Annotated in this window: 114 protein-coding genes and 1 pseudogene (2 of these 115 running past the window's edge); 45 read left to right on the top strand and 70 right to left on the bottom strand. The window is 59.1% G+C overall.

The window, feature by feature from the left end; all coding sequences use genetic code 11:
• The 5 genes from MQE22_RS13365 to MQE22_RS13345 all read right to left on the bottom strand — a co-directional run.
• Positions 1–567: the 5' portion of a hypothetical protein gene (locus MQE22_RS13365; protein WP_215861471.1), read on the bottom strand. The gene continues 261 nt to the left of window position 1, outside the view; the window shows 567 of its 828 coding nt (coding positions 1–567); its start codon is at positions 565–567; the stop codon falls past the left edge of the window.
• Between the two features lie 143 nt (positions 568–710).
• Positions 711–926 carry a hypothetical protein gene (locus tag MQE22_RS13360; protein ID WP_064217748.1) on the bottom strand — a complete coding sequence of 72 codons (216 nt, stop codon included), beginning with the start codon at positions 924–926 and terminating at the stop codon, positions 711–713.
• A 10-nt stretch (positions 927–936) separates the two neighbouring features.
• Positions 937–2,313 carry an NRAMP family divalent metal transporter gene (locus MQE22_RS13355; protein ID WP_215861472.1) on the bottom strand — a complete coding sequence of 459 codons (1,377 nt, stop codon included), beginning with the start codon at positions 2,311–2,313 and terminating at the stop codon, positions 937–939.
• Between the two features lie 373 nt (positions 2,314–2,686).
• Positions 2,687–3,313: a cation diffusion facilitator family transporter gene (locus MQE22_RS13350; protein ID WP_215861473.1), complete on the bottom strand. Its 627-nt coding sequence runs from the start codon at positions 3,311–3,313 to the stop codon at positions 2,687–2,689.
• Positions 3,314–3,786: 473 nt separating this feature from the next.
• Positions 3,787–4,743 carry a cation diffusion facilitator family transporter gene (locus MQE22_RS13345; RefSeq protein WP_215861474.1) on the bottom strand — a complete coding sequence of 319 codons (957 nt, stop codon included), beginning with the start codon at positions 4,741–4,743 and terminating at the stop codon, positions 3,787–3,789.
• A gap of 60 nt (positions 4,744–4,803) precedes the next feature.
• Here MQE22_RS13345 and cadR point away from each other — a divergent pair, with 60 nt between their 5' ends.
• A complete protein-coding gene (gene cadR, locus MQE22_RS13340; protein WP_343205851.1) occupies positions 4,804–5,304 on the top strand; it encodes a Cd(II)/Pb(II)-responsive transcriptional regulator in 501 nt (166 codons plus the stop codon).
• A 277-nt stretch (positions 5,305–5,581) separates the two neighbouring features.
• Here cadR and MQE22_RS13335 read toward each other — a convergent pair whose 3' ends face one another.
• The 9 genes from MQE22_RS13335 to MQE22_RS13295 form a co-directional block, all read right to left on the bottom strand.
• Complete coding sequence (locus MQE22_RS13335; protein WP_014003705.1) at positions 5,582–5,788, bottom strand: cation efflux protein; 207 nt, start codon at positions 5,786–5,788, stop codon at positions 5,582–5,584.
• Between the two features lie 560 nt (positions 5,789–6,348).
• The gene (locus tag MQE22_RS13330) at positions 6,349–6,657 is read right to left on the bottom strand and encodes a hypothetical protein (RefSeq protein ID WP_215861798.1); all 309 of its coding nucleotides are present in this window, start codon (positions 6,655–6,657) and stop codon (positions 6,349–6,351) included.
• Positions 6,658–6,783: 126 nt separating this feature from the next.
• Positions 6,784–7,146 (bottom strand): copper-binding protein, encoded by a 363-nt coding sequence (locus MQE22_RS13325; RefSeq protein WP_215861797.1) that lies wholly within the window; start codon positions 7,144–7,146, stop codon positions 6,784–6,786.
• A gap of 214 nt (positions 7,147–7,360) precedes the next feature.
• Entirely contained in the window at positions 7,361–8,122 is a 762-nt protein-coding gene (locus MQE22_RS13320) for a cytochrome b/b6 domain-containing protein (RefSeq protein ID WP_255789834.1), read from the bottom strand.
• Between the two features lie 58 nt (positions 8,123–8,180).
• Complete coding sequence (locus MQE22_RS13315; RefSeq protein ID WP_255789833.1) at positions 8,181–8,912, bottom strand: AIM24 family protein; 732 nt, start codon at positions 8,910–8,912, stop codon at positions 8,181–8,183.
• Positions 8,913–8,944: 32 nt separating this feature from the next.
• Positions 8,945–12,055: an efflux RND transporter permease subunit gene (locus tag MQE22_RS13310; protein ID WP_255789832.1), complete on the bottom strand. Its 3,111-nt coding sequence runs from the start codon at positions 12,053–12,055 to the stop codon at positions 8,945–8,947.
• Positions 12,048–13,490 (bottom strand): efflux RND transporter periplasmic adaptor subunit, encoded by a 1,443-nt coding sequence (locus tag MQE22_RS13305; protein WP_255789831.1) that lies wholly within the window; start codon positions 13,488–13,490, stop codon positions 12,048–12,050. Before MQE22_RS13305 ends, MQE22_RS13310 begins: the two co-directional genes overlap by 8 nt.
• Positions 13,487–14,797, bottom strand: a complete 1,311-nt coding sequence (locus tag MQE22_RS13300) for a TolC family protein (RefSeq protein ID WP_255789830.1) — start codon at positions 14,795–14,797, stop codon at positions 13,487–13,489. Before MQE22_RS13300 ends, MQE22_RS13305 begins: the two co-directional genes overlap by 4 nt.
• Before the next feature lie 542 nt (positions 14,798–15,339).
• Positions 15,340–15,522: a hypothetical protein gene (locus MQE22_RS13295; protein WP_255789829.1), complete on the bottom strand. Its 183-nt coding sequence runs from the start codon at positions 15,520–15,522 to the stop codon at positions 15,340–15,342.
• 414 nt (positions 15,523–15,936) lie between these two features.
• Between MQE22_RS13295 and MQE22_RS13290 the strand changes: the two genes are divergently transcribed.
• Both MQE22_RS13290 and MQE22_RS13285 read left to right on the top strand, forming a co-directional pair.
• Positions 15,937–16,200, top strand: a complete 264-nt coding sequence (locus MQE22_RS13290) for an SHOCT domain-containing protein (protein WP_255789828.1) — start codon at positions 15,937–15,939, stop codon at positions 16,198–16,200.
• A gap of 287 nt (positions 16,201–16,487) precedes the next feature.
• Positions 16,488–18,512 (top strand): heavy metal translocating P-type ATPase, encoded by a 2,025-nt coding sequence (locus MQE22_RS13285; protein WP_255789827.1) that lies wholly within the window; start codon positions 16,488–16,490, stop codon positions 18,510–18,512.
• 34 nt (positions 18,513–18,546) lie between these two features.
• Here MQE22_RS13285 and MQE22_RS13280 read toward each other — a convergent pair whose 3' ends face one another.
• From MQE22_RS13280 to MQE22_RS13235, 10 genes are all read right to left on the bottom strand, one after another.
• Positions 18,547–18,990, bottom strand: a complete 444-nt coding sequence (locus MQE22_RS13280; RefSeq protein ID WP_255789826.1) for a hypothetical protein — start codon at positions 18,988–18,990, stop codon at positions 18,547–18,549.
• A gap of 97 nt (positions 18,991–19,087) precedes the next feature.
• Positions 19,088–19,447: a hypothetical protein gene (locus MQE22_RS13275; protein WP_255789825.1), complete on the bottom strand. Its 360-nt coding sequence runs from the start codon at positions 19,445–19,447 to the stop codon at positions 19,088–19,090.
• Between the two features lie 308 nt (positions 19,448–19,755).
• Positions 19,756–21,405 carry a hypothetical protein gene (locus MQE22_RS13270; protein WP_255789824.1) on the bottom strand — a complete coding sequence of 550 codons (1,650 nt, stop codon included), beginning with the start codon at positions 21,403–21,405 and terminating at the stop codon, positions 19,756–19,758.
• 85 nt (positions 21,406–21,490) lie between these two features.
• Positions 21,491–22,840: a TnsD family transposase gene (locus MQE22_RS13265; RefSeq protein WP_255789823.1), complete on the bottom strand. Its 1,350-nt coding sequence runs from the start codon at positions 22,838–22,840 to the stop codon at positions 21,491–21,493.
• Positions 22,841–23,073: 233 nt separating this feature from the next.
• The gene (locus MQE22_RS13260) at positions 23,074–23,517 is read right to left on the bottom strand and encodes a TniQ family protein (protein ID WP_255789822.1); all 444 of its coding nucleotides are present in this window, start codon (positions 23,515–23,517) and stop codon (positions 23,074–23,076) included.
• 10 nt (positions 23,518–23,527) lie between these two features.
• Entirely contained in the window at positions 23,528–25,177 is a 1,650-nt protein-coding gene (locus MQE22_RS13255; protein ID WP_255789821.1) for an ATP-binding protein, read from the bottom strand.
• Positions 25,161–27,326: a transposase family protein gene (locus tag MQE22_RS13250; RefSeq protein ID WP_255789820.1), complete on the bottom strand. Its 2,166-nt coding sequence runs from the start codon at positions 27,324–27,326 to the stop codon at positions 25,161–25,163. The genes MQE22_RS13255 and MQE22_RS13250 overlap by 17 nt, the downstream gene beginning before the upstream one ends.
• Positions 27,323–28,189: a TnsA endonuclease C-terminal domain-containing protein gene (locus tag MQE22_RS13245; protein ID WP_255789819.1), complete on the bottom strand. Its 867-nt coding sequence runs from the start codon at positions 28,187–28,189 to the stop codon at positions 27,323–27,325. Before MQE22_RS13245 ends, MQE22_RS13250 begins: the two co-directional genes overlap by 4 nt.
• A 302-nt stretch (positions 28,190–28,491) precedes the next feature.
• Positions 28,492–29,445 (bottom strand): P-type conjugative transfer ATPase TrbB, encoded by a 954-nt coding sequence (gene trbB, locus MQE22_RS13240; RefSeq protein ID WP_255789818.1) that lies wholly within the window; start codon positions 29,443–29,445, stop codon positions 28,492–28,494.
• A gap of 3 nt (positions 29,446–29,448) precedes the next feature.
• Positions 29,449–29,916: a hypothetical protein gene (locus tag MQE22_RS13235; protein WP_215874156.1), complete on the bottom strand. Its 468-nt coding sequence runs from the start codon at positions 29,914–29,916 to the stop codon at positions 29,449–29,451.
• Between the two features lie 550 nt (positions 29,917–30,466).
• On the opposite strand from MQE22_RS13235, the gene MQE22_RS13230 reads away from it, so the two are divergent.
• Entirely contained in the window at positions 30,467–31,078 is a 612-nt protein-coding gene (locus MQE22_RS13230) for a hypothetical protein (protein WP_255789817.1), read from the top strand.
• 231 nt (positions 31,079–31,309) lie between these two features.
• Here the strand turns inward: MQE22_RS13230 and MQE22_RS13225 are convergent, their stop codons facing one another.
• The 7 genes from MQE22_RS13225 to MQE22_RS13195 form a co-directional block, all read right to left on the bottom strand.
• Positions 31,310–32,224, bottom strand: coding sequence for a VOC family protein (locus tag MQE22_RS13225; RefSeq protein ID WP_255789816.1), 915 nt, complete (start codon positions 32,222–32,224; stop codon positions 31,310–31,312).
• 1,540 nt (positions 32,225–33,764) lie between these two features.
• Complete coding sequence (locus tag MQE22_RS13220; protein WP_255789815.1) at positions 33,765–35,318, bottom strand: DUF3363 domain-containing protein; 1,554 nt, start codon at positions 35,316–35,318, stop codon at positions 33,765–33,767.
• Complete coding sequence (locus MQE22_RS13215; protein ID WP_255789814.1) at positions 35,315–35,923, bottom strand: hypothetical protein; 609 nt, start codon at positions 35,921–35,923, stop codon at positions 35,315–35,317. Before MQE22_RS13215 ends, MQE22_RS13220 begins: the two co-directional genes overlap by 4 nt.
• Positions 35,892–36,164, bottom strand: a complete 273-nt coding sequence (locus MQE22_RS13210) for a hypothetical protein (protein ID WP_255789813.1) — start codon at positions 36,162–36,164, stop codon at positions 35,892–35,894. The genes MQE22_RS13215 and MQE22_RS13210 overlap by 32 nt, the downstream gene beginning before the upstream one ends.
• Positions 36,161–36,460 carry a hypothetical protein gene (locus MQE22_RS13205; RefSeq protein ID WP_248884275.1) on the bottom strand — a complete coding sequence of 100 codons (300 nt, stop codon included), beginning with the start codon at positions 36,458–36,460 and terminating at the stop codon, positions 36,161–36,163. Before MQE22_RS13205 ends, MQE22_RS13210 begins: the two co-directional genes overlap by 4 nt.
• The gene (locus MQE22_RS13200; RefSeq protein WP_215851124.1) at positions 36,432–36,872 is read right to left on the bottom strand and encodes a 1-acyl-sn-glycerol-3-phosphate acyltransferase; all 441 of its coding nucleotides are present in this window, start codon (positions 36,870–36,872) and stop codon (positions 36,432–36,434) included. Before MQE22_RS13200 ends, MQE22_RS13205 begins: the two co-directional genes overlap by 29 nt.
• The gene (locus tag MQE22_RS13195; RefSeq protein ID WP_255789812.1) at positions 36,869–39,103 is read right to left on the bottom strand and encodes a DNA topoisomerase 3; all 2,235 of its coding nucleotides are present in this window, start codon (positions 39,101–39,103) and stop codon (positions 36,869–36,871) included. Before MQE22_RS13195 ends, MQE22_RS13200 begins: the two co-directional genes overlap by 4 nt.
• 255 nt (positions 39,104–39,358) lie before the next feature.
• On the opposite strand from MQE22_RS13195, the gene MQE22_RS13190 reads away from it, so the two are divergent.
• Positions 39,359–40,054, top strand: coding sequence for a hypothetical protein (locus MQE22_RS13190; RefSeq protein WP_255789811.1), 696 nt, complete (start codon positions 39,359–39,361; stop codon positions 40,052–40,054).
• A 53-nt stretch (positions 40,055–40,107) separates the two neighbouring features.
• Here the strand turns inward: MQE22_RS13190 and MQE22_RS13185 are convergent, their stop codons facing one another.
• The 6 genes from MQE22_RS13185 to MQE22_RS13160 form a co-directional block, all read right to left on the bottom strand.
• Positions 40,108–41,331 carry a hypothetical protein gene (locus tag MQE22_RS13185; RefSeq protein WP_255789810.1) on the bottom strand — a complete coding sequence of 408 codons (1,224 nt, stop codon included), beginning with the start codon at positions 41,329–41,331 and terminating at the stop codon, positions 40,108–40,110.
• A gap of 11 nt (positions 41,332–41,342) precedes the next feature.
• Positions 41,343–41,780: a hypothetical protein gene (locus MQE22_RS13180; protein WP_215851128.1), complete on the bottom strand. Its 438-nt coding sequence runs from the start codon at positions 41,778–41,780 to the stop codon at positions 41,343–41,345.
• 77 nt (positions 41,781–41,857) lie between these two features.
• Positions 41,858–42,403, bottom strand: a complete 546-nt coding sequence (locus MQE22_RS13175; protein ID WP_255789809.1) for a hypothetical protein — start codon at positions 42,401–42,403, stop codon at positions 41,858–41,860.
• A gap of 114 nt (positions 42,404–42,517) precedes the next feature.
• Positions 42,518–43,582, bottom strand: a complete 1,065-nt coding sequence (locus MQE22_RS13170) for an antA/AntB antirepressor family protein (RefSeq protein WP_226823188.1) — start codon at positions 43,580–43,582, stop codon at positions 42,518–42,520.
• 296 nt (positions 43,583–43,878) lie between these two features.
• Positions 43,879–44,910, bottom strand: a complete 1,032-nt coding sequence (locus MQE22_RS13165) for an IS110 family RNA-guided transposase (RefSeq protein ID WP_255789396.1) — start codon at positions 44,908–44,910, stop codon at positions 43,879–43,881.
• A gap of 517 nt (positions 44,911–45,427) precedes the next feature.
• A complete protein-coding gene (locus tag MQE22_RS13160) occupies positions 45,428–48,028 on the bottom strand; it encodes a DUF3854 domain-containing protein (protein WP_255789808.1) in 2,601 nt (866 codons plus the stop codon).
• 44 nt (positions 48,029–48,072) lie between these two features.
• Here MQE22_RS13160 and MQE22_RS13155 point away from each other — a divergent pair, with 44 nt between their 5' ends.
• Positions 48,073–51,120: a DNA polymerase gene (locus tag MQE22_RS13155; protein WP_255789807.1), complete on the top strand. Its 3,048-nt coding sequence runs from the start codon at positions 48,073–48,075 to the stop codon at positions 51,118–51,120.
• 97 nt (positions 51,121–51,217) lie between these two features.
• Positions 51,218–51,649 (top strand): single-stranded DNA-binding protein, encoded by a 432-nt coding sequence (gene ssb, locus MQE22_RS13150; RefSeq protein WP_215851611.1) that lies wholly within the window; start codon positions 51,218–51,220, stop codon positions 51,647–51,649.
• 354 nt (positions 51,650–52,003) lie between these two features.
• Here the strand turns inward: ssb and MQE22_RS13145 are convergent, their stop codons facing one another.
• The 5 genes from MQE22_RS13145 to MQE22_RS13125 form a co-directional block, all read right to left on the bottom strand.
• On the bottom strand, positions 52,004–52,405 hold the full coding sequence (locus MQE22_RS13145) for a DUF4168 domain-containing protein (RefSeq protein ID WP_255789806.1): 402 nt from the start codon (positions 52,403–52,405) through the stop codon (positions 52,004–52,006).
• A 95-nt stretch (positions 52,406–52,500) separates the two neighbouring features.
• The gene (locus MQE22_RS13140) at positions 52,501–52,794 is read right to left on the bottom strand and encodes a hypothetical protein (RefSeq protein ID WP_255789805.1); all 294 of its coding nucleotides are present in this window, start codon (positions 52,792–52,794) and stop codon (positions 52,501–52,503) included.
• Positions 52,795–52,944: 150 nt separating this feature from the next.
• Positions 52,945–53,472, bottom strand: coding sequence for a DedA family protein (locus MQE22_RS13135; RefSeq protein ID WP_255789804.1), 528 nt, complete (start codon positions 53,470–53,472; stop codon positions 52,945–52,947).
• A 358-nt stretch (positions 53,473–53,830) separates the two neighbouring features.
• Entirely contained in the window at positions 53,831–54,622 is a 792-nt protein-coding gene (locus MQE22_RS13130; RefSeq protein ID WP_255789803.1) for a COG4705 family protein, read from the bottom strand.
• Between the two features lie 438 nt (positions 54,623–55,060).
• A complete protein-coding gene (locus tag MQE22_RS13125) occupies positions 55,061–55,960 on the bottom strand; it encodes an IS1595 family transposase (protein WP_255789802.1) in 900 nt (299 codons plus the stop codon).
• A 656-nt stretch (positions 55,961–56,616) separates the two neighbouring features.
• Between MQE22_RS13125 and dinB the strand changes: the two genes are divergently transcribed.
• On the top strand, positions 56,617–57,744 hold the full coding sequence (dinB, locus tag MQE22_RS13120; RefSeq protein WP_255789801.1) for a DNA polymerase IV: 1,128 nt from the start codon (positions 56,617–56,619) through the stop codon (positions 57,742–57,744).
• 130 nt (positions 57,745–57,874) lie between these two features.
• Here the strand turns inward: dinB and MQE22_RS13115 are convergent, their stop codons facing one another.
• The 3 genes from MQE22_RS13115 to MQE22_RS13105 all read right to left on the bottom strand — a co-directional run bounded on the left by MQE22_RS13115 (position 57,875) and on the right by MQE22_RS13105 (position 60,024).
• Complete coding sequence (locus tag MQE22_RS13115) at positions 57,875–58,828, bottom strand: permease (protein ID WP_248885540.1); 954 nt, start codon at positions 58,826–58,828, stop codon at positions 57,875–57,877.
• An 8-nt stretch (positions 58,829–58,836) separates the two neighbouring features.
• A complete protein-coding gene (locus MQE22_RS13110) occupies positions 58,837–59,262 on the bottom strand; it encodes an ArsR/SmtB family transcription factor (protein ID WP_255789800.1) in 426 nt (141 codons plus the stop codon).
• 96 nt (positions 59,263–59,358) lie between these two features.
• Positions 59,359–60,024 (bottom strand): glutathione S-transferase, encoded by a 666-nt coding sequence (locus tag MQE22_RS13105; RefSeq protein WP_014002371.1) that lies wholly within the window; start codon positions 60,022–60,024, stop codon positions 59,359–59,361.
• 112 nt (positions 60,025–60,136) lie between these two features.
• Here MQE22_RS13105 and MQE22_RS13100 point away from each other — a divergent pair, with 112 nt between their 5' ends.
• From MQE22_RS13100 to MQE22_RS13010, 19 genes are all read left to right on the top strand, one after another.
• The gene (locus tag MQE22_RS13100; protein ID WP_041635824.1) at positions 60,137–60,502 is read left to right on the top strand and encodes an ArsR/SmtB family transcription factor; all 366 of its coding nucleotides are present in this window, start codon (positions 60,137–60,139) and stop codon (positions 60,500–60,502) included.
• 17 nt (positions 60,503–60,519) lie between these two features.
• A complete protein-coding gene (locus MQE22_RS13095) occupies positions 60,520–60,726 on the top strand; it encodes an SHOCT domain-containing protein (RefSeq protein WP_014002370.1) in 207 nt (68 codons plus the stop codon).
• Positions 60,665–61,348 carry a class I SAM-dependent methyltransferase gene (locus MQE22_RS13090; protein WP_338076405.1) on the top strand — a complete coding sequence of 228 codons (684 nt, stop codon included), beginning with the start codon at positions 60,665–60,667 and terminating at the stop codon, positions 61,346–61,348. Before MQE22_RS13095 ends, MQE22_RS13090 begins: the two co-directional genes overlap by 62 nt.
• Positions 61,349–61,416: 68 nt before the next feature.
• Positions 61,417–61,908: a cyclic nucleotide-binding domain-containing protein gene (locus tag MQE22_RS13085; RefSeq protein WP_241799089.1), complete on the top strand. Its 492-nt coding sequence runs from the start codon at positions 61,417–61,419 to the stop codon at positions 61,906–61,908.
• Between the two features lie 112 nt (positions 61,909–62,020).
• Positions 62,021–62,554, top strand: a complete 534-nt coding sequence (locus MQE22_RS13080; protein WP_038471990.1) for a TlpA family protein disulfide reductase — start codon at positions 62,021–62,023, stop codon at positions 62,552–62,554.
• Between the two features lie 244 nt (positions 62,555–62,798).
• On the top strand, positions 62,799–63,536 hold the full coding sequence (locus tag MQE22_RS13075; RefSeq protein ID WP_014002365.1) for an MBL fold metallo-hydrolase: 738 nt from the start codon (positions 62,799–62,801) through the stop codon (positions 63,534–63,536).
• Positions 63,533–63,892: an ArsR/SmtB family transcription factor gene (locus MQE22_RS13070; RefSeq protein ID WP_014002364.1), complete on the top strand. Its 360-nt coding sequence runs from the start codon at positions 63,533–63,535 to the stop codon at positions 63,890–63,892. Before MQE22_RS13075 ends, MQE22_RS13070 begins: the two co-directional genes overlap by 4 nt.
• Complete coding sequence (locus MQE22_RS13065; protein ID WP_014002363.1) at positions 63,889–65,178, top strand: MFS transporter; 1,290 nt, start codon at positions 63,889–63,891, stop codon at positions 65,176–65,178. Before MQE22_RS13070 ends, MQE22_RS13065 begins: the two co-directional genes overlap by 4 nt.
• The gene (locus tag MQE22_RS13060; RefSeq protein ID WP_255789799.1) at positions 65,175–65,480 is read left to right on the top strand and encodes a DsrE family protein; all 306 of its coding nucleotides are present in this window, start codon (positions 65,175–65,177) and stop codon (positions 65,478–65,480) included. The genes MQE22_RS13065 and MQE22_RS13060 overlap by 4 nt, the downstream gene beginning before the upstream one ends.
• 31 nt (positions 65,481–65,511) lie before the next feature.
• Complete coding sequence (locus MQE22_RS13055; RefSeq protein WP_255789558.1) at positions 65,512–66,567, top strand: IS5 family transposase; 1,056 nt, start codon at positions 65,512–65,514, stop codon at positions 66,565–66,567.
• Positions 66,568–66,853: 286 nt separating this feature from the next.
• The gene (locus tag MQE22_RS13050; protein ID WP_255789798.1) at positions 66,854–67,417 is read left to right on the top strand and encodes an OsmC family protein; all 564 of its coding nucleotides are present in this window, start codon (positions 66,854–66,856) and stop codon (positions 67,415–67,417) included.
• A gap of 267 nt (positions 67,418–67,684) precedes the next feature.
• Entirely contained in the window at positions 67,685–69,550 is a 1,866-nt protein-coding gene (dsbD, locus tag MQE22_RS13045) for a protein-disulfide reductase DsbD (RefSeq protein ID WP_014002359.1), read from the top strand.
• Positions 69,551–69,578: 28 nt separating this feature from the next.
• Positions 69,579–70,187 (top strand): thioredoxin fold domain-containing protein, encoded by a 609-nt coding sequence (locus MQE22_RS13040; protein WP_226047687.1) that lies wholly within the window; start codon positions 69,579–69,581, stop codon positions 70,185–70,187.
• Between the two features lie 72 nt (positions 70,188–70,259).
• Positions 70,260–70,838 carry a thioredoxin fold domain-containing protein gene (locus MQE22_RS13035; RefSeq protein WP_070113643.1) on the top strand — a complete coding sequence of 193 codons (579 nt, stop codon included), beginning with the start codon at positions 70,260–70,262 and terminating at the stop codon, positions 70,836–70,838.
• 47 nt (positions 70,839–70,885) lie between these two features.
• Entirely contained in the window at positions 70,886–71,134 is a 249-nt protein-coding gene (locus tag MQE22_RS13030; RefSeq protein WP_014002357.1) for a hypothetical protein, read from the top strand.
• A 59-nt stretch (positions 71,135–71,193) separates the two neighbouring features.
• A complete protein-coding gene (locus MQE22_RS13025) occupies positions 71,194–72,006 on the top strand; it encodes an MbnB/TglH/ChrH family RiPP precursor modification enzyme (protein WP_248885530.1) in 813 nt (270 codons plus the stop codon).
• Entirely contained in the window at positions 72,003–72,743 is a 741-nt protein-coding gene (locus MQE22_RS13020; RefSeq protein WP_248885529.1) for an HvfC/BufC family peptide modification chaperone, read from the top strand. The genes MQE22_RS13025 and MQE22_RS13020 overlap by 4 nt, the downstream gene beginning before the upstream one ends.
• Positions 72,744–72,784: 41 nt before the next feature.
• Entirely contained in the window at positions 72,785–73,414 is a 630-nt protein-coding gene (locus MQE22_RS13015; RefSeq protein WP_248885528.1) for a thioredoxin fold domain-containing protein, read from the top strand.
• Complete coding sequence (locus tag MQE22_RS13010) at positions 73,411–74,154, top strand: hypothetical protein (protein WP_255789797.1); 744 nt, start codon at positions 73,411–73,413, stop codon at positions 74,152–74,154. Before MQE22_RS13015 ends, MQE22_RS13010 begins: the two co-directional genes overlap by 4 nt.
• Here MQE22_RS13010 and MQE22_RS13005 read toward each other — a convergent pair.
• The 14 genes and pseudogenes from MQE22_RS13005 to MQE22_RS12935 all read right to left on the bottom strand — a co-directional run bounded on the left by MQE22_RS13005 (position 74,078) and on the right by MQE22_RS12935 (position 85,907).
• A complete protein-coding gene (locus MQE22_RS13005) occupies positions 74,078–74,896 on the bottom strand; it encodes an MlaC/ttg2D family ABC transporter substrate-binding protein (RefSeq protein ID WP_255789796.1) in 819 nt (272 codons plus the stop codon). The genes MQE22_RS13010 and MQE22_RS13005 overlap by 77 nt on opposite strands.
• Before the next feature lie 48 nt (positions 74,897–74,944).
• The gene (locus tag MQE22_RS13000; protein WP_255789795.1) at positions 74,945–75,271 is read right to left on the bottom strand and encodes a hypothetical protein; all 327 of its coding nucleotides are present in this window, start codon (positions 75,269–75,271) and stop codon (positions 74,945–74,947) included.
• Between the two features lie 11 nt (positions 75,272–75,282).
• The gene (locus MQE22_RS12995; protein ID WP_255789794.1) at positions 75,283–76,392 is read right to left on the bottom strand and encodes an ABC transporter permease; all 1,110 of its coding nucleotides are present in this window, start codon (positions 76,390–76,392) and stop codon (positions 75,283–75,285) included.
• Positions 76,392–77,507, bottom strand: coding sequence for an ABC transporter permease (locus tag MQE22_RS12990; RefSeq protein WP_255789793.1), 1,116 nt, complete (start codon positions 77,505–77,507; stop codon positions 76,392–76,394). The genes MQE22_RS12995 and MQE22_RS12990 overlap by 1 nt, the downstream gene beginning before the upstream one ends.
• Positions 77,504–79,246: pseudogene (locus tag MQE22_RS12980) on the bottom strand (ATP-binding cassette domain-containing protein). Before MQE22_RS12980 ends, MQE22_RS12990 begins: the two are co-directional and overlap by 4 nt.
• Positions 79,236–80,270, bottom strand: coding sequence for an HlyD family secretion protein (locus MQE22_RS12975; RefSeq protein WP_255789790.1), 1,035 nt, complete (start codon positions 80,268–80,270; stop codon positions 79,236–79,238). The pseudogene MQE22_RS12980 and the gene MQE22_RS12975 overlap by 11 nt, the downstream one beginning before the upstream one ends.
• A 26-nt stretch (positions 80,271–80,296) precedes the next feature.
• A complete protein-coding gene (locus MQE22_RS12970; RefSeq protein ID WP_255789789.1) occupies positions 80,297–81,613 on the bottom strand; it encodes a TolC family outer membrane protein in 1,317 nt (438 codons plus the stop codon).
• 102 nt (positions 81,614–81,715) lie between these two features.
• The gene (locus MQE22_RS12965; protein WP_255789788.1) at positions 81,716–82,315 is read right to left on the bottom strand and encodes a hypothetical protein; all 600 of its coding nucleotides are present in this window, start codon (positions 82,313–82,315) and stop codon (positions 81,716–81,718) included.
• An 84-nt stretch (positions 82,316–82,399) separates the two neighbouring features.
• Positions 82,400–82,774, bottom strand: coding sequence for a carboxymuconolactone decarboxylase family protein (locus MQE22_RS12960; RefSeq protein WP_255789787.1), 375 nt, complete (start codon positions 82,772–82,774; stop codon positions 82,400–82,402).
• A 27-nt stretch (positions 82,775–82,801) separates the two neighbouring features.
• A complete protein-coding gene (locus MQE22_RS12955; protein ID WP_255789786.1) occupies positions 82,802–83,770 on the bottom strand; it encodes a hypothetical protein in 969 nt (322 codons plus the stop codon).
• Between the two features lie 122 nt (positions 83,771–83,892).
• Complete coding sequence (locus MQE22_RS12950; RefSeq protein ID WP_255789785.1) at positions 83,893–84,483, bottom strand: sigma-70 family RNA polymerase sigma factor; 591 nt, start codon at positions 84,481–84,483, stop codon at positions 83,893–83,895.
• Positions 84,484–84,560: 77 nt separating this feature from the next.
• Positions 84,561–85,034 (bottom strand): VOC family protein, encoded by a 474-nt coding sequence (locus tag MQE22_RS12945; protein ID WP_255789784.1) that lies wholly within the window; start codon positions 85,032–85,034, stop codon positions 84,561–84,563.
• A 10-nt stretch (positions 85,035–85,044) separates the two neighbouring features.
• Entirely contained in the window at positions 85,045–85,536 is a 492-nt protein-coding gene (locus tag MQE22_RS12940) for an arsenate reductase ArsC (protein WP_255789783.1), read from the bottom strand.
• A 5-nt stretch (positions 85,537–85,541) separates the two neighbouring features.
• Complete coding sequence (locus tag MQE22_RS12935; RefSeq protein WP_004871386.1) at positions 85,542–85,907, bottom strand: ArsR/SmtB family transcription factor; 366 nt, start codon at positions 85,905–85,907, stop codon at positions 85,542–85,544.
• A gap of 89 nt (positions 85,908–85,996) precedes the next feature.
• Between MQE22_RS12935 and MQE22_RS12930 the strand changes: the two genes are divergently transcribed.
• The 3 genes from MQE22_RS12930 (at position 85,997) to MQE22_RS12920 (ending at position 89,410) form a co-directional block, all read left to right on the top strand.
• Positions 85,997–87,304 carry an arsenic transporter gene (locus tag MQE22_RS12930; protein ID WP_255789782.1) on the top strand — a complete coding sequence of 436 codons (1,308 nt, stop codon included), beginning with the start codon at positions 85,997–85,999 and terminating at the stop codon, positions 87,302–87,304.
• Between the two features lie 9 nt (positions 87,305–87,313).
• Complete coding sequence (gene arsH, locus MQE22_RS12925) at positions 87,314–88,027, top strand: arsenical resistance protein ArsH (RefSeq protein ID WP_255789781.1); 714 nt, start codon at positions 87,314–87,316, stop codon at positions 88,025–88,027.
• A 165-nt stretch (positions 88,028–88,192) separates the two neighbouring features.
• Positions 88,193–89,410, top strand: a complete 1,218-nt coding sequence (locus MQE22_RS12920) for an ISL3 family transposase (RefSeq protein ID WP_255789780.1) — start codon at positions 88,193–88,195, stop codon at positions 89,408–89,410.
• 207 nt (positions 89,411–89,617) lie between these two features.
• On the opposite strand, the gene MQE22_RS12915 is transcribed toward MQE22_RS12920, so the two are convergent.
• The 6 genes from MQE22_RS12915 to MQE22_RS12890 all read right to left on the bottom strand — a co-directional run bounded on the left by MQE22_RS12915 (position 89,618) and on the right by MQE22_RS12890 (position 93,884).
• A complete protein-coding gene (locus tag MQE22_RS12915; RefSeq protein ID WP_255789779.1) occupies positions 89,618–90,076 on the bottom strand; it encodes a hypothetical protein in 459 nt (152 codons plus the stop codon).
• 831 nt (positions 90,077–90,907) lie between these two features.
• Entirely contained in the window at positions 90,908–91,957 is a 1,050-nt protein-coding gene (locus tag MQE22_RS12910; protein WP_215873670.1) for a Fic family protein, read from the bottom strand.
• A 79-nt stretch (positions 91,958–92,036) separates the two neighbouring features.
• Entirely contained in the window at positions 92,037–92,765 is a 729-nt protein-coding gene (locus MQE22_RS12905; protein ID WP_215873669.1) for a hypothetical protein, read from the bottom strand.
• 130 nt (positions 92,766–92,895) lie between these two features.
• Positions 92,896–93,261 (bottom strand): hypothetical protein, encoded by a 366-nt coding sequence (locus tag MQE22_RS12900; RefSeq protein ID WP_226838465.1) that lies wholly within the window; start codon positions 93,259–93,261, stop codon positions 92,896–92,898.
• Between the two features lie 62 nt (positions 93,262–93,323).
• Entirely contained in the window at positions 93,324–93,575 is a 252-nt protein-coding gene (locus tag MQE22_RS12895; protein ID WP_215850670.1) for a hypothetical protein, read from the bottom strand.
• 27 nt (positions 93,576–93,602) lie between these two features.
• A complete protein-coding gene (locus tag MQE22_RS12890; protein ID WP_215850669.1) occupies positions 93,603–93,884 on the bottom strand; it encodes an HU family DNA-binding protein in 282 nt (93 codons plus the stop codon).
• A gap of 518 nt (positions 93,885–94,402) precedes the next feature.
• Between MQE22_RS12890 and MQE22_RS12885 the strand changes: the two genes are divergently transcribed.
• Together MQE22_RS12885 and MQE22_RS12880 are read left to right on the top strand one after the other, a co-directional pair.
• Positions 94,403–95,563, top strand: coding sequence for an ImmA/IrrE family metallo-endopeptidase (locus MQE22_RS12885; protein WP_215873668.1), 1,161 nt, complete (start codon positions 94,403–94,405; stop codon positions 95,561–95,563).
• Complete coding sequence (locus tag MQE22_RS12880; RefSeq protein ID WP_215873667.1) at positions 95,560–96,054, top strand: DUF4411 family protein; 495 nt, start codon at positions 95,560–95,562, stop codon at positions 96,052–96,054. Before MQE22_RS12885 ends, MQE22_RS12880 begins: the two co-directional genes overlap by 4 nt.
• Before the next feature lie 276 nt (positions 96,055–96,330).
• Here the strand turns inward: MQE22_RS12880 and MQE22_RS12875 are convergent, their stop codons facing one another.
• The gene (locus tag MQE22_RS12875; protein WP_215873665.1) at positions 96,331–96,546 is read right to left on the bottom strand and encodes a hypothetical protein; all 216 of its coding nucleotides are present in this window, start codon (positions 96,544–96,546) and stop codon (positions 96,331–96,333) included.
• A gap of 123 nt (positions 96,547–96,669) precedes the next feature.
• Positions 96,670–97,356, bottom strand: coding sequence for a LexA family protein (locus tag MQE22_RS12870; RefSeq protein ID WP_215873664.1), 687 nt, complete (start codon positions 97,354–97,356; stop codon positions 96,670–96,672).
• Positions 97,357–97,439: 83 nt separating this feature from the next.
• Here MQE22_RS12870 and MQE22_RS13895 point away from each other — a divergent pair, with 83 nt between their 5' ends.
• The 9 genes from MQE22_RS13895 (at position 97,440) to MQE22_RS12830 (ending at position 106,597) form a co-directional block, all read left to right on the top strand.
• A complete protein-coding gene (locus MQE22_RS13895) occupies positions 97,440–97,724 on the top strand; it encodes a Cro/CI family transcriptional regulator (protein WP_226838463.1) in 285 nt (94 codons plus the stop codon).
• Complete coding sequence (locus tag MQE22_RS12865) at positions 97,711–99,141, top strand: hypothetical protein (RefSeq protein ID WP_215873662.1); 1,431 nt, start codon at positions 97,711–97,713, stop codon at positions 99,139–99,141. Before MQE22_RS13895 ends, MQE22_RS12865 begins: the two co-directional genes overlap by 14 nt.
• Positions 99,142–99,144: 3 nt before the next feature.
• Positions 99,145–99,378, top strand: a complete 234-nt coding sequence (locus MQE22_RS12860) for a helix-turn-helix transcriptional regulator (RefSeq protein WP_009568431.1) — start codon at positions 99,145–99,147, stop codon at positions 99,376–99,378.
• Entirely contained in the window at positions 99,375–100,274 is a 900-nt protein-coding gene (locus MQE22_RS12855; protein ID WP_215873661.1) for a DNA adenine methylase, read from the top strand. Before MQE22_RS12860 ends, MQE22_RS12855 begins: the two co-directional genes overlap by 4 nt.
• A gap of 69 nt (positions 100,275–100,343) precedes the next feature.
• Positions 100,344–103,676 carry a zincin-like metallopeptidase domain-containing protein gene (locus MQE22_RS12850; protein ID WP_369522701.1) on the top strand — a complete coding sequence of 1,111 codons (3,333 nt, stop codon included), beginning with the start codon at positions 100,344–100,346 and terminating at the stop codon, positions 103,674–103,676.
• A 9-nt stretch (positions 103,677–103,685) separates the two neighbouring features.
• On the top strand, positions 103,686–104,054 hold the full coding sequence (locus tag MQE22_RS12845; RefSeq protein WP_215873660.1) for a hypothetical protein: 369 nt from the start codon (positions 103,686–103,688) through the stop codon (positions 104,052–104,054).
• A 51-nt stretch (positions 104,055–104,105) separates the two neighbouring features.
• Complete coding sequence (locus MQE22_RS12840) at positions 104,106–105,158, top strand: LPD7 domain-containing protein (protein WP_215873659.1); 1,053 nt, start codon at positions 104,106–104,108, stop codon at positions 105,156–105,158.
• Between the two features lie 15 nt (positions 105,159–105,173).
• Entirely contained in the window at positions 105,174–106,325 is a 1,152-nt protein-coding gene (locus tag MQE22_RS12835) for a hypothetical protein (protein ID WP_215873658.1), read from the top strand.
• Positions 106,322–106,597: a hypothetical protein gene (locus tag MQE22_RS12830; RefSeq protein WP_215873657.1), complete on the top strand. Its 276-nt coding sequence runs from the start codon at positions 106,322–106,324 to the stop codon at positions 106,595–106,597. The genes MQE22_RS12835 and MQE22_RS12830 overlap by 4 nt, the downstream gene beginning before the upstream one ends.
• Positions 106,598–106,836: 239 nt before the next feature.
• Here the strand turns inward: MQE22_RS12830 and MQE22_RS12825 are convergent, their stop codons facing one another.
• Both MQE22_RS12825 and MQE22_RS12820 read right to left on the bottom strand, forming a co-directional pair.
• The gene (locus MQE22_RS12825) at positions 106,837–107,259 is read right to left on the bottom strand and encodes a type II toxin-antitoxin system VapC family toxin (protein ID WP_215873656.1); all 423 of its coding nucleotides are present in this window, start codon (positions 107,257–107,259) and stop codon (positions 106,837–106,839) included.
• Positions 107,256–107,510 carry a FitA-like ribbon-helix-helix domain-containing protein gene (locus MQE22_RS12820; protein WP_215851307.1) on the bottom strand — a complete coding sequence of 85 codons (255 nt, stop codon included), beginning with the start codon at positions 107,508–107,510 and terminating at the stop codon, positions 107,256–107,258. Before MQE22_RS12820 ends, MQE22_RS12825 begins: the two co-directional genes overlap by 4 nt.
• A 221-nt stretch (positions 107,511–107,731) precedes the next feature.
• Between MQE22_RS12820 and MQE22_RS12815 the strand changes: the two genes are divergently transcribed.
• Both MQE22_RS12815 and MQE22_RS12810 read left to right on the top strand, forming a co-directional pair.
• Complete coding sequence (locus MQE22_RS12815) at positions 107,732–108,406, top strand: S24/S26 family peptidase (protein ID WP_215873655.1); 675 nt, start codon at positions 107,732–107,734, stop codon at positions 108,404–108,406.
• Positions 108,403–109,026, top strand: coding sequence for a lytic transglycosylase domain-containing protein (locus MQE22_RS12810; protein ID WP_226838461.1), 624 nt, complete (start codon positions 108,403–108,405; stop codon positions 109,024–109,026). The genes MQE22_RS12815 and MQE22_RS12810 overlap by 4 nt, the downstream gene beginning before the upstream one ends.
• Here the strand turns inward: MQE22_RS12810 and MQE22_RS12805 are convergent.
• Positions 108,995–111,493: a type IV secretory system conjugative DNA transfer family protein gene (locus MQE22_RS12805; protein WP_215873654.1), complete on the bottom strand. Its 2,499-nt coding sequence runs from the start codon at positions 111,491–111,493 to the stop codon at positions 108,995–108,997. The genes MQE22_RS12810 and MQE22_RS12805 overlap by 32 nt on opposite strands.
• A gap of 195 nt (positions 111,494–111,688) precedes the next feature.
• Here MQE22_RS12805 and MQE22_RS12800 point away from each other — a divergent pair, with 195 nt between their 5' ends.
• Both MQE22_RS12800 and MQE22_RS12795 read left to right on the top strand, forming a co-directional pair.
• A complete protein-coding gene (locus MQE22_RS12800; RefSeq protein ID WP_226838459.1) occupies positions 111,689–112,873 on the top strand; it encodes a carbon-nitrogen hydrolase family protein in 1,185 nt (394 codons plus the stop codon).
• A gap of 257 nt (positions 112,874–113,130) precedes the next feature.
• Positions 113,131–113,718, top strand: the 5' portion of a protein-coding gene (locus MQE22_RS12795; RefSeq protein WP_215873653.1) for a DEAD/DEAH box helicase. The gene runs 2,133 nt beyond the window's last position; the window shows 588 of its 2,721 coding nt (coding positions 1–588); it begins with the start codon at positions 113,131–113,133; its stop codon lies beyond the right edge, outside the window.

The following is a 113,718-nucleotide window of genomic DNA, read 5'->3' as shown; positions in this document are numbered from 1 at the left end:
GAGTGCGGGATTGGTCTGAGATGTGACGCCCAATTGCAAGGATATCCCGGTGTCGTCGCTTGGGGCATAGGTAACGATGCCGTTAAAGGCTACTCCTGTCCCCCGGCTGCCAAACGCCGGGCTCCCGGAGGGTAGGGTAAACAAGCTTTCCACGGCCCCCAGCCAGTGTTTGGTATAGCCCAATTCGTGCTTGATGCCGACCGTGGTGGCCGAGAACCCCTGGAGATGTGGGCTGCCTGGGACCTGCTGGAGATTGTCGTTGGGCGGCAGCAGGACGAATTCGTTGTGGCCCGGCAGGCCAAAGCGCAATTCCGCCTCGGGGAAATTATCGGCAGTGCCGCCTCCGGTTCCCGTAAGGTTGGCGTGTTGGTAACCAGCTTCCAGTACGGCTTGGCCGTATTGCACCACGCACGCGCTGTCAGACACCGTGGGCCGATCTAGCAGAGCGAGTAATGCGGATGGTCCGGTGCAGGGATTTTGGACGGCATCATCTGCACGTACGGCTTGGATGCTCATGATAAGCGTTGCCAGCAAGGCGGTAATAGGGAAAAAATTTATTTTATTCATGTTGGTTCCTTTTCAAAATGCCTGCCAGGGCACTCCCACGAATCAGCGGTTATGCTTAGAAACAGACAATTTTCGTATATGAATATAAAATATAACGTTTACTGCCCAATTTGTGGCACCTCCTTAATAAGCCCGCACCCTAATCAATGCATCCCGCGGGTAAAACCAATCGCCACCAGTATCAGCATGGCGACGATGTAGAGCCGCAGCCCCCAAAACGCGGTTTTCACCGCACCTTGAACGGGTGCACGGGATAATGGCGCCAACTCTCCGCCCCCTTCTGCCTGAAGAAAGCTTGCAAAGTCATCAGAGACATCCAATGTTTCCTTGGGGTCAGGATAATAGTCTTTATTTTGCATGTGCCATCTCCTAAAGTGCGTGAGGGAAAACCACCGTAAATCCATAGAGACCGTCGGCGACCATCAGTAAACCCACAATGCTGAATGCCGCCATATTCTGCCAAGGACGATTCACATGCTGACCCATGATTTCAGGGTCGTTCAGCAATAGCAGCAGGAACATCATTGCCGCTGGCATGAAGATGGAGGCGACCACTTGAACGGTGAGGTTCAAAAATCCCAAAGGAGCATGTGGGAGCAGGACGATCAAGGCCGCCAAAGCCGTACCTAGAAGCCCAGACAAATAGAACGGGAGTGCATGTTGAGGCCGTAAATTGATGCTTCGCGGCAGTTTAAGCGCCTCGCCCACGGCCCAGGAAGTGCTTGCGGTAATCGCGATGGCGGCAATCAGACCGGCCTCGACCAGTCCCAGCCCAAAGAGCGCGGTACCGACAGACCCGATTGGGCTATGTGCAAGAGCTGCCATGATACGGTGTATTCCGAAATTTCCCGCGCCGGACAACCCATACACCCAAGATCCTGTCAGGGCAACCAAGGCTATGGCGACCAGCCCCATCAGAATGGTGCCAATGGCGGTGTCGGCCTGGCCAATGGGGATATCCTTTTCTGTCAGGCCTTTGTCTACCACGCTCGATTGCTGGAAAAAGAGCATCCATGGCGCAATCGTCGTGCCCAGGTTTGCGAGAATCACATAAACAAAGCCGCTTACCGCGATACCCGCAGGGATGTGCCAGCTCCCCAAGGCCTTTACCACCTGTCCCCAGTGTGGATGGGAAGCAATGGCCAGCGGGACAAAAATCAAGTTTCCAACAGCAACCCAAAGCGCCACCCGTTCCCAGGTGTGATAACGCAAAAATAAAAGCACTCCTGCAACGATGAAAAATCCGCCCAATGCGCTCCAAACAGCGGGCACGCCAAACATCTTCATCCCTATGGTGATACCGATGAATTCTGTAACGAGGGTGAGGATGTTGGCGACGACCAGATCGAAGAGGGAAAAGGCGCCCCAAAAAGGGCCATAACGACCCCAGATCATTTCGGCATGCCCGCGGTGTGTCACTGCGCCAAGACGGACGGTCATCTCCTGCACCACATAGGCCACCGGGACCATGAGGATGAGAAACGGAATGAAAAATCCGATCCCGTAGGCGGCGCCGGTTTGGGCGTAGGTGATCACCCCACCAGCATCATTATCCGCGATCATAACGAGAATTCCTGGCCCGATGAGGGTGAGAAAGAGCCAGAGCCGTTTCCAAAAGGAAGAGCGCTGAATCAATGCTTCCCGTTGCTGGTGGACCCGCCAGCGGTCAGCCACCCGGTGGCGCTGATCCTCGGGAAGTGATGCCAACAGGTTAGTGATATTTTTGGTTTGTACCTCTGTCGCCATCGTATGCTCCTTTACGGGCATGCGACTGGGACGCACTCACGGCGGCGCGCACAAAACAACGATAATGAATGGAAATATTCCATCACCCGAGGACCGGGTGATGGCAACAGCAACTATGCCAGGATGACCCGATCTACGAACTGCAACGGTGCTTTGTGAAAGCAACTAGGGTCACTGTCCAAGTCGCTGGCCCTCCTGTGTGAAGAATTCAGGGGCCTTTGTACCGGTAGAAAACGGAGATGTCAACCATGGGTTTTTGCTATTGGGGTTTAGGGAGCAACGGAACGTAAAACCGGGTTAACCCCTTGTCCAAAGCTGTTGTCTGATTTCTTTCGGTCACGGCTTGTCCGTGCAAGCCGAACCGCTGCACGGTTTAACGGGATGAAACGGGCGCACGTAGCGCTTGCAAGGATTGCCGCAGGACATTAAGCGCGGAGCTGAGAAACACGCTGGAGATAAGGGCACCGACGATGATGTCCGGCCAGCGCGAGGCAAGCAGGTAAATGCTGCTGGCGGCTAGTAAGACACCGACATTGGCGATCAAGTCATTTCGAGAGCACAGCCAACTGGAACTCATGTTTAGGTTGTGGCCACGGGATCGGTACAGAAGAAAAAAACACGCAAGATTAGCGATGAGTGCCAGCATGCCGACGATTCCCATCGTTTCTATACCCGGCATGACGGGGTGAAACGCCTTGTAGGCCGCAGTCCCCAGCACACCAAGCCCAAAGGCGAGCATGAAGCCGCCCTTTACCAAGACAGCAACTGTCTGTCGGCGCGCCGACCGTGCCAGCGCGAAGAGGCTGAACCCATACACCAAGGCATCGCCCAGCATGTCCAGCGCGTCCGCCAGCAGCGAAATTGAATGGGCGATTAGGCCCGCCGAGCCTTCCACGAAATACATGACAGCGTTGATGGCGAGCACGATCCACAGTACACGCCTGTGACTGTCGCGCATGGCGTCTATCTCGCAGCTTTTGTCTTCACAGCAATTAGCCATTTGTGGGATCCCTTGAGTTTGCTGTACCTAGCGGTAGCGTACGTTAAATATTCTGCTTCCTCGATATTTCTGGTGGGAGCCGAAGCGGGCGAGGCGGTCTTGGGCTTCTTCGGGGGTGGGCCCTCGGGCTCCAGTCGGGTTCATGACCTTTTCCTCAATAGTTTTGATTCAGGCCATAGCCCCCATACCGAAGAAATACTTGTTCAACGATCTGTACTGATTAGGTACAGGTGATGAGGATTTGAAGGGCCGAACATCGGCTTGCATTGGCGATATGATCAGCCGGTCGGCGATATCGCTTGAATACCAAGTACCGGAGTTTATGACAAGCCGATCCTCAAAGGTGTTGATGGCATATCCTGTCTCTTTCCTAATCCCCTGAGGACATTGGTCTTCAGAGTATCTATAATTGTGGAAAAGAAATCTTCTCGAAGCCATATTCTTGGATCCTTGCATAAACCTTCCGGAAAATCTCAAACCCGATGATCCGGCGCCAGTGCGCACGGGTGGGCCGGATCGCCAGCCTCCACCTGCAAGGTGGGGTGGTCGATGCGAAAGCGCCTCTGCAATTCATTGCTGATCCGGTTCAGGAGCGCGTCTCCGGGGTAGCCGTTGGGCATGACCAGATGCACGGTCAGCGCCGTTTCGGTGGTGCTCATGGCCCAAATGTGCAGGTCATGTACCGCCGCCACATCCGGCAGGGCGGCGAGATAGGCGCGTACCGCCTGGGTTTCGATTCCTTCGGGCACGCCGTGCAGGGTCAGGTTGAGGGAGTCCCTCAGCAAGCCCCAGGTGGTGATCACGATCACCGCGCTGATGAGCAGGCTGACCGTGGGATCCAGCCAAAACCAGCCAGTAAACAGCATCCCGATCCCCGCCAGGACCACCCCGAGCGATACAGCGGCATCGCCCGCCATGTGCAGAAATGCCGCCCGGATATTCAGATCGCCCTTGCGCCCCGCCATGAACAGCAGGGCGGTCCCAGTATTGATCGCCACTCCGAAGGCTGCGACGCCAATGACTATGTCGCTTGCCACGGGCGTGGGATGCAGCAGGCGCTGAATCGCTTCCCAGGCGATCCCGCCAGTCACCACCAAAAGGAATACGGCATTGGCCAGAGCCACCAGAATAGACGAGCTGCGCAGCCCGTAGGTAAAGCGCGCCGAGGGCTGGCGGCGAGACAGTGCCGTGGCGCCCCAAGCCATGAGTAAGCCCAGGATGTCACTCATGTTATGTCCGGCATCCGCCAGCAAAGCCAGGGAATGTCCAATCATCCCAAACACGACCTCAGCCAGCACGAAGCTCAGGTTGAGCGCCACCCCGATGGCAAAAGCGCGGCCGTAGTTTGCCGGACCGTGGGCATGGCTATGCGCGTGGGTATGATGGCGACCAGCGGTATGGCCGGCATGGTCATGAGAATCGTGTGCCATACATCATCCTTCTCTGCAAAAATCCGAATGAATTGCCATTAAAAACCTTGTAGTCACTACATGGTCAAGGATTTATACTGCTCTTTTTGGGGGGATGATATGCGAATTGGCGAACTTAGGCAGGCCACGGGCGTGGATCCAGAGACCATCCGTTATTATGAACGGATAGGCCTCTTGCCCGCGCCAGTTCGGCGGGCGAACGGCTATCGAGCTTATGGCCCCGCGCATCTGGAACGGCTTGCCTTTATTCGCCACTGTCGGGCGCTGGACATGCCACTCGCGGACGTGCAGCGACTCTTGCATCTGCTGGATCATCCGCTGGACGATTGCCTGGACGTGGATCGGTTGATCAATACGCATCTGGCTCATGTACAGGGACGGCTCCAATCGCTACAAGCGCTGGCGAGGCAGCTTGAGCAACTGCGCGGATGCTGCCACGGGCGGCATACCACCGCCGAATGCGGTATCCTGCATGAGTTGGTGACCGCTGCCCAAGGGGAAGGGTGTGTGTGCCACGGCGGTTCGGCCCCGAACAGCCCGGAGGTCATAGAAATCTCCTAAGGCCTTCATTCATGCAGATGGTGCATATTGGGAGTGTGAGGGTGGTCGTGGGTTAAGGGTTGGTGACGATGCGGGTGCCAGTGGCGGACACCGGGCGCCATCGGGAACGGGTGCCCATGCCGTCACAAAACCTTGGTTTTCAAGCTGGCTTTTGGAGTTATCGCTATTGGGGTTTGGGGGAGCCCGGAACGTAAAGCCCGGTTAACCCCTTGTCCAAAGCTGTTGTCTGATTTCTTTCGGTCACGGCTTGTCCGAGCAAGCCGAACCGCTGCACGCCTTAACGGGATGAAACGGGCGCACGTAGCGCTTGCAAGGATTGCCGCAGGACATTAAGCGCGGAGCTGAGAAACACGCCGGAGATAAGGGCACCGACGATGATGTCCGGCCAGCGCGAGGCAAGCACAAGCAGGTAAATGCTGCTGGCGGCTAGTAAGACACCGACATTGGCGATCTCGCAGCTTTTGTCTTCACAGCAATTAGCCATTTGTGGTATTCCTTGAGTTTGCTGTACCTGGCGGTAGCGTAACCTCTGTACCGGCTGTTCGACGAATATATACCCGAATACCTCACCAAAATAACTCTAAAATCCGTTATGGTGATTTTGCCTTACGCCAACAAGCGGCAGCGCACTGCTGGCTGTATCCCGCGCAGCCTTTACCCGATGACGGTGGGCTTGCGGTTCTGCAGTAGCACCGCAAGCAGTCCGTGCCCGTCCAAGTGTGTTTCCACCCCCAAAGACCATGAGAAGCAAACCGCCAAGTGGTCAGCCGTTGGGTAACCATCTTCACAACGAAAAACCCATCCTATCAGGTGAATCTCATGATTTCAGCGAAAGGGAACTGCTGTTTTTAGAATTAAGCATGCATTCTTTCCTGAACTTTCGACGGCCAAAATGACGGGAGTTTTACCTTTCAGCGCCACGACCAATTTCCCGTCCGACCGTCCCTCGCCCACAAAGGCATCGTCCCGTTACACCAAGCCATCCGGCTGATAGATGCTAGCGTTCCTGCTCGTCACGAAGGTCTAATGGCGCTGGTGGCCACATCAATAAGTGTTTATTGCCTGTATTCGTTTGCCAATCTCGGCAACCTTTTGGGCGTCCTTAACGACTTCCTTCCAGTGACCATCCTTGATCTGTACAATCATGGTGTACGTTAAATATTCTGCTTTATCTGTCAGTATTTTTGTCTCATACCTCGGATTGGTTGGCGCATGATCTTCGCGTGCATAGGCAGATAATGGTGCGGTCATAAGAATCGTCATCATAAAACCCCGCAGGGCAGCATGGCGAAGTCTGATTGTCATGATCCGTATTTCTTTGCATGTCTCTTGGTGGGGTGTTCCCGGTGTCATGGCGAATCTTCCTGTATTGACTCAGATGAATTTAGTAACGATCCAGTGGATGATATAACTCGATAATATATCAGTGCTATTTCCAGAGGTTCCGACTTGGCTGGATTACAGGGTTACTCCGTATTTTCATTGTTTGACCGGCGTGATCCTGGTGATGACGTACCCCCCGGCGGTATCCTTTGCGAAACTGAAATTCACCATTTCTCCGGCCTTGTAGCCGTTGAGCATGGCCGTGTTCTGGAGCAGGAAATTCATTGACATACTGGGCCAACCAAGGGCCTTGACGGGACCCATGGCAATGTTGACCGTGTTCGCATCAGGATTGATGCTGTTGATTTTACCCTGCCCCATGAAGGTCTGGGCCTTGGTCGCTTGGCCTGATACGGTGCCCATATTGTCCATGCTTGGCATGTTGCCCATGGCCGCATAAGCCGGAAGCGTGACCGCTGCCGAACACGCTAGGATGAGGGTGAAATAAAAACGTTTCATGTTCGTCTCCTTGCTGTTGGTGAACTGTTCGTTTATCAAAGTCTAAGCACCTGGTTATGGCAACAATTTCCAGTTGGCCTTTTTCCACCCACGGCGAAATTGCGCGTCCGTACCACTCGCCTATCCATCACTCATGCCTGATTTTCGTGACATCTCTGTTATGGCACTTCGAAAAACCCTAGTTTTTGCAGGATGCCGAGCTGTAACCATTTGATTATTTTTGGTCGACTTTTCGTTCGGCGGAGTTTTTCGAAGTGCCCGTTTTTGAAGTAATATCGTCCAGATCTTCCGTCCCGCCGCTCGGGTCCGCCTGGATACTGATCCCAGCGTTCCAATCGGTAAGAAGGGCTTGGTGTTCCGACTCGGTGAACCCCTTGTGGCCGTGGATCATGGCCGATATCAAACCGTGGCGGCCCGCGATCTCGTGCGCCATCACGAGCGCCACATGGACAATGACGAAGGCAAGCAACAGAAAGAAACCCCATTCATGCATCACCATCAACGGGGAGTGCATCGCTTCACTATCCGGCATAAGCGAGAGGCTGATTCCCAAGGCGATCTGCGCCACGGCAATCAGGAAAAAGGCGAGGTAGGCAGGACCGGCGAAAGCGTTATGCCCCCGATAGGGAGAAATCGGGCGGCGGAAGCCGCTCAGATAACAGGAGAGGGTTTCCCGCCAGATGCGGCGCTGGGCTGACGTCAGGGGCAGGAGGTCGCGCCAGCGCGCCGTCGGCGGGCCGACAAAGAGCCAGATGATGCGCACCACCAGCCCGGCGGCGAAAGCATAGCCGCCGACATAATGGATGATGTCGATCTTCCCCATCAGGGTGTCAGACATGTCGTTACCCAAGGCCAGGAGGGTAGCGCCTGAGGTGAATTGCGCCATCATGGCAAGCGCCATCCACCAATGCAGTGCCCGCAGCAACGGGTCCCAGACAGGGTGCAGGATATAACGGTTATCCGTTGTCGATTTCATACTTCCTCCAGGATCTGCGTATCATTGACCAGGCCCACAAATATCCGTGGAACAGCCCTCACCATCGCGCAGGGCCGACTCCGCCGCTTTGCATCCAGATGGTCCCGGGGCCCTGTGCGCGGCATATGCCCCAGTTCGCTCCTGCGGCCAGATCCGTAGAAAGCGATCCCAGTCCGATGGGTTCCCATTGGATCGAGGGATCACGAGCGATCCATGCCCCCGGATCCAGGTCCAAAGACTCCCCTTTTGCCAGCGTGAGTTCCCAGACATCACCGTGACCATGCAGCCAAACCAACCCCTCCGCGTCGCCCGCCACGGAAAAGCGATCAACGCTTGGCGTAGCGTCCCCTGTGACCCAAGGTCCGTCGCTTCCGCCGGAGAAGCTCTCGATGTGGACCGCGCCGCTCGCCGCCAGAAAGTGCGGGGCGGGTGCCAACAAGGTATTTCCGTCATGCAGGCTCACCCCGAATATCTTGCCGACGCAATCCCGGCTGAGACTCAGTGACCCGGGTCCGGATGCCATCATCAGCCACGACGGATGGTCCCAGAAACTTCGTGCGGTTTTTGGCGACGTGGCCGAAATGACGGTTTTCGGGTCTTTCCACAATAGGGTGTGATGCTCGAAGAGCACAAAACTCAAAGGGTCCAAGTCCAACGTCAATATCGGGGTTAATTCCCCTTCCAAACGGAAGCGGATCCCAGCATGCCCCCCACCTTCCACCTTCGCCGATGTCAATAATTTCGGTTCCATCATCGATCCTCCACGCCTACGCTTCGTTAGTGTTGCCACGAACTTCTCCTTCTGCACTTCGCGCGCCATCATCACCGCAGGCCCAATCGCCGCTTTTGCCACAGGGCGTAGAGGGCGGGGATCACCAGCAGCGCCAGTAACGCGGCGCTGAACATGCCGCCCACCATGGGCGCGGCAATGCGCTTCATCACATCGGCGCCGGCGCCATGGCTGAACATGATGGGTAAGAGGCCACCCACCACCAGGGTCAAGGTCATGGCCAGGGGCCGCAGGCGCAGCATGGTCCCCTCGATGACGGCGAGCCGAAGGTCGTGCCAGTTCTGCAAGGCGTCACGCGCCTGCCGCCGGATGAGGGCCTGATCCAGGTAGAGGAGCATCACCACCCCGAATTCCGCCGCCACGCCCGCCAGGGCGATGAAACCCACCGCCACCGCCACCGAGAGCTTGTAGTCCAGCCAATAGACGAGCCAGAAGCCGCCCACCAGAGATAAGGGCAGGGTGAGCAGGATGATGGCTACCTCCACCCAGTTTTTAAAGTTGAAGTAGAGGAGCAGGGCGATCAGCAGAATGACGGCAGGAATGACCAGCTCCAGGCGCTTGGCGGCCTGCTCCATGACCTGATACTGGCCTACCCAGGAGACGGTATAACCTCCTGGGAGACGGACGGCTTTCGCAATCGCCGCTTTGGCGCGGGGTACATAGGCACCGATGTTGGTGCCAGGCTTCGGGTCGATATAGATCCAACTGTTCAGGCGACTGTTGTCGCTGGTAAGCATGGCAGGCCCGCCCTCGATCCGGAGATCGGCTACCTGGGCCAGAGGGATCTGGGCGCCATCGGGAGCTGCGATGCGGCTTTCCATCAGGGTGGCCAGGGACTGGCGCAGTTCCCGGGGGTAACGGAGATCCACTGGGAAGCGTTCCAGTCCTTGTACCGCGGTGGTCAGGACCTCGCCACCGATGGCCGTCTCCACGAGACGGTTCACATCCGCCACCGATAGGCCATAGCGGGCGGCCTTGGCGCGGTCGGTGTGAACGACGATGTAGCGGCCGCCGGTGACCTGTGCCGCATAGGCGCTCTGGGTGCCGGGTACCTTGCGCAGGACGGTCTGGAGTTCCTGCCCCAGGCGGTTCAGGGTATCGAGATCCGTTCCGCCGATTTTAATGCCTAGTGGTGTCTGTAGACCGGTAGTCAGCATGTCCACCCGTCCCTTGAGCGGCTGTGTCCAGATATTCGACAGGCCGGGAATACTCATGGCTTTGTTCATCTTGCTTTGCAGCTTCTGCATCGTCATCCCGGCTGGCCACTGGTCGGGATTCTTTAAATTCACCACCGTATCGAACATGGACAGGGGCGATTGGTCCGTCGCCGTCTGGGCCCGTCCCGCCTCGCCGAAGATCGTTTTCACTTCGGGGAAGGTCTTGAGGATGCGGTCCGTCTGCTGCAGGAGCGTGGCGGCCTCGCCGATGGAAACCGCCGGGTCCTGAGTGACCGGCATATAGAGCAGCGTCCCCTCGTTCAGTGGCGGCATAAATTCCGACCCCAGGCGGTTCCAGGGGTAGTAGAGGGTGGCCGTGAGCAGCAGGGCAAGGATCAAAATAATCCAGGGGGCGCGCAGGACACCGTGGATGACCGGACGGTAGAGGAAAGCCAGGACCCGATTCAGGGGGTTTTTGTTTTCAGGGCGGATGCGACCGCGGATGAACCATGCCATGAGAATGGGCACCACGGTTATGGAAAGGATGGCGGCGGCGGCCACGGAAAAGGTCTTGGTGAAGGCGAGCGGCGCGAAGAGCTTGCCCTCCTCGCCGCCCAGGGCGAAGACCGGCAGGAAGGAAACGGCGATGATGATCAGCGAGAAGAACAGGGCCGGACCGACCTCCGCCGCCGCCGCCATGGCCGCCGCCCAGGGGTCGACGCCGGGGTTGTGTTCCAAGTGCTTATGCATGTTTTCGATCATGACCACGGGGGCATCCATCATCACACCGATGGCAATGGCGATGCCGCCCAGGGACATGATGTTGGCGGGGACACCCATGGCCCACATGATAAGGATGGCGGCCAGTATTCCCAGCGGCAGGGCGACGAGGGCCACCAGCGCCGAACGCGCACGCAGCAGGAAGAGCAGGGAAATGAGCGCCACCGCCAGGGATTCTTCCAGCAGCTTGCCGGTCAGGGTATGAATGCTGCGCTGGATGAGCGGGGCCTGGCTATAGGTCGTGACGACCTGCACGCCCTTGGGCAGGGAGGGCTTGATGTCCTTCAGCTTGCGCTCGATCTGGTGGATGAGGGCATAGGCGTTGCCGCCCTGGTTCATCATCACGATTCCGCCCACCACCTGGCCCTGGCCGTTGAGATCGGCGATGCCATTGGGCAACTGCGGGCCCAACTGCACACGGGCCACCTCCCGCAGCGTGATGGGCACATCGTTGCGTACGGCCAGCGACGCATCTTGCAGGTCTTTCAGGGAATGGATATAGCCCGAGGTGCGGACGATATAACTGGCATCTCCCATGTCCACCACCGAGCCGCTGGTCTCCCCGTTAGCCGCCCGGATGGCGGCCTCCACCGCCGGCAGGGTCAGGTGGTAGGCGAGAAGTTTTTGTGGATTCACGACCACCTGGTACTCCTGCACCATCCCTCCCACCGTGGCCACCTCCGCGACGCCGGGGATGCCCTGCAATTCGTACTTGAGGAACCAGTTCTGCAAGGTGGTGAGCTGGGCCAGATTCAAGGTCCCGCCGGGGTCGCTGAGGGCATACTCGAAGATCCAGTCCACCCCCGAACTGTTGGGCCCCAGGGCCGGTGTGATCCCCGGCGGCAGCTTGGACTGCACCTGGCTCAGGTATTGGAGTACCAGGTTGCGGGCCTGATAGATGCTGGTACCACTCTTGAAGAGGACGTAGACATAGGAGTCCCCGAACATGGAGTAGCCGCGCACGGCCTGGGCACCGGGTACCTCCTGCAGGGTGGTCTCCAGGGGATAGGTGACCTGGTCCTGAATGATTTGCGGAGCCTGACCCGGGTAGGAGGTCTTGACGATGACCTGGGTGGGCGAGATGTCGGGAAGCGCTTCCAGGGGGATGTTGATCACCGCCAGCGTACCGCCGACGATCAACACCAGGACGGCAATCACGACCAGCAAGCGGTTTTCCATACACCAACGCATGATCGCTCTAATCATGGGATTTGCCCCCCTGACCCATGTTCATCCCGGCCATGGCGCTCGGACCGGATGAGGCCGTTGGCGTTGGCGGGGCACCAGCATTCCCGGCGGGAGCGGCCAGTGCAGAGGATTTCCGGCCCTGAGTCATGTTCTGCGGCTGGGAAACCCCTACGCCCGGCGCGGCACTCGTGGTGGACGCCGTATTGCCCCCTAACATACGGGCCTTGACGGACTGGAACTGGGATTCGGAATAGAGCAGGAACTGGGCACTTTCCACTACCCGGTCCCCCGTCTTAAGTCCCTTGTTGATGGCCACCCAGCCGTCGGCCTCCGGCCCCAGAGCAACCTGGACCGGCAGAAAATGTCCATTATCCTCACCCAGCATCACATAATCCCCCTGAACGGTACGCAGTACGGCGCTGCTGGGGACCGCCAGGGTCTCCTCGGGGCTGGCCAGAATAGTGGCGTCGGCATAGGTGCCGGGGCGCAGGTTTCCCCCGGGATTAGGAAAGCTCAGCCGGGCCGTCACCGTCCGGCTTTTGGGGTCGAGGGTCGGATAGAGGAAGCTCAAACGTCCTTCCCAGGTCTTGCCGGGATAGGCGGGCAGATGCAGGCGCACGGGGTTGCCGATCCGTACCCAGGGCAACTGATAGGAGTAGAGCGCCACATTGACCCATACCCGGTCGAGATTGGCGATTGCATAGACATTCGTCTGCGGCGAGACGTAACCACCCTGGCGCACGTTGAGGGTTTCGACCACCCCGGACGCGGGCGCCATGAGCGGCACGTCCCGCTCCGCCGTGCCGCGCCGGGCGAGCGCCGCGATCTGGCCTTCCGGCATGCCCAGCAGCCGTAATTTCGCCCTGGCTGCCGCCAGCAATGCCGGGTCTTCCGTCGCTCCACCCTGGCGGCGGGCAATGAGATATTCCTGTTGGGCGCTATACAGCTCGGGAGAATATATCTCGGCGAGCACCTGGCCGCGTTGCACGGGGTCACCCACGGCGCGGACATTCAAGCGTGTCACCCAGCCGGAGAAACGCGGAGTGACAGAATAGACCCGATTCTCGTCCACCGCCACGGTGCCCACGGTATGGATGGCATGCCCCATCTGACGGCGCTGCACCGCCACGAGGCGTACCCCCAGGTTTTGCGCCAGGCGCGGATCGATGCTGAGACCGGACTCTTTTTTTGCGTTCGGGCTGGAGGCATAGACCGGGATATAGGCCATCCCCATACTGTCCTTCATCGGATGATTCGAATGGATCTTGGGGTTCATGGGTGCGGCCCAGTAGAGGATGTGCCGTCCCTTGGATGTGCTTTCCTGAGGCCGGGTTGCGGCGACGTTGGCGCTCGGTGCCGCGGCGGGGACCCGCAGCCACCACGCCGCACCCGCCCCAAGGGCTACGCCAAGGACGAGCAGACCCATGCCGATAATCCAGTTGCGTGACTTCATGGTTGCATCTCTCCTTGGGTAGTGAGGAAATCCAGTTCTGCGGCGCTGATGGCCAGGTCGCGGCGGTATTGCAGGCGGGTCAGGGCGTAGTCCAACACATCTTTCTGGGTGCGCAACACCGCGTTCAGTCCGGCGCGCCCCGCCGAGTAGGCGGCGAGCGTTGCGGAAAAGGCATTCCGTGCGGTGGGCAGCAGGCGTTGATCGGTCCGATCCAACTGGGTCTTGAGGGCTATGTAACGGGCGAAGGTGGCGCGCGTCTTCTGGGTCAATGCAAGATGTTGATCGTCGTAGCGGTATTGCGCCTGCAGGGCCTTGGCCCGGGCTGCGGCGACATCCTGGTCCTGGCGGTCTCCCGGAAATATGGGCAGGCTCAGGTCAACACCCGCCGACAGCCAGTTGGGGCTGCCGGGATAGAAATCCTGACCATAATCGACACTGACCGTGACTTCCGGCCAATAGCCACGCTTGGCTACCTGCACGCCAATTTGCGCGGAACGTGTTTGCGCCTGGGCGGCCCGCAGGAGGGGTTGGCCGGAAAGACGGGCTTCCGCCTGAGCCAGGGTGGGCGGGGGTGGCAGGTTCGGCCATTGCTTTTCTATGGACGGCGGTTCCCGCAGATTCAGGATCTGGGCGATTTGCGCCAGATCGCTCGCCCGCTCAGCCTGCAAGCGACTGATGTCATTGGCCAAACTGTCGCGCGCCAGTTGGGCACGGAGTACCTCGGCCTGTGACCCTTGAGCGGACCGGTAGAGCGCCAGCGCCGCTTGCACACTCTCGGCCTGCAACTGTTCCTGATGCCGGACCGCTGCCACGGCATCTTCGGCATAGAGGGCTTGCAGCCAGGCGCGGCGCAACAACAACACCAACTCGGCAGACTGGCCGCGCAGCGTGTCGGCGGCCGCCTGGGCCTCCACCCCCGCCTGCTGTCCTTCCAGCCCCAATTTACCAAAGGAGGGAAAGGTCTGACTCAGGCCCACGCTCAGCATGCTCATCTGCTGCTGGTTCATGGAGAAGCTGTTGAGGGGCACGTTCACGGCGCCGAGGGCGAGATGCGGATCGGGCAACTGGGCAACGGCCACGGCTTTATGCCGTAATTCCGCGATCTTCTGGGTTAGGGCGCCGAGACCGGGGTTTTGCCGCAGGGCAATAGCCTCAGCACCCTGCAGGCTCAATGGGGCGGCACTGGCATAAGGGCTGAACACCATCATCAGCATGGCGGGAAGGGAGAGTGGCCCCGCGCCTCTGCAAATAGCCGCAACCCACTTTAGAAAATATTTATTTCCAGAACTTCTTTGCACATCGCTCATATAGCCTCCACATACGGCCCGAGTTAGGGCCGAATACGCGAATTTCCTGTCCGGCGCGCTTATGCGCGCGGGACTGCGGATTCAGGCGGGAGGCTAAATGAGAAAACGAACTGCGGAGAGTGGGGGAAGACCAGTGTGGGCCGCAACGCGGAGAAAGTGTGGAACGGGCTTAGGAGAAGAGAGAGTAATCCAGGATGCAACGGAAACGGCGAGAGCCGACATGGCGGGGGTGATGTTGTTGGCACTCTCCGCTACCGGCGCCATCATATCGTGGTGGCAGCAAGCAGTCAGGCAAGAGCCTTGCTGCTGAGCCGGAGCACCAAGGGCCTGCTCGCAACGCGGCATTTGTGTGCCGTGTGCGGCCACCCCTGTCATCGACAGGGCGCACAGCGCCGGAGCCGCGTCTACGGGTGCCACTATCCAAGGCAACAGTAGAAGCAAGACCATAAAGGCTATCCGGCGAACGAACGGGCGAAAAACGCGCACAGTACTCCCATCTCGAGACGTTAGTCTAGTCATCAAAACTCAACGGCCATCAAATGTCAATGCTGCCGCGACTGAGTGCCGCGCTTCCCGCCCTTACTGAGGTGCCCCTTATCTACGGTTTTTTTTACCGCCCCAACCGTCGGTGTTTGCAAGTCTTTCCCGACGGCGAGATTCCCCATCTCTGGCGGGTGGTCCTCGAAATGGCCGGCCAGCACCTTGAAATCCTGGACGTGAAACACTTCTGTCCCCCACTACGCCCAAACCCTCACCCACTGGGTCCGGCGCTTGGAGGAACACAAGGAAGAGGCTGTTGCCATGATCGGCGAGAAACGCTATCGCATCTGGGCAATCTATGTGTGGCGCCGTCACCAACATGTGGACCGAAGTTACCGCGAGGCAGAGGTGAGCTGAGGCGATATCTAACGGTCAACCGGGGGAAGGCCATTGGCAGCAAAGGTACGGGTGGCCGAAGATCTTCCGCAGACCATATCCTCAGTCGCCAGGACGCCGATGGCTGGCCCCATCCATTGGATAGCCTGAAAGAAGATGGAATAAGTGGACACTGCCTACTACACTGAAGCCTTAAGTGAGCTGGTTATCGGCGAGGGTTAGTTCTGCGTCCATGGTGTAGCGAGCACGATGAGGAACAGGAAATGTGGCCTTATATGATGGGTGGTTTTTTCAATGGTTACGGCTGGGTCGGGTCGGCATTCATGATCCTGTTTTGGGGTTTGCTTTGCCTCTTGCTGATTTTTGGCATCGTTGCCGGGATCGTGTCGCTGGTGCGGGCCTTCCCAGGTCGCGGGAGTCGGAGTGGCGAGAAAACCACCGCGCTGGATGTACTCCACGAGCGCTATGCTCGTGGGGAAATTGGAAGGGATGAGTACCTGGAAAGGCGCCGCGACCTGGAACGATAGCGCTTTCCCATCCGCCGAAGCTGGTCCGGATGCGCTACCAACAGGTGGGGCAGCGGTGGAAAGCTTATCTCGTTGGTTAAGGATCCAGTCTGGGGCATGGATGTGGATCTCCAGATGCCGAGGCCGTAGCCGTGTATAGGGTGTGACATTCTATTTTTGCTCCGCCGCTCATCGGACGTTTGTCCCATTACCATAGCTAACCTATGGAATCAGGCTCAACGCGCACTAAGGTCGGAAATCGGCAACCGGCGTTGTAAGCTCCTGCGGCGGTAAAAGGAGAGGACTCTATGGACCATTCGGGACATCAGAAACAAGGGATGGGTACCGCTCATTCCAGTGCGCACGGCGGTCACAACCATGCCGCCATGATCGCCGATTTCCGGCGGCGGTTTTGGGTGTCACTGGCACTGACGATCCCTATCCTTTTTTTGTCACCGCTTATCCAGCATCTGCTGGGACTGGAGGCTACTCTTGCCTTTACGGGGTCGTCCTATGTGCTTTTCGCACTATCGAGCGGGGTTTATTTCTACGGCGGCTGGCCCTTCCTGAAAGGACTATTTTCCGAGCTCGAAACCCGCAAGCCAGCCATGATGACGCTGATCGCCCTGGCCATCAGCGTGGCCTATTTTTACTCGAGTGCCGTCGTGTTCGGGGTTCAGGGCGAAGTGTTCTTCTGGGAACTCGCCACGCTGATCGATGTGATGCTGCTCGGCCACTGGATCGAGATGAAATCGGTCATGGGGGCATCCGGCGCACTGGAAAAACTGGTGCAAATGATGCCTTCCGAGGCTCATCTCGTGGCCCCGGACGGTATGAAAGACGTGCCGGTCGCCAATCTGCAGCGCGGTGACCGGGTGCTGGTGAAGCCCGGCGAAAAAATCCCTACAGATGGTCTGATCGTCGAGGGGCGAACCACCGTCAACCAGGCCATGCTCACCGGCGAAAGCCAGCCCGTGGAGAAGGGGCGCGGCGACGAAGTGATCGGCGGTTCGGTCAACGGAGAGTCGAGTATCACCGTCGAGGTCCACAAGACCGGCAGTGAAACCTATCTTTCACAGGTCATCGAGATGGTGCGCCGGGCACAGGAGTCCCGCTCCCGGACCCAGGACCTGGCCGACCGCGCGGCCCTGGTGCTGACCCTTACCGCGTTGAGTGTCGGGGGGCTTACCCTTGCCACTTGGCTGGTCCTTGGCCAGCACTTCGAGTTTGCCCTGGCCCGCATGGTCACAGTCATGGTGATTGCCTGTCCCCATGCCCTGGGCTTGGCGATTCCGCTGGTCGTCGCCGTGTCCACCGCCCTGGCGGCGCAGCATGGGCTGCTTATCCGGGACCGGTCTGCTTTTGAGCGGGCGCGCCAACTGCAGGCGGTGGTGTTCGACAAGACAGGGACTTTGACGGAGGGGCGGTTCGGCGTCACGGATGTGGTCGTGCTGGGCGGATACGCCGAAGACGATGTGGTGCGGCTCGCCGCGGCCCTCGAAAGTCAGTCGGAGCATCCCATCGCCGCCGGCATCGTGACAGATGCCAAAGAGAGGGGCATCAGCTTCGAGCCTCCCAAGGAATTCAGGGCCATCCCCGGGAAGGGCGCGCAAGCCATCGTGGAAGGACGCAACGTGAAAGTCGTAAGTCCCGGCTATCTCAAGGAGCACGGCCTCGATGTCAGCGATGGGCGGATCGGGGCCTTGGCATCCCAGGGCAAAACGGTGGTATACCTGCTCGTCGACGAGAAAGTGGCAGGGGCGATCGCGCTGGCCGATATCATTCGAGCAGAATCGCGGGAAGCCCTCGCGAGGCTAAAGGGAATGGGCGTGCAGGTGATGATGCTGACCGGCGACTCGGCAGCGGTGGCCCGCTGGGTGGCCCAGGAAATGGGGCTTGACGACTATTTCGCCGAAGTGCTCCCTGAGCAGAAGGCGGAGAAGATCAAGGAGGTAAAAGCGCGGGGATTGCGCGTGGCCATGGTCGGTGACGGCGTCAACGACGCCCCCGCCCTGGTGGAGGCGGACGTCGGGATCGCCATCGGGGCGGGTACGGACATCGCCATCGAGTCGGCGGACATCGTGCTGGTCCGTTCCGATCCTCGGGATGTGGCGGCCATCCTCGAACTTTCCCGGGCGACCTATCGCAAGATGATTCAGAACCTGTGGTGGGGTGCCGGCTACAATGTCGTAGCGATCCCGCTTGCGGCCGGGGTGGCCTACAGCATCGGCATAGTGTTGTCCCCAGCCGTGGGGGCGGCCCTGATGTCCGTTTCCACCGTGATCGTTTCCATCAACGCCAAGCTCCTTCAGAAGGTTCGGCTCACCGCCTAGCGCATGGGTCGGGAAGCAGCCAGCATGTCGCTGATCAGAACTTCCCCGAACGCAGGATCGCTGTCACCCACCACAGGCCGAATGCGCTGGCCACCGAGTAGCCGAGGAGGCCCAGGAGCGGAATCCCCAGATAGTGGGGACCGGTGTGGACGGCCATGACTAGGGATGACCCGATGATGACGGCGGCAATGATCAGGCTCAGGCTGAGGCGGTTGCTGGCGCGATCAAGGTGTTGCGGGATCTCTTCCATAGGCGCGTTGGCAACCGTTACAGTCAGTTCACCCTTAGCCAACTGCTGTAACGCACGGGTGAGTGAAACAGGCAACCTTGTCAGGGCCCGGCGCAAAGTGAAGAGCGCCCGATAGGCGCCGGGAAAGGCTTCTGTCATGTCGGGGAGGAATTGCCGCGCAAGCAAGTGCGGCGTAAAGGCCTGTAAGGTGGCAAGCATGTTGAAACGAGCGTCCAGGTCGCGCGCCACCGACTCCACAATGATAAAGGCCCTGAAAGCGAACAAGAACTGGCGCAGTATTCGGAGCTTGTAACGCTGACCCAATCGGCTGAACTGGTTCACGATTTCAGCGAAGGAAGGCGCCTGAGCCGCCGCCACGGCATAGTACTGCTCCAAGGCTTCGCCCATATCCCGTGTGAACGCGGCCCGATCCGCGCCGGGAGCAGCACCGCTGGCGGTCAGCAATGGCGCGGGTGACGCGGGCGGCATGGCGACTGGGATCAAGACTGTCCGGGTCGTTCCAGAGTTGGCGTAAACGCTGGACTACGACGGGATCGCGCAGGTCCTGCAAACGGATACGGTGATGGCCGGGATCGGGATAGGGGACGTAGGTGCCGCCGGAACGAGTGAACTCCGCGTAGAGATCCAGAGATCGCCCTACATCAGTGACGACAATGAAGGGCGGGCGCCACTCGGCGGCGGGCAAAGCGCGCAGGCACGGCCAGAATAAACTCCAGTGACTGCCCGTTGGTCAGCCGAATCACCTGCAAGGCCTCCAGACTCAACAACCCACGATTCGGCGATGAGCACCAGTCGCCGCACCGCCCTTTTCGACTTTGACATCCTTTACCGGGTGCTGAATGCCGAAAGATATAGCTGCCAACCCTCATCAAATGCATCGGGGAGGGAACACAATGGCACCGAGCCTCAGCTAATTGAGGATGGAGAGCTTTTCACGATCCGCCTTCTTCGGTAACCAACGCCTGGGGCACGAAAGCCTCGCGATACTCATCACTACGTGGAAGCGGATGGGCCGGGAGTCTCAAAGATCTTTTTCTTCAGCTTTTCTGCCCAAACGCCATTCTGTTGTTGCTCATTACCTCCCGGATCAGGTCTCATCACCTTCCGCAGCCGCTCATAATGAGCAAGCTGGTCGCCTTCATTCTCCGTAACGTCCCAACGCCCTCCCCGACAATCCAGCCGGTGGAGAATCGACAGGATATGGTTTTCGATATCTCGAAGCCCGATACTACGCTTGAATCGCAGCAGCAGCGTAGACAAAGCCATTTTGTTACTATGCTCCACATCCAGCAACACCACCGGGAACGTCTTGTCCTGGAAAAATACGGCAACCAGGCATAATCTTTGGCGCCTTCCGACCATGGAAAAGGCCTGCCCGGTTTCAAGCCGGCACAGCGCCGTCAAAACACGGACATCTTTTAACCCGTTCGCCATGGTACGGACCACCTGCATCAATCGCCTTAGATCGTCCGTACCTTCACCTTTCTCGACCGCAAGCACCTGAAACTCCATGGGCAGGAGATCGTCGTGCAGAGACTCAGGGGAAACGCTCACTTTAGGCGGTGGCGTTTTTCCACTTCCCCGATATTTTCGGGTCTTCCCCCCATTTTCACTGGTGCCTGCGGCACCCTTGTTTCTACGCCTGATAACACGTATCCGATCTTTTTTATCCACCCGACGCACTTCGATTTCCCGGTCAAAAATGCTGGTTCTGGTCAATATCGGCAGGGCTGGCTGATGAACATCCGTCCTACTACCCGAACCTACCGTGTCTATGACAGGAACGTCACCTGATGACGGACCGCCGTCTGGTCCACGCCTTTTGGGCTGACTTTTTGGCATCCGCACCGTAATCGTTTTCCCCAACGACGGATGAGAGAAATATAAAACGTCACAGGGCACCCTTTTCCCCGTGAACTCGGAGATTTCTAAGATAAGCCACTGATTTCCTTTCCGCACTCCACGAAACTTAATTCCACAGTCATGCAGATCGGGAGGATCAAAGGTCATATACTTTTGTTTGAATGTCCGTTCGTAAACACTGTCCCAGGCGCGTTGCCCCTCAGGATCCACCGCCAGCCAAGAAAATTCCAAGATAAATGACCTCTTGAGTGATCTCACTGGCATTTGCTGGGTATAATCGAGCTGCAGCCGAGGATGAAACCCAGGTTCGACCGGCCTGAAGAGCGTCATGATGCCTCCAGGCTGCATAATATGATTGGCAAGCGTTTTATTATGTAGAAACAGGCTACGGATGAGTTCCATGGTCGGGACCAAATACTCCACCTGATCCACTCGATAACGCAAGAGTCGCTGTACCCCCTGTGATTTGCCTTCAAACGAATATAATTCTGGCGGAATGTCAGACGAGTTGAGTTCCTCTCCTGCCGCCAGATTGGGAATAATCACTTCCGAATATTCGCCGTAGGTTATTGGGAGCAATCTACTGTCGGAGAAGCGATAACCGAGTGCCAGCACCGGGAACAGCCCAATAGGTACGCGCCACATGGCAAATTCGCCTGACGACACGCCGCGGGTGACTATACGGACCTGCCACCCTTTTTTATCGTCTTGTTCGACTCCGGCCAGCCAGTGTAGCGTCAAATCTTCAGGCACTTTGCGCAATACGTCTATTCTGATCAATTTATACCTCAGAGGATCCAGCCATTATTTCCAAGGCGGCCAAGGCGGTTTCTACGCTCGGTGAAGCTATCGAAGGCAGCCCTGCTTAGCGGCGTACCCGCCACGATCGCACAGGCAACGCCTGGCGATGCAATTCTGCGGTAGCCCAGACAATGCGACGCAACCGAAACGCATCGGTGGTTTCCATGACCTCGCCAAGCACGCCGATACTTTTAGGCAGTTTTACCTGTCGTTCTGACATCCGGCGCGGCCGCCCCAACTTGCGCTCCAAAGCCGCCTGGGTAACGCGTTGCGGCGGAACCTCCCGAGTGATTTCCCGCGCGACCTTACGCAGTTGGATCGCCATGCTACGATCCAATGTCTCCCAGTCCACACGCTGATCAGACCATTTCTTGTGCAGTGCCGTCGGTGAGTGTTGCTCCAGCCACTCCCTGTCATGGCGGTACAACCACGAGTGTTCTTTGGGTAGCAGGAGCGCCAGTTGCCGACGTGACAAATCAGCGTAATTCTGCTGCATGTCCAACCACCGTGTTCTTATGGCATCACAGTCTGGCACCAATGTTCGGGAATGTCGTGCGGCTAAGGGCTTCCAGGGCACGTTCAACCCGAGTCGGGAGGCGTGCAACCTCACCGTCCCCGGATCAATGGCAAGATATCCGGCTACCGCCCTGAGTCCCAGGCCCTCCGCCACTTTCTGCCGGATTTGATCATCCAGTAGGGGGCCAAAGTCCAAAATGCGCGGCGAACTCCTTGATCCCACCTCTCGACTGTACACAAATCCGCAGGCGCAGGAAAATCGACCAATCACCCGATCCTGATCATGGCGAACAGCAATCTCGTGGATCACATTCTGCCCATAGTGGTCTGCCAGACGATTGAAGCAGGGCCACGGTCCCTTGCCGAAGGGGGGTGCCGTCCGCCGTTGCGACGACCGTTTGTCCAAAAAAATCGGGAATAGAACATGCCGCAACGGATGAAATGCCTTTCTGTGTTTCCGTACCATGGCCGTAGGCCAATCGCCGCCGAGACCACCGGGGATAAGGTCGATTACTGGTTCAAACAGGCTTAAAATTGCTTCCCTGAGAAGGTTCTGAGCGACATTCTCCTTGCCTTTGTCGAAGCCGCGATCAATCACTGCGCCCCGATAATACGCACCCCAATCACGAAAGCGCACTGGCGGATGATCGAGCAACGCCGCGCTCCGCTTGGCGATCTCTTGCAACAGCGTCACTTGGCGCGGGCTACTCGCCCAAGAAGGGAGTGCCGCCACCGGCGAACAGTTCTTTTGATCCGCGGCGATGAATTCGTGCTGGTTACCGTCACCTTGAGAGACCGCACTGTCCGCCAGGGCCGCGCCATGTTCCGGACAAACCAGAACGCCGGGGAGTTGATGGCTGCGCCTCCAATATCCTTCTCCATAGCTGTTAACGGACAATAAAGTATCATCCTATATTCGCTGCAACCCATTGATTGACGCCTCACGCCGTCAGCCTCGCAGCGGCAATGTATCATCCTAATCAGTCAGAGGAACCCCTTGTAAGCCGCTCCCAGAACAATAAAGTATCATCCTGAGATTTGCGCAACCTGTTGATTCTTCGTTATTGAGGCGCTTTATTTACCCATTTTTGCCGCAATCCAGGGTGATACTTTTTTGTCCGGGATGAAACTCTATTGTTCAGGATGAAACTTTATTGTCCGTTTACAATAGCGGCTCAACATCTCGCCAAGGCAGATGGGACAATACCGTAAGTATGCCGGAGCCGAAATCGCGCTCGCCGCAATACCCAGACGCACATGCACGGCATCCGCCGGGCCGTCCGCTAAAGACGCCAGTACGGATTGTCCCACTGACTTCGGCTCGAATGCCGTGTAATAAAGGTAGAGGGTAAAATCCTTAGTCAGTCTTTCCGGACCGAGTCCGCGATCGGCCGGTATTCTTTGGCTCAACGCTGCCACGCGGCTTTGCAAATCAACCGTAGCACGCACACCGTTTGCACCAAATAAATCCCGCATGGTTTGTTTCGGGCTTCGGGAACAAACGTGAAGGTGATAGCGCGCGAGCACGCTGTAAAGCAGTTCGTCGGGGTAAATTTCGGGGAAATAGGCGAGCACTTGGGGACCGTCACCCTGCGCGATCCACCATGGGTGGTTTGATCGCTCCAGCCCCCAGCAGCGCTTCGTAGGCGGGCAGCCCATCCTTCTTCCCGGCGGCAATAATAATTCTCAGATCTTGTTTGTCAGACGGGCCTTGCGCCTTGGCGGTTTTGTCGCGCGCCGTCGGCCGCCGCGTCTTGGCGGTCGGTTGCTCCGGTCCTCGTTCGCGCAATCTGGTTGAGATGACTGCCACGAGGTCCAGGGCCGAGAGCCCCTGGTTTTCCGCTTGGACTTCCGCCAACAACACCTTGGCGATATCGCGGGCCAGCCCCAGATCCTCCAGGGCACGCAGGATCGGGCCGTCATCATCGTTCACACGGGTATCGTCTTCCGTCGCGGAAATGGCGGGCGTGCGGGCTGCCGTGGAGGGCAGATCGGATAGACGCGCAAGGGAGTCGCCGAATACTTGCCTAATGTGGTCATGCAGGGGGCGGATGTCATCATACTTGGCGATCGCCTCCCGGTCGTTGCGCTTCAACGCATCGATCATGGGATGGATCAGGCGGAGGTGCTCGCGCGCGACTTGGCGCAGCAAGCCCGCATCGATACGTTCAGCCCTGCCTCGTAGAACTCCGAGTTGGATAGCACGCAACTGCGCCATCATGAAAAGGTTGACCAGCACGTCCACAATGCCCTGACTTTCCTCGTAGAGCGCTTGGCGGATCTCGCCGGTCAGGGGCGAGACTTCCCGCGTCCACTGATAGATCCACATGCGATCGACAAAATGGTTCCAGGTCGCGCCTTCTTCCAGGCGCTCCCAGACCAGACTTCCCAGACCACTGGCGCGGCGCGCCTGGCGGAAGTCCCCTTGCAGCAGCGGCAGTGCGCCCAGCGTGCCGATAACGATCACCGGGATACCGATGGTGTTCACCAACGTCACCAGGAAATTCAGCAAGGCGTCTGCCCCAGTGCCCGGGGCTTCCTTGATATGCTGAATCTCGTCGACGATCAGTACGCCCAGGGCGTGCAGGTTGGCGATTTGCGCCATTTGGACCATCATCTCGTCCAGGGAACTTCGGCTGGCCCCGTACCGGGCGCGGTAGCGGGTGCCCAATAGATTGTCCATCTCCTGGAAAAAGCTGATGCAGAGCTGTTTGGGAGACCCCTTGTAGGGACTATCCAATTTCAGCCAGACCACTTGGTCGAGACTGAAGGGCTCGGCATGGTGGACGACTTGCGGATACAGCTCCAGGACCCTGGCCATGCCGTAGCTCTTGCCGATGCCGGAGCAACCAACCAGAGCAAAGCTGCTCGCCGTCGAACGGATCGGGCGCCGGACAGCGGCAAGATCCTTCCCGACAACCCGCTCGTAGCCGTCCTGGAGACGGCGGATATAATCGGTAGTGTTGGGATTGCGGCTCAGATACCCCTGGCGGAGGAGCATGCCGAACTTCGCTTCCAGTTGTAGATGGTTCTCCAGCGGCTCGAAATAATTCTTCAGGCGCAGGACGCAATGCGCCCGGAGGTGGGCGGCGTAGCCACGCTCTTTTTCGTTGAAGATCGGAGGCGCGGCCATGGTCCGCAAGGCTTCGCGCGCCGACAAGAGAGGCGGCAACTGCGCGATGAAGGGGTTGTCGCGATATTCTGGCAAGTCGGTCACGTCATCCCGCGTCGTCATCGCCATGCTCTTCGTTCTGCGCGCGCAGAATCTCCGTGATGTCCGGCAGACTGTAGTCGTCCTCCGGATTCCCCTTGGGGAAGGGGAGGATTTCCCCTTTTACCGAAGCATCCTCCCGGCGCCGACCGGGGCGGAAGGCTTCCCGTTCCTGGTTCTCCCGTTTTTCCACGCGACGGTTTTCGCGGATGCTGCCCGTTCGCTGGCGATTGCTGCCGGATGGATCGGGCGCGTCCACGCGCATGGTCTGGGCTTCCTGAACGATTCCTTTGATGTTCTCGGCGAGGTTGATGCGGCCGCGCAGAATCTGCCGCTCATGGTTGCGCGCGGCCCGGCTTTCTTCCTGACGGATTTGGTCGATCTCCCATAGCGTCCGGCCCTGGTGATGCCGACTCTTTTCGGTCAGAGCGCAGGGAATGAAGTGGCCCCGTCCCGTCTCGTCCTGCAGGTATATCTCGTCCATGCAGCGCGGTTCGTAGGAGATCCGCACCTTCCATCGCGCGCGTTGTCGCGCGCGCTCGAACCAGTGTTCCTCGATCGCCTTCTGGCAACTGTAGAAGCAGCCGGCATAGCGGATGCCGGTGGCCGTGACTGTCGCCTCGCCGCTCGGCAGCAGGCTCAATCGCACCCGTTCTGGAGGGAAGGCGCGCAGGCTACCGCTTCGATGAGCAATCCCCCAGTCCCATAGGTCGGATGGGATCGCCTGGACTCCGTCGGCGATCATGTCGGGCGATTTCTCGTAATCCCGAAGAAGGTGCTGGTTGTTGTAGTACAGAATACAGTAGAGGACGATACGGGTGAATTGGTCGATATCCAGCGTCGCGTCGAGACGGTAGTCCCTGGCACCGCGCTCCTGGAAATCCGGGGCAACATAGCCGGCAACATAAGCCTTGAAACGGGCGGGAATCAGACGGAATCGCTGCTCGACGATGCCCTTCCAGTCCGCACGGTAGGGCGCGGCGTTTTCCACCCGCACCTGGAAGTTGTTGATGAGGGTCTCAATGGCGCTGCCGGCGATCTCTCCCCGGTCGCCGAGCAAAGCGTCTGGCAAAGCCTGGCACGGCCAGTCCGCCTCGCCGATCTCGACGCCGAACTGGCGGCAATATTCCACCTTTTCCGTGGCGGTGTTGGACAAGGCCATCATCGCCCCGACCCAGGAAGGACCCTCGAACCCCACATACACGCCGGTGATCATGCGGCTGAACACGTCGATGACGATGTACAGCACCGGCCGCCCGACGATCTTTGTACGGTCATATCGCGACACCAGGTACACGTCCGCGATGGTCGCGTCGATCTGGTACCGGGAGGCGGGGCCGACCGTTTCCGCCGTCGACGATCCCAGGAGGGCGCGCCGGTCCTTGTCGTACACACGCGGCGTGCGGCGGATGCGGTCGACCCGAAAAACGTCGTTGTCCTTGTCGAACCAGTAGCGGAACTGCCTCAGGGTGGGGACGTCCTTGCGGGGCACCAGTTCCTGGCGCCCGGTCCGCTCATTGATGACCCGCTCAGAAAAAGCGCTTGCGATCAATTCGTCATAAGCGGCCCGAAAATCCATCTGATCATTCTTCGCGAATTTCCCGGTGACCACCGCACGAAACACTTCCCGCATTTGTGGCGTGACGTTGACGCCCGAATCGTCCCTGTCCGCAGTCCGGCCACGCTTTTTCCCGGAAGAGGGCTTTTCGTTACCCCGACCTCCGCAGCGGTCGTAATCGGGAAGCAGCGTGTTCGGCGTCATGCCGCGCTGCCAGTAGCGGCGCAGAAGGCGGTAGATTGTCTGCTTCGTGGCTCCCGTCTCCGCCATCGCTACCTGGACCGTCCGGCTTCGGGAAACGGACTGGAAGATGGCGGGCTGGTCAAAAATCAGCGCGCGTATCATGGCCCAGGCGCGGTCCCTCTTTGACCGATAGGCTTCCGGGATGCCCTCGTCGGCCAGGAACGCCAGCCAGGGATCGGCCTCGGTGACACGCCACTCTCCCGTCTCGCGCATCCGCTCCATTTCCTCCGCCTCGCGGAAAACGGGCATGGCGGTCGGCGCATGGATGTCGATGGCGTAGAGACCGCTCATCGCGGGATCTACCCAGAGGATCCTTTCGATCTTCCCTTCATCGGGGTATTCCAGCAATTGGTTGACCGACAGACCCCTCATCCGCTGGCCCTCCTGGATTCACCTTCCGCCACTCGAAACTGACGCAAAAGCTTGGAGTCGTCCGTAGGCCCATCCATAGGACAGACGATTGCCTTCGTGGCCAGCAAGTGGCGGATAAGAAGGAGACAGTCACCAGCAGACATGGAAAACTGCAGGTCCATGTCGGCGCAGAATTGCCGGAGGGTAGGCCCCGGGTGCGACGGAAGTTCTCGTAACACCAGCCTTGCTTTCTCATCGTAGTAGCCGTCGTAGGGCTGACTCATCTGGTCAATTACGGCATAACTGTGAACCCAGGCGATATTGCGAACCATCGCTTTCGGGATGTCCCGCTCGGTGACGACGCCCCAATCCACGCCTTGCTGCGCCCAATAACGGCGTTCAATCTCCAGTTTTTCGACCACCCGCGGCTTTTCAAGTTCTTCCGCAGGTTTTACCGCTCGCGCCAGTTGCACCACACGTCCATCGTGGACCGTGTCCACAAGAAAGTCCGTGGTCATGACTAGAGGGGTGCCGCTGCCAACGTCGTGGGGATGGATAACCCCAAGATCATCCGCAATACGGCGAGTGATGTCGCGATCCAGCGGAAACTGTTCGCGGATGTCCGTGACTGCGTCTGCCCAATCGAACAGGTGGAAGGTATCGCGCTCAATATCCGAGAGCAGGTGATGCACTCGCCCGGTCTTGATGCCCTTGAGTCGGTGGGACCGCCCTTGGGAGGGCACGTCTTGGATGGTAAGCCAGGGGTGGTAGCCTGCGCCACGCCCCTGACCACGTCCCTCCTTTTGGAGGCGTGCGATCCGGTCTTCGTCGATACCGTAGCGTTGGCGTGCCAAGGCATCCTCTCCTAGCTGATCATTAGGCAAGCATACTCCACTACCTCTGGAGCGCAAGGTCAGGATGGCACTCTATTGTCGAGGATGATACTTTATTGTTCGGGATGAAACTCTATTGTCCAGGATGATACTCTATTGTCCGTTAACAACTGACGCGATAGCTGGCCGGTAGCCGCACGTCAAAGAAAAAGGTCGCGGGGGGATCGGAAAAGAAAGAGACACTTGGCTTGGGCCTTACCGGCGGACTCCGATGCAACACCACCGGGACCGATATTACCGGAACCACCGGAATCTGGAGTTCTGGAGCAAGAGCGTACCACATGGGCTAATCCTCACTGATCGAAACAAACGATATCGGAAACCACCCGGCCTACCGGGTGGGCAGATTCGCGCCGGATCTGAATCACCACGTCCACGGCTTCCCGGATCAAGGCGGTCTGGGACGGTACCCCCGCCTCCTGGCAAAGCTGGTCCAGACGGACCAGTGCGGCTTCCGGGTCATTCGCGTGCAGAGTGGCCAGCCCCCCGGGGTGGCCGGTGTTCCAGGCCTTGAGCAGGGCCAAAGCGGCGCCGTCGCGCACTTCACCCACAAAGATGCGGTCCGGACGGTAGCGCAAGGTCAGTTTCAGGAGGCGCGTCATGTCGATATTGGCGTCCGGGTCCGTCAGCATCTGCACGGTGTTGGGGGCATTGCAAACGATCTCCCGTGTGTCTTCGATGATAACAATGCGCTGATCCAGACCGGAAACGCGGGCGATGTGATCGGACATGGCATTGAGCAGGGTGGTCTTGCCCGAACCGGTCCCGCCGCTCACCAGGATGTTCTTGCGGCTATCCAAGTCTTCGGTCAGACGATCCCGTTGATCCGGGGACAGAATGCCGGCGTGCACATAGTCCTCCAGGGTGAAGATCTTGGTCGTGGGCAGGCGGATGGAGAACGTCGGCATGGGCGTCAGAGGCGGGATGCAGCCTGCGAAGCGAGCCCGGCGGAACTCGTCGGGCATCGCCCCCTCGACGATGGGCCGGTTCCGGTCCACCACCGTTTCCCGCCAGGACGCCATGAGGGCCAGGAAGTTGAGCGCCTTGGCCGGATTCATACGGGTCAGTTCGGTGATCCCGTGCCCATGCCGCTCCACCAGGATCCTTCCGTCGTCGTTCAGCATGATCTCGACGGAGGATGGGTCGTCGAAAACCGCGCAGATATTCTCTCCCAGAATCCGGCGCATCTGCTCGATCAGCCGGGAATGGGCCTCGACCTTGGCTTTGTCGATGGCGTGCAGCGTCACGGGTCATTCCTCCGTCGGGTTCTCGTCTTCAATCGCGATGCGCTGCTCCAGCAGCCGGGCGATCCGGCGCAACGCCCGGGGCCGGTCCCCGTCGAATCCCATCTGGGCCACCTGCGTCAGGAACCGCTCGTAGCGAGTCAGCGCAGAGGACCGGACGGCCTCCGCCTCATCGAGAACCGGCTCCGGCAGGTGCAGCAGCATGAGTTTGACGAACATGTCGAACATGGCCGTGAGGGTGTCCAACTCGGCCTGCACGGCCTCCACATCCCCCCGGAGCGCCAGGATTGTTGCGGACATGCGCCGCTCGAAACTACGTAGATCACCGTCTCCCGCCGCGTTGGCCGCCTCGATGCCGCGAAGCGCATAATCCGTGATCAAGGCGGCCCGGGAGACACGCTTCTCCCGGGATTCCTTCTCGATACGGTCGGCATAACAACCGATGAGCTTTACTTGTCCGAATACCGTGGGCATGGGCCCCTCCTGTTCATCGTCCTGCTCTGGTATAGCCAGACCAAAAGGGGATAGGTAGGGGCTTGCGGATGGATCCTGAGGGCGGCAGATCTCGCGGGTATCCGGAGAGCAAAAAGGGTCGCCTGCGCCGAACCATCATCAGGCGGCATTAGCAACCGGCTCTGTAGCTCGCAGCGGACAGGCTCACCGGCGGCCGACCAGAAACCGTTCGACCGACGCTGCCTTGACAGACGCCGCAGTCATGATACATTTGCGGACAGAAAAGGGGAGAGTCAAAAGGAAATTAATGATGAAGCCAAGGCGAACTTCGAGAAAGAATTGAAGAAGCTGAAGGTTTTCTTTAAAGAACTCGGCATCCCAGTAATGGTGTATACCGACGTTGATCTTGCGGAGCAAGTTGCATTATTTGAAGAGTTTGTAAAATACCTCTCTCCGACAAAGACTCAGAAGCCATTAGAGTTTTAGCCATAAAGGATTTCTTATCGTTCACGCCCGCGAAGTGACATATAACTCAAACGTTAGGCGTCAACGCTAGAACCTGGGAAAACATATGGGACACAACTCCTTCACCAAGAACCAATTCGCTCTTGAATATATACCTCACCGTTTGGCGGCATTGGAATTATGTGTTCTGGCGTGTGATTCCGTGCTCATGAAAGGCCCTCGGCCTGAGTCGTTTTCAATCAACATCGGTATTTTAGAAATCCAAGGACAAAAGTCGGATCCGGTGCTTGGAGCTCTCATTGATTCTGGAATTATGGCCATCAGGAGCGTACTTAACTTCTTGGGCATAAAACTAAATAATGGAACCTTAGTTAATGCATCCTATGCATTAACTATAGAGAGTTTTGATCTACCACTGGTGCCACTGAACAAAGCAATTTCCATACTTTCTCCGAAGCTAGAGCCAGACACTCTAAAAAACATTTGGATAGAAGCACTAATCACAGCAAGTAAATCAACCGCCCACTTTACAGAAGGCGGTGGGACAATAATTGTGAACCGATTAGCGTACGCAGCCTATGCAGCATCACTTCTCCTTAGAAAGCATTTCTTTGAGGCTACAGGCACGCCCAAGCCTGATTGCCTCATCCCAGACCTCTACATTCCCGATTTCAGTCCAGAAAAAATATTAACCAACAACGGCCAGCACATCCAATAACTCGCCGACCAACAGGGCTCAACTGCGGAAGGGCAGCGGAAGCTGCCGTTCAGCAAGCTGACCATCGTGTTCTCAAAACACATCATCATGGCTGAAAACTCTGGCTCCATAACGAGAAAGCATTTCGAGAATTTCAAGCCATTGATTTACCTTGCGACAATTTTCACCATTTGGTGCCTCTCAAAAACGGTCGAAAAAAGAAGCAGGCCACTGGCTCGTGGCCTGCGTATTTCATGGCTCGGGAGAATCCATAGGTGGCCAGCTCCGGCGTTGTGCTTCCAGTGGACTCATCAATCCAATATCGCGCCCGTCAGGGTCGGCCACGATGGCATAGCGTGCGCCCCAGAAGGCATCGAAGGGGCATTGCCGCCCCGCGTAGCCGGCGTCGATCAGCGCGGCATAGTGCCGATCCACGTCGGCGCGCGTCGCCAGCATGAAGCCGATCACGCTGCGACTTTGGCTGTGCATGTCGGCGGCGTGCTGCCGCCAACCCGCGTTGTAAACACGTGCCAGGGTTTCGTTGTCGAATTCCAGCAGAACGCCATCGGGCAGACTGGCCCTGGCGTGACGGATGCCATCGGCCCCGCGCGGGGCTTCATGGATGGGCAGGCCCAGGGCGCGGTAGAACGCCAGGGTGGCATCGATATCGCGGCAAACCAGGTTCAACTGGTTCAGGCGCAGCGTACTGAGCGCTGGAGACATGGACGCGCAGGCTGGCTTCTGCGTAGCCGCTGCCGGGATTTGCTCTGCCGTGCGCGTCAGCGTGCCCTCGCCGGGCGTGACGAATAGCGCGGTGCTCGGCGCCCGGATCTTGGCGGTATGCCAGACGCCCCTGGGCACGATGACAAACTCCCCAGGCGTGTTTAATCGCACCTGGCGCGGCCCGTCGTGCCCGTCTGGCAGGTCCATGTGCTGTTCGAAGTCGCCGTCGAGCAGGCCGATCCATTCATCACCATGGGGATGGCATTCCCAGGTCGGCCAGTCCTCTGCGAAGTGGAAACTAGAGACCAGCGTCCTGCCGGAGAAGTCGCCGAAGCGTTGATTCAGCTCGTTCCAGAAATCCGGGGTCACCGGCATGGGTGTAGCTGTACCGTTGGCGTCGAAGACCACAAAAGTGGAGTCGATCTGGGGCGTCGTCTGATTCATGGGCTGCTCCTTCATGGACCCGTCGAGCTGGGATTGGCCATGTTGCACAAATTCTCAAAAACGGTGGTAGAGATATGGCTATGCACGATAAGATCATGTTCAGAAGTTGATGTTTAGTCTTAATTTTTCATCATCTTAGAACGCCCCATTTTTTCCATGATGAGCAGTTATTGCTGCCAGCTTTTGAGGTTCCCTTGTGCTTTCCTAGACATTGAGCCTTATCTGTCGTATCAAACCGCACGTATTTCATAAAACTGTCGGCTGGTTTGCGTGGTCCAGACCAAAATTCGCATGTGGCACAGTGCTTAAGACTTGAAGACATAGATGTTTCTGACATTTTACCTCCATCGCATGATGTTAGCCAATTTTTATTAGCGAATATTTTTATTAGATATTTCTTTTATCCTCTTCCCGAAAGAGTCGATTAGCTCGTTGCTATTTAACCCGTACTGACTTGTTGGGAATGGGCATATAGCTACTATCCCGCCATCCGAAGAGAACCAATACAGATCACGATCCCCTATTACTTCTTCTTTTAGATGAATTCCATCATCTCCAAAAGCTGAAACAAAATCATTTTTGTAGTTTTTCCCAAAGCATATGGTGAGCTTTGGTTTGTGTTTTTGTTTTAGTTCTCTTAAAAAGGGAAATCTATATTTCCTGCATATATCCATGTATTCATATTTGCTAGAAATATCGGTAAGTTCGTGTAACCATATCGCCCATCTGTCTGGGGAAGTGTTTTTGAATGGAAGCGGATAGAGGTTGAGTTTAAAGTATCCGTTCTGTCCAGTTGTGAATGGTTTTTCTTGCAGAGCAAACTGCTCGTAATCAGCAGCTGTTAGCCCATTGATCGCTGCTAGTAGTTTCGCAGTATTTCTATTATATACATAGCCAAGGTTATGTTCTGGCTCTTCATATCCTGGTGGAGGAGATAGTTCTTGGCCATGGTCCAGTTCTTCTCTCAGCCATTCATAGGATACGTCACCGCCCCACTCAATGCCGCAGATCCAGATGCTCGGAGAAGATGGAGAACCAATGTCCCCGCCATCAAAAACCAGAGAAACTTGATACCCACTTCGTGAAGTTGTCCTTTTTATTCATGGTGCTATTCCTTGGAAAGTTGTGACCGCTGCATACAGGCTTTAGGTATTTCTTAGTTTCCTTGAGACTGAGTTACTGCATGTGGACAGAAGGTATCATTCTGTCCCATAGCGCGCCATCAATTATTAGTCCAATCAATTGTTATCAAAATGTTTATCATGAAAGGTCAACATAAGACAAAACAATGAAATTCCCCCTCTCAGAACGCGTAAAGCATGAGACAAGTCTAGCCCATTCATATGTCCGCTCCCAGTCTTATGCGGATAAGCCAGAATTCTGACCCGCCGATCTTTTCCAATAGCAAAAATGCCGCGCTCACTAATGTCCGCATCCAATTGCTGCCCAGACGGTTCCCGACACCACCCTTTACGCTCGCGCAAACCTGCCCGAGATGCGAACGGTCCTGATCCTACCATTGGCGAGTATAGCTATCGATTCATTCCAACTCCACATCGTGCTGCCCGGGCAGCTTCCCGCTCCTCTCCTGCTCTCTGGCGGCCTCATCAAGAGCCCGCTTCTCACGGTCGGTTTTCTCCTTTTCCGTGGCTCGCTGCCTTTGCCTTTCCCGTAGCTGCTCGTGCCAATACCGCTGATAGCCCGTCGTAGCCTGTTCCGCAGGGGCCGCGCCCGAATCCAGCGCGTCGTCCAGAACTTTCTCGGGGATCCGGATCAGCTGCGACTTGTCGGGGACGGACAACCCGTAATCCTCGACGGCAGTGTAGGAAATACGCTTCCCCTCCTTCTCGAAGGATCTGCCCTCGATGGCGACCAGATGCCGCAGTTGCAGGTCCTGGGACGCGCGGGCTTTCTTGATGGCCGCGTTCTGATAGACGATGTGCGCCCGATAGTCGGTGCCCTCAATGAGGATGTAGCTGCGGTCGTACTGCTCGTCCAGGCCGGTGCCCAGCACCCGGCCTACCAGGCGTTCCCCCGGCCGGAGTCTGGTCACCTGGGGCGGACAGCGGGGTTCGGTCATGAGGGCGCGGGCATGGGCGACCATCTTCGTGCGGGTCTGCAGGACTTCCAGTTCCCGCAACGCCTTGGTCCAGCCCGCCTCCAGCGCCCAGGTGGAGGAAGCGATCTTCTGGGCCAGCCCCAGCCGCTCCAGGGACTCCAGCCGCCGCATCCGCAGTCGCTGGTCGGCGTAACCCCGGTCTCGGGGTTTCCGGACCACCTCGGCAAGAAAAGACATCCCATCGGGCAAGGGCCTGGCCTGCCGTTCGATCTCCCGGTCCAGTGGCGTCAGTTTGCGGGCATCTATCTGCTGCTCTTTTGCCCGCTGGACCTCGGCGGTGGAGCGATAGCCCAGACGCTCGGTAGCCACCTCCGACGCCAGATCGCGCATCCCCTTCCGGATCAGGTCCGGGGCGATCTGCAAGCCGTTATTGCCGCGGATCAGCAGATGCACGTGCGGATGCCCGGTATTGTAGTGATCGATGGCGGCCCACTCGACCTTTTCCGGGTGCCCGGTCAGATGCGGAGCCAGCCGGGCCATGTAGTCGCGGGTGTACTCCCGCAAGTCCAGCCGGTCGCCGTCTTCCGGGGCCAGAATGACCTTGAACAATCGGGGATCACCAGCTATCTGCCAGTCTTGCAACCGGGATGTAAGCGAAACCTCATCCTGCTTGGCATCGAAGCCATGCCCCTTCTCGCCATCTTTCTGGGCATCCTCACGCTCCAGATAACTCCCATGGGCCGCCCACTGTCCCTGCTTGCGGTTGGGGACGTAGTTGACCTTCACCGTCGCCCGTCGGGCGGCTCCGGCATTCGGCGCACCGCTCGGCGCGGGCTTGAGCGCCCGGCGGCCAGACAGGATGCCCGATACCGCCTTGGCCTCCGTCATCGATCGGGGCAGCGCCCGCCGCTCCGCCGTGATCCGGCGCAGGACGCGGGCCGCCTGGGGCCGTCCGCGCCGTTCCTCTTCCTCGATGCTACGGCCGCGAACGAAGGATTTGCCCGATACCGACGTATCGGATCGCTTCTCGCTCACAAGAGTCCCCCGAAAGTCACCAGCAGAAACAGCATCAGCAGCAGGAACCCGGTAACCTGCCAGATACGCCGGGTACCCGGATCGTCCCTGGCTTGCACCAGGCAGGCGAGGCCCGACAGCAACAGGAGCAGCGCCCCGGACGGGGCCATCAGCAATGCGCCCACGGCTCCACTCGACAGCCAGCGGGGCGGCCGCCCGACGGCGAGGAGGTACCCGTAGCCGGCACCCAGGGCGAAGGCGATGACGAGCAAAAACAAAACCCCAAGCAGCGGATAGGCCCAGGACCCCCAAGGCTCCGGCACTCCGCGCTCCGCTTCGCCCGCACCGGACTTTGGCGGCGTCGGCTGGGCCTTCGATTCCCCGGATAGGGCTCCGTGCTCTGGCCTGGATCGGGAAGCGGAACCACGCTCAAGCGCCTCGGCAATGGCGGCGGGACTTTCCCCCATAGCCGGTCCGGGAACCGGAGGAAGCTGCATGGCCTTTCCAAAAAGCCTCCCGGCCCATTTCCAGCGCGGCACCCAGACCGTGCCGCCCGGCGTGTCCTTGCGCAGGGCGCGGGGCGGAATGTACGGCTTATTCTGAAAGTCGGATTTCGTCTTCTGCATCACCCCATTCCTCCAGGATACGACGACGGGCATAGCCGATCAGGTCTTCCTTCCGCGTCCGGTAAAATCCCTCCAGCAGGAGGCGCTTGACGAGCATCTCCGCCTCGTCGCCCAGGCTTGCTGCCAGCCAGTCGGCCATCTGCGTCTCTGGATCCACGGAATAGGCGGCGTACAGCAGGGGTAGATACCGTCGCGGGTCCTGCAATAACCGCGTTGCCCGCTCTTTCACCTCCGGCGTCACAGCCAGAACACCACGATCTTTTGCCCGTTGGCGCCCGGGGTACGGATCTGCACCCGGCCTTGCAGGACCTTGCCCTGATCCAGCGCCTGAAGCACGGCACGGCGGTTATTGTCCTTACGGTAAAGCCAGCCCACGGGAACGTCTGGCCGGGTATCGAGCCAAACGCCTACCGCGTCCGGGTCATAGGGATTACGGGTATCCCGGCGCAGAAAGACCGCATTCTCGGCGGGCAGTCCGGTCATCCCGGTCGCCGCGGGGAACTCCCGGTTAAAGGCTAAATTCGATACCCGGCGCATGGCGCTCCTCTCCTTTCTCCGCGACAAAACCCCTTGGCCCGGCACGCACTGCGAGGACATCGGGGCAGGTCTGGCGGATGAGCCATTGGGCGCCCGGGCGGTCCGGGCGATCCGGTCCCTCCCGAAGTCCGGTTCCCTGCGGAAAGAGCGCCACGGCGTTTCCGCCCCGCAAAGCCCTTGCCAGGGTCCGCAAACCGAAGGGGCTTTCCGAATCTAGGGCTATCATCCGGTGTCCCCCCGCCATGCGCCCGTAAGTCCGCAGCAAGCGGGACCAGACAGGGTGGCGGGCGTAATCGGGATCGATGGGGAACAGCGCCCCGCGCATCCCGACGGCATGGGTCAACCACCAGGCCAGCCGGGGTCCATCCAGCAGCGAGGTATGGGGACGGGCGAGGATCAGCAGACCGCTCATGCGCGTTTCCTCGGTTTGCCGGCCCGGACCGTTCGGGACCCAGAAGCCGGCTCTTGCTTCGGCCACTCGGTTCCCAATTTCAACGGATCGTCCCGATCCGGCCAGAAGGCGGCGCTACAGGAAGGGCAGCGGTAATAGGGCTTGCCCGTGGACGTGGCCCGCGCCTGGGTGGCCGTACCATGGCAATGGGCACAGTCCGGTCCCTTGTCGTAGGTCCGGTTATCTGGTTGCCGTGTGCCAAAAGGTTCCCCCGGCTTGCCGTGGTCGTCGGCCAGCAAGGGGTGGGCATCCTGGTTGGAGCAGGCCCAGAAGAAAAGCCCCTTTTTCGTCTTGGACTCCAGACGCCGGACGGTCGCGTCGCCCTTGCAGAGGGGGCATGGGAGGGTGGCGGCGTTTTGCTTGCCGCCGCCTGCTGGGGCGGCCAGGGCCGCTCCCTGTTTGAGCCTGGCCACGGCGGCCCGCACCGTGTCCGCAACCGCCGCCGTCAGCTTTTCGGCGGGAACCCGGCCTTCGGCCACGGCTGAGAGCAAATCTTCCCAACGAGCCGTCGTCGCCGGATCCGCAAACTCGGCCAGATCCTGGCTTTCCAGATACGCGATGAGGGCGCGGCCCTTCGCCGTGGAGATCAACTGCTTACCTTTCTTCTGGAGATACTGCCGCTGAATGAGCCCTTCGATGGTACTGGCACGGGTGGCTTCCGTCCCGAGACCGGAGGTCTCCTTGAGCTTCGCCTTCGCCGCCGGGTCCTCCACAAACTTGTGGATGTTGGACATGGCCTCGATCAACGAGCCGTCGGTGAACCGTGCTGGCGGCTTGGTCTGCTTCGCCTGCGCCTGCCCGCCTTGACCACGCACCGCATCTCCGGTCTGCAGGACCGGGAGCGGTGCCCTGGCTTCGTCGTCGCCTTCTTCCTCATCGAGGGAGATATTCCCATAGAGGCGCTTCCAGCCCGGGTCGATATCCTGGCGGCCGGTGGCCTTCCAGGTCTCGCCCCCGAGATCCACCAGGGCCGACAGGCTCCGGTAGCGGTACTCCGGCAGGAACAGCGCCACATAGGACTTCCAGATCAGCTCAAAGAGCCTCGCCTCGTCCCCGCCGAGTCCCGCGGCACTCTGGCCGGTCGGAATGATGGCGTTGTGTGCCGTAATCTTGGCATTGTTCCACGCGGCGTGCTTGCGACCGGTATCCAACATTCCTTTGATCGCGTCAGGAACCGGCAAGGCCCGCAGGATTCTGGGCGCGTCGGAGTGCTGCTCTTCCGGCAAGTAGTGGCAGTCGGTACGCGGGTAGGTGGTGACCTTCTTCTCGTACAGCGCCTGACAGGTATCCAGCACTTGCTGAGCGGACATGCCGAAACGGGCGGAGGCCACCTTCTGGAGCGCCGACAAGCTGAAAGGCAGTGGTGCCGCCTGCTTCTGCTCCCGGGACTCGAAACGCGATACCCGGCCCGGCCCGCTGGCCTTGGCGGCTATCGCATCGGCCAGTTTCCGGTCGATCAGCCGGCCTTCCTCATCAAAGCCTGGGCCGTCCGTCCCTCTGGGCTCCCACTTCGCCAGAAACGCTCCATTGGCGTGCTGGCACTGGGCAAAGACCTCGAAGTAGTCGCGGGGAACGAAATGCTCGATGGCCAGATCCCGCCGGACCACCAAAGCGAGGGTGGGCGTCTGCACCCGGCCCAAAGGGAAAAGGTCCCCGGACTTGACGGTCACCGCGCGGGAGAGGTTCATGCCCACCACCCAGTCGGATTGACTGCGGGCCTCGGCGGCATCCCTCAGGGGCCGGTATTTCTCGTTGGACTCCAGGGCGGCGAAGGCCTTGCGGACATTCTCGGTATCCAGGGCCTTGAGCCACACCCGCTGGACGCGGCCGCGATAGCGGAAATGCTCCAGAATCTCGTCGATCAGCAGTTGCCCTTCCCGGTCCGGGTCTCCCGCGTTGATGACGGTATCCGCCGTCTTCAAGAGACTCCCGATTTTCTGGAGCTGGTCTTTCGCGTCCCGCTTGGGAAACTTCTTCCATTCGGCAGGCATGATCGGCAGGTCCTCCATTCGCCAGACCTTCTTGCCCTTGGCCGTCTTGGGGACAGAATCGGGCAGATAGGCGTCGGGTTCCGCCTGCTCCAGGATGTGACCAAAGGCGTTGGTGATCTCATAGTTGCGGGCCTGTGCCCCAAGACCCTCGCGGATGGCGCGAGCCATGGACGGCTTTTCGGCAATGATGACGGTTGGCATGAGCTATCTCCCAAAATACGCTGCGTTTGGGTATAGCCAGGCGCCGTGGCGATCGGTAGGAGATGGGCTGTAGCCAAAGGTCGAGCAGGCGCCGAATCAAACGGAAATAGGACCCGCACGGGAAAGCTATACCAAACCCGTGCGGATCTTTATCTTGCGTTCCATGATTTCCGCTAAAATTTAACAGTCGGTATCGTTTATGATAGCGTGAACCGTTCACGCTATCATTTGTGGTACCAACTAGGGAGCGCAGGCATGAAGCGGAAAAAGACGCTGGAACAGAAAACCTGGGATCGGGAACGGGTGATGGCGGGGCGGAAAAGGCTGCCGCCCATCATCCAGGGTCGGATTCTGGCTGCGGAAGGCATCACCCTATCGCCTCAGTGCGCCACATTACTGCGGGCTATCCTGGAACAGACCACATGGGGGAGCGATCAATGGATCTTCGACGGAGTGGTCGGGCTGGTGGCGCAGCAGGCCGGATGCTCCACCGCTCAGGCGAACCGGTGTGTCAGTCGCTTCGTAGAGTTGGGCATCCTCGCCCCGACGAAAGCGTCCAATGGGTGTGGGAAGCCGAAGGAATACATTGTTCGCGCTGGATCGGGGGCCTCGGCGGAGCCGAGGCCGGAGCGAAGGATTATAGCGGGGCAGGAAAACCTTCCGTCCAGCATCCGGGGTCGGATACTGGCCGCGGATGGCCTCACCCTGTCGCCTCGATGCGCCACGCTGCTGCTGGCCATCCTGGAACAGACCACATGGGGGAGCGATCAATGGATCTTCGACGGAGTGGTCGGGCTGGTGGCGCAGCAGGCCGGATGCTCCACCGCTCAGGCGAACCGGTGTGTCAGTCGCTTCGTAGAGTTGGGCATCCTCGCCCCGACGAAAGCGTCCAATGGGTGTGGGAAGCCGAAGGAATACATTGTCCGTGTCGAAGCGGAAATGCTGAGCTAGCGGCCGCAGAAGGCCCGCCACGGTGGGCGGGCCTGGAAGGGGTCGGCGGACGCCTATTCGATCTCGGCGGCTTCCTGCTTCCGGGATACCGGAACGGCCTCGGCCGGCGTCCGCGGGGTTCTGGCCGCTTCCATCACCTGCTTCCGGCTCGCCGTCAGACGGTCGGTGGCGCGAGTCCGCTTCTCGACAGGAATATCCTCGGTGGTCACGTCACGGCCGTACTTATGGAGAGCTTCCCCGAGACGGTCCAGTGTGTCGTGAACGGCACGGTAGGCCGCCCCTCGGCCGGCATACCCGCCGACCTCCTGCATGACCTGGACGGCGATATTCTCGCCCCGCCCGGCTCCGTCGCGCTTCACGAAGACGAGTTTCCCGTCCGGCCCCAGCCGCCAATCGAACAGATGCGTGTTTTCGGAGAGGACCCGGTAGATGGCGTAATGCCTGGGGTTGAGTTCCGCGGCGGCGGCCAGGGACAGGGATCGGGATAGCCGGGATACCGCGATGGCCCGATCCGTATCCAGGGCCTCGGATTCAACCTGAGCCGGGACTTCAATCGCTTGCGGCGTCTGGGACAGCGGTTGGTCGTGCAGATGGCCGGGCTCCACCCCATAGTCCCGGGTCGTGTTCTTGCGGTATCGCACGATAGCCGCCCGCAAGCCTGCCGGATCGTCCGGGGTGGCGTCCGCCTCGACCAAGGCTTGCAGAAAAGCCAGACGGGCCGTGTGCTGGGCGTCCTGACGGGACATCCCGGAGGCCTCGACTCCCCGCGTATGATCCTGAAAGGTCTTCTCGAAGGTCCTGAGGCTCGACGGTTCCACGTTCGGCAGGGACACCTCTATACCGCGCAGCCGGGCGGCAAGGCGGATGGACAACTCCGTCACTAGGGCACGGGCCCGGAATCGATTTTCCGCGCTTGGGCTGGCCAGATTCTGCGCTTGTGTTGCCAGCTGCTCGGCGTGGCGTAAACGCGCCGCGCGCTCGGCCGGGCAGGTGGACTGGGATGCCGCCTGACGCTCCCGCTCTGCCCGAGCCCGCCGGAAGTTGGGCAGATGATCCCAGACGGCTTGTATTTCAGCGTCCAGGTCGATCTTCGCTATCCTGGATATGCGGCGAATCAGATCCGCGTGGGACCTTAGGGTCTCCAGAGCGGATTTCGGGTGTCCCGCGGCTTCGGCCTGAGACAGGATTCCATCCAGCGTGGGCGCGGGTTTTGGCTCTTGCGGACACGGTGAGGGTGCTCCGGACGCCACCGCCTCCAGGTCATCGAGTTCAGACATGGATCCCCCTTTCACTGAACGGTTTGCGTGGAGGCGTCCGCCACCATCAAAGCGGCGGTCTGCTCGGACAGCCAGGCCAGGGTATGCGGCTTGTCCGCGTGCGCTTGGAGCCAGCCCCGGATCGCTTCGGCTGGAGTTTGAGACAACTCCTCGAAAGCAGGCGCGAGGTGGCTGAGTCCGGCCTCCATGGCCAAGGCCACCGGGTCGTGCCAATACCTGCCCTTGGCTGCGTCGCAGTAATGCAGGGCAAAAATGTAGGGCTCCCGCTCGCCGGGATCTTGCAAGCAGGCATCGAGGCCGGACTGCAGGTCGGTCAGCAGATCCCGGCAACGGCCGTCGAAATCCTCCTGCCGATCCACAGGGCTGGTCTCCTGGGCGACCAAAACCAAGTTGGCAAAGAGGCGGGCGGTTGCCGCCGCCGCGAGGGTGTGAAAATCGTCTTCCAGCATTGGGGTTCTCCGGTTTCCAGTGCGTATAGCCCACGTACCGGGGTATAGCCGGAGCCGGCGGGGATCGGTAGCCGGGATTACGCAACGCTTTTGCCGAGGATGTGGTGCGAGGCTACCGCGTGCCCTATCGCCAGGGCGACCGGCTCGGGAAGATAAATCTGGATGGAGGGCTTCGCCATGTCCACGTCGATCACCAGCCGCTGCCCTTCCGCCGCCGCCCGGTAGGTCCGGTGCGCATGGGTGGACTGATCCGTCAGCAGGACCAGATAGTGAAAGAGCAGACATCCGACCAGGAATCCGGCCGGAGACTGGAACATGGGGAGGTATCCCTCGGGCTTACGCGGAGCCTCCGGGTTATCCGCTATCCACGGCGCATTTCGCACCGTGAGATCGTGGGCCTGGGACAGGTGCAGAAAGGCCAGGCTATCGAGGGCGGGACGGATGACCGCATCCCGCAGCAGCCCGGCCACGATCGTGGCGTTCAAGACGCCTGGCGGGGCGGGCGGGACGCCCTGCTCCAGAAACAGACGGGCTTCCAGCAGGGCGAGGGTCAAGTCCGTGGCCGGCAGGACCCGGGCCGCCCGGTCTTTTTTGCTGGGCTTCGGTGTGCTGGTTTTCTTCATGACAACGCTCCAGGATTCCTAGTTCCTGTCGGTATAGCCAGAGCGTGTTGCGATAGCCCGCAAAAAGGCCGCCAGCAAGGCGGCCAGGGCAGGTGTTCAAGATGGCAAACCATTCTATCCGGTCAGCGAACGCAAAGGGATGGCCTCCCAAGGGACGAAATACGTCTTGACGATGCGATCCGGGAAAGCCGCTGCGCGTTTCTCCACACCGGGCAACGCTCGCAACGGTTCCCGCCAGGATCCGTTGCGATGCCAGAGGGTACCGCTGAGCACCTCAGCAAGTTCAGGACTGCGTACCGCCACCACAAGGTAGGGGAGGCCGTTTCGCCACTTTGCGGCCAGACCCACAAGGGCAAGGGCGTGTTTACTGGCAAGATCCTCACACATAGCCGATTCATACAAGGCATGGCCTACCAGCGTCGTCTCTGGACCTCTCCGCAACGGGGCACAGATCAACGCTCTCAGGAAGGCCTCCGGATCTCGGAGCCCGGATCGGTCAGTTTCCCAACCCCGCTCAGCAGCGCGCTCCTTCGGCAGAAACGCCCGCAGATCTATCCCGTGATGGTCCCACATGGCGTTGAGGAGGGCTTCCTGCCGGTCGGGCAAGCCCATCCCCATGGCCCGGAAGTTCCGGGCATAGGATTCAACGAGCCGGGCCATCCGGCTTACCCGCTCTACTTCCTGGGGGTCGAAGTCGGGAATTCCACAGGAGGGCTTGCGGGGCCGCTCCCGCAACGCCTTCTCGCAGGCGATGAAGTACCTCCGGGCTTCCCGGCCCTTGTGGTTGTTCTCGACCATGGCCAGCTCCTTGGCCATGTCGAGGGTGAGCAGGTACTCGATGGTGCGCTGGGCGCGGGATTTTGAGCTCCCCAAATTTGGGGAGCTCAAACTTTCAATACAAACATAGTCTTGCCCTTCGATGAATCCGAACTTGGCAATACGGTCCTTGATCCAGGTCGAAAAGTCCTTGCCCGCCTCCAAAAAGCTGTGCAGATCGCGGGCATTGGCGGTCGGGAGGGCTTCCTGGTCCAGATCCGCAGTCTGGATGGGCAGCAAACGGGCTATTTCCAGGTCCTGGTTCTGGGAAATGCGCTTTTCCATGGTGATCTCCTTGGCTGTGAGTTCCATGGTGGTATAGCCAAGAGGCGTTGCGGCCAGGGGCTGCGCGGCGTCCGGCATGGCAGCCTGCATTCTGGCGATAAACAATCCTTATATGGATGCCTCCATTTGAGCAAGTCGACGTTCGATGTATGACGGTGAGGTCAAAGTGCTGCCTTATATCCGGCCTGTTATGCAGGAGGTTCCTGCTGGCCCTGATGAAATCCGCTGAAAGGGACCTTATCTTTATTGCGTCCTTTTTTGGGACAAGATTGATCCAGGCTCTCCCTTCCCCGGTCTGACCTGTTACGCCATCAATCGTGCCTACCTGCGCAACTGTGAAACTATAAACATGCTATTCGACTATCGTCCTGTAATCATGCGACGGCTACCGCTATTGGCTTGTAATTCGGGTCATACTGGCGGTTTTTGGCCAGCAACGCCCAGATCGTTCGAGCCATTTTATTGGCTTGTGCTACGACGACCACATTGTGGGGCCGCCGACAGCGTAATTTGTCGATCCAGGGATTTCGATCCCTGGTCTGGCAATTCACCACGGCTCGCGCCCCATGGGCCAATAGGGTTCGGAGATAGGTATCTCCGCGCTTGCTGATACCCAACAGGCGAATCTTCCCGCCAGTACCGGTCTGCCGTGGAACCAACCCCAAGAACGACGCGAACTCCCGGCCAGAGCGAAAGGACTTCATATCCCCTACTGTAGCCACGATAGCTGTGGCAGTGAGTAGCCCCACGCCAGGGATCGCCATCAAACGGGCCACCGCTTCCTGGTCCTTTTTCCATAGCCTCAGCCGTTTCTCTATATCGGCTATGTCTTTGTCGAATTCTGCCAGCCGCTGGATCTGACGCCGGAAGGTCTCTAGTGCCACGGCCGATAGCCTGTCCTCCAACGTCGAGAGAGCATCGGGGATCTCCTTGAGACCTTTCTCGCGGCCTTGGGGAAGATCTATACCAAATTCATAGAGCAGCCCCCGAATCTCATTCACCTGCATGGTCCGGATCTTGACCAACTGTTCCCGCATGCGATGCAAGGCCAGAACGGACTGCTGCTCCTCGCTTTTGACGGCGACAAAGCGCATACCAGGACGCTGAACAGTTTCCCAGATCGCCGCTGCGTCTGCCGCATCGGTCTTGTTGGTCTTGACGAAAGGGCGCACAAACTGCGCCGCGATCAAGCGCACCTCGTGCCCTAGCTTGCCCAGTTCCCGCGCCCAGTAGTGGGCACTACCACAAGCTTCCATGGCGACAATGCCGGGCTCGCGGTTCACAAAGAACTCGAGCAATTTGCCACGTCGCACTTGCTTGCGATGAATCTCGCCCGTCTCCCAATCTACCCAGTGCAACTGCATCACCCGTTTTGCCAAATCCAGCCCATAAATTGTATTCTGCATCGTGAGTCCTCCTTGACCCATTTGTGGATGAACTTCCACCTTGGCACTTTGATGCCGTTCGGTTCAAGCGAGGGCTCCCTGCCTACTCGTGGAGCTCCCCGCTGCCGATCCTATAAGGGGAGGCATCCATTACATCTTTATTTTTCAACAACCTTACCACTCTTACCAAAAGCTATACCAGATGGTAAGGGAAAAATGTCTTAATTTTCATAGGTCTTACCATCCTTACCACCCTTACCGCAAAATGACACTCGTAGCGAGGAAAAATTTCGTTTTTTAGATGGAACTGATTCTCATATAGGGGAGAGGTTCGGAAAAATTTTTTTCTCCATATTTTGGTGTCAAAAGCGGTAAGACCGGTAAGGGGCGGTAAGGTATCTGAAAAATAAAGAAAAACTCCCTTACCATCTGGTATAGCTTTTGGTAAGACCGGTAAGGGGGTCGGTCGTTGAGAGGCGCCAGGCTGCAAAAAAAGACCGCCCATCAGGCGGTCAAGGCAGGTGATTGGAACTCACAGCTACATCAGGAGACTGGCCACCGGGTGTCTGGGATGTGGGGCCTCCCCCGAATCTGCATCCAACACGATCGGCAAGGCCGCTACCGGTATGAGATACACCTTCACCGATGTCCCTCGTAGCCACGCGACTTTTTTCTCTACGCCGGGCACTTCCCGAAGCGCCGACCCCCAGGATCCGTCCGCGTGCCATCGGGTCCCGCGAAGCAAATTGGCCAGGCCCGGGTTGCGCACCGCCACAGCCAAACATGGACTATCTCCCGTCGTCTTGACGGCCATTCCCGCCATCGCAAGGGCTTTTTCGTCATCGGGGTCCGGGGTGGGCTTTCGCAGCACACGGGCGATGGTCTCCCCCACCGTATCGGTGACCCGCTGTACCCGGTCGTCACCGTTTTCGGTGCTGACGGTCTCTTCGATGGTCAGGATCGCCGAGCAGAGCGCCTGCAGAAACATTTCGGCCTCGCTGGCCTGCTCCCGGGCTTCGGTCACCTGTTCGGCGTGGTCGTACATGACGGCCTTCGCCATGTCCTGCATGGGCACTCCCGGCATGGCTCCAGCCGTCCATGCGGCGGCGATGAGCGTCCCGAAGGTGTCCGCCTCGCGGGCATCTCCCCCGGGGGAGAGACGGGGCCACTCCGATTTCAAGGCGTCCAGGGCCTTCCGGAAGCGGTCCCAGCGCTGGATCGTTCCCCAGAAGAGTATCCGGGCCTCATTCAGGGACAGAACCGCTGGTTGCCTGGACCGGGTGATGAGGGGCCTCAGGTAGATCCGGACGATGCGGCTGGCGTCCGCCGGTTCGAGCGTGGGGTCCGATATGGACCCTAGGGCAAAGCTCGTGGCGATACGGAAGCTGCGCCCTTTCTGGTCGGACGTGCCCTTGCGCACATCTCCCCGGGCGCTGTAGGCCGAGCGCATGAGGGAGAGCATCCCGGCCGCGTTCTGCGCCGCACTCGCGGATTGGCTGGTTGCCTCCCGCTCCAGCTCATCGAGGATGCACGGGGAAGAACTGCTCTCCAGCGCCTGCCGGATGCCGGCGGGGGTGGATTCCTTGCCCATGTCGGTGAACCAGGCGTAGCCGCCCAGAGCGTGGTTCAGATAATCCAGCAAAGTGGATTTGCCGGAGCCTCTGGGCGAGATCAGCCAGATGCTCGGCCGGGCTTCCAGGGCTCCCAGAAACACCGTGGACAGGGCCCAGCCAAGAACCAGGAGGGCGGAACTCCGGTAGCGGAAATTCCAGGTGCCGAAATCCCCCAGGATTCGGCGAAGCACCTGGCCGTATTCCGCCTCGCCCGCCCGGACGTAGGCCGGTGGCTGATTCTTGCCCTGGGCCGTGTAAATGGTGCGCCGGTCCTCCGCCAGCCGCTCCACCGGCTGGCCTGTGGCGTCGAGCGCCCCGTCCCGGCGGACGACGACCAGGCCGCCCAGGTCCGGATCGCGCCAGACCCCGCAACCACGCACCCGGCTTTCTTCCGAAAAAATCCCCCGGGTTATGCAGGCGTCGGCGATCTCCCGCCCGGCCCGGGCCGCGTCGAAGCGGGGATTGCCGTGCGCGTCCAGGTCCCCATAGTGGCTCTCGAAATACCCCCTGCCCATGATGGCCACCAGCATGGGCTGCTGCGTCAGGGCCGAGAGGGAGACCGTCATGAGGTTGTCTTGCGGCCGCGACCAAAGCACGACCGCGTGGCTGTCGCTGCTCATGCCCAGGGGCAGGTATCCTCCGTCCCGCGCCGTGGCATCCGTGTTGGTGGCCCGCTCCACCAGCGGAGCAATCAGGGCGGAATACGCCTGGCCGGCGTCTTCTCCCGCATCGACCAGCAGGTCGTCGAGGCCCCGATGGCGGAGCGTGCGGGACTTCCCTTTGCCTTCCTGGGCCGGGGTCACCCATCCGGCGGATACCCGCAATCCCGTGATAGTCCCCCGGATGAGCTTCGCCGCCTGAAGCGCGGCGAAGTACACGTCGGCGTTGAGCACGTATCGCCCGCCGTTCAATCCGGTATAGCTGTCGATCCGTTCCAGCGGGACTTCGGATTTCTTGAGGGGCCTGCCGTCGGAGTCGAGGAGGACAATCAGGGTGTGGAGCCCGTAGTCTTCCACCAGCCGGTGCAGCAGATCGGCCAGCTCGGGCAACATGCCCCGTCTTGCTTCCTCGTCTTTTCCAAGCGGGTTCCGGAACATGCGGATGCCGGGCAGGGCCAGGGTCGGGATGCCGGCCTTGCACCCGGCGATGGCTTTTTTCTCCCCTTCGGTGAGCACGGCGACCCCCGCGGAGGCGTGGGGCAGGGCATCCAGGAATTGGGGCGGGACATAGACGTGTGAGCCGGACCCCGAGGGAGCCAGGTAGCGGGGGGTTTCCCCATCGTGGGCCCCCAGCAGGCGCAGCCGCAAAAAAGGGACGTCCTGATCGGTCAGCGGCGCCCCCTCCAGAGCGTAGTACGGGATGCTGTACGCGCCTTCGGCGTGGATGCGTTGCTCCCGGTCCCGTCGCAGAGCGGCCCGGGCCGCGATATGATCCAGGACCTGCGCCCCCCGAACATCGGCCAGCGTCAGGCCCGACCGCGCAAGGTCGGCCTCCGCGAGATTTTGCAGCGTTTGCTTTTCGACCATCTCTGTCACCTGCGCAAGGTTTATGTACATATAGCGGCTATTCGTTGCGTCCCGATGCCGACCGCCTTTCCGGGTATAGCCGGGATCCGTTGCGATTCGTCACCAAGCCCTTCGATCCCCGGATCCCCGCCGGAAAATCCCGCTGTCTGCGCATCGCAACAACCCGCGGCTATACCTACCCGTGGGCCTGGTTCGTCCAGGCGTCGGGAACAGCAGGAGGAATTCTGATGAACTGCGTAGTGGTGGTGGGCAACCGGATTTTTACCCCGGATGAAGTCATGGATATCGCGCTTGGAGACGCCGTCTGGGACAACGCGACCAGGACGCTGACCTATGTCAAAGGAACCCAGGCGGAGGATTTTGAATCTTCCGTGGGTACCCCTATCCAGCTGGCGGCGAACGATGGAAACGGCTTGGATCTATCCAGAGATCCCGGGGGTACCTGGGAAAACGAAGAAGATACGGATCCGCACCTGGGCCTCGATGATCTGGGGGAACCGACGGTGCGATCCCCGGTATTGGAACCCGGGTTTACCGCATTGGAGGAAGAGCGCTTTTCGCCAGCGGCCGCGGAGGAGGCAGCGTTTGCAGGATCCGAGCGCCTGCCGGAGACCCTGGCCGTGCTGTCCGCTGCCGATGCCGTGGTGCTCGACGTCGAGACGACGGCCCTCTCGGCCTATGATCACCCGGTGGCACCGGCCTTCTCGCAGAAGATCGGAGACAAAACCATCAAAGAACTGCTTGTAGCCGGCTGCTCCCTGGACATCCGGCCCAGGGCACGGGTGCTATCCCTCTACGTCCCACAAGACGGGTATCGGGTGGCTTTCGATCTGGACCGTTTGATGGAAGACCACCGGGCCGCACTGGCCGGAGCCCTCCACGACAAGGTATGGATCGGCCATAACCTGGGTTTCGACTACGCCTGGATGCTGGCCTTGCATCCAGAGGTCCGGCCCCGGCGCATCATCGACACCCTGTTGCTGGCCACGACGCACCGGCCCCAGGCCCTGTACGAGATGCAGGCGGCGCTGGTCACCAACGGGATCCACGAGTGGAACATACGGGACGCCCTCTGGGACTATGTGCAAGGGAAGCTGTCCCGCAAAAAGCAGGACGACGGCGACGGCGGGGCGCTGTCCCTGCAATCTCTGTCCCTGCTCTACCTGCAGGAAAGCCTCGACAAATCCTACCAGAAGCCACACAACTGGATGGTGGACCGGCTCACCCGGGCGCACTGGGAGTATTGCATGGGGGACGTGGAAACCCCTCTGCGCATTGCCCGCAAGCTCTTGCACCTGCCCGAAGAGGCGGACGCCGTCCAGATATTGCAGGCCCTGGATGGCGATGCCCGCGCGGCTCCGGCCTACCGGATCCTGGAATCGGCGCTCCATACGATAGCCCGGATGCACCACAAAGGGGTGCCCTGGTCCGCCGAGCGGGCGGCCGCCCTCGATGCGGATCTGGCGCGGGAGGCCCGGGAAGCGGCGGAGAAACTCCTGGAGATCGCGCCCGAGCTGGGGCGGACCATCGAAGTGCCCGGCAAGCCCACAAAGAAGCACCCCGACCCGGAACCCTGGAAGATCTGCCCCATAGAAGATCTGCTATCGCCCAGCAAGGGACTGACCGCTCCCGTAAAAAAAGCCATCGCGCACGCCATCGTGCAAGAAACGGGCAACTGCGCCCTGTTTCACTCGCCGGACGGCGGCGAAGAGGACCAGAGCGGCGACGGCCCGGCGGAATCCATCACGCTGGACGCGAAGCAGTTGGCCTTCGATTATCCCGATTCCCAGGTGGTCAAGTTGCTGGCCGCCGTGCAAGGCGCGGTAAAAGAGCGGGCGATGTTGTGTACGCTCGCCGCCTGTGCGCGAGACACGCGGGACGGGCGTATCCACCCCCTGACCGGCGTCACGACGATCACCGGACGGACCTCCGCCACCAATCCGTCCTTGCAGCAGGTACCCCGGGACCCCCGATTCCGGGGGGTGTTTGCGGCTCGTCCCGGGCACCGGATCGTGGCCACCGATTTTGCTTCCATCGAGCTGCGAATTGCCGCGGCGCTCGGGGTGCGGGCCTGGGAGGTGCTGTCCGTGGTGGTGGACGCCCTTTCCCGCGGCCGGGACAGCCCACACTACAAAAGCCTTCCCCGAATCCGCAAGCGGATTGGCTGGATACTGGAGCACTGCCCGGACTTGGTAGCGTATCTGAAAAGCGGCGATCCGGACCCGCCGGATAGCCTGATAGAAGCCGATCCGCCCGTTTTCGGCGAAGCCGCGATCGAGGACTACGCCCGGTCCGCGGCCTGCGATCTGGCAAAGTGGGTTTCCCGCCTACGCAAGGCAACCGGAGGGGACCCGCAACGCTTACCCTTCCGCGCAGTGTACCTGCACGGCCTGGATCCGCATTTGCTGACGGCCATCGCCATGCGGGCTCAGTCCGGAGAATTTGACCTGCGGGGGATGTCGCCATTGCAGTACCTGCAAAGTCTCCCGGCAGAGGAAACCGACATCCTCAAGAAGCGGATGAAAGACGCCCGGCAGGCGGCGAAGGTCGTCAACTTTGGTGCGCTATACGGCCAGCAGCCGGCTGGTCTGCACCGCTTCGGGGTGGTGGGGTACGGGCTCAGATGGACCGGGCAGGAGGCCGCCCAGGCCCACGAAGCCTGGTTCCACCTGTACCCGGAGATTGGCCTGTGGCACTGGCTGATCCGTCGGTTTTTCGTGCAAAAAAAGCAGCCGATCCTGAATCCGTACAATCCGGTAGAGGCGGACCTGACCGGCAAGATTTATCGCTGGTCCACGCTGTCCGGCAGGATAGTCCTCTCTTCCAAGCTGACGTCCGCAGCCAACTATCAGGATCAGGGTACGGGAGCGGAAATCGCACTGCTGGCCATTGGCACCCTGCCCCAGGACATCCAGGCCATGCTCATCAATTTCGTGCACGATGAACTGGTTCTGGAGGTCCCGGAAAGTCGGGTAGATGAGGTAGTGCAGATCGTCGAAAAGACTATGGTGGAGGCCGCCAACCGATTCCTGATGCCCTATGGAGTGCCCGCCGCCGTCGAGACGCAGGTGGGGGACGCGTGGGTGCATTGATCTGGCTACCATCCCCACTATCCGCCCATCGCAACAACCCGATGCTATACCCACCCAAGGCCGGATTTCCCAGCCTCTGAAACGCAAGGAGAACGCCATGTCTGGAGTCAACAAAGCCATTTTACTCGGTCACCTGGGCCGGGACCCGGAAATGCGGTACATGCCCGACGGGACCGCCAACGCTACCCTGAACGTGGCAACGTCCGAGACCTACAAAGACCGCGACGGCAACAAGCAAGAGCGTACGGAGTGGCATCGGGCAGTTTTCTGGGGCCGGACGGCCGAGGTCGCGGGGGAATACCTTCGCAAAGGCAGCATGGTCTACATTGAGGGTCGCCTGCGCACCCGCAAATGGACGGACAAAGAGGGTCAGGACCGCTACACCACAGAGATCGTCGGCGACCGTCTCCAGATGGTTGGTGGACGACGGGATGGCGACGCTGACGACCGCGACGGCCAAGGTGAGTCGGACAGAGGTAAGGGAATGGATCCGGTCCCTGGGGACGAGTTCGACAATATCCCGTTTTAGGGGCCCACCATCACCGCGACTCCTGTCAACTACAGTTGACACATGCTTCAGGTGCTTGGCCTGCGGCTTTCGTTCAAAACGGCGCGCTCGGGCCGACCCGCTCGCGGGTAATAAAGTCCAGAACGGGTATAGTTACGCCAGACAAGACGGTTTACAGCGGGCTCGCCGATGGTGCGTCAACGACAGGTACGCAGCGTTAGCGGACGTTCGCGAGATCCAGAATAGATTTATCTGCGAGACAACTGTCGAGTCTGGAATCCATGCCAGCGGTTACTAGAAAGAGGATCAGCTTACTCAAAAAAACCTCCGACTTGGGGGTCGGAGGCAAGCCCTATCGAACAACCACCGCTGAAACTAACCCTTCTTCAAGATTCGTTCTGTCCTTTTGGCAAAACTGGGATCTACCTGTGCCTTGTGCAAGAGCGTCTCATAGGTCACGGGAGATAAATGATAATGCTGTAGCGTGGTGGTGATTTTGTGATCGTAGTGGGCCAGATCTGCACGCTTCTGCGATGCCGCGAGGTGCGGATTCATCAACACTTTGTGTGCCTGCTCATCGACAGGCTGAATAGCCCGAACGGCACTGGCGAAACGCACGAGTTCGTGATGCCCTACGTGGGGACCCTTTCCCGTCATGGCGGGACTCGGTGTCGGAGCCCCTTGGCTGCTGTCTTGGGCCGTGCCCGCCCAAGCCGTACCTCCGGTGACCAGCGCAACCAGCGCGAGTCCGGATAAGACCATCGGTGTTTTTGCCATCGTTTACTCCTCTGGAATCTACATCGGATTAGGGATGCTCCCGGACGCCACGATCTCGGACGGACCATCACGCCCCGGAGCCCGGGGGACACGACTCAGTCTGTCGACGTACCACCGCCATTGACGCTCTGCTGAGCGGAGGGCGACTGCGTCATGCCGCCCGCAGTATGATCGGAACCACCCGTCGCCATACCACTTTGCTTGCGGTGATGGGTCATGGTTCCATACCCGGAGTTCGAATGCCCCGCGGTCGCTTGTGGGGGCGGATTAGGACTGCCGCTCTGCTGGGATGGTGGTGCGTAGGTCGTTGCTGCAAAGGCTCCGCCGATTCCCAGGGCAGTAACTCCCAGGGCAACGATCGGATAGCGTAGTAACGAACGGTATTTCACAATCCACTCTCCTTACAGTAATCACTGCGATTTGCCAATCGGCGCAATTATCTGCACCGCCCGATCACCGTAACGCGTCGTTATTAGCCCTGTCAAATTCTGGTGATTCTATTAGTATTCATCGAATTGAACACATTGTTTCTGATATATCTACAACAGACCGAAGATATACCCTGCCCCTCCCCAGAATCCAACCCATAACGCGGCCCCAAGAATATTCCATAGATAGAACTGCTTGAAGGACGATTCTGCGGATCCGGAGATGTATCCTTGTAGTTGCCGCAGCGGAACTACGAAGCGCCCGAACAGGACGACGATGGGGCCATATTTTTCCAGAAAGGCGTGGGTTTTCTGCAACCGATTTGGCGTCACGCCGATCCAACGACCATGACGCCGCAACCAGGATATCCCCATCCAGCTGCCGAGGTAGTAGGCACCGAACCACCCCAGCGACGTCGCTAGTATGCCTAGCATGAGAACCCATAGGGGATTCAGAGCACCTTCGCTGGCAAGAAAACCTGCCGCAATCAGCAGGGTCTCACCCGGTGCGAATACTACCCCTGCACTTTCCGCGAGCAATCCACCAAATACAATCCAAACCCCATACTGCCTCACCACAGGCGCCAGAGTGCGCACGGAATTCTGTAAATCCTGATGAATAGCGGTGAGTAGCTGCATAGCAGAGCCCTGTCCATTTTTTCGAGGTTCAAGCCCGATAGCCTATCTGAACTTGGCACTGGCCGATAATCCGCATGAAGCGCGCGTCCTTTTTCCGGAGTCCAGGGAGCCGGACCTTGAGTGCCTTACCCCAAGAGTGCCTCACTGCGGGGCCCGCCTACTCGTCGGCCTCGGGGCGGTGTCGATGTTAGACCGCGCCCGCCAAGATTTCTCTAAGGAGGGACCACTGGCAGGGCCTTGTGGCTGTGATTCCTAGCGCATCGCCCGCCACCACGAGCGCGCAGAGAACCAAACCAGAACAGCCATCGAAACTTGTCACTACGATGCAGAATACAACGACGACCCAATTACACGGTCGTCAGTTGGTCAGCTCGCGATTCGGGTCATCTATCCTAGTCTTCACAATCAGAGCCAAGAGGAGCAGCATCACACACCCCAGGAATGCACTCACCGGCCCAGTACCGAGCCCAAGCCCGCCCACCTGTATGGGTTTATCCGTCCAATCTGCAAAGGACGCTCCGATAGGCCGTGTCAGAATGTAGGCGATCCAGAATGCTGCGATCTCGTTCAGATCGAACATGAGATAGGCGATCACGGGAACCGAAAATAAGATGGTGAAAAGTACTCCCGATTGGAGATAACCAAGTTGCAAACTTGACGCCGTCATATCGCCAGCTGCCGTGCCCAGTGCAAATGTCGCGACTATGGTTGACCAATAGAATATTTCACGCCTACGTGTATGGACGGAGTGGATCGACAAAGTTCCCTCGGAGCGCTTCCACAGGATTAGTATGCCGATGAGGGAAACAAAAAATAGAGCGGTCGAAAGCAGATACGGAACCCCCAAGACGACATGGGTAACATCGGCTATTTGTGTGCCGAATATCGAGACCATAATTACCGCAAACCAGTAATATTGCGCTACGTATCTATCCGACAAAACTTGTAGAACCAGAGCAACAGAAAACAACAGACCACATCCCAGAACCGCAGCATAAGGATTCGTATGAAACACGAGATAATCCGACGTCGCCTCACCCAAAGCGGTCGATACCAATTTTGCAATCCAGAAATACAACGTAATCTTGGGAACCTTCAGTAGAGATTGATAATCATTAGTAGCATACTCTGCAGAAGCATTCTGCGGCATAGCCATCCTCCCCTACAAAATACCGTTTGATGAGTGTGAAATGTAAAAGCATTCAGAGCAAAAGTCAATGCGCCAAGGAAAGTCTTATGTCTTGGAACCAATCTATAGGAACCAATGTCAACAGAAGTGGCGCGGTGCAGGAACAGCGCAGGGCATGGCAGCCTGATCTCGTGCAGAAAATGCGCGACCAGCTTCTGCCAAGGGTCTACCATACAATGAAAACGGAGCGCTGCATGGCAGGGGCAAAGCTTTTTCTTATGGCGGTTTAAGTCGTGTTTCGTAAACATCAATCGTTACAGGATACACGTGGTATCCGAGAAATAAAGGTCCCAAATGTTTAAGACTGGAATCCTCACCCATATCTTGGTCGATTCGTTTTCAGAAATTGCTATACTTAGCATACCAGTTCTTATCTATCTATTTTTTATTACATGCCTGTTAACCTTTCTCAGCAACAAGCCGGACCGGGATATGTTCCATACAGGCATTGAGCAACCTCAGGGGCAGTTCTGGCTCCCAGAAACGGCGATTGAAGCGATAGACAAACTCGTTCAGATATTCCTGCAGATATTTGCCGGATACCCCATGGAATGTGCCCAAAAGAAAGGCCTTGAGGTTACCAATGGCGATGTGTACCCACGGCAACCACTCGTCCACCTGATGCGGTTTGGTCACGCGCCCCTCATGCTCTTGGCTCTCTCCGAGAACTCGCAGCGCTATTAAGCCGTCGGTGCGGGTAGGTTGCTTGGGGCGCAAGCGTCGCCGCGCGAATTCGCGAATCCGGTCGGCAGAGACCGAAGGCGTCGTCTCTATGGCGATAAAGCCCGCCTTCTTGCCCCGGTTTTCCACGGCGACCAGGATCGGTGTCTTGCCTTCGGCCCCTCGACCGCTCTTCCCCCCAGACCGGCGTCCACCGACAAAGGCATCGTCCAACTCCACCAGCCCTTCCAAGCGATACAGACTGTCGCGATCGCCCATGGCACGGCGCATGCGGCGCAACATCCGGTGAGCCGTGATCCAGGAGACCCCAATCTGCTTCGACAGCCGCAGGGCCGACAGTCCGCCCTTGTCGCTCGCCATCAAATAGATGGCGAGGAACCATTGCACCAGGGGCACATTGGACGAATGAAAAATTGTGCCGGCCGTCACCGAGGTCTGATGGCGACAGTGCCCGCACTGAAAGAGTTTTCGTCCGGCGATCCAGTATCCGTGGTCATGGCCGCATTTCGGGCATCGAAACCCCTCGGGCCAGCGCTTTTGTTTCAGCGCCTCCAAGCAGGCCTCTTCCGTGCCAAACCGCGCTTGCCACTGCAAGAGGTTCGTCGCTTCAGCTTTCATCTCAGACCTCCTTTCTCTATGCCTCACAGAGAGTTAGAGCTCGATTGCTGAGAATGATTCAGAGGCATGTTTTATTATAATAAAAATATATGCGGGAAAATTTACCGAGATATCTCTCGAAATGTCATTGATGTCGATTATACATTTTTCAGATTGCGTGCTGATAGCTAAGCGCATCGATCATAATACTTGGAATACTGCCATTAATGTAATACTGATAGTTGCGATTATTTTCTCATCGTCCTTATTCACCTTGGAACTACTCGCAAGCGGCACAAAGACCGCGGCCTTGATCTTTAAAAAAAGTTCTGGCGCATACCTGGATATGCAAACGGCGAATAACAGTTTAATTTTGCTTGGGTTTGCTACCAATCTTGCTTTGCGTATCGTAGTAAATAGCCAGAGACATATGTTAGGACCGTGGCGAGCAAATCGTGGCGCTATCGAAGATCATGTTGACCACAAAAAATGAATGACCGCTATCAGTCTCTTACCGCCCACGGCCATGGAGCAGCACCTTGGCTAAATTACCGCTTTCCACTGACGGTCGGCAAGCATAATCGTCCTACGCCCGTCAGTCGTGGATCGTTGGTCTATGGCCGCCCGTGTCTCACGCCATCTGATAGACTCTCCAGATCAGGCGAGGAGGTTATCGATTGCCCAGCCAATCACCGGAAGAGCGCAGCCCGGAGCTCCGCAAGATCATCCACGTGGACATGGACGCGTTCTTTGCGGGCGTGGAGCAACGCGATAGGCCAGAGCTTCGTGGTCTGCCGGTGATTGTCGGTGGCGACCCCAATGGCCGGGGCGTCGTCGCGACGTGCAGCTATGAGGCGCGACGATTTGGTATCCACTCGGCCATGTCCGCAGCCAGGGCTCGTTCGCTTTGCCCCCAAGCCATCTTTGTCCGTCCCCGCATGGATGCCTATCGAGAGGCCTCCCGTCAGGTTATGGCCATCCTGCGCAGTTACACACCGCTGGTGGAACCCCTGTCTCTGGATGAGGCCTTTCTGGACGTGACTACCGCCACGGCTGACGGCACCCTGGCAGTAGAGATCGCTCGGGAGATCCTGGTTCGCATCCATCGAGAAACGGGGCTCACAGCTTCAGCAGGGGTCTCCTACAACAAGCTGCTGGCCAAGCTGGCCTCCGACTGGCGTAAGCCCCATGGGCTTTTTGTCATCCCCCCAGAGCGTGGCCTCTCCTTCCTGGGGCCGCTGCCCGTAGGCAAGTTGCATGGCGTGGGTCCAGCCACCGTCAAAAAGCTCTCGACGATGGACGTGGAAACCGTATTGGATCTACGGAAACTCTCGCTGGAGTTTCTTGTGGCCCATTTCGGCAAGTCGGGAGCCTGGTTTTACGAAGTGGCGCGGGCGATCGACGAGCGACCAGTCCAACCGTCCCGCCAGCGGAAGTCGGTGGGGACCGAACGCACCTTTTCCAAAAACTTGGCGGATCGAAGCGTCATGCTTACTACGCTACAGGAAATGGCAGCGCAAGTTGCGGCCCGTCTCCAGGTCTTGCACCTAGCGGGCCATACCGTGCATATCAAAGCGCGCTTTCCCGATTTTACCACGGTCACCCGAGCATATACGGCGACCGAGGGCATCGGAAGCGCGGATGCTATCGCGGCATGGCTACCAGAGTTACTCGACCGAGCCGTTCCCAAGAGCACGTCCGTCCGCCTGCTGGGGATCACCGTGAGCGGCTTGGTCGATGTCCTGGAAGCGAGCCAGGTAGCACACCAGTTGTGCTTGCTGGACGAAATCATCAACCCGCGGTAAGAATATCGCAAGGGAATGGGCGGTGATGCAGCGTTAGCGGTCGTTCGCGAGATCCATATTATCGACCCAGGAGTGCTCACATTATATCAGGAAGATAAATCAGAGCGTCCTTTATTTATTCGCTTTTAAACTACAGAAAGAGATTCCACAATATCCCCAATAGAAGCGCCAGGGTCATGACACAGCAGGCGTACAGAATGGCAACGCGGGCTCCCATTTCGCGATAAATTGGGCCGAGCGTGGCGATATTTGAGCCCACACCGGCAATGAGCAAAATCATGCCATTCCCAGGCCCCAATCCTTTTTGCAACAGCGCGTTGACCAGCGGTAACGACCCCAGGCTATCTGCATAAAGTAGCGTCGCGAAGATCAGAGCCAGTACAGGAGTCAGCCAGTCACGGGCCTCCAGGGCACTGATCCACGCAGTGGGTAGCCAGGTCTTGACCGTAGCGCCAATCAATATTCCGGCAACAATCCAGGGTAAAAGCTCCCGTGCCAAAGCCCAGGCGTTAGTCCCGGCCATCTGTAGTTTTTTCCACGGGTGAGAGAAGTCGAAGAATTTTCCACTCCCAACAACATCCACCGTAGAACAACAGGCAGAACCACTTTTGACGGAACAGGACGTTGTCGTACAGACCGTTTCTGGCACCTCTGTTGCCAGCGATCGAGCGGTGCATCTGTCGGTAGACTGCCAATCGATGATCATCCCCGTTAGAAAGGCGATTAATACTCCCGAGCCGGCGACAACCAATGCCATTTGCCAGCCCAGAAATATCCACAAGGCTACCAGCCCATACCAGTTGAACCAGGGAGTCGCAATTAAAAAGGCGCAGGCAGGCCCGGGGCGACTACCTCCACGCCAAAGTGCCAGCGCGGTAGGAATCGCAGTGCAACAACACAAGGGGGTAAAAAATCCAACCGTAGCGCCGATCGCGTTGGCGCGCCACAAAGAGTATCCCGATAAATACCTGGCCACCACCGTAGGTCTTGCCACAGCCTGCAAAAAACCTGCAAACAAGAATCCAAAAACCGCGACTTCTCCGAACTCTTTGGAATAATCGAGTACTGTACCCAACCAATCCATGCAGCCCCCTATCCTGCTTTCTGCTGCGCAATCCGGGCTTCCAGGAAGGCGTTTGTCATGCTGAGAAGTTGTTTTACTTTCTGAGGATCGGTGCGGTAGTAGACCATCTTTCCATCATTACGCATACGCAACCAGTCCCGGTCGTGTAATGCACGTAATTGATGAGAAGCTGCACTGATACTGAGGTTGAGCGCGTGCGCAATGTCACAGACGCAAAGCTCTTCGGACGCCAAAGCAAGCAGGATGCGCAGACGCGTTCGATTTCCCAGCACATCAAATATGCGCACAACCGATTTGATATCGGATTCATCTTGTTCCAGACGCATGCGCGCGGCAGCGACTTTGCCGGGTTCAAAGCAGTTGACGAGACAACGCGGATCAGTATCTTCTATGCTCATTTGAACAAATATAGTAATGATCGGGTCACCTGTCAACAGGAGCGCACGCGCAGTTTCTCCCTTACTTACCGGCCGTCCGCGGGCCACTTTGACGACTACCGATGATTCACGAACAAAGCCAGGCCGTCTTTGCTATCCCCGGGTGGGCAGAAGCGTGGTCTGGGCAGCCGCTTCCACGCGTGCGAAGTATGTGGTCAGTTCGGGTGGCAACTGGATGTCCTCCAGTAGGCGTAAGCCGGTCAAGTCGCCGGTAATAAGCGTGTCGGCCACAGAAAACATGGGAGTATAGAAGCCGTGGACGGCGACGCGCGCGGCAACGTCCTGGAGATCGACCTCCATTCCGGCATACCACTCCTTACGACGCTTCTGCAGCCCCTCCAGCGTATCTCCCAGCCAACTCTCCATACGGTTCCGGTAATAGGTCATTGCGCGGGGATCCGGTCCGAGACTCGCATATTGCGGCAATGTGGGTGCGATCAGGCGAAATAGCATGTCACTGATGCGTGCACGCCACGCCTGCACACCTTCCCACTCCGAGTCGCTAATGGCTCCGCGACAGAGCGGCGGTGTCTCAGGAAAACGGCGATCCAGTTCTGCGATGATCTCCAGAGATTCGCCCTGGCGACTTCCATCGGGGTACTCGACAACAGGTAGTCGACCAAAGCCGCTAATCGATTGGAAGTATTCTGGACCATAAAAGCGCGCTGGCTGCTCGTTAAAAACGATTCCCTTGTAACCCAGTGCCAAACGCACCCGCTGGCAAAAAGGGCAGAAGTCAAAATGAATGAGCGTCAGCATGAAAATCCTCCCAGATGGCAGCACGGAAGTGGAACCTATTGACAACTGCATGCGCTATCATCAATATGAGCGAATATACATGTATGAACGTGCTCATATCAAGGAGAATGTTATGCCGGAAGCGTCCTGCCCCGCTCGATTGCTCAGCCCGATTTTCAAAGTCCTGGCCGAACCGAACCGGCTGTCCATCCTTTGTGCGTTGGGGACGGAATGCCGACCAGTCACCGACATCATCCGTGCCACCGAGCTACCCCAAACCAATGTCTCCTTCCACTTGCGCATTCTGCGGGAAGCTGGACTGGTGCGCGCCGAACGGCGCGGGAGCTTCGTGTACTACTGCCTTCCCGACCCAGACTTGTTAGGGATTCTGGAGTCGTTGCAGGCTTGGGTAGGGGCTCATACTCCGTTGCTCAGCCCCGATGAGGATGTTGACGGCAGCACTTCCTCATTAGACCGGAGGACAAGGTCATGTGGATGAATGGAGGGTGGGGCTGGATGCCATGGGGGTGGATCTTCCCGCTGATTTTTTTGGTGCTGATGGTGGTTTTTATGGTTTTCATGATGCGCGGTGGCATGTGCGGGGGTTCCCACAAAACGTCCGGATCCGCAGAAACGCCGCGAGAAACCCTGGACCGGCGCTATGCCCGGGGGGAGATCACTCGAGAAGAGTACCAGCAAATGCGCAAGGATCTGGAAGGGTAAGAAGGAAGATTACATGAACGTTGATAAGCAAGAGGCTTTATTCCCAGCGACAATCATGCCTGACCCAGACTGGTGGCAAGCGCTGTGGCCCGATCCCTTGAGGGTCGTTCAGGATCTTGGCGTGACAACAGGAATGTCGGTCTTGGACCTATGCTGCGGCGATGGTTATTTCACTGCTGCCCTCGCCAAACAGGTGGAAAACGGTGAAGTCTTCGGTCTTGATCTCGACGAGCAAATGCTTGCTGTCGCTGAATCGGCGTGCGCCGGGTTGAGGAACTGTTCTTTTTTGCAAGGCGACGCCATGGATCTGCATCAACTGCTCCCGAAGCCGGTAGATTATTGCCTCATGGCCAATACCTTTCACGGCGTGCCCGAGCAGACAGCGCTGGCCCGGGAGATCGCCCGTGTCCTGAAGCCAGGCGGTCTTTTCGCCGTCGTCAACTGGCATGCCTGCCCGCGGGAAGAAACTCCGGTCCTGGGACAGGCACGCGGACCGCGCACGGAACTGCGCATGACGCCGGAGCAGGTGAGAACTGTGGTAGAACCCGCTGGCTTCCAACAGGTAGACGTGATTACGTTGCTCCCCTATCACTACGGTAGCATTTTTCGACTTCGTGGATAACGGAGAATCCGGAACTGCCCAGGAATTCTGTTGGCAGTGACAAATCTTAGTAATTTAGGAGAGTGGTCATGGAATCAGCAAAACCCGATGAACCGGAAAAAAGTGGCAACGAAAAAGGCAATTCTGCAAAGTCCGGGAGTGGAAAACCCATGGAGATGGGCATGGGAATGATGAAAAAAATGATGGGGCAAGGCGGTGGGGGTCCTATGGCGATGATGCAGAAGATGATGAACCAGCACGGGGAAGGCGCGGAAGGGGGCAATCCCATGCAAAAAATGATGGGATCGTGCATGGCGATGTGTTCGGAAATGTTGGAAACCATGCAGCGCACCACCGCGCTCGCGGCCTATGCCCAGCCGGAGCTGTACCAACTTTTTGAAGAATGGCTCGCGGCCCGAGAGGATGAAGTTTTCCATCGGATTGAACAAGCCGGCAGCCAGGATCCAGACGCCCTGGCGGAGATGCTTTCCCTGAGTTCGGCAAGTGTGATGGTATTGCTAGCTCGCCTACAAAATCAGGGAAAGATCCATCTCAAAGCGGAGAGTATCAAGGCATCTTGATTTCCCAAGTGGACGTAGTGTGTCGGTTCAACCACTTGGTGGATATCCCGGGGAAATGGGTGCTGACTCTTGATATTTGCCCAAGCGCCTCTTGGCGAGGATATCCACCATCATGCTTTCTTTTCTGAAAAAAAGACGGTTTTGGATAGAGTTTGTTATCTGGATCGGGTTGCTGATTGGAGTCTATGCGTTTACGCAATGGCGAGGCAGCCCTATGGCGGCAAATATCCCCCATCAACTACCGAGTTTAGTCGTCCGAAGCCTGAGTGGTCGGCTTATTGACCTGCCAGCGGTACCGAAGAGGATGATCCTTATCAACTTCTGGGCCCCAGACTGTCCGGCTTGCTTGGCCGAGACCCCAGCGTTGGTGCAACTGCAGCAGTGGTTCGGCGGGAAGTCCTTTAGCATTATTGGAATTGGCGTAAATGGAAGTACAGCGAAAGCCGTACGTGCGAGGATGCGCGAGTTGGGCATCAACTATCCGGAGTATCTGGCCGCCGGCCAGGGTGTCAGCCAGGCGCTAGGCGGCGTTATCCTGACTCCGACCAGTATACTCGTCAATGGGAAGGGGCGAATTGTTGGACGCTATGTCGGGGCCATAGCGCTACCCGTGATTGTTTGGAAGTTGTTGTGGACATGGGTTTAGGAAGTATCCATCGAGCAACGTGCGCATATTCCTGATAGGGATGTCTGGCGCCACGGCGTTGTCGATTGCACCCTACCGTTCGCTGCCCTGCAGTCCTCACCGGGACAGCGCTCCATCTCTGTTTGGATATCGGCGGCCACCTATAGCACCACTGGCAGCATAGGGCGCGAGCTTGACAGGGCAGAAGATTTTGCCTACCTTTTATTTGCATTATTTCTTAACTTCGGAATGCTGGAGGTGAACCATGTTCTTCAAACAACGCGCAAGCGCCGACGGTACCTTGTCCTACTTCTACGGGTGCGGAGGCAAGGGCTTCGCGGTAGCCGTGGATGTGGTAGCGGGCGACGAGGGCTGGTTCCTCGAAGAGGCACAGAAGGCTGCAGTTGCCATTAGCTTCGTCATCGACACCCACATTCACGCCGATCACCTATCTGGCGGGCGGGCCCTGGCGGAACGGGTTGGCGCACCGTACTGCATGCACGAAAGCGATGTAGACTTGGTGCAGTTTGCGATTCGCGGCCTTCACGACGGCGAAGTCCTGGAAACCGGAAATGTCTTAACGCAAGTGCTCTACACCCCCGGTCATACCCTGGACAGCCTCTGTCTTCTGGTCAGCGATCGGCGAAGAAGTGCCGATCCCTGGTTTGCCCTAACCGGTGACACGCTCTTTGTTGGCGGAGTGGGACGCCCAGATCTGGGTGGAACGCCGGAGGAAATGGCGGGAAAACTCTTCGACAGCCTCCACCAAAAACTGCTCACCCTGCCCGATGACTTGGAGATTTTCCCAGGGCACGCGGCCGGGAGCGTCTGCGGTGCAGGCTTGTCCGGGAAGCCTTCTTCGACTCTAGGTTTTGAAAAACGTTGGGACCCTTACCTCACCATGGAGCGCGAGGCTTTCGTTCGTTCGCTTACCGCGGACATTCCCGAAAAGCCCGCCGATATGGCGCGCATAGTTGCCATCAATCTGGGGAAAGCAGCATGAATAATGATACGGTTCGATATGCGCTTTTTTCTGAGGTATTTGCCGCCCTTGCGCACCCCAAACGCCTGGAGATCATCCATTATCTGGGCGAGGGACAGAAAAATGCCGGTGAATTGGCAGAACTCATCAGCCTCTCCAAAGCCAACCTTTCCCAGCACCTGAGCGTGCTGAAAGCTCGGGGCTTGGTGCATTGCGAAAAGTGCGGGACCTTCTGTCACTATCGTCTGACCAGCCCCAAGGTTCTGGAAACGTGCGAGATCGTCCGCGATCTCATCCTGGACCAAATGCAGACCACTACCCAGCTTCAAGAGGCATTAGCGACGGTGGTGCCTCTACGCAAGGGCCATCAGGGATGAGCTCCGAGGAGACCACGACCTATACTCGAGGAATTGGCGTCAATCGAGGTCAGTTCCTCCTGCAAACGGTTCAGGTCTTTTTCGTAGGCTTGATCATCGGCATGGAGAGAAATGTCCTTCCTGCCATGAGCCACCGTTTTGGCGTAGATAGCCACGCCTTCCTTTTTCTCGCCTCCTTTGTGATTTCCTTTGGTCTAGTTAAAGGGGCTCTCAACTTTGTCGCCGGCGGGCTATCCGATCGAATCGGTCGCAGGCGGGTGTTATTCCTGGGCTGGTTGGCGGGGATTCCTATTCCGCTAATGATCTTTTTTGCTCCCAACTGGTGGTGGATCATCGGCGCCAATGTTTTTTTGGGGGTAAATCAGGCCTTCACCTGGACCATGACCGTCACGAGCCAAATCGATCTGGCCGATAACCACCAGCGCGGCCTGGCTGTTGGCATCAATGAGGCAGTGGGCTACATCGCGGTGGGTTTGGCGGGCCTCGCAACGGGCTATCTTGCCGTCGTCTACGGTCCCCGTTGGACACTGTTGGCTTTCGGACTCGTGGTCATTGCGCTTGCACTACTCCTGCTATTGAGGATCCAGGATACTATCCATTGGGTTCGCGCAGAGCATGCACAGCGTCAGCCATCGGCAGAAACCAGAAAGACGGCTTCTCAGGTCAGCACCTGGGCGACTTTCCTGCACGTTTCTTTTCGGGACGCCACCTATCGGGCCCTCTGCCAGGGGGGGGTCGCCAACAAGATTGCCGATACCCTGGTTTGGGTCCTCTTCCCGGTCTTTTTCCGGTTTCACGGCTTGAGCGTCGTGCAAATCGGCTGGATCACCGGTGTCTATGCGATGGTCTGGGGGCTCGGTCAATTTGGGACCGGACATCTCGCCGATCGCATCGGTCGCAGACCGCCCATCCTGGCAGGCTTCGCCCTGCTGGCTGCGGGGCTTGCAGGCACTGCGCTGGTCGGCCACTTCACCGCGTGGATTGCTACGGCCGCGGTCATGGGCCTGGGCATGGCCCTTCTCTATCCCAACCTGATCGCCGCCATGTCCGATGTGGCGCCCCCACTGGAGCGTGGACGCATCCTGGGCACCTATCGATACTGGCGAGATACGGGTTATGCCATTGGTGGCCTGGTGCTCGGCGTGGTCGCACAATGGAGCGACAAGATTCTTCCCGCCATCTGGTTCACCGCCGGCATCGTCGCGTTTTCTGGCTTGTGGATCGCGCTTTCCGTACAAGAAACCCACCCGCGAACCCACGCCGCTTCTACAGGAGTATCTGGATGACTACTGCTCTCATAATTTTGCATGCCGCTCCGGAACGGGCAAACCCCAGGGCCGACACCGCTGTCCGACTCGCTGGGGCCATGCTGGCTGACGGAAAGGACGTGCGCCTGTTTCTTGCGGGAGAGGGAGTTCTCTTGCTGAAAGGTACCGAGACTGCAGGGGATAGCACGCATGCCTTGCTGAACGAACTGCTGGAGTTGGGACTGGAGGTCCAGTGTTGCGGAAGCTCCTTGCAAGCCCAGGGGATCGACGCCCTCCCAAAGGGTGTCGCTAACAGGTTGCTGAAAAAGTCCGTGGTATAATTGGCGGGACAGGGCACGGAGAGATTCGATCATGCGTGGAGCCAAGGCAGAGACAGGTGCGTTGTTCAGTTATCTATCCCCGGAGGATCGTGTGCCGGCAGATCATCCCCTACGTGCTATCCGGGTGATCGTGGACCGGTCTTTGGCTGAACTCGACGGACACTTCAACCAGATTTATTCGGACCTTGGCCGGCCCTCGATTCCTCCAGAGCACCTGCTCCGCGCTTTGCTTTTGCAGGTCTTTTACAGCGTCCGCTCGGAACGCCAACTGATGGAGCAGCTCGATTACAATCTCTTGTTCCGCTGGTTCGTGGGCTTGGGAATGGATGCCCCGATTTGGGTGCCGACGGTGTTCACCAAGAACCGAGACCGCTTGCTGGACAACGGAACGGTGCAGCGCTTTTTCCAGACGGTCGTGGAGCAGGCACGCAACCAAGGACTCCTTTCCGAGGAACACTTCTCTGTGGATGGCACCTTGCTGGAAGCCTGGGCATCGCAGAAATCCTTTCAGCCCAAAGACCCCGAGGATCGGCAGGGCGATGGCTCCGATTTCCGTGGGCAGAAGCGAAGTAATGACACCCATGCCTCGGTGACCGACCCCGACTGCCGCCTCTACAAGAAGGCCTCAGGAGAGGCTTCGCGGCTGGCCTATCTGGGGCATGTGCTGATGGACAATCGGCATGGGTTGATTGCTGGAGAGCAGGTCACCAAGGCGGATGGTACGGCAGAGGTGGATGCTGCAGTGCAGCTCCTCGACGAACTGGGCGGTGCTGATCGCATTACTCTGGGAGCCGACAAGGGCTATGACCGGCACGAATTTGTGCGGAATCTACGTGACCGCAACGTCACGCCCCATGTGGCGCGCAAATGCAAAGGTTCGGCGATTGATGGACGCACCACTCGTCACGTCGGGTATACCATCAGCATCCGCGTGCGCAAGCGGATTGAATCGATCTTCGGTTGGATGAAGACCGTGGGCGGGATGCGCAAAACGCGATTCCGTGGTCTGGATCGTGTAGGTCTGCACTTCACCCTGGTTTCCACTGCCTACAATCTGGTGCGCATGGCACGACTGGGGGTGGCATGATGGGAGCGCTGCGCCCAGAATGCGGTAAATCGAGAAAAGTGACTAGGAAAATCGCAGAAAACCCGCCCAGAGGCGCATTCAGGCAGTCATTTTTGATAAAAACCGAAGAATCGTCAGTTTTATCGCTCGGTTTTTCAGCAGTCTGCTAAGAGCTCCATGAAAGGCCTCTCGGCTTGGATCAGTGCCGTGGATGAGGTGGTCTGCTTTTGATGGGAACAAATGGTGCGCTCTCTTTGTCTCACGGTTTAGCAATTTCTGAATCTACTGATTAGCCGGAGGAAAACGCATGGACTCAACCCCAGTGAACGGTGTGGACGTTCTGCAACTGATGGCAACCATTGATGCCGTGAAAGGAGACCCCGAACTTGCGAAGTTTGTCTTCCGGGCCCACACCGAATGGCAAACCGGGGCCCACGTGCGGACGCAGATTCAAGGATTCCGCGGGGTCAAACAGGAAGATTCGTCGCGCACACAACCCTTTGTCCTCGAAGGAGATGAGCCGCCGGTGCTGCTGGGAAGCAATCGGGGGCCCAACGCTGTGGAATTGTTGCTTGCGGGACTGACGGCTTGCCTTTCGGTGGGGATTTCCTACAACGCCGCCGCGCGTGGAATCACCATTGAGACAATGACCCTGGACGTCACGGGGGATATCGATCTGCAGGGGTTTTTGGGAATCTCGGAATCGGTGCGACCTGGGTGTCAGGAGATCCATATTGCCTGCCGGATCAAAAGCCCTGCATCGGACCAGGAAATCGCCGATCTCCTGGATCACGTGCAACAGACATCCCCCGTCACCGATATGCTGCGCTATCCCACTCCGGTGCAGGTGCGATTTATTCGGGATTCCTGACGATCCAGACGGAATCGTAGCCCTGGTTGGGACCGTAATGGTCGCGACGCGTTCTGGAAGATGGGTGACCTGAGGGCCTCGCACCCAATGGATAGTAAAACGCAGGAAAGAGGGTCCGTGGTAACCAGAGAAGGATCCAGCCTCTTCAGGAGGTGGTTCTTTCTGATTACCCAGATTTCCTGACCGGACATAGTTTCCCTGTTTCTTGAAAGATTGGGAGTGGAGAGGGTGGCAAAGTGCGCAGTTAAACAATTTACTAGGGGAGTTTTGATCCTCCTGATCACTTTGCTGTGTCTGCCCCCCGTTGCTCTGGCGGGCGAAGTCTTCTCCCCCCTGATGGGGAGTTCCTCTTCGTTTCTGGCTCCAGCCAAAGCCTTTCAATTCCGCGCGCACATGGCACCACAGAACGAACTGGTGCTGCAGTGGGTGGCAGCCAAACACTATCACCTATATCGCAACCGGATTCAGGTGCACGTGACACCTGGCACCGTACGGCTGGGACCCTACACCCTGCCACCAGGAAAACCCATGCACATTCCTGGGGTGGGCACCTTGGCCGTCTACGAGGGAGACACCACCAGCGTTCGCGTGCCGCTCCATTTCCAGGGTCAGCCCCCGAAACAGATTCAGGTGACCAGCAGCTTTCAGGGTTGTGCCAATGCTGGCGTCTGTTATCCGGTAGAAACCAAGACCTATACGCTTGCGCCTAGCATAGCAACACCCAGTACAGCGGCCGTGGCCACGGTGTCACCTCCGGAGAAGCCACCACTGGTCAAACCCGTAGCGCCCCAGCAGTCGCATGCGGCTTCCGGTAGGTATCGCCAGTTCACTGCAGGGCTACTCGGTAGCCATGCTTTTTGGACATTACTGCTCTTCTTTGTCGCTGGCCTGGGGTTGGCTTTTACCCCCTGCATTTTCCCCATGATCCCGATTTTGTCCTCCCTGGTGGTCGGGCACGTAGAGGACCAGATGACGGCAAGACAGGCCAGACTGCATGCCTTCTGGATTTCCTTGGCATACGTGCTGGGGATGTCCCTAACGTACGCCATTGCCGGGGTACTGGCTGCGGTTACGGGATCCTATCTGCAGGCATTCTTTGAAAGCCCATGGGTACTCGGGAGCTTCAGCGCCCTATTCGTCTTGCTGGCATTGTCCATGTTCGGCTTTTACGAACTGCAGATGCCGACTGCCATCCAATCTCGTCTCTCCCGCTATGGAAAGGGTGGGCATTTTACCGGCGCTTGGCTAATGGGGGTCCTCTCCGCGCTGATCGTCGGCCCCTGCGTTGCCGCACCGTTGGCCGGCGCCCTCCTGTTTATTGCCCATACTGGCAATGTGTTACTGGGAGGCTTGGCACTGTTTCTTCTTGCCTTGGGGATGGGGGTTCCCTTGCTGGTCATCGGGACTTCGGCCGGGCATTTCCTACCCAAGGCCGGTGCCTGGATGAATGGAGTCAAGGCCATTTTTGGGGTCGTTTTGCTCGGGGTGGCGATCTGGTTTCTCACGCGCATTGTTCCCGGTAATGTCGCTCTTGCCCTGTGGGCAGCACTGGCGATCGTTTCCAGCGTCTATCTGGGTGTATTTGGTTCTCACTACGCACCTACCGGATGGCAACAGTTCCGCCGAGGACTCGGATTGCTGGCCTTGGTGTTCGGGGTTGCCCTGTTCATAGGTGCTTTGGGGGGAGGTTCTCAGGTGCTCCAGCCGCTCGCACCGTTCGTACAGCATGACTTGCCACTCCCGGGGGAGCAACAAACCAGTACGCCGCACTTCACTTTGGTTCGCAGCTTGTCGCAATTGCGATCGGCGCTGGCCGCAGACAAGGGCCATCCCGTCCTGGTGGACTTCTGGGCAAAATGGTGCGTGGAGTGTCAGCGGATGGATGTGGAAACCTATGACAATCCCCGAGTGGAGAGCGCGTTGCGGCCTTTGTCCCTGATTCGTGTGGATGTAACGGCGAATGACAGCCAGTCATCCGCACTCCTGCACCATTTCCAACTCTTCGGCCCACCAGCGGTTTTGCTGGTAAACCCAGACGGTCATCTCGTCGGGCAATATGAGGGCTATGAGGGTCCTAACACGTTGCTACGCCATTTGCAGGAAAAGTTGGGGACAACGGGGAATGACCGTTGATTTTTATGTATGCACAAGGAGCACAACCATGCGCAAACACTCAGTGATAACAGCCGTCGTAGGCACGATGCTGGCGGCAGCTTTTTCTTCTCCGGTGGCACTGGCAGCGACCGTTTCCAGCTCCCTGCCACCCATGGCCCAAGCCAGCTATTGGGCAACGATCGGACAGCGTCTCACCTACATTCAGGAAGGGCACAGAGGGCCCATCATTTACGATTTCTTTGACCCGAACTGCCCTTATTGCCATGGCATGTACAACGAGGAGCAGCCCCTGATTCGCTCCGGGAAGCTCACGGTACGCTATGTTCCGGTGGCCTATTTGATGCCCAGCAGTACACCGGAGGCGGCCGCGATTCTGCAGTCTTCGCATCGATTGTCTGCGCTCCGGCATTTCGAAGTGCTGGCGGGTAAAAGTTTTGCGGCTCCCTTGGCAGCGAGCGGGCCAGTTGGTCTTCCCACAGCCAAACCGACTCCTCAGACCATTCACGCGCTGCAAGTCAACATGGCCGTGCTGCAAAGCACCCATTCCATGGGGGTCCCAGCCATTCTCTATCAGCGCAAGAGCGGTGCCACGGGCTTACTGCCCGGCATGGTTTCCCGCGGGGAACTGCTGACCCTACTTCCTAATCTCAAATAGAACTTCCGGGAGACGTGAATGCGAATGAATCGATGGATGAACAATCAGCGGGCGCAATGGATCCTGGGAGGAGTGCTCACCTTCGGCTTCTTCCTCCTTACCCCAAACCTCGCCTTTGCGAAGACTTCGGGCACTGCTCCCAAAATGACAGCCAGTTCTTTTTGGAATCAATTTTTGCCGCACCACGTCACCTATATTCAGGACGGCCATGCAGGTCCGATAATTTACGATTTTCAGGATCCCAATTGTCCTTATTGCCATGTGATGTATGAACACGAGGCACCCTTGATTCGGGCTGGAAAATTGACGGTGCGATATGTACCGGTCGCCTTCCTCACCCCCCAAAGTCCGGCCGAAGCGGCGGCCTGGCTGCAGTCACCGCACCCGTTGCAGGCCCTCAAGCACTTTGAAACCATTGTTGGTCCAGCGTTACGCAGCGGGAGTTATCGTTCCTTGCCGAAGGTAACCCCAACCGCTGCAACCCGGAAAAACCTGCGGCAGAATCTGGATATTATGGGCGAGGCGGGCTTCGAAGGTACTCCCGCGATCTTGTTTCGTGCCAAAGATGGAGCTATCGGACGCATCCCAGGGGCCATTTCTGAAGCCAGCTTGAAAAAACTGTTACCACATTTATGGCACGGGCACGATTGACCCAATGTACCCCGTTATATCGACAACACGCAAGAAGGAGTAATACCATGGAACACAGCAAAGTAGCCAAGACAATCGCCAGTGCGTTTCTCGCCAGTTGCTTGGCCGGTGGCACCATAACCACATTGGCTAACGCCGACACCATGGCCCCGCCCATGGGCAAAACGCAGTCCGCAGCAAAATCCCAGGGAGGTATGATGCGCCATGGCTGCAGCGGTAAACGCAAAGCCTATGAGAACAAAGGGGGAATGATGCGTCATGGTTGTAGTGGCGTAAAAAAGAAATCCACCATGTAAGGTACTTTGCCGGATTCCGGTTCTCGCAGGAATCCGGCGACGAACTGGTTTAGAGTACCATGCACGCTTCCACAGGAATCGGGCTTCGGGCTCCTCACGTCGAGGGGATTCTGCTCACGCAGCCCGACGTTAGTGTCCTGGAGGTCTACAGCGAGGATTATCTGGGGGCCGATCGAACCTGGCTGGCAGAGCTGGAGGCGGTGCGCGCGCGTTATCCGATCACCCTGCACGGAGTAGGACTTTCCATCGGCTCCAGCGACCCATTGAATACGAGCTATCTAAAGAGACTACGTACTCTAATCCATCAGATAGATCCTCTTCGGGTCTCGGACCATCTTGCTTGGTCTTCACTGGATGGCCAGTATTTCAGTGATCAGTATCCCCTTCCTCGACAATCCGTTGTGTTGCGGCACCTGGTGTCTCGCATAGGAATGGTACAGGATTTTCTGCAATGTCCTTTGCTCCTGGAGAATATTGCTTATTATCTCCCGCCGAATGGACGAGACGACTACTCAGAGGCGGATTTTTTGCGGGAGTTGGTATCGCAGTCCGGCTGCCAACTACTGCTGGACGTCGAGAACCTGCGAATCAATTGTGACAACCATGGAGGGGATCCATGGGCTTTGCTGGGTGGTTTGCCCATACCAGCAGTTACCGAAATTCATGTTGCCGGCGGTGAGCAGGTGCAGGTGGATGGAACGGTTCTCTCCGTCGACACCCACAGTCGTGTCCCCGGAAAACAGGCCCGGACTCTCTTTGCATTCGCATGCGCGCGCTTTCCCGATGCCATTCGCATTCTGGAATGGGATGCCGACCTGCCCTCGTTGTCCGAGTTGGTAAGGACAGCACAATCTCTGGAATCCGCAGTATGAATGGTAATAGGGAAGCATTACTTCGCTGGCAGCGAGATTGGGCTAACCGAATTCTGCAGTCGGTAGACGATGAACCCTCTGCTCCGGCGTTGTCTTTCTACCGACAAAGTATGCAGAACCGATTGGCGGATTCCTTGGCCAACATTTACCCAGCGGTTGCCGACATGGCCGGCGTCGGCCCATTCAACCAGTTAGCAGACAGCTATCGAGGACTCTATTTACCCAGTGATCCGGACCTGATGCTCTACGGGGAGCACTTGGGTCCTTTTCTGATTTCTCGTGGGAAGAGTCTGCAACATCTTGGGGAGATTGCGCGTCTGGAATGGTTTCTTCATCGATGCAATCTGGAATGTTGCCACCCATTGGTTCCGCGAGAACGAGAACCCGCGCTGTTCCTGGGACGTGCATCTGGTCAAGCCATTTACCTGGATCGCCTCCCACGCCTGTTTCGCTCCCACTGGGTAACCTACGAAGAGGTGACTCGTTATCATGATCTCCCGGATTGGACTCAAGGAGATTTACACAGACATGCTTGGTTGGGTATCGGCATGATTCCCACAGATCAGGGACCAATCTATTGGATTTTGCCTGCCGGGTCCTATGTTTTTCTAAACCAGCTTTGTACCGGGAAATCACTCGAAGACGCTCTGCAGTGGGGACTCTATGCTGATCCCGGTGGACAGTACCAACAAATTCTCGAGTCTTGCCAACGTGCTGGACTCATTCGAGTCGGTTGATACCGAAACGCTCTGCCACGATCCGTAATCTTGGAGGACAAATGAACAAGGCCTGGTTTTTTAACATTTCCGGGTGGATATCAATTGTTTCTCTTGGTCTGACGTTCTTTCTGTCGTCATCAGCAATTGCAGCTACGCCTCAAAGCGCTTTTGACCACATCGAACACTCCTTCGATCTCCCGCCGAAAGCCCTGCCCATTCAGACTATCGTCCAAAAATTGCGCCATGCGGATACCTTTCTCGTGGGCAACCGTGGTCCAGAGCTGACCGCTTTCATGGATCCGAACTGCATCTGGTGTCACCGGTTCTACGAAAAGGCCATGCCCCTGGTACGCGCTGGGAAACTCCATCTGCGGGTGGCTCTCGTTGGCTTTCTGAAGCCCACCAGCGCTGCCAAAGCGGCAGCTATTTTAGCTGCCAAAAACCCAGCGCAGGCGCTAGCTTTCGATGAATCGCATTTCAACGTTATTACCGAGGAAGGGGGCATTCGTCCTGACTACCAAGCACCCTTGGCGATCCGTCGAGCGGTGTCGGACAACACACAGCTGCTTGCCGAAACCGGCGAGGAGGCGACCCCAACGCTGCTCTATTATACCAAGGCGAAACGATGGCACCTCCAACATGGGCTCGGGCTGCTCGGACTGCATAACATTCTGGCAACGATCGCATGAAGAAGCGCCTCCGCCTGCGATGGCGTTGGGGACTTGCTGTGGCATTGGGTGCTTGTTGGCCATTAGCCTTCGCACCCTTTGATCTCTCCTTCCTGACCATTGTCCTCCTGCTGGCCCTATTTTGGCTCAGTGATGCGGTCACACCAAGCGCTGCCGCAACGATAGGATTCGCGTTTGGCTTCGGGGCCTTTGCAGCCGGGATCTATTGGTTAGCTATACCGCTTCATAATTATGCGCACATGAGTTGGTTGTTGTCTGCGGCCGCCGTTGCTCTGCTGGCACTCTACTGCGCTATTTATCCATCCCTTTCCCTGTGGGTAGCCGCGAAGTGGTGGGCGCATAGCAGACTCTTCGCGCTTCCCTTTCTGTGGATAGGAGCGGAGTGGCTTCAAGCCCATCTCTTCACCGGGTTTCCCTGGCTTGCCACCGGATACAGTCAGACCTGGAGTCTCCTGGGGGGATGGGCTCCGCTCCTGGGCCAATACGGTGTGGGCCTGGCAACTGCCGGCGTGGCTGCTTTGCTTCTTTTCCTTATCCGCCATCGGGCTAACCGCAGGAAGGCCGTCGCCGCAATCGGTGGAATTACGCTCGCAATCCTGGAGAAAATGAGATCTTGGTCACCTATTCTGTGCCTTTACGGTAAAAACTCTCTCGTGGCTTGCATTATTTTGGAAGGGTCCAGGACTCTTCCTTTTTTCTCAGTGAGTCCAGAAATCGGGGGATCCCCTCTTTCGCAATGAGCCGTCCGTAGGAGTCCCGGTAGGTGAGGTTCATGCAAACACCATCGATAAAGACATCGTAAACCCTCCAACCGGATCTTTCCTTGATGAAACCGTAACTGACAGGAATATTTCCACGCCCCTCGGTTTGCACGATTTCGGTATCGACCTCTGCTATAGGTGGATTATGAGATACCTCTATACTGTTCAAAATACGGACCGTTTGTCCGGAGTATTTGCTAAATGCCGTCATGTAAACTTGAACCAATTGTCTCCGGTACAAATCTATAAACTCTCTCTGTTGATTTGGCGTCATTTGATCCCAATACTGGGCCAGAACCATTTTGGACATGAGAGTAAAATCAACGTATGGAACTATCATATCTTCGATTTGTTTTTGCTCGGACTCAGAGAGTCGTTGCCCTTGATGAGTCTGTAACGTATGTATTACCTGTTCGGTGATGCTTTGCATGATGGATTTTGGGGTTTCAAGCTCGTCGGCAAAAACAGTAGCGACCGAAACCATAAGAAAAACAGCGCTAATTATTGCCGATATTATTCTTATCTTGAAAAGAAGTGAAACGCTGATTCTAGTCATTGAATCTGTCTCCTGTCGTTGGAATGATGCGTTGGTGTCTATAAAGAAAAAATAATCGGGGATCTCCATGGTGCTAGACTCTGACCGCGAGACGGCAATGGGGGTTCTCGGGATCTTTTGGGATAAGGCTGGAAACAACCAGCTTGCAAAATGTTCCGTTTTCATATGGTCTCTCCCTCCCTTCAGTTTTCTCCCACGCTGTCCTTCCAACGGTCAGTCTCCGCGATTGGCATTCGGCCCAAAGCTGAGGCGCTCGCGTTTGCGCAGGATACGTTCGACTATCCAGCCGCCGAAGATATAGGCCAAGGCGCGGATGAGGGGCAGAAACCAGGTAGGCGGCAGGGTTTCGCTGGCGGCGTGCAAATCGTGCATTAAGGCTGGATCAAGGGGGCCCGAGATCCCTGCCCCAAGTAGGACGGCCGTTAGCAGGACCACCACCCAGGCACCACAATAGTTGCGTAGGACGCTATAAATCAGGCGATAGACAAGGGCAACCAGGAGCAAACTGATGGCTGTCTCTATGATCCAGACCCGCAACATACCTCTCCCCCCTATTGCATGCGATGACGGAAGAGCCACGCAGCGGCGCTCATACTCAGTACCGCGATGATGGCCAAGGGCCAATACTGGCTCCACAGGTCCCGCAGCCCATCTCCCTCTAAAAACACCCCGCGTACGATCACCAAAAAGTAGCGCATGGGATTGGCATAGGTGAGGTCTTGGACCAGTTCCGGCATGTTGGCGATGGGGGTGGCGAAGCCCGAGAGGATGATGGCCGGCACCAAAAAGAGAAAGGCGCCGAGCAGCCCCTGTTGCTGGGTCATGGACAGTGACGAAATCATCAAACCGATGCCGACGGCGGCAAAGAGAAAGAGCAGCATCCCCAGGGCAAGGGCAAAGACGCTCCCGATGAACGGAACGCCAAACCAGAACACCGCCACCAAAGAAATGAAGGTGCCCTCCACGGCGCCCACGAGAATGCCCGGCAGGGCCTTGCCCGCCAAGATCTCCAGGGGCGTCATGGGAGTAACGAGTAGCTGATCGAAGGTCCCTTGCTCCCGTTCCCGGGCTACCGAGAGCCCCGTCACCAGCAATGTCACCACCAGGGTGAGTAGAGCGACGATACCGGGGACGATAAACCAGCGCGACAGCAGGTTGGGGTTGAACCAGGCGCGGGCGACCAACTGCGCCGGTGGGCTGCCCCAGTGGTGGTCCCGTGCCCAGCGCTCGTCAAAGGAGAGCAGGATGCTGTTGACATAGTTGAGGGCAATGGTAGCGGTGTTGGAATTGCGGCCGTCGATGATCACCTGCACCGGCGCCGGCCGATGTTGCAAGAGATCCTCGGTGAAATCGGGGCCGATCTGCAGCACGAGCAGGGCCTTTTCGCGATCGATGAGGGGGGCGATCTGGCTTTCGTGGGTGATGGTCGCCACCTGCTGAAAAGCGCGCGAACCCTGAAAATAGCCGAGCAGTTCGCGAGAGGCAAAGCCGCTGTCCTGGTTATAAACGGCGTAGGGAATGTGGTCGAGATCGAAGGTGGCGGCGTAGCCAAAGACCAAGAGCTGAATAACGGGTGGCCCAATAAGGACGAAACGACTTTTCTTGTCCCGCAAAATGGCGAGAAATTCCTTGATCACCAAGGCCCAGATGCGCGCCAGCATCAGTCCAGCCTCTTGTGCGAGCGGCGCAGGGTCACGCCCAGAAAAAAGATGGCCATCAGCAACAGGGCAAGGCTATTCCAGAGGATGATGGACCAGACGTTACCGGCAAGGAACAGGGTCTGGAGAATGCTCACGAAATAGCGCGCAGCGACGATATGGGTAATCACCTGGATGGCCGTCGGCATGGACGGGATGTAAAAGATGAAACCCGAGAGGATGAAGGCCGGCAGGAAGGTGACGATGATGGCAATCTGCCCCGCTACGAACTGGTTGCGTGCCACGCTGGAGATGAGTAGCCCCATGCCCAGGGCGACCAGCAAGAAGAGGGTCGAGGCGAGCAGCAGGATGGCAAAACTGCCGCGCAGGGGAACAGCAAAGAGCCAAACCGCCAAAGCCACCGAGAGCAGCATGCCGCCCATACCCATAAAGTAGTAAGGAATCAGCTTGCCGAGCAGAATCTCGGCCATTTGCGCCGGGGTTGCCATGAGTGCCTCCATGGTCCCCCGCTCCCACTCGCGGGCTACCACCAGGGCGGTGAGTAGGGCGCCAATCAGAGTCATGATGACCGCAATCAGTCCCGGCACCAGATAGTCTCGACTGCGCAGGGCGGGGTTGAACCAGATCCGATCCTTGCCATCGACCGGGACGATCAAGGGATGTCCGGCCGCCAGTGCGCGTTGTTGTAACCAATTCTGCCAGACCCCTTGCAGGTAGCCTTCAGCGATACGGGCATTGTTGGCATCCACGCCGTTGACAAAGACCCCGATGGAGGCGGTATTCCCCTGCAGAATTTGGCGGCTGAAATTGGAACGCAGCCAGACGATACCATCCACCCGTCGTTCCATGAGGGCGGCCTGCGCCTGTTGCATGCTGGGGAACAGTTTCGGCGCAAAATAGAAGGACTGCTGCAGGCCGCCAACAAAGGCGCTGGTTTCTGCCGTTGGCTGGTCCACCACCACCGCCAGGGGAATGTGGCGGGCATCGAGGGACACCCCATAACCGAAGAGAAAGAGCAGGAACACCGGTAGAAAAAAGGCGATGGCGATGGCCGAGGGATCGCGCAGGATCTGCAGGAACTCTTTGCGGATGAGTCCGCGCAGGCGCCGGGAGTTCACGAGGCCCTCCGGATCTGGCTCTCATAGGCTTCGATGAGCTTGATGAAGGCATCTTCCATACTCGGGTCCGGGTGTTCTGGGCTTTTGGCCTGCGCCCGTAGCTCGGCGGGGCTGCCCTGCGCGAGGATTTCCCCCAAAGACATCAAGACCAGTCGATCGCAGTATTCCGCTTCGTCCATGAAGTGGGTGGTGATGAGCACCGTCACTCCCTGTGCCGCCAGCGCATTGATGCGCTGCCAGAACTCCCGGCGCGCCAAGGGGTCCACCCCCGAAGTCGGCTAGTCCAAAAACAGGATGGGCGGTTCGTGGAGGAGGGCACAGGCCAAAGCCAGGCGCTGTTTGATGCCCAGGGGCAGGTTGTCGGCATTGACGGGGCCGTAGGGAGCAAGCTGAAACTCCTCGCGCACGCGGGCAATGGCCGCAGCCCGTTGCTTGCCGCGCAGGCCATAGGCGGCAGCAAAAAAGGCGAGATTCTGATCGACGCTGAGGTTGCCGTAGAGGGCGAATTTTTGCGCCACATAACCGATGCGAGCGCGGGCAGCGCTGCTTGCCCGGCGCATGTCGACTCCGGCCACGCGCAGGGTACCGGCAGAGGGTGACAAAAGACCGCAGAGCATGCGAAAGGTCGTGGTTTTGCCGGCGCCGTTGGCCCCCAATAGACCAAAGATTTCTCCGCGGCGCACGCTAAACGTGCTGCTTTTGACCGCCTCGAAGTGCCCAAAGAACTTGCGTAAGCCCTCCACTTCCACCACCGCCTCAGCAGCCTTACCATCGGTGATGGTCGTAGTTGTCGGAGCCGTGTTGACCGTCGCCGTCGTTCCCGAGCCCAAGAGTTCTACAAAGGCATCCTCGAAGGCTGGTGATATGGGCTCCCACTGCTCGTCGGCGGCAGGTGTCACCGGCTCCGGCCCGGTAAGCACGCGGATGCCGTCGGCAACGATCCGCGCATCCCGTACCCCCGGGCGCTGCTGCAAAGACTCGCGTAGGGCGCGGCGCCGCATTTCGTGGTGGCGTACCAAAAAGCACCTCCCGCGCAGAGGATCGGTGAAGCTCTGCGGGTTCCCCTGCCGGAGCAACTTGCCCTCGTGGAGCAGGACAATGGCATCGCAACGCTCGGCCTCGTCAAAATAGGCGGTGCTCATCAAGACCGTCGTTCCAGCGCCGCGCAGGCTCTGGATGATCTCCCAGAGCTCGCGACGGGCGATGGGATCTACTCCCACGGTGGGCTCGTCGAGAAGCAAGAGCTGAGGTGCCCGCAGCAAGGCGCAGGCCAAGCCCAGCTTCTGCTTCATACCACCAGAGAGGGCTCCGGCGCGCCGCTTGCCAAAGGGCCCCAGCGCCGTCAGCTTCAGGAGATCCTGTTGGCGGTTGCGCGCCTGCTCCGGTGCAAGTCCCTGTAAGTCGCTGTAGAGATCGAGATTCTCCTGCACCGTGAGGTCTTCGTAGAGGCCGAAGCGCTGGGGCATGTACCCAATCTTCTCCTGCAGATCCGTCGTGCCGGTGCTGAGCTCCTGGCCAAAAAGAAATACCTTGCCTTCGCTGGGGCGCAGGAGGCCCGCAGCGAGGCGGATGAGGGTGGTCTTGCCGGCCCCGTCGGGTCCCAGCAGACCCGTCACTTGGCCAGGGGTGAGTTCCAGGTTCAGGCCATCGAGGGCGAGGACCGCATCCTTGCCGCGCTGGAAGCGCTTGCGCACCCCCGCAAAGCGTAGGGGGCTGGTAGTGGGCGTCTCAGTGGCCACAGGGGTGCTCGGAGCGGGCCTGGGGCTGGTTGTTCTGCAGGGGGATCTGCACCGTTACCGGCATACCCAGGCGCAACTCGTGTTGCGGATTGCAGGCATAGACCCGCACTCGGTAAACGAGCTCCGTGCGTAGTTCCGCGGTTTGCACCGTCTTGGGGGTGAACTCCGCCGTTGGCGAGATGAAGCCCACCCATCCCGCAAACCGCTTACCGGGGAAGGAGTCGCTTATGATCTGCGCCCGCATGCCCAGCCGCACTTTGCCCAAGGCCGTCTCCGGCAGATAGGCGCGCACCCAGACCGGGTTGTCGAGGGCCAGGGTAAAGACCGGGGTGGCTGGCGAAACCATGTCGCCGGGTTCGACAATGCGGTCCTGGACGACCCCATCTTCCGGTGCATAGAGCTTGGTGTCCCGCAATTCCCGCTCCGCCAGGGCCAGAGCCGCGCGGTCGGCCTGGAGTTGAGCCCGGGCTGCGGCGATGTCTTCCTTACGCGGTCCTTTGACAGCGAGAGCCAGGGCTTGTTGGCTTCGTTCCAGATCGGCGCGCGCCGTCTTCAACGCAGCGGCGGCATTATCGAGGCTCTGTTTGGGAACGTACTGTTCGGCCGCCAGAGCCTTTTGGCGCCGCCAGGTGACCTCGGCATTCTCCAGGGTCGCCCGGGCGGCCGCTACTTGAGCCCGGGCTTCGGCGATCTCCTCCGGGCGGGAACCCGCCAATAGGCGCGCCAAAACCTGCTCCTGGGCCGCTACCGCGGCCCGATCCCGAGCGACGGCATCCTGGAAACGCACGGGGTCCAACTCCGCCAACAACTGTCCCCTTCGGACGCGGTCGCCTTCCTGGACGAGCAAGCGTTGCACGCGTCCGCTGTCGTTGAAAGCTGCCTGTACCTGGCGAATGTCGATGTCGCCGTAGATCGTCAGGATATGGGGATTGGCTACCGGACGGTGGGTCCACCAGTAGGCCACCCCAGCGCCAGTGACCAAAAGCAGAAGCAGCAGGAGGAGGCGTTTCTTTTTGCTGGCCATGACAAGCTTCCTTTCTGATGGTGTCTTCAATCCGTTTGCAGCAGACCGTTCACGGCCTGCAGATCCTGCAGATCCAGTTGTCCGGCGGCTGCTTTCAACTGGACGCGCGCGAGCACCTGATTGTAGAGGGCGACGTTGTAGTCCTGCTCGGCGCGGATGTAGTCCGTGGCCGTCTGCAGCAGGTCGATGATGGAGCGCGTGCCCACCTCATAACCCTTGCGGGTACCCTCCAGGGAAATCTTTGCCGACTCCACGGCCGCCTTGGCCGAGGCCAACTGAGCCACGCTGTCCTTGAGGTTGAGGAAAGCCGTCTGCGTATCCAGCCGTACCCGATCGCGCACGCTGCCGACGTGATCCACCTGCGCCACGCTGAGGGCTTGGGCCTTCTGCACCCCACTGGAGATGCTTCCACCTTGATAAATGGGCATGGATAGATTGAGGCTCACCCCCGCCTGATTCTCATTGAATCCCGGAAAGGGATTGCCATGCACATGCTGCGCGATGCCCTGCAGGTCCACCTTGGGCCAGCGCGCCCGCTGCTGGTACTGCACCGCTTCCTGGGCCGTACGCAGCTGCGCCTCGGCCTCGTGCATCAGCGGCTGATCCCGGATGGCCGCCTGAACCCAAGCGTCCATGTCGTCCGGCTTCGGACCTTCGGCGGTAAAGGGCCGGAGATCCTCCAGATGACCAACGGGCGCGTGGGTGAGGCGCTCCAGGCCGCGCTCGGCGACGGACACCGCATTGCGGGCACGGATCCGGTCCGACCGCGCTGCATCGAGGCGCGCTCGGGCCTCACGCACGGCAACGATATCGCCGGTGCCCACCTTCAGGGCCGCCTCCGTCTGCCGGTAGATGCTCTCCAGCAGGCGTCGCTGACGCTCGGCAATACGCTCCTGGGACTGCGCTTCCAGCACCTTGAAATAGGCCGTGGCCACGCGCAGGGCCAACTGCTGCTGCGTGTACAGCAGTGCCGCCGTCTGCGCCTGGATGCGACTGTCGGCTTGACGCAGCGCCACGTAGCTCTGCCCGTCGAAAACCGACTGGGTGAGGGTGACACTGTAACTGTCCGACAGATAGGCCTTGCTCAGGTCGAGCCCGGCAAAGCCGGAAAAGGTGCCCGTGTTGTAGCCCACGCTCGCCCCTAGCCGGAGGTGCGGCAACAGCGCCGCCCGCGCTGCCGGCTTGTCCTGAAGCGTGGCCTGCAACTGCGCGCGCGCCTCAGCCAGGGCCGGATCGCTGCGGTAGGCCTGCTCATAGGCCGAAAGCAGGTTTTCGGCCTGCGCCCCAGTGGCGCTGAAGATAAGCAACGCGGCAAGGAGTACGGCGCGCGGTCGTTTTGGCATGGTGTTCCCCGGTGGCACAAGGCTCTTTTGGTCGTCACATTGGATGTGGACGTCCGAAGTATAGCAGGAGATTGGGCGAGTGCGGCACGAAGTGTGGTCATCTCACTTCTCCGTCCGATCCTGGTGGGCGTAAATCAAGACGGCAAAAAACACCCCTCCCTGCACAAAGCCCAGTAGGGCCTCGATCCCCGCCGACAACATGGCATTGAGGGTGCGCGGTATCCAGTCACCGTTGCCCAAGGTGGTAAAAAATTCGGTGGATATGTACAACGAGAGCAGCAGGTCGTGACCGTTCAGGCACAGGGCCTGCTGCGCGGCATTTGGGCCACTGTACTGAAACAGATGAAAGACCCCATACAGGTCATAGAGCAGTGCAAAGTACAGTAGCGTTACCACCGTGACTTCGAGATATAAGAAAACGATCTGCAATAGATCCAGATGTAGGGAGCGGCGCGCCCGCGAGACATAGAACAACATGAGGTCCAGCAGCAAGAAGCGCACCGCCACAATGAAGATCAAGAGCCCAAACAGCAGATCCCCACGTTGTGCTAAAAAACCTTGGGGATCATCGGCCTTCCACAAGGCAAGCGGCAGGAGGGGGAGCAGTACCAAAGGAATGGCAAAGGGCAAAATCGGGATGAGCCGCATGCGTGCCGCCGCCGCTTGCCGGGCTTTTTCTCCCAAAGGTCCCAAACGGCTCACCAGTCCTCACCCCTTACTGTGTCTATGCCTCAGTTCACGCGGCGTCGAGAGCGGCGGAAAACGCCCGCACTTTCTGGAAGGCCCTCAGTCGCTAGCTCCCAACACGGCAAAGACCGGCTCGGCATCGCCAATGACCTTGGTAGCCATGGCATAGCGCGCAATACGCACCGTTTCTACGACCTTGGCAGCCGGTATCTTCTGTTGCGCAACTTTGTCGGCCATGGCCTGGATGCAGGCATGACTCGACCCAGCCAAGGCCGCCGCGAGGTAAATCAGCGTGCGCGTTTCATCGTCCAGCGCTCCCTCAGCGGGCATGGCGAAGGCGCGAGAACGCATGTGTTCGTGAATCAGATCGGCATCGGCCGCCACCGACTTTTCGATGGCACTGGGTGCACGGCCCATGGCTTGTCGCATACCGGCAAGGATCTGCTCGGGGCTGGGACGGGATGTATCGGACATGCGGGTATTCTCCTTCAGATAGACAGCTTACGCGCGATTTTCCAAAAACAGGGTGTGGTAGAAGGGCTCCACCGGACCCGAAACCACGTAGGGTGCCACCGCCATAAAGGCGTGTTGGAAGCGCGGGTCGAGGTGGGAATTTTCATGATCCCAAACCGATTCCCATACCCCGTGCATCAGGTAGTTGCGCAAGGACCCATAGGGCTCAGTATTGACCAGAATCTCGGTGCTCACCGCCTTGCGATAATCGCGATTGTCGCGGCTGCCGGCTTGCCCTACGCCATTGGGATCATCCTTGGGCTCAAAGGTGTTTTGGGCGACTTTCAGGAGCGGTCCGACCTTGGCCTCCAGCTCGGTGTGCAGTGTGTCGGGAACCATCACGTGATTGATGACGGTGACGAGTTTCCGCTGTGGCGTATCGTCCTGCCGCGTAAGGAACTGGGTAATCGAGGTTAGCGCATCGTAAATTGCATGACGATCACCAGCGATGAGCGTTGCGTAGACCCCCGTCAGCGGCGTGAATTCCAGAGACTCTGACGCGCCGGGAGGCGTGAATTGGACATGCGGGGCGAGACGATTTTGCACCCAAGCATCCAGGTCGGCGCGGGGCATTGCGGCGGCATTGGCAAAGCGCAGGAGTAATACATTGGCATAGGGTAAACGCCCTTCTGATGCCGATTCGACACTCGCCGCGGCCAATATTCCCTTGAATACCGGAGGGTAGTTCTTGACCATGGTGGACTCTCCCTGCATCTGCTTGAGGGTAGCACCCAGAAAGCCTGTCCGTCCTTGCAACTCTTTGCTTAGTACAGTTACGGCCTGTAGTACGGCCTGCTGTTGCGGCGGTGGTACGCGAAACTCCACCACATAGCTCTGGGGAAAGGCGGCGTAACTCGCATCCACGGCTTCCGCGGTGGCGCCGTGGCCCAGCACTGGTGACAGGAGGGCGGCAGCTCCCGCGCCAGTACTCGTCAGCAAAAAGCCCCTTCTATTCATCGTCTACTCCTCCCAATTCCGTTGCTAAGTCTAAGACGTATGAGGCGTACAAAAGATGCATACAACGAGGGTGGCTCTGCAGACATTTTCGGAGGGGGCGGGCCTAACCCTGTCTGGGCCAGTCAGGGAACGCGGGGAACGTGGCAACAGACCTGCCCGGTGTCGGGGCTGAAACGCACGCCAAAACGCAGCAGCAAGACTTGCCGCAGGCGCAGGCGGGCGCGCTGAATACGGGATTTAGCAGCGGGCAAGGACAAACTCTGTTGTTCCGCGTACTCCGCTTGGGGCACGCCTTCCAGATCACAGCGCAGCAGGATATCGCGATCCTCTTCCGATAATTGAGCGAGGGCCGCTGGCAGGCAGCGTGCCAGAGCATCGATGGGAGCTACTTCCATCACATCTTCGGGCAGATCTTCGGGAAGTTCGCTATCCGGCCGCAAGCGCCGCTGGTAATCGATGGCGAGGTTGCGCGCCACCTGAAAGAGCCAGGCGCGGGCATTGTCCACCTGGCAGAACGCCCCGCCCTGACGGAGCAAACGGAGGAATAGATCGTGGAGCAGATCGTCGCAGTCTCCGGGGTCGGCCATGCCCTGCAATTGCCGGCGCAGAAATCGCCGCAATTCTGCCTCGGAGGCTTCCCAAGCTCGCAGCGCGCAGGGCATGGGGCGCGCATCTGCAAGGCTGTCCATGGCGGCTGCGTTATCTTGGATCATCTACACTCCTCGCACTACTCCAATAGTCTGCAGAGTATACTCTTGGCAACGAGGCAGATGTAACGGAAGCGCTGCGTCTACTGTGGTTCCGTGCCTGGAACCAGAAATACCGGCTCCTGGTCGGCGGGCATGGTGGCGAGTTCCGTTGGGGTCATGCGGGCGTAGATCTCCAGAAGATAGCCGGTGGGGTCGCGCAGCCAGAGTTCGTGTAGAGGGGTGCCGCGCCAGGTGCTGCGCGGTGGCTTGACCACCTCGGCACCGGCGGCCACGGCGCGATGGTAGGCGGCAATCACCGCCTCCTTGCTCCGCACTCCCAGGCCCACGTGGTAGAGGCTGTAGGTGTCGAGGGGCTCGTCCCGGTCGTTGACGAGAATCACCAGATTCAGGCAGAGATCGGGGACGATGAAGGTGCTGAAGCGCGCCGTCTGTTGTCTGGGCTCAACCCCGAAAAAGTCCCGATAGAAGGCCGTGCTGCGGGCAAGATCGGTTACCCGGAAGCTCAGATGAAATTCCTGGCGAGCGGGCACCAGGGCAGACAACTCGGTGGACATGCAGTAATCCTCAGGGTTCACTGTGACCAATGCGTTCCAGTTCCGTGCGCAGGCGCTTGGGATCTTCGGCTAGCCATTCGGCAACGGGCAGTTGCAGTAGCGCTTCGATGCGATGACGCAGGATACGATAGGCCTTCGTAAAAGCGGTCTCGATTTCCGCCTCGCTGCCCGTCGCTTTGGCGGGATCGTCGACCCCCCAGTGGGCGCGCAGGGCGGGACCGAGATAGGCCGGGCAGGTCTCACCCGCGGCACTGGCGCAGACGGTGATGACGATATCCGGGGTAGTGGTCAGATCGTCCCAGGATTTGCTGGTGAGACCGGCGGTGGAAAAGCCTTCCCGCTCCAAAAGGGCGATGCTGCGTGGGTGCACAGAACCCACCGGATGGCTGCCGGCGCTGCTGGCGTGGAGCCTGCCCTGGGCAAGGCCATTGAGGGTGGCTTCGGCCAGGATGGAACGGCAGGAGTTGCCGGTGCACAGAAAGAGGATCTCGGGAACTTTCATCGGTGTCACCTCGGTGGGGCGGCGGAAGCGGTGGCTGCTGCGCTGGATTCGGACTCGTCGGGGATAGTGCAGGATTGGGTGCCGCGACAGCAGTTTTCGGTAAGGTAGGCGACCAGGGAGCGCACCACGGGCATCTGCGCCCGGTAGCGCTGGAAACGTCCCTCGCGGTGGACGATGACGAGATCGGCGTGCTGCAGAACCTTGAGGTGAAAGGATACGCCGTTGTGCAGTTGCCCGATCCGTTCGGCAATCTGGCCGGAGAAAAGGCCTTCCGGCTCGTGCTCCACCAGTAGGCGAAAAATGGCGAGCCGCACCGGCGAGGCCAGGGCCTCGAGGCGGGCGACAATGCGATCGCTGTGCTCTTCGGTCATGGGATTCCAATGGTTCAAGTTAGATTGAATTATTGACAAATGTTTTTGGCTCGTCAAGACTACCGGCAATTTCACCCAAGGAGTACAGGATGCTTGCCCTGGCCATCTTCGTTGTGACCCTGATCCTCGTCATCTGGCAGCCCAAGGGACTCCAGATCGGTTGGAGTGCCATGGGCGGTGCGGTCGTCGCCCTGGCCACCGGGGTCATCACCTGGAGCGATATTCCTGTGGTCTGGCATATCGTCTGGGATGCTACCTTTACCTTCGTCGCCCTCATCATCATCTCCCTGATTCTGGACGAAGCCGGTTTCTTCCATTGGGCGGCTCTGCACGTGGCGCGCTGGGGCGGTGGGCGTGGGCGTCGGCTCTTCCCCCTCATCGTCCTGCTGGGGGCGATGATTTCTGCCGTATTCGCCAACGACGGGGCGGCGCTGCTGCTCACCCCCATCGTCATGGCCATCCTGTTGCGGCTCGACTTCTCACCCAAGGCCACCTTCGCCTTTGTCATCGCCACCGGTTTTGTGGCCGATACCACCAGTCTGCCGCTGATGATCTCTAACCTCGTCAACATCGTCAGCGCCAATTATTTCAATATCACGTTTGATCGCTATGCCCTGGTGATGGTACCGGTGGATCTGGTGGCGCTGGCGGCCACCCTGGGGGTGCTCTGGCTTTACTTTCGTCGCTCCGTGCCCGCGTCCTATCCTACCGCCCACCTCGACGCTCCGCGCACGGCCATCCAGGATCCTGTGGTCTTCCGTGCCGCCTTTCCGGTGCTGGTTTTGCTACTAATCGCCTACTTCGTTACCGCGCAGTGGCAGGTACCGGTATCGGTGGTGACGGGGGCTGGGGCGCTGATCCTCCTCGCTTTGGCCGGACGTTGGTTGCAGGGCGGGCGCGGCGCCCGCATTCCCGTACGCAAGGTCTTGCACGAGGCCCCCTGGCAGATCGTGATTTTCAGCCTCGGGATGTATCTAGTGGTCTATGGGCTCAGGAATGCTGGTCTGACCAACTATGTGGCCGTGGCCCTGCAGGCTCTGGCAACACAAGGCACGGCCCTGGCCGCGGTGGGGGCGGGCTTTTTGGCCGCGGCGCTGTCCTCGGTGATGAACAACATGCCGGCGGTTTTGGTGGGCGCCTTGGCCATCCACCAACTGCCGGTGGCCACGGATCCGTTGATACGGGAAACCTTCGTCTACGCCAACATCATCGGTTGCGATCTTGGCCCCAAGTTCACGCCCATCGGCAGTCTGGCCACCCTGCTCTGGCTGCATGTGCTGGGCCGCAAAGGTATGACCGTGACCTGGGGCCAATACATGCGCACCGGACTCCTCATCACCCCGCCGGTACTGTTCCTGACGCTGCTGGCCTTGGCGGCTTGGTTGCCGTTGCTGTAAGGAAAACATATGCAAGACACCCTCCCGCAGCTCGACGCAAACCACTTCCTAGAGGTGGACCAGCAGCGCCTGCTGTCCACCGAAAGGCCCAGCCATCCACCGCGCATCCTGTTGCTCTATGGCTCTATCCGGGAGCGTTCCTACAGCCGCCTCCTTACCTTCGAGGCAGAACGTATCTTGCGCAAGCTCGGCGCGGAGACACGGATCTTTCACCCCCGTAACCTGCCTCTGCCGGACAGCGTCCTCGATACCCATCCCGAGGTCCAAGCCCTGCGCAGCGCGGTGGAGTGGTCGGAAGGACAGGTCTGGTGCTCCCCTGAGCGGCATGGCGCCATGACGGGCGTTTTCAAATCGCAGATCGACTGGATTCCCCTCAATAGTGGTGCCGTTCGACCTACCCAAGGCAAGACCCTGGCACTGATGCAGGTCTGTGGGGGTTCTCAATCGTTTAATACTGTCAATCAGTTACGTATCCTGGGGCGATGGATGCGCATGATCACCATCCCCAATCAGTCGTCGGTACCCAAGGCCTTTCTGGAGTTCGATGAGGGGGGACGCATGAAACCCTCGGCCTACTACGACCGGGTGGTAGACGTCATGGAAGAACTCATGAAATTCACCTGGCTCACTCGCGGCTGCAGTGCCTATCTGACGGATCGCTACTCCGAGCGTCGCGAGTCGGCAGATGCCTTGTCGGCACGCGTCAATCAACGATCTTTGTAGTCATGTGAGTGGGAGGGAAAAACGCAGCCGAAGCAGCTTAACCAGACGTCCAGGGGACCGTCCATGGCGATCTCATAGCTCGTCAAGTTTTCAGGCTCCTCGACATCTCGAATGGATAAGGGGTTATGATTCTCCAACAGAAGGGGCGGCAAGCTGAGGGCAACGATGGACCAAGGGAACCAACTATTCACTCTGGCACTGGGCCTGATTCCACCGTGGGCGGTGGACGAGGTCCAGTTCACGGCGGAGGAAAAGCGCCTGGACCTGCATGTGAACTTCCCAAGGGGTAGCCAGTTTCCTTGTCGGGTCTGTGACCAGGATTGCCCAGTCTATGACACCCAGGAGAAGGTCTGGCGCCACCTGGATTTCTTCCAGCATGCGGCCTACCTCCACGCCCGCGTACCGCGGGTCCAGTGCCCGGAACACTGGGTGCATTTGGTACCTGTCCCTTGGGCGCGGGAAGGCTCAGGATTCACGCTGCTCTTCGAGGCACTGGTCATGGCCATAGTCCGGGAGATGCCCGTGTTGACGGTCGCCCGGTTGATTAGGGAGACAGACCAGCGACTTTGGCGGGTGATCGAGCATTACGTCGCCAGGGCCCGCGAGGCCGCGGTCCTGTCGGAGGTCCACGCCATCGGTGTCGATGAAACCAGCAGCCGACGTGGCCACGACTATATCTCCCTATTTGTGGACCTGGAGGCCAAGCGTTTGGTCTTCGCTACTCCAGGCAAGGATGCCAAAACCTTCGAGCAATTCGCCAAAGATCTGCAGGCCCATGGTGGTAGCGCCGATACCATCACGGAGTTGAGCATGGACCTCTCGCCGGCCTTCCAAAAAGGCGCCGCAGAACACCCGCCCAACGCCCAGATCACCTTCGATCGCTTTCACCTGATGAAGCTCATCAATGAGGCGGTGGATGCCGTGCGTAAAGGAGAGGTCTACTCCCAACCCGACCTGAAAAAGAGCCGCTGGCTGTGGCTCAAGAACCCGGGAAAGCTCTCTGCCAAACAGAACGCCAAGCTCCAGGAACTCCTCAAGCTCCAGAATCTCAAGACGGCTCAGGCCTACCAGTTCCGCCTGACCTTCCAAGAGATCTTCACGATCCAGAATCGCCACCATGGCGCTGTGCTGCTCAAGGCATGGATAGAGAACGCCAAGGCCAGCGGATTACCCCCTCTGGTCAAGGTTGCCTACACCCTGATAAACCATTGGGATGGGGTACTGCGCTGGTTCGAGAGCCAGATCACCAACGGTATCCTGGAAGGCTTCAACAGCCTTCTGCAGTCCGCCAAGGCCAAAGCGCGGGGCTACCGTACCCACAAGAACTTCATCAACATGGCCTACCTGATCCTCGGCAAGCTGGATCTCAGGTTACCCACATGAAACGTCGAGGAACCAGTTTTCAGGCAGTCGCGACAGTATTTTGAGGGGGGATTACGAGAATCGTAACCATACGATTCTTTGAAAATAAATTATGAGCATTCTACCCCTATCGAAAGTTTGTTAACGTAACATTTTAGTTCAGCTAACCACGGAAGCGGCCGAAGACTGCTATAGTGGGTCGGCTGGAATGATTGGGTGCTCGCTCTCTCACAACTTACCTTCCAAGAAAGCAGTGACCTGCTGAAAAAGCACTTTGTCATATGGGCGCGATTTTGGGTGTTTCCCGATGACTGTGTGTCCGGATTTTCGTAGGTGTGATGCCAAAGCGCTTTCCAGTGCAGCGACAATGTCTCTATACATGCGGTGCGCCTCCATTGTCGTTTGCTCAGGGAACAGAGGCCCAATGGCAAGGAGTTCGTATGCGCCGGCAGTTGGATCAAGACCTGCAGCCCGAATATTTCGCAGCAGGGTGTTTGCCTTTGCTGTAGGACGGACATCAAGGTGCTGACCAAGCCGAGAGAATGGTGACGACGCATGCTGCGATGAACTATCACCCGTGCGTCCGACGTAAAGAACTGTCTGCTCGTTTTGTTTAACACGCCAGACATACAGCCAAAAGCCACGTTCGAGTAGTGCGCCGCTGAATGATATTTGGTGGAGATTCATAGCACCCAACGTTTGAATTCACCCAGGTGTAAAAGAATCATCAAACCCAGCACTCTCATTCTTAATGCGCGTCATCCAACTGGACTCAAAAACAATTTGCTTCATTCTGCCCCATAGCGAGTCCTCCAACCCACTTGCATTATTTTTTTAGTGGTTTTTCATATATGTGCAGAATGGGTCAAAACAATGACATTTCCTTCCTCAGCTTGGGAATGCATAGCCCGGTTAACCCATCCGAATGTCCGCTTACAGTCTCAAGCGGCCATGCCTCAGCGGGAGGATATTCCGCAGGAACGTGCTTGGCAACGATCAGAATCTGGCGGCGCCTGCGGAGGCTAAGTGACCAACCATCCTGCTTGGCGAACCGTGGATCATGACACGGGTCGCTCGTGGTCCTTAATTGTCTGCTTGACGTCATCCATCTTGTCCGACCGGTCAAGGTATTTGTCGTCGAGCAATGTCCATGTCCAAACCCACACCAGCGGCAGGATCTTAACCCTCTGTGCGTGAAACAAGGTAAGGCCGGAACAGTGTTAAACAGAACAGAACGGAACGCAAGATAAAGCCTGCATGGAAAAGGTATAGCTTTCCCATGCAGGCCGGCAACGGCGGGGCCTCCCCGGTACCTGCTCTGGCGAACCAGCCAGGGCACGCGCACGAGACCCGCCAGAAAATGCTGTTAATCAAATCGTCGGCAATGCCGAAGCCAGCCCCCATCATGAGGGACTGGCCGAAGCCCGAGTGCCCCCGCGCGCTCAGGAATCCGCCTGACTGCTTTATTCGAGAAATACCCGACCGTTCATGGCGGCCATGCGTCTTTCGCCATACCTGTCAGCGTAGGTTGTACCAGACCCCTCGGCCACTGCCGTGCAGGCTTAGCGTGCCGTGATCGACCAGCGCCCGAAAATGTTGCTTGAGCGTGTTGCGGCTAGCCCCGGTCAGTTTCATGACCTCACCGATGGTGACGCGGCCGTGCTCTCGGGCGAACTCAACGATCTGTAGCTGCAGTTCCGGCATGGCCGCCAGCACGATCTTTTCGCGATCGACCTTCTTTTCCAGGCGCCGAACCTGCTCGGCCAAGGATCTCAGGAAGAACATCAGCCACGGCTGCCAATTTGGCACCTCTGTGCGGATCGTGCCTTGGGTCTGGCGCAAGGCCAGGTAGTAGGCTTCCTTGCTCTGCTCAATCACGCTCTCCAGAGAGCTGTAAGGCACATAGGCGTACCCGGCCTGCAGCAGCAGGAGCGTGGTCAGCACCCGAGAGAGCCGGCCGTTGCCATCCTGAAAAGGGTGGATCTCCAGGAACACGACGACGCACAGTGCAACGATCAACAGTGGATGCAGCCGGGCCGTCTCACGTTCCCGGTTCACCCACGCCACGAGTTCCGACATCAGGCGGGGTGTGTCGAAGGGTGATGCGGTCTGAAACACGATACCGATCTGTGCGCCAGCTTCGTCAAAGGCGGCGACACTGTTCGACGTGGTCTTGTAGTTACCGCGATGCCAAGTGTCCTTCTCGCTGTAGCGCAGGAGGATCTGGTGCAACTGCTTGATGTGGTTCTCGGTGATCGGGATGCCCTGCCAGGACGCGAACACCAGGTCCATCAGCTCGGCGTAGCCAGCCACTTCCTGCTCGTCACGGGTCGCGAAAGACTTGATCTCCAGATTCGACAGCAGATGCTCCACCTCCCGGTCGGACAGCTTGCTGCCCTCGATGCGGGTCGATGAGCCGATGCTCTCGATGGTGGCCACACGACGCAGGGCCGACAGCCGGTCGGGGGCGAGCGTGCCCAAGGCGCGCCAAGCGCCTTTGAACTCATCGATCCGGGCGATGAGGCCCAGGATCTCCGGCGTGATCTGGATAGTGTCGATTCGCACCATGGACCAATACTACACCCATTTACACCTATTTTTGAGATGCCAGGCTCGCTCGGATGGCGCCTGATGCGGTAATGATGCTTCATCTCTGTGAATCCCTGAGTTCTGCATCAAGCACCTGTACCGCAATTTCCGGATGAGCCTGACCGCAGCGGGGACATGCCTTGCCGGCCTGGGGAATGTTCATCCAGTAGCCGGATACCAGCCCCTTGGTCAGGGCAATGTCTCTTTCCAATACCGAGGCGGCAACAACGTGCCCACCTGGATTGGTGCTCAATCCTGCCAAAATCGTGATTCCAGGGTGCGCTTGCTGGACTTGTCGGCTGATGTCGGCCACGAAGGAGCGATACAGAGTGGGTTTGTTTTCAGCACCTTGGGCCTGGATTTCGTAGACAGGGACATAAGCTGCGATACGCGCAGCCAAGCGCAATCGAACAAACTCGGGGTAAATTCTTCCACGATATGAGGGGACTACACTGCGGACGAGGTCTGTTGCTGGAGTGGCCACAAGCCATTGGTGACGATATTCGGCGATTTCTGCCGCCCGACGATAGGCGCCCACGGGATTTTCGCGTTGCGATACTGGTGTTTGCGGCCAGTTTTCAAGATCAACGACCACCGCGCCCGATGGAAGTCGCGAAAGGCGGTTTACATTAGCGGTGGATGCCAGGCGAGTGGCCAATGGTGGCGCGTCTGGACTCCCACCAGAAATCCAGGTTTGCGGACTGTTCAACGGGCCAGAGAGTAGTGCGGCTCCGCCCGCCGCCAGTGCCAATTTGGTGACAGCACTACCGGCGAACAACCAGATCATGTTTTACATCCTGTGCTTCCCAATGTGGGCGCACACGGTGGTGCTCGACATCCATTACCGCGTCTGCCCTGGCGCCAGATATGGCAATGGTCGCCGAGCAAACCCACGGCTCCAGCGCCGCAGCACGCGATTAGAAAATGCTATTGATGAGGTCGTCTCCGATCCCAAACCCGGCCCCCATCATCAGGGCCTGACCGAAACCCGAGTGCTCCAGCGAGCTCAGGAATCCACCCGACTGCTGCTGCGGATAGCCCTGGGGCATAGCTTGGGGTGTCTGCGGATACCCGGGCTGCCATTGCTGGCCCTGCCCCTGCATCGCCGCCAGATCGCTCTGCGCGGCCTGGTGCATGGCCTGCATGACCATCATCACCTGCTGCTGCTCCTGCTGGACGTTGAGGGCCAGTTCCTTGAGGTCCAGCAACCACTCCCGTGCGTCCTGGTTGCCACCATCGGCGGCAGTCTTGAGCTTCCCGGCCAGCGCCTGCAGGCTTTGCATTACCCCTTGAGCTTTCCTGCTGCAGCTGGTTGTATTGCTGCTCTACGGTCTGCAGATCCATTTCATAACCCTCCGTGGTATTTGAACGAGACTTCCCGACATTGGGGACAGACAAAGACCTGGACGGCAAGTTTCTTCTCGAAGGCCTCTTCGCCCTCGTCCGCCAGCTGGCCAAGCACGGCTCCTGCCGCAGCTCCGGCCAGCCCCGTCAATCCGCCCATGCGGATTCCGTGCGCCCCTTTGTCTTCCATGGGCGACTGACAGCTAGGGCAGGTGGCCGTCATGGCCTCTTGATGTTCTCCGAATCCAAACATGGCATGCTCCTCTTCGGCCGGACGTGCTTACGCGGGATTCAACTGCTCGACCAGGTGTTTTCCGGGCTGAAAGCGCACGGTTTTGCGGGCCGGAATCTCGATGGCGGCACCCGTGGCCGGATTACGTCCGGCGCGCGCCGCCCGCTCTTTGATCTGGAATCGGCCCAGATCGCCCAAGACCACCGCTTCGCCAGCAGCGAGCTGCTCCCGGTAAATATCGAGAAGGACATTCAGGGATTTTTCCACGACGGTTTGCGGCAGATCGCTGCGCTCGGCCATGAGACGCACAAGCTCTTTCTTTGTCAGCATGAGACATTCCTCTCCAGTAATCACGGCACCACGCCGGAATATACCGACGAATCCTGCAAGCCCGCAAATTAGCGGTTCCTTTTGATAGGCATGCGGTGAGACAGGTTCCCGGTTTGTTGTGGGATCTAGCCATCCGTGGGCGCCTGCTGTCCTACGTACACAGCCACCCCTAACCCTAGCCGAGATGCTGGAGACCCGAGTAGCGTGTGCATCACCAGTCGGGCAGTGAATCGCGCGGGCGCATTCACCGATAGATCGTGCCTTTGAGTCCTGCGCCGGGCTTTCGGACAAGGGGAGCGCGGCTAACCTCGCGTCGCAGCCCTTCCTGGTCCATAATGCAGACTCTGTGTGGGCGTAGTTGCGCTATCTTGTGAGAACAATGCACTGCTCATGAACCCATGAGCGGGTGAGTACGGACCAGCAACCGATACAGGCGTACCTACCGTGTTCCATCAACTATGGAGCACGTAACCCTGGGTGGCCCGTAGAGATGTGGAGAAGTTCTTGGAGAAAATCAGGTGACCCTGCGCGTACCCGTCGATCCCGGATTGCTGCACTGGGCGATGCGCCGATCCGGCCGCACCCCGGAGGGGTTGTCTGCCCATTTCAAAAAGCTGAGCGGTTGGCTGACGGGGCAGGAGCAACCCACGTTAAACCAGTTAGAAGAGTTCGCCCGCCGCACCCATACCCCTATAGGATACTTTTTCCTGACGGAACCGCCGGAAGACGAACTACCGATTCCCGATTTCCGAACATTGCCGCAGACGCAAGTCCGATCGCCGAGCGTCGACTTGCTTGAGACGATCTATCTCTGCCAGCAGAGTCAAAGCTGGTACCGCGACTATGTTCGCCTTCAAGGTGATCCCGGGGTTTCTTTTGTCGGTACCGCCACACTAAAGGATACACCCGTCGAGGTCGCTGCTAGGATCCGAGAACGACTCGGCTTCGATATAGGGGCCCGCAGTCGTATGGGAAACTGGAGCGAAGCGCTGCGTGAGTTTATCCGCGTGGTCGAGGAGTCCGGAATTTTGGTGATGATCAGTGGCATTGTGGGTAGTAATACCCACCGCCCGCTGGATGTAGCGGAATTTCGTGGCTTCGCCTTAGCCGACGAATTAGCGCCACTGGTATTTATCAACGGCAAAGATAGCAAAGCAGCACAGATGTTCACCTTGGCGCACGAACTGGCCCATCTGTGGTTGGGCTCTTCCGGCGTCTCGAACAATGAAGCGCGCAGTCAACCCGATGTGAAAACTGAGCGCTGGTGCAACGCGGTGGCCGCGGAAATTTTGGTGCCTTTAGAAGCGTTAGAGGATGTGCACGACGTGCCGATTGGACCGGGGGCTTTGTCGGAAACACTGCAAAAACTGTCCCGTCGTTTTAGGGTCAGCACCTTGGTCCTTCTCCGGCGCCTCTTCGATGCCGGACGGATCGATCGAGACACCCTAGACATCGCTTGGCAGGATGAACTCGATAGGATGGCCAGAATGGCGCCAACGGACTCGGGTGGCGACTTCTACAACACCCTTGGCGCACATGTCGGCAAGCGATTGGCGCGGGCGGTGATTACAAGCACCTTAGAGGGACAGACGTCTTTTACCGATGCCTTCCACTTGCTAGGCGTGCGTAAAACGCAGACCTTCTATAAGGAGGCTCAGCGGCTAGGAATTTATGGATGAACTATTTATTGGATGCCAATGTCTTCATATCAGCAAACAACCTGCACTACGGGCTGGACTTCTGCCCGGCCTTTTGGGATTGGCTGATCGCTCGAAATCGGGTGGGACAGGTGTTCAGCATTGACAAGGTGAAAGACGAGATCGAGGCGGGAGACGATGAACTGGCGGAATGGGCGAAGGTTGGAGATGAGCGTTTCTTTCTGAAGCCGAGTGCCGGAATTTTTTCCGCTTTGGGTGCGGTAACTAACTGGGTGAACAACAACGGCTACACCCCGGCTGCAAAAAACACCTTTTTCCAGGCGGCAGACTACTGGCTGATCGCTCATGCCCTGACTAGCGGCTATGTAGTGGTGACTCACGAGCGGCTTGCCGATACGCCAAACAAGGTTAAAATTCCTAACGTATGCGTGGGTCTTAATATCAAGGTGATGACCCCCTTTGAGATGCTGCGTCACGAGCGGGCGCGTTTTATTTTAGCTCACAATGCGTGAGAAGCCGCATAACGCGCGGCTTCTCTCATTGCACTAGGCTTGACCTCTCCCCCAGATCCGACGCACACACCGCCCTCCGCCACAAATCCCAAATAGGCAGTTTGGCGATAATCAGTCGATAGCCGTTCAGGTGTAGCTCGCGGGGTGACCCCCAAAAGTCTGTGGCAGCCCCTTGGATATGCAGCACCGTCTCGCCGTCCCTATCGGCCGTCCCCAGTACAGTAAGCAGCTTGCCGTCGCGCCGGACGACGACGCCGGCCATATTCACGGTGATCATCAGAGCACCACCTTCCGCACCTGACCAGCCCGGCGGATCAGGGCCGAGAGATCGCGGATCGGGGTAGCACGGTCGAACAGAAAGGTGAGGACGGCACCGTCCCGATAGGACACCGCAACCGGAATGGGTTCAGCCGGCCGCGGCTGGCCGGACTTCCCCTGTGCTTCCCGAGGTCCCTGGTGGAAAGGTATACCCTTGCGAATAGCGTTTTGCATGACAGCCTCCACGATGCCGCACCGGTGAGGGCGGCTTATGTGGAGTTATAATAACCATAGTTATCAATATGTCAATAACTACGGTTGTTTCCTGACACCAAAAGGTGCGACCTCGCGCTGGCGTCACAACTTATTGGTTCGGCGCATTATCCTGTTGTGCTGAACGACTGTGCCGATAATGGCGATCTGATCCAGATCGGAACGCAGGGTGGGATAGTCGGGGTTCAAAGGCACCAGCTCAAAGTATTCTTGCCCTTTTTCGTTTCTCCCCCGAGGCCTGTATTTTTTAAAGGTGGCCTCCTGGTCGTCGTTTTTGGCGATGACATAATCCCCGGGTTGCGGGGTTATGTCAGGGTCAATGATCACAATATCCCCTGGAACAAACTCCGGCACCATGGAGTCCCCATGGATCCGTAGTGCAAAAGCAAACTTGGATGTATCGACCAAGACGGGCACTTTCTTCTCATAGGCTCCGAGAGCGTATGGATCGGTGACACTGGTCATCTTGCCGGCAGCAACGCAGCTGATCAGCGGCACCGTCCGAATGGGTTCATCTACTGGCTCGATATTGACATCAAAGCCAGGCTTGCGCGGCGTACTCCCGCTTACCATCTCCCCCTTGCCAGTAGCCAGCCATTCGCTGCTTACGCCACACGCTGAGGCAATCTGTGTGGTGAACTTCGACGATCCCCCGGACCGTTCCAATTTTTGGATGCCTGGCTGAGACATCCCAACCGCCTCTGCAAGCTGGGCCTGTGTCAGCCCGGCATGCTCTCTAGCCATCCTTACTCTTTCGGCAAAGGTCTTCATGCTCACCACGCTATAACCAAAGTTATCAGTTGAAAACACACCAGGGTTATTGACAGTTCCATAACCCCAGTTATACTGCGGTTATGGAACCAACACCCTCCTTGTTGCTGGCACTGCAAATTGCAGGTTCGCAGAGAGCCCTGGCCAAACTGGCCGGGGTATCCCAGCCCGCTGTCCACAAGTGGGTGAAGGGGCTGTCCAGTCCGGGGCTAAAAGCTTCCGTTCAGATCGAACGTGCCACCAACGGCGCCGTCCGGTGCTCAGACCTCCGCCCCGACATCTTTGGCCCCCCCGACACCACACCGGGCACTGGGCCCATAAAACCTTCCCAACTCCCTCTTCACAGGAGGAACCATGACCATGAGTAACCTACAGGTCCTGGATCGAGACCAGGACGCGGGAGTCCACCCGCGCATCGACCGATTCCGCTGGAGGCGCGGCCACGAAGAGGAACAGGAGGAACGCGCGTTCAGCATCCGCTTCTGCGAGCTATACCGAAAAGAAACCCGGACCCGGCGGGAAGAGGCGGAACTGTCCGCCCAGTATGCACGGGCTTACGACAAGGCGCACCATGCCGTCGCCTGCCTGGCCCGGCACGTCGGGTTTTCCGACCCGGATATTCTTGCGGACTGCGGGACCACGTTGCTGGATTTTGGCGCCCGGCGCTTCGACTGGCGCGACTACCCCAACGCCACGCTGTTCGGATATTTCCAGGGAATTGCCCGGGCATACCTGCACAAGCACAAGGATTTCCTGACGTTCTCCCGCCGGCTCACGGGCTGCGGGTACGCCACCGCAGATATGCTTACCCAGGCCGTGTTCGGTCGCCCCGACGATGAAGACCGGCCAGAGGCCGTGGTAGCCCACGAGCATGATGACCGGACGGTAGACCTGTTTGACAGCCCGGAGTTGAGCTTTCTGGAACCCCTCTATGCGTCCGAGTACGAATCCTCCTTTGGCGAGGATCCGGCCCTCTCCCTGGAACGGCGAGAGAGGCGAGATGGGGTGGACGCTCAGTTCCAGGCAGTCGAGGAAGCATCGGCTATCCGCTCAGTCTCCGGTTGGCTGGACTTTACCATTGCCCACATTGCGGAGTCCCATCCGTCCCTGACGGACATTCTGGTCCGTGCCCCCCAAATCATTGACCAACTGGCGACGATCACAGGAGCCCGCCTCACCGACCTCGCCAAGCGCCTGATCACCCGCGTCAAGGCCGGATGCCGGATCGCCCTCACCCTGCTGCAGGCGCTGCGTGAGAGGCTGCATCCGGAGCGGAACCGCCGGGCCAGGGATCTGATCGACGAGGTTCTATTGCCCCTGGAGGCCCAGGAGATTCCGGAGCCAGAACCATCCGGACCGGAATTGCGGGACCCGCCCGCCCTCCTGGAGACTGTGGCTGCCCTCCCGATCCCGGACGCTCCGGAACACCCGGCCGTACCCGGCCCATGCCTGGATCTGGCGGCAGCCATTCCCACGGAAGACCGGGATCTCGGATGGCTCATCGACACCGAAGATCTCCGGCAAGGACGCGTACCGCCGCCAAAGCCTCGCTACGTCCCGGTCGATTACGCCCCCGTGGATCCCCCCGGTGTACCGCCGTTGCTGGACGAGCACGCACCCCCTGGCGGGCCGCCCGCCATCGTATTCAATGCCCGTGCTTGCAAACCGACGCCCTGGGACAGCCGGTGGGAGTTCACCTCCTTCGTGGGGGAGGTTCTGCACCTTCCAGATCCGCCACCCACGGTGTGGATCCGGCGCTCCCCGGAATGGCAGATCTGGAGGTGAACCGTGGATCGCCTGTTGACCGCAGCCGAACTGGCCCAGGTTCTGGGACTGTCTCGCAAGACCATCGTCAGACGTGACCCCCGGACGCTCCCGCAGGCGGTGCTTCTGCCGGGTTCGCGGGGACGCCGCTGGCGGGAAAGCGACGTGCAAGCCTGGCTTTCCGGACTGCCGCAAGCCCTGCCGGCGACCCCCACCGCGCCGCGCCCTCGTGGGCGGCCAAGAAATGAAGTGTCATGAGGAGCCCCATTCCCTATCTGGGCGGCAAGGGCCGCATGGCGGACAAAATCCTGCCCCTGTTACCCGCGCCCAACCGGTTCCAGACCTACGTCGAACCCTTTTGCGGTGGGGCCAGCCTGCTGTTTGCCCGCCGTCCCATGGGTATCGAGGTGATCAGCGACCTCAACGGAGACCTGATCCACTTTTTCCGCGTGCTGCGTCACCGTGGAGAAGAGCTACGGGAATATCTGCAAAACACGCCTTATGCGCGGGCGGTCTATGACCAGTGGTCCGACCCGCGTTACATCTGCTCTGACGACATCGAGCGCGCGGCCCGAACTTTTTTCCTCGCCCGGGCAACCTTCATGGCCGAGACGCAACGGCCAGAGGATCGGGCTCCCGCGGGCTTCGCGGTGGCGAAGTACCTGGACAACCGCGCCCGGTCGATGCGGAACAAGGTGGACGAGGAATTATTGCTGGCCCGCGACCGGCTGCGGAACGTCATCATCGAGCAAGCCGATGCGCTGGAGATCGTCGAACGCTACGACAGCGAGCATGCCGTCCTCTACTGCGACCCGCCCTACATGGCGGAGACCCGGAAGGGGGGAGGCTACGCCCACGAGTACAGCGACGAGGATCACCGGGCGCTCCTGGAGCGTCTGAAGCGGAGCCCGGGTCATGTCGCCATCTCGGGTTACGCGCACCCCCTCTACGCCGCTCTTCTGGAGGCCGACGGCTGGGAGCGCCGGGATTTCGCCTGGCACTGCAACACGGTGCGGAACTCGACAGGCAAGGAGAACCCGGCCCTGGAAGCGCAGCGCACGGAATCCCTCTGGCTGAATCCGCGCCTGGTGGAGTATCACGCGCAGAATGCCGCCCGGCAGCAATCGATTTTTGGGCATCTGGAACTGGCCTGAACCCGACCAAAAGCTATACCCGCCACGGCTGGCTATACCCAGACGGAAAGAGCACTTTGGGGGTGATCTGTGGCAAAACCAGCGAAAGAACCAAAGGAACGCCGCGATCTGCGGATGGAGGTCGCCAACCGGCTCCTGGAGCAGATCGAGCAGGGCACGGCACCATGGCAAAAGCCCTGGGAAGCCGGGCAGATTCTGCCCCCGATCAACGCGGTGACCGGCAAGCCCTATCGGGGCGTGAACTACCAGAATCTGATGACCCTCTCCCCGGATCCTTCGGATCCGCGCTGGTGCACCTACAAGCAAGCCCGGGAACAGGGCTGGCAGGTACGCGAAGGATCTTCGGGTATCCCCATCGAGGTCTGGAAGGAATACGAGCATAAGCGCACCCCGGAAGAAATCGAGGCAATCCACCAGGAATCCGGAAAGTCGATCCAGGACATCGAAAAGACCGAAAAACGCCTGGGTGTGCGCTACTACAGCGTCTTTCACACCTCTCAGATCGACGGCATCCCGCCCCTGGCGCGCCCGGAGCGCGGCCATGGATTGGAAGGGCGGCCCGACCCCCGGCTGGATGGCCTGTCCGAAGCCATGGGAATAGCCGTGCGCCGGGGCGGCAGCAAAGCCTTCTATCGTCCCGGTGAAGATTTCGTGCAGATGCCCAGGATCGAGGATTTCCATACCGCCACCGGTCACGACACTACGCTTCTGCATGAGCTATCCCATGCGACCGGACATCCCCAGCGCCTGAACCGGGAGTTCGGAAAAACATTCGGGGATCAAAAGTACGCCATCGAGGAACTGCGGGCCGAGATGTCGGCGGCCATGACCGCCGCCGCTTTGGGTATCGGTTTCGACCCTGCCGCGCAAACCGTGGAGGAAGGCCGCGAGACCGGCAACTCCGCGGCGTATCTTGCTTCCTGGCTGGGTACCCTGCCCGAGAAGGAGCGTAAGCAGATCCTCATCCAGGCCATCAAGGACGCCCAGGCCATCAGCGATTTCCTCATCGAGCGCACGCCAGCGTTACAGGTGGAGCCGGGTCGCGCCCCGGAGCCTGCTCCAGAGGCAGATCCGTCCCCGGAAATTCCGGCCACCAAATCCATGCTGACTCAGGTCCCCGACGATGTGCGTCCCTTCCTAGGCGTCCGGCAGGCCGCCGTCACGGACGAACTCCTGGGAGGCGAGGAAAAAGCCTTTTTCTCGGACAAGATGCGGGAGCTGCAGGAGATCCTCCGGCAGATGCCGGCGACCTACGAGAGCGACGGCCTGCCAGACGGCGAGCGCATGGTCTCGCTGCGCTACTTCGGCCCTAACGGCGCCCAGTGGTTCATCATCGAGAAGGACCGCGGCGATCCCGAGAATGAGGGACCGGGGTTCCCGGATCAAACACAGGCCTTTGGTCTTGCGGATCTAGGTATGGGGTACCCAGAAATGGGGTATATCAGCATCCCGGAGATCACCCGTGCCGGGGCGGAGCTGGATTACCACTTCACGCCGACCACACTGTTGGAGATCAAGCGGGAGCATTATCCGGATCTGCTTCCCAAGGAACAGGAGCCGGAGCAGCCGACCGCTGCGATGGCGGGCCCCAGGGAGCAGGCGCTGGCAGCATACCAGGCCTTTTACGACGCTCTGCCGGAGCGCGCCGAAGCCTTGATCCAGCGGACCATGGAAGTCTCCATGTCCTTGGCCCCGGCAGACTTTGCCGGTTACGAAAAAATGGTGCGCGAATACCAGGCGGGCGTTGATGAGACCTTCGGCATCATCCGTGAAGGGGAATACCGCGGATCGTCGCGCCCGGAGGTGGAGTTGATGCAGGCTCTCCCCGGGGAATCGATTTACAACATTCCGGAGGTGAAAGCGCGCTTCGCGCAATCCTTGCCGATTCAGGACCGGATAGGGGAAACCCGTCGTGCCCTGGAAAATGACTTCAAGAATCGCCTCAAGGAACACGGAAAGGCGCTGCTGGAGTCTGGGTCACGGCAGGACCCAAAGGAAATCTACCTCGCTTGCCTATGGAAAAGCGGCGCCGTGGTCCGGCCGGGCAGCGAGATGGCGGACAAGTTTGTGCAGGCGGTCGAGGACAGGAACCTCGAGCACGTGATGCGCTGGATCGGCACCAACAGTCAGAACCCCGGCTCTGAGGAAGCCTTTTCCCGCCTGACCGGAGTGAAACTCGGGAAGACGCAAAAAGAACGGGTGGCGCAATTGCAGGAGTGGGCGGGCCCTGATCGTGTGGCGGCCATGGAACAAGCGCATGCGGAGCGTAGAGAAAAACGGGAGGAGGAGCGCAAGGTTCGGGGCGTAACCCATGCCTGGGTAAACTTGCAGTCGATCCGGGTCCATATGGGGGATGACCGGATCATCGATGGTCAATCCTATGTTGCAGAGAAGGTGGCTCAAGGCCAGGACCACGTGGTCTCCCGGAAGGAGGGCGCGGTAACCGCGTACTACCTGTTGAACCCGGAAACCCGTGATCTCAGCGGGGTGCGCAAGCCGATATTCACCCATTATGCCAAAGCGGTATTGGCTATGGATCCCGAGGGTGACGTGCGCAAGGCCATGGAGCGGGCGGGGCTATCTCAGCACCTGCCTACCGTGGAAAAGCCTCCAGTGGAGCCGTCTGGGGTACCAGCTCCCGCCAGCGAAAGGGAAACGACGGACCCCTTCGAGGCCAAGCGCCGCGCCGTGGTGCAGGCATTGGAATCCTTGGGATGGGAGAAGCGACATGGAGAGCCCGAGGGTGGCGACCTGCTCAACAAAGCCTTTCTGGTGCGCAAGGACCCCGCCAAGGGCGGAGAGTATTTCCGGGGAAAGGCCGGGTTTGAAACGCAGGCCGACGCCCACGTGCGCACCAACGGTGTCCGGGTGGAGTTCGGGGATAACCCGTACTTCGTGACGGATCCCACGGCCATTACTGTGGGCCGCACAGCGCCTGCCCCGGAAGCGGTGGCCGAACGCATCGACGCCCAGACCAAGGCGCAGATCGCCAAAGCGTTCGAGCACCTGGGAGTGACGGCGGTGGTGGATGGCGGGACAAAAAGCATCCCGGGAAAGCCCGAACCGTCCCGCGACCCGGCTTCCGCTCTCCATGAACTCTCCCGCGCCCTGGACGCCCTGAACGGGCATACCTTGCCCGTCACCCAAAAGGACGGCACGCAAAAGACGGTGGCGGCCCGGGACTATCTGGAAGCGGGCCTTGGCCGGGGCATGACCGCCACCGAGGACCTGGGGAGCGCCGTGCGCTGGTACAACCCGGAACACGGAACGCGGTTCTCCCGGACCATCACCGATGAAAAGCTGGCGGCCGCGCTCAAGCAGGCCGCCGCCGTGGATAGGAATGTGGGCAACGCCATACACGCCGCCCAGCGCAGCAAGGTCAACGAGTTGGACTTCGAATAGGAGACGGGCATGGGATGGTTCAGCGGGATATTCGGCACCAACCGGGCACATGCGACCGGCGGCAATCTCTGGATCGGAGCCGATCCAGAGCATCTGCAGCCCGTAGACGACCCGGAGGGCTTGGGCGGCTACCAGCTTGCCCTCGATAAGCTGATCCGCGAGACGGCCCCGAAGCGGATATATCTCCGGTCCGGCGATCCAGAGGACCTGAGCATGGTCCGGAAGGCCCTGGAGTACCTGTCCTATATCGGCGGCGAGATTGCCGTCGTCGAGCAGATGCCCGACGACGAGGTGGCTGCGATTTTTGGTGTGGATGTGCCCCTCTATCGGGCGGCGGTGGCGAATCCCGACGGTAATGCGGGGGAGTATGCCGGATGACCCAACGGCAGAACGCCCGCCCACGAGGAAAACGCACAGGAGAAAGACATCATGGCAACGCAGGCAGCGATTGAGGAATCCCAAGAGGTGTTGGAGCCAGCGGACTCGGCAGGCCGCATGGGGCCAACGGAAAAATCCCGCGCGGTCCCGAAGATCATCAAGAAAAAGCTGACCCTGCCCATCTCGGGGGAGGTGGACCTTCCCCAGGCGGTGCGGGAGGCCATGAATTATCGGGTGGAGATGGTCCCTCTGGTCCTCGATGAGGGCTCGGTCCTCGCACGCTCCGAACTGAAGCCCGGCGAGCAACCCATTGCCTACGAGGTGCTCCGGAGGGGGAATGATCTGGAAGGATTGGACCCCCAGTTTTCCGTCACGTTGGATCGGATGCGCTTCGACACCCGCCAGGATCCCCAGGCGGCGGAAAAAGCGATCCAGAAGGCACGGGAACTCGCCGCGCAGAAGCTGGACATGAACGATCTGATCCCTGGATACAGCAGAGCGACTCCGGAAAACCAGGGCAAGCTCCTGAAATCCGCCTTCCGTGACGCCCTGGACGACGGGAAGGCACGCGCCAAGATTCCTGAACAAAGCCAGGAATCCGGCCCGACCAAGCCTGGACCCAAAAGCCCGGAACCGGACAACGCGGAGATGGTCCAGAACTGGCCCAACACGCAGCGTACCCCGCCGGCCAAAGCGCGCCAGGTCTTCGAGCGCCACGCTCCGGAGCCCCTTCTGGCGCACAAGAACCGGCCTTTGGTTTTGGACTACGGGGACCATATTACGGTCACCCGACGGGCCATGATGGGTATCGGCACATCGGCGAGACAAAGGCGCGAGCAGGCCGTCAGCACCGCCCTGCAGGCCGCCGTACAGCGGTTCGGGGAACCCGTTCACTTCGAGGGCAATCCCCAGTTTTTGCGAGAGACCGCAGCAATGGCCGTGAAGCTGGGGATCTCTTTGGAACCCGGCAGCAAGCTGGCCGAAGAGGTGTATCGGGAGGCTCAGGAGCAGGCCGCCCGGGAGCAGGGAAACGCGCTGGGTCCGGCCAGAAAGGCACCGGAGCCGCAAAAAAACCTGCAGCAGGATCGTGGATTGGAACGGTAAAAAAGGAGAGCAGTCATGCCAGTACGAATGATGCAGCGCAACAACCTGGTCAACGGCTTCATCGAGGTCAACGACGAGGTCACGGAAAAGGCCCTGGCCCAGGCCAAGGCCGAAATCGGCGACGCCGCCTGGAAACAGGGGCATAGCCCGGAGACCGAGCAGGTTATCCGGGCCGCCCTGAAAGCGCAGGGGGCCCGCTACGAAACGGAACTGAGCGGGCAGCTCACAGGGGTTTCCCTGGCTGAAACCCAGGCCAACGGCGCGAAGTTCCAGAAACTGCGCGTTACCCTGGAAAACGGCGAGGACAAGACCATCCTGTCGGCCGACCTGGGAAGCGAGTACGCCCAGCGCCTCATCGCCAAGCTGGATCGCGCGACCCAGGAGCACGCAGGCCAGATGGTGACTATCGGCGGTTTCGCGGAACCGGTGGAGAAAAACGGGCGATCCTTCACCAATCACGTGGCCACCCTGAAAGACGCCCAGAAGCAGGAAATCCAGGCCGCTCCCGGGCACTTCGAGCGGGCGAAGGAAGCCATCGACAAGGCGCAGGAGCCTCTGCGGCAATCCGGCATGGGAGAAAACCGGGAGATCCTGAACCAGGTCGCTCGGGCCGCGCGGGAGCAGTATTTTGCGAGCGTAGTTACGGATCTGGCCGGCCGTCTCAAGGAGCAGGGCGTCACCCAGACGCAGAGGCTCCCTCGCCTGGAAGGCCACCAGAAGGACGAACAGGGGACCTGGCGCAGCGTAGGGCTCTACGCGGACCAACAGGGCAAGCCCCGCGGCGTCCTGGTAGTCGAGAACAAAGAGCAGGGCTTGAAGGAGCGCCACAGCGTCGAGTTTCAGGAGCGCACCTCGAAATCGGGTATCCCCATGCTGGCCGCATCCGTGGCGCGGGAGGATGGAAGCAAGCTCTACGTCAACGTCCTGCCCCATGAGAACCGCAGCACGGGGGAGAAATTCCTGTCCACTTCTTTCGGGGAACGGGACCCGGCGGGCACCTTCCGGCAGATCGAGGGCCAAGGCGGCGGCCTGAAGCCCAACGAGGCCATGATACAGGCAGGGGACAAGGACCGCACGGTGCAACTGGTCCACGACAAACTGGGCGTGGACGTGCTGGCGAAGCACCGCGAAAAAGGGCAGGAACTGGTCCAGGGAGTCGAGCGATGAAGCACGGACAGGCGCTGGAACAATGGGCCCTGGCCGATCTCGGCAGGGTCAAGGACGAGCCCCGGCGGGAGCGTCTGAAAAAGCTCCTGGCGGAACTGCACCGGCACCCGGACAGCCATACCCTGCCCGTGGGGTCGGTGCAGAGGCAGCTGGTCGAGTCCCACGAGCGCCGGGTCCTGGAGCACGCCATGCACCTGGGCTATGTACCGCCGGAGAAGGTGGTACAGGAGCTGGGCATGCACCTGGGCCTGGAGTTGGGTCTGGGACTCTGAGTCCTCCCTGGGTACGCAACATGGCCGTTTCCCAATGAATCGTCGAACCGGGTTCATCGACGGCCCGCCGCTTTCCATCGACAGTCCGCCAATCATCCGATGGGCAAATTTCTCAGAGTGGTAATCCGTTGATATACAGGATGGCCTGTATTGCCCATAGCTCGGCGACCTGGCCAAATGGCCGGTGTCGCCACGTTGTCACGACGCTGGCAGCACCGCGGGGGAACACTCCTGCGCCGTCACCGCATGGCCTCCCACGGGTTGATGACGTTGAGGCCGGCCGCCTGGAACGGCGCAACGTCGCGCGTGGCGACCGTGAAGCCGCGCGCTTTCGCAATGGCGGCGATGTAGCCGTCTGGCGTAGGGAAGCCCTTGCCGGCAGCACGGGCGGTAACGGCCAGATCGGCGTAGTGCCGGGCTGCGTCGGTGTCGAAGGCAAGCACGCGATCCCCGAATAGTTCCAGCAGGCCATCCAGCGTTTGCGACAGCGTATCCTTGCGCCGGCCAGACGGCAGGGCACCGATGCCGAACAGCAGCTCGGCAAGCGTGACGCTGGACAGGTAAAGCGTTTCGGCAACCTGCTCATCCAGCCACGCCCGCACGGCGGAATTCGGTTCCGCTTTCATCGCCTCGGAAATGACGTTGGTATCCAGGACGATCATTCAAAGCTCATCGGCTCGGCCGGGGTCTTGTCGCGGAGCTGGTTGAGATGCTCCGCTTCGTCATCGGTCAGCCCGACACGGCGGCCCAGTTCGGCCAAGGCCGTGCCCAGGCGAAGCCGCTCCGATGGGCGCACGGTCGATTCGAGGATGTCACGGATTTCTGCCTCGGTGCTGCGGCCGTGCGTTGCCGCACGTACACGAAGCGCGCGATGCACCTCGTCCGGCAGATTTCTAACGGTGACTGTCGCCATGTTGACCACCTGTGCATTTGTGCTATCAATGCAGTCATTCTAAGCAGACTGATATCGCCGCGCAACAGGTCGAAAACATGCCTGATCCCTTGCTTGCATTCGTGGGAGCGAAAGACGCTGTCTGACAGAAGAAGGCGGATGGCCCCAGGCAGGCCGCACCGCCCATCCCCTTTTGGGCTGGCTATACCCGAGCAGGAACTTGCAAAAGGATTTGCTCTGGCATGCACAAGCCCGCCCTTTCCACCCTATTCATCGGCGCGACGGCCATGGTCACCTTGCCCTTGGCCACCCTTTTCGCCATTGGGCTTGCAGAACACTGGTCGCTCAACATCACGACCTGCATGCCGCTCGGTTTCTACCAGCGCGGCCCAAAGCCCTTGCGCCTGAAAGACGGCGACCGGGTGTATTTCTGCCCGCCCGTCCATGAGCATCTGCCGATCTCCTTTACCGGCCCATCCGCCCTGGTGGATGCCGCCCCCAAAGGGGACAACCCGGCCCTGTACGAGGCCATCACCGGACTCTGGCTGGAGCACGCGCCCCATGGCCAATGGGCCTGCGCCGGTCAGCTCATGCCCTTCGCCAAGATCGTCGCCGCAACGGCAGATCAGACCGTGGAGATCACCCGCCAAGGCGTCATCGCCAATGGCCGTCTGCTTCCCAACAGCCGGATCGTGTCCCGGGTGGACGGTATCCCGGTCATCCATCTGCCCATCGGCACGAAGCTCACCATCCCCAAGGGGTATTTCTGGGACTACGCCCCCGGCAACTTTGCCTACACCAGCGCCTACTACGGTCCCGTGCCGGCGAAAAACATCCTGGGCAGCCTGCAACCGGCCCTGGTGATCCCGGGAAGCCAGTATTGGTACACCGACAAGATCCAGAAGGAGAAACCATGATCCTGCCCGCCCTGGTCCAGCAATGCGCCCCGCAAATCGCCCCGGCCACCATGACGGCCATCGTCCGCGTCGAGTCCGGGGGTAACCCACTCGCTATGTGGAACAACACCACCCGAAGCCAGGTGATTCCAGGCAACCGGCAGCAGGCCATTGCCTATCTGCGGCAGGCCATGGCCAGCGGGCAGCGGGTGGATGTGGGCCTCGCCCAGGTGGACACGGAGAACTTCGCGGCCTTCGGATTGACACCGGCCACAGCCTTCGATGCCTGCTCCAATCTCCGGGCGGGTGCGCAGATCCTCACGGCGGCTTATCGCCAGGCGGTGGCCACCTTCGGTCCCGGGCAAAGCGCGTTGTATCACGCCTTCGAGGCCTACAACTCCGGGCGATTGTGGGGCGATGGCGTCTATGCCAGGCGTATCCTGGCCGCCTCCAGCCATCCATTTCCCTTGGGCGCAGGGGGTGTGTGTCCCCTCTCTAGCCCAAGTCATGGCCGGGCGTACCGGGTGGAAACGGTGCGATGGAATCCGGGACGTGCCCATGCGAGGCCAGAGCCATCACGACTGGCCTATGTGCTGACCTGGGGGCCCATCACGCGGACACCTTCCCCTGCAGCCCCTTGAACGAGACGTTCTCCGCATAGCGGTCCAGACGCTTTCGATCCGGTCGCCACGCAGCTACTCCACCGCTGGCCTGAACCAGCTCCGGCGGGAGTGTGTCGCCCGCTGTTCGGGCGAGCCAGGCGATCTTCGTGATCTGGTCCTGCGCGTCGCGGATATCCGGGTCGCCGTCGAGCAGGCCGTCCTGCGGGTCGTCCCCATCCGGCTCCTGGGCCGCGCCAGAGGCGTCTGCCCGGGCTTCTACGGATTTCAGGCCGGAGGGAGATTCGGGATCCTGAGCGGGGACGGCGTCTCCCTCCTGCTTGACGGGATCGGCAAAATCCTCGTCCACCAGAGCGGAGGCCTCCGGCGGGGCGGCCACCCGCTCCGCCTTGCCATGCCCCAAAAGCGTCTCGTAGTAGTTGTCCGGACGCTTGCTGATCTCGTCCCGATGGTCCGGCGGGTTCATCTGCGCCCTTTCCAGGAAGGTCGCGTTTTTGAAGTACAGGATTTGCCTGCCGTACACCGGCGCGAATCCGGCCACCATGACGATCATGTCGCCGGCCTGCACGATGTCCGATCCCTTCTTGACCGGGCCACGCAGGCGCAGGACCTCGTCCGGGGTCAGGAGATCCCGGGCCTGGTAGGTGATGGACCGGCTCTGTCCTTTGGGGGACGGCAAAAAGGACCCCTCCAGGCTTTGGGTAGTGTTCTCCATGGCGATGGTCTTCTTGCCCAGGGTCTTGGAGAGCCATTCCGCCGTCGTCACGTCGTTGGGCGCGTAGAAGATGCGCACGTGGCAGTTCTCGACGATGACCGAGCCGCCCGCCTTGCCATAGCCGTGGCCTTCGTCCTCCAGCTGCGACTTGCTCTGGGTGATCAGGAAGAGCTTGACGTTGTAACCGGCGAAGAAGGCGATGGCGTCCTGGAAGATGTCCATCTTCCCGAGGCTCGGGAACTCGTCCAGAAGCAGCAGCAAGGGGTGCTTGCCCTTGCAGACCATACGCCCTGCTTTAGGGATCAGCCGGTCCTCGCCGGTGAATTTCGAGGCGATGAGGTTCAGGACCAGACGGATGAGGGGCTTCAGGCGGTTTTTGTCTTCGGGGCTGGTCACCAGATAAAGGGACACCGGCTGGTCGGCGTCCTGGAGATCGGTGATGTGGAAGTCCGAGTATGCCGTCCACTGGGCGACGATGGGATCCCGATAGAGGGAGAGGAAGCTCATCATGGTGGAGATCACGCCCGACTTCTCGTTGGGAGCCTTGTTCTTCATTTCCTTGGCCGACTGGGCGATGACGGGGTGGACTTCCGCGTCCCCGTACTGGCTGACCCATACCCCTGCCAGCCGAGAGCTCTCCGGGCGGTGCTTTGTCCGCATCATCTCGTCGAAGGCATCGTCCACGGAGGCCAGCTTCGGATCGTTCAGGAAGGCAGCAACACCCCGCATGGTCTTATCCTGCCCGGCGTAGAGCACGTGCAGGATGACGGAGGTCAGCAGGGCAAAGCCCGTTTTCTGCCAGTGATCGTTCAGACCCTTGCCATCGGGATCCACGATCATGGTGGCGATGTTCATGACATCCTTGACCTCAAAGGGCGTACCGATGCGGACCTCTTCCAGGGGGTTGAAATGGCAGCACTGGGTTTCGGTGCCCCGGTCGCCGTTGTTGGCCTCCACGCCATTTTCCGGGTCTGCGTCCAGACCGAAACCAGGATTGAATTTCAAGATCCGATGCCCGATGGATTTTCGCCAGCCAGCGGTCAGCAGGTAGTTTTCGCCCTTGATGTCGTGGACCACCACACTTTCCTGCCAACCGCCCAGAAGGGTCGGCAGGACCAAACCCACCCCCTTGCCGGAGCGGGTGGGCGCAAAGCAGATGATGTGCTCCGCGCCCGCATGCTGGAGATAGACGGTCTGCCCTTTTTCGTCCACGAAGCCCCCCACGTAACAGACGCGGGGCCGACCCTCACTGTCGGGGCCAGGAGCACCCCAAAGGGCGCGGCGGACGGCCTGTTTGAGCCTGAGGGACAGGCTGGGCTTGGCCACGGGCAGCAAGGCCATCTGCTCCACTTCCTTGCGGCTCGCCCAGTGGGCCGAACCGTGCAGGCCGGTCTCATAGAGCTGTTTTTGCAGACGTCCGGCGCGGATGAACTGCCAGGCCGCCATCGCCAAAGTGGGCACGGCAGCTATGCCCCCCGCCACCTCGACCGTCTTTTGCATCCTGGGGTATTGCCAGAACTGGACCGCCATTTTGCTCAACTCCAGGGGAGAATATATGGGCAGCCCCAAGAAGGGTTTGGCAACGTAGCCGGGGAAGAAATTGGGCGCGTACGCACCGATGACGTAATGGACGCCCAAAGACGCGCCCAGATAGGCCGATGCAATGCCGGTCATGATGGTGGCGATCATGCCCAGCGCCGGGGCGTTGCGGATCTGCCGCTGCTTCCGGTAGTCGAGAATGTTTTGATCGGGCTGGTGGACACGCACGGCCATACAGGGATCCTTTTGCAAAAGAAATCTGGCTATGCCGGTATAGCCAGCGTGGCGGCGGATCGGCAGGTCCTGCAGACGGCAGGCCTTACTGACGGCAGGAACTGGCCGGTGGTGGACACCCGATGACGAAAAGCGGGGCTTATCGGTAACGAGCGACGCTATACCAGAACAAACCCGTTGCTATTCAGGATCGTCATGTTCCGCCGTCCCGGCTTTGCCATTCCCCTCTCGGCCTTCTGCGGGGCCTCGTGGATGCTGCCCATGCCCTGGGTAGGCCCGCTGCTCTCCCTGGCCTTCGTGGGCCTCGTACTGGCCCAGAAAAAGGCCCTGCGTCGCTATCTCGTAGCCTTGGCCTACTACGGCGCGGGCAGCGTGGGATTGTTGCGCGGGGTGGCCGTCTTCTTCGGCCCGCACGCGCCGTTCTGGGAAGGAGCTTTCCTCTGGCTGGAATCGTCCGCCTTGCTCGCGGCGGGATGGAGTCTTGCGGATCGTCCCTGGAGGGCTATCGCCGTCCTGCTCTTCGATGCCCTGGTGCCGCCCCTGTCCTTTTTTGACTGGCTCTCGCCCCTGGCGTCCGCCGGCGTGTTATTCCCCGGCTTCGGATGGGTGGGACTGATACTCACACTTGTCTGGGCGATAGGTGTCTGGTACCTGTTGTGGCCTCTGGAAGATCGGGATCAGGCCTGGACCGCGGCGCTACTCTTCGGCGCCGTCATGATTGCCAATGCGTGGCCCATGCTGTACCCCGCCCAGCCTCCAGCCGGATGGCGCGGCGTGGATCTCCACGTTGGTCCTGCCACCACCAACATCCTGGCCAACCAGGAGCGTCATGCCGCGATCCTGCGGGAGACCATGGCCCGGTCCCGGAATGCTAAGGTCCTGCTGCTACCGGAAACCCTGGAGACCGACTGGGCAGGCAATGCCTGGGCCATCCAGCAGGTGGTGCCCCGTGGGCAGACCTGGCTCGTGGGGATGTCGGTGCCGAGGCGACCTGGACTGCTGACGGACTCCATTATTGCGTTACAGCATAACAAGCCGCAGAAGATCTTGTTCAATTCGGCCTTTCCGGTGCCAGTCTCCATGTGGCATCCCTGGTCCCGGGGCACAGGCTATGTGGACAGCCAGAACGTGGGCTACGAAGCGTCCTGGTGGGAACCCGCCCGGAAAATCGACGGGATCCGGGCCTGGGCCAGCATCTGTTATGATCAGCTCTTGCCCTGGGTCTGGATGGAGGCCCTCATCCAGCACCCGCAGGTGATCCTGCTCACCAACAACGAGTGGTGGGCCCAGGGGACGGGCATACCCACCGTTCAGCGAAATACTGCCTGGGCCTGGGGCAGACTGCTGGGAGTGACAGGGATTGAGGCGGAGAACACTTGACTCATCAGAAATCCAGGGTTACTCCCTTTCGGCCGACTACGGCCCTAATCGAGTTTATTGATCTCTAGATGGTTCCTTCGTACAACATCGACAAATAAACTCGGTGCAGGTTACGCTACACAAGACGGACAAGTGGGGTCGGTCAGGCTACCGGCTATTGCGAGGTGTCCGTGCGCGTAGCACGAAACGCAAGTAGAAGCGGTAGAGCCCTGTCGGAAAGCCGGAAATATAGTTTCAAAGGGAGGAACTCCAACCGCATGGCATTACACCCGAATTTTCCACGCTCACCCTATGAGGTATTGCCCCCCGAACTGCGCTGGTTTCCGGCTGCGGAAGAACTGCGCAGCACCGCCTACGAAAAACTACTGCCGCCCCTCGTGGCCAAGGTGCGCGAGGAAGTCAAGACATGGCGTGATGCTGGCTACGCAGGCGCGTCGGCTACGTCACGCGACTTGCTGACATGGTGGTTCGAAACAGAACACCTGGTGGAGACGGCGGAAGGAGCACAAAGCGAGTTCCGCTACTACTTCGCACAGCGTGAAGCGGTTGAAACGGTCATCTGGCTCTATGACGTGCGCGGTGCGCGAGACAAGTTCGATCTATTGCGCTTCGACGCATCCGGCGCCGTGTCGGCCAATATGTTCGATGAGGCCTGGCCACGTTTCGTGGTCAAGATGGCCACTGGCGCGGGCAAGACCAAGGTGCTCTCGCTCCTTATCGCCTGGAGCTACTTTCACAAGCTATACGAGCCGGGCTCCACCCTGGCGCGCAACTTCCTGCTGATTGCGCCCAACATCATCGTGCTTGATCGTCTGCGCGCCGACTTCGACGGGCTGCGCATCTTC

The organism is Acidithiobacillus sp. YTS05, assembly GCF_024396695.1.
In the GTDB taxonomy this organism is placed as follows: domain Bacteria; phylum Pseudomonadota; class Gammaproteobacteria; order Acidithiobacillales; family Acidithiobacillaceae; genus Igneacidithiobacillus; species Igneacidithiobacillus copahuensis.
The sequence above is the reverse complement of the archived record's forward strand: the minus strand, read 5'-3'. Positions and strand labels throughout refer to the sequence as shown.

Excerpts from the sequence above, each read along its gene's own strand:
- MQE22_RS13360 (WP_064217748.1), bottom strand. The coding sequence starts at position 926 with ATGCAAAATAAAGACTATTATCCTGACCCCAAGGAAACATTGGATGTC.
- MQE22_RS13300 (WP_255789830.1), bottom strand. The coding sequence starts at position 14,797 with ATGAGCGATGTGCAAAGAAGTTCTGGAAATAAATATTTTCTAAAGTGG.
- MQE22_RS13330 (WP_215861798.1), bottom strand. The coding sequence starts at position 6,657 with ATGACACCGGGAACACCCCACCAAGAGACATGCAAAGAAATACGGATC.
- MQE22_RS13200 (WP_215851124.1), bottom strand. The coding sequence starts at position 36,872 with ATGAGCGGTCTGCTGATCCTCGCCCGTCCCCATACCTCGCTGCTGGAT.
- MQE22_RS13180 (WP_215851128.1), bottom strand. The coding sequence starts at position 41,780 with ATGCTGGAAGACGATTTTCACACCCTCGCGGCGGCGGCAACCGCCCGC.
- MQE22_RS13060 (WP_255789799.1), top strand. The coding sequence starts at position 65,175 with ATGACTACTGCTCTCATAATTTTGCATGCCGCTCCGGAACGGGCAAAC.
- MQE22_RS13345 (WP_215861474.1), bottom strand. The coding sequence starts at position 4,743 with ATGGCACACGATTCTCATGACCATGCCGGCCATACCGCTGGTCGCCAT.
- MQE22_RS13075 (WP_014002365.1), top strand. The coding sequence starts at position 62,799 with ATGTTCTTCAAACAACGCGCAAGCGCCGACGGTACCTTGTCCTACTTC.
- MQE22_RS13125 (WP_255789802.1), bottom strand. The coding sequence starts at position 55,960 with ATGAAAGCTGAAGCGACGAACCTCTTGCAGTGGCAAGCGCGGTTTGGC.
- MQE22_RS12905 (WP_215873669.1), bottom strand. The coding sequence starts at position 92,765 with ATGATCTGGTTGTTCGCCGGTAGTGCTGTCACCAAATTGGCACTGGCG.
- MQE22_RS13165 (WP_255789396.1), bottom strand. The coding sequence starts at position 44,910 with ATGCAGAATACAATTTATGGGCTGGATTTGGCAAAACGGGTGATGCAG.
- MQE22_RS12825 (WP_215873656.1), bottom strand. The coding sequence starts at position 107,259 with ATGATCGTCCTGGATACCAACGTCATTTCCGAGGCGATGAAAGCGGAA.
- MQE22_RS12820 (WP_215851307.1), bottom strand. The coding sequence starts at position 107,510 with ATGGCGACAGTCACCGTTAGAAATCTGCCGGACGAGGTGCATCGCGCG.
- MQE22_RS12815 (WP_215873655.1), top strand. The coding sequence starts at position 107,732 with ATGCACAAGCCCGCCCTTTCCACCCTATTCATCGGCGCGACGGCCATG.
- MQE22_RS13325 (WP_215861797.1), bottom strand. The coding sequence starts at position 7,146 with ATGAAACGTTTTTATTTCACCCTCATCCTAGCGTGTTCGGCAGCGGTC.
- MQE22_RS12865 (WP_215873662.1), top strand. The coding sequence starts at position 97,711 with ATGACCATGAGTAACCTACAGGTCCTGGATCGAGACCAGGACGCGGGA.
- MQE22_RS12920 (WP_255789780.1), top strand. The coding sequence starts at position 88,193 with ATGGACCAAGGGAACCAACTATTCACTCTGGCACTGGGCCTGATTCCA.
- MQE22_RS13310 (WP_255789832.1), bottom strand. The coding sequence starts at position 12,055 with ATGATTAGAGCGATCATGCGTTGGTGTATGGAAAACCGCTTGCTGGTC.
- MQE22_RS12880 (WP_215873667.1), top strand. The coding sequence starts at position 95,560 with ATGAACTATTTATTGGATGCCAATGTCTTCATATCAGCAAACAACCTG.
- MQE22_RS12835 (WP_215873658.1), top strand. The coding sequence starts at position 105,174 with ATGCCAGTACGAATGATGCAGCGCAACAACCTGGTCAACGGCTTCATC.
- MQE22_RS13195 (WP_255789812.1), bottom strand. The coding sequence starts at position 39,103 with ATGCCAACCGTCATCATTGCCGAAAAGCCGTCCATGGCTCGCGCCATC.
- MQE22_RS12975 (WP_255789790.1), bottom strand. The coding sequence starts at position 80,270 with ATGGCCAGCAAAAAGAAACGCCTCCTCCTGCTGCTTCTGCTTTTGGTC.
- MQE22_RS12910 (WP_215873670.1), bottom strand. The coding sequence starts at position 91,957 with ATGGTGCGAATCGACACTATCCAGATCACGCCGGAGATCCTGGGCCTC.
- MQE22_RS12955 (WP_255789786.1), bottom strand. The coding sequence starts at position 83,770 with ATGAATAGAAGGGGCTTTTTGCTGACGAGTACTGGCGCGGGAGCTGCC.
- MQE22_RS13130 (WP_255789803.1), bottom strand. The coding sequence starts at position 54,622 with ATGCCGCAGAATGCTTCTGCAGAGTATGCTACTAATGATTATCAATCT.
- MQE22_RS13070 (WP_014002364.1), top strand. The coding sequence starts at position 63,533 with ATGAATAATGATACGGTTCGATATGCGCTTTTTTCTGAGGTATTTGCC.
- MQE22_RS13255 (WP_255789821.1), bottom strand. The coding sequence starts at position 25,177 with ATGACGACGCGGGATGACGTGACCGACTTGCCAGAATATCGCGACAAC.
- MQE22_RS13040 (WP_226047687.1), top strand. The coding sequence starts at position 69,579 with ATGCGCAAACACTCAGTGATAACAGCCGTCGTAGGCACGATGCTGGCG.
- MQE22_RS13085 (WP_241799089.1), top strand. The coding sequence starts at position 61,417 with ATGGAATCAGCAAAACCCGATGAACCGGAAAAAAGTGGCAACGAAAAA.
- MQE22_RS13135 (WP_255789804.1), bottom strand. The coding sequence starts at position 53,472 with ATGCAGCTACTCACCGCTATTCATCAGGATTTACAGAATTCCGTGCGC.
- MQE22_RS13250 (WP_255789820.1), bottom strand. The coding sequence starts at position 27,326 with ATGAGGGGTCTGTCGGTCAACCAATTGCTGGAATACCCCGATGAAGGG.
- MQE22_RS12930 (WP_255789782.1), top strand. The coding sequence starts at position 85,997 with ATGCTTGCCCTGGCCATCTTCGTTGTGACCCTGATCCTCGTCATCTGG.
- MQE22_RS13335 (WP_014003705.1), bottom strand. The coding sequence starts at position 5,788 with ATGGCTAATTGCTGTGAAGACAAAAGCTGCGAGATCGCCAATGTCGGT.
- MQE22_RS13230 (WP_255789817.1), top strand. The coding sequence starts at position 30,467 with ATGGGACACAACTCCTTCACCAAGAACCAATTCGCTCTTGAATATATA.
- MQE22_RS13105 (WP_014002371.1), bottom strand. The coding sequence starts at position 60,024 with ATGCTGACGCTCATTCATTTTGACTTCTGCCCTTTTTGCCAGCGGGTG.
- MQE22_RS13145 (WP_255789806.1), bottom strand. The coding sequence starts at position 52,405 with ATGGCAAAAACACCGATGGTCTTATCCGGACTCGCGCTGGTTGCGCTG.
- MQE22_RS12855 (WP_215873661.1), top strand. The coding sequence starts at position 99,375 with ATGAGGAGCCCCATTCCCTATCTGGGCGGCAAGGGCCGCATGGCGGAC.
- MQE22_RS12900 (WP_226838465.1), bottom strand. The coding sequence starts at position 93,261 with ATGCAAAGCCTGCAGGCGCTGGCCGGGAAGCTCAAGACTGCCGCCGAT.
- MQE22_RS13175 (WP_255789809.1), bottom strand. The coding sequence starts at position 42,403 with ATGAAGAAAACCAGCACACCGAAGCCCAGCAAAAAAGACCGGGCGGCC.
- MQE22_RS12995 (WP_255789794.1), bottom strand. The coding sequence starts at position 76,392 with ATGCTGGCGCGCATCTGGGCCTTGGTGATCAAGGAATTTCTCGCCATT.
- MQE22_RS13055 (WP_255789558.1), top strand. The coding sequence starts at position 65,512 with ATGCGTGGAGCCAAGGCAGAGACAGGTGCGTTGTTCAGTTATCTATCC.
- MQE22_RS13205 (WP_248884275.1), bottom strand. The coding sequence starts at position 36,460 with ATGCGCCGGGTATCGAATTTAGCCTTTAACCGGGAGTTCCCCGCGGCG.
- MQE22_RS12845 (WP_215873660.1), top strand. The coding sequence starts at position 103,686 with ATGGGATGGTTCAGCGGGATATTCGGCACCAACCGGGCACATGCGACC.
- MQE22_RS13350 (WP_215861473.1), bottom strand. The coding sequence starts at position 3,313 with ATGGCTAATTGCTGTGAAGACAAAAGCTGCGAGATAGACGCCATGCGC.
- MQE22_RS12915 (WP_255789779.1), bottom strand. The coding sequence starts at position 90,076 with ATGAATCTCCACCAAATATCATTCAGCGGCGCACTACTCGAACGTGGC.
- MQE22_RS13095 (WP_014002370.1), top strand. The coding sequence starts at position 60,520 with ATGCCATGGGGGTGGATCTTCCCGCTGATTTTTTTGGTGCTGATGGTG.
- arsH (WP_255789781.1), top strand. The coding sequence starts at position 87,314 with ATGCAAGACACCCTCCCGCAGCTCGACGCAAACCACTTCCTAGAGGTG.
- MQE22_RS13290 (WP_255789828.1), top strand. The coding sequence starts at position 15,937 with ATGTGGCCTTATATGATGGGTGGTTTTTTCAATGGTTACGGCTGGGTC.
- MQE22_RS13065 (WP_014002363.1), top strand. The coding sequence starts at position 63,889 with ATGAGCTCCGAGGAGACCACGACCTATACTCGAGGAATTGGCGTCAAT.
- MQE22_RS13215 (WP_255789814.1), bottom strand. The coding sequence starts at position 35,923 with ATGCAGAAGACGAAATCCGACTTTCAGAATAAGCCGTACATTCCGCCC.
- MQE22_RS13895 (WP_226838463.1), top strand. The coding sequence starts at position 97,440 with ATGGAACCAACACCCTCCTTGTTGCTGGCACTGCAAATTGCAGGTTCG.
- ssb (WP_215851611.1), top strand. The coding sequence starts at position 51,218 with ATGTCTGGAGTCAACAAAGCCATTTTACTCGGTCACCTGGGCCGGGAC.
- MQE22_RS12890 (WP_215850669.1), bottom strand. The coding sequence starts at position 93,884 with ATGCTGACAAAGAAAGAGCTTGTGCGTCTCATGGCCGAGCGCAGCGAT.
- MQE22_RS13020 (WP_248885529.1), top strand. The coding sequence starts at position 72,003 with ATGAATGGTAATAGGGAAGCATTACTTCGCTGGCAGCGAGATTGGGCT.
- MQE22_RS13285 (WP_255789827.1), top strand. The coding sequence starts at position 16,488 with ATGGACCATTCGGGACATCAGAAACAAGGGATGGGTACCGCTCATTCC.
- MQE22_RS13015 (WP_248885528.1), top strand. The coding sequence starts at position 72,785 with ATGAACAAGGCCTGGTTTTTTAACATTTCCGGGTGGATATCAATTGTT.
- MQE22_RS12805 (WP_215873654.1), bottom strand. The coding sequence starts at position 111,493 with ATGGCCGTGCGTGTCCACCAGCCCGATCAAAACATTCTCGACTACCGG.
- MQE22_RS13025 (WP_248885530.1), top strand. The coding sequence starts at position 71,194 with ATGCACGCTTCCACAGGAATCGGGCTTCGGGCTCCTCACGTCGAGGGG.
- MQE22_RS13185 (WP_255789810.1), bottom strand. The coding sequence starts at position 41,331 with ATGTCTGAACTCGATGACCTGGAGGCGGTGGCGTCCGGAGCACCCTCA.
- MQE22_RS12960 (WP_255789787.1), bottom strand. The coding sequence starts at position 82,774 with ATGTCCGATACATCCCGTCCCAGCCCCGAGCAGATCCTTGCCGGTATG.
- MQE22_RS12800 (WP_226838459.1), top strand. The coding sequence starts at position 111,689 with ATGTTCCGCCGTCCCGGCTTTGCCATTCCCCTCTCGGCCTTCTGCGGG.
- MQE22_RS13005 (WP_255789796.1), bottom strand. The coding sequence starts at position 74,896 with ATGAAAACGGAACATTTTGCAAGCTGGTTGTTTCCAGCCTTATCCCAA.
- MQE22_RS12940 (WP_255789783.1), bottom strand. The coding sequence starts at position 85,536 with ATGAAAGTTCCCGAGATCCTCTTTCTGTGCACCGGCAACTCCTGCCGT.
- MQE22_RS13115 (WP_248885540.1), bottom strand. The coding sequence starts at position 58,828 with ATGGATTGGTTGGGTACAGTACTCGATTATTCCAAAGAGTTCGGAGAA.
- MQE22_RS13225 (WP_255789816.1), bottom strand. The coding sequence starts at position 32,224 with ATGAATCAGACGACGCCCCAGATCGACTCCACTTTTGTGGTCTTCGAC.
- MQE22_RS13355 (WP_215861472.1), bottom strand. The coding sequence starts at position 2,313 with ATGGCGACAGAGGTACAAACCAAAAATATCACTAACCTGTTGGCATCA.
- MQE22_RS13190 (WP_255789811.1), top strand. The coding sequence starts at position 39,359 with ATGAAGCGGAAAAAGACGCTGGAACAGAAAACCTGGGATCGGGAACGG.
- MQE22_RS13010 (WP_255789797.1), top strand. The coding sequence starts at position 73,411 with ATGAAGAAGCGCCTCCGCCTGCGATGGCGTTGGGGACTTGCTGTGGCA.
- MQE22_RS13305 (WP_255789831.1), bottom strand. The coding sequence starts at position 13,490 with ATGAAGTCACGCAACTGGATTATCGGCATGGGTCTGCTCGTCCTTGGC.
- MQE22_RS13050 (WP_255789798.1), top strand. The coding sequence starts at position 66,854 with ATGGACTCAACCCCAGTGAACGGTGTGGACGTTCTGCAACTGATGGCA.
- MQE22_RS13170 (WP_226823188.1), bottom strand. The coding sequence starts at position 43,582 with ATGCCGGACGCCGCGCAGCCCCTGGCCGCAACGCCTCTTGGCTATACC.
- cadR (WP_343205851.1), top strand. The coding sequence starts at position 4,804 with ATGGTCAAGGATTTATACTGCTCTTTTTGGGGGGATGATATGCGAATT.
- MQE22_RS13235 (WP_215874156.1), bottom strand. The coding sequence starts at position 29,916 with ATGCCCACGGTATTCGGACAAGTAAAGCTCATCGGTTGTTATGCCGAC.
- MQE22_RS12950 (WP_255789785.1), bottom strand. The coding sequence starts at position 84,483 with ATGATCCAAGATAACGCAGCCGCCATGGACAGCCTTGCAGATGCGCGC.
- MQE22_RS13000 (WP_255789795.1), bottom strand. The coding sequence starts at position 75,271 with ATGTTGCGGGTCTGGATCATAGAGACAGCCATCAGTTTGCTCCTGGTT.
- MQE22_RS13080 (WP_038471990.1), top strand. The coding sequence starts at position 62,021 with ATGCTTTCTTTTCTGAAAAAAAGACGGTTTTGGATAGAGTTTGTTATC.
- MQE22_RS12945 (WP_255789784.1), bottom strand. The coding sequence starts at position 85,034 with ATGTCCACCGAGTTGTCTGCCCTGGTGCCCGCTCGCCAGGAATTTCAT.
- MQE22_RS13030 (WP_014002357.1), top strand. The coding sequence starts at position 70,886 with ATGGAACACAGCAAAGTAGCCAAGACAATCGCCAGTGCGTTTCTCGCC.
- MQE22_RS13160 (WP_255789808.1), bottom strand. The coding sequence starts at position 48,028 with ATGGTCGAAAAGCAAACGCTGCAAAATCTCGCGGAGGCCGACCTTGCG.
- MQE22_RS12830 (WP_215873657.1), top strand. The coding sequence starts at position 106,322 with ATGAAGCACGGACAGGCGCTGGAACAATGGGCCCTGGCCGATCTCGGC.
- MQE22_RS13100 (WP_041635824.1), top strand. The coding sequence starts at position 60,137 with ATGCCGGAAGCGTCCTGCCCCGCTCGATTGCTCAGCCCGATTTTCAAA.
- MQE22_RS12895 (WP_215850670.1), bottom strand. The coding sequence starts at position 93,575 with ATGTTTGGATTCGGAGAACATCAAGAGGCCATGACGGCCACCTGCCCT.
- MQE22_RS12935 (WP_004871386.1), bottom strand. The coding sequence starts at position 85,907 with ATGACCGAAGAGCACAGCGATCGCATTGTCGCCCGCCTCGAGGCCCTG.
- MQE22_RS12970 (WP_255789789.1), bottom strand. The coding sequence starts at position 81,613 with ATGCCAAAACGACCGCGCGCCGTACTCCTTGCCGCGTTGCTTATCTTC.
- MQE22_RS12870 (WP_215873664.1), bottom strand. The coding sequence starts at position 97,356 with ATGAAGACCTTTGCCGAAAGAGTAAGGATGGCTAGAGAGCATGCCGGG.
- MQE22_RS12810 (WP_226838461.1), top strand. The coding sequence starts at position 108,403 with ATGATCCTGCCCGCCCTGGTCCAGCAATGCGCCCCGCAAATCGCCCCG.
- MQE22_RS13320 (WP_255789834.1), bottom strand. The coding sequence starts at position 8,122 with ATGAAATCGACAACGGATAACCGTTATATCCTGCACCCTGTCTGGGAC.
- MQE22_RS12875 (WP_215873665.1), bottom strand. The coding sequence starts at position 96,546 with ATGCAAAACGCTATTCGCAAGGGTATACCTTTCCACCAGGGACCTCGG.
- MQE22_RS12840 (WP_215873659.1), top strand. The coding sequence starts at position 104,106 with ATGGCAACGCAGGCAGCGATTGAGGAATCCCAAGAGGTGTTGGAGCCA.
- MQE22_RS13090 (WP_338076405.1), top strand. The coding sequence starts at position 60,665 with ATGCCCGGGGGGAGATCACTCGAGAAGAGTACCAGCAAATGCGCAAGG.